The sequence below is a fragment of the Streptomyces sp. KL109B genome (assembly GCF_030766935.1).
Taxonomy (GTDB): domain Bacteria; phylum Actinomycetota; class Actinomycetes; order Streptomycetales; family Streptomycetaceae; genus Streptomyces.
On record NZ_JASERL010000005.1, the window covers coordinates 214,717 to 330,059 of the forward strand.

The following is a 115,343-nucleotide window of genomic DNA, read 5'->3' on the forward strand; positions in this document are numbered from 1 at the left end:
GCCCGGACGCCACGGTGCGCACCGCGTTCACGAGATCGCCGCCCTGGATCTGCTTGAGGACGTAGCCGGAGGCGCCCGCCATGATGGAGTCGAGCAGGGCCTCCTCGTCGTCGAACGAGGTGAGCATCAGACACGCCAACTCCGGTAGTCCGGAGCGTAGTTCGCGGCAGACGCTGACGCCGTCGCCGTCCGGGAGGCGTACGTCGAGCACGGCCACGTCGGGACGCAGGGCGGGGACGCGGGCCAGGGCCTGGGCGACGGTGGCCGCCTCGCCGACGACCGTGATGTCCGCCTGGTCTTCCAACAGGTCGTGCACGCCTCTGCGGACCACTTCGTGGTCGTCGAGGAGGAAGACCCTGACCGGTGTGGTCCTGGTGTGCGGTAAGTCCGGCATTCCGGCTCCTGTTCCTGTTCCTGGGTGACCGTCCGTGCTGTGCGCCTGTGCTGCTTCTACCCTCCGGCGGCGGGCACAGTACATATGCTCGACGCATGTACGCGGCGAGCCAGGGGAGGGCACGCATGGGGCAGGACACCGGTCGGCGGTCGCTGCTCGACGCCGTCCTCGCCATCGGCGGCGATCTCGACCTGGACGTGGTGCTGCGCCGCATCGTGGAGTCGGCGACCCAGGTGGTCGACTGCCGGTACGGGGCGCTCGGGGTGCTCGGCGAGGAAGGCGGCATCGAGCAGTTCATCACCGTGGGCGTGGACGAGGAGGCCATCGCCGCCATCGGGCACTACCCGCGCGGCGAGGGCATCCTCGGGCTGCTGATCCGCGAGCCGCACTCGCTGCGCCTCGCGGTCCTCAGCGAGCACCCCGACTCGGTCGGCTTCCCGCCGGGACACCCGCCGATGACCACGTTCCTGGGCACTCCCGTCCAGGTCAGGGGCCAGATCTTCGGGAATCTGTATCTGACGGAGAAGAGCGGCGGGCGGCCCTTCGACGCCGACGACGAGGCGATCCTGCGGACCTTGGGCGCGGCGGCCGGCGTGGCCATCGACAACGCGCGGCTCTACGACGACGCGCGGCGCCGCGAGCGCTGGCTCGCCGCGAGCAGCGAGCTCACCCGCACGCTGCTCTCGGGCGAGGATCCGGCCGCGGTGCTGCGGTCGTTCACGGCGACGGTGCGGGAGTTGTCGGAGGCGGACCTGGTCACGCTGGCCGTGCCCGTGGGCGGGACCGGCGATCTCGTCGTCGAGGCCGCGCACGGGGTGGACGAGGAGCGGCTGCGGGGCCTGGTGCTGCCCGCGGGGACCAGTCTGGCCGCGAAGGTGTACAGCTCGGGCGAGACGATGGTCAGCGCGGCGCTGAGCGAGGACTCGCGGGCGGCCTGGGCCGATCTGGGCGGGCCGCGCATGGGCTCGGCGTTCCTGCTGCCGCTCGGCGCCCGGGAGCGGGTGCGCGGGGTGCTGCAGATCGCGAACCGGCCCGGCCGTCCGGCCTTCCCCGAGGCCGCCATCGGCATGATCACGGGCTTCGCGGGGCATGCCGCGCTCGCCCTGGAGATCGCTGAACACCGCCGTGAGGCCGAGCGGTTGATGGTCCTCAACGACCGCGACCGGATCGCCCGCGACCTGCACGACCTGGCGATCCAACGCCTCTTCGCCAGCGGCATGAGCCTGCAGTCGGTCGTCAACCGGCTGGACGACCGGCCGGAGGTCGCGCAGCGGGTGCGGCGCGTGGTGGAGGACCTCGACGACACGATCAAGGTGGTGCGTTCCACGATCTACGCGCTGCGGGAGTCGGACCCGTCGGAGGCGACGGGGCTGCGGGCGCGGCTCGTGGCGGAAGTGGGGCGTGCGGCCGAGCCGTTGGGGTTCACGCCCGCGCTGCGGATGAGCGGTTTCCTGGATACGGGGGTGCCCGAGGAGCACGCCCGGCAGTTGCTCGCGGTGCTGCGCGAGGCGCTCTCCAACGTGGCGCGGCACGCGGGCGCGAGCGCGGTCGACATCTCCGCGGACGTCTCGGGCGGCCGGCTCCGGCTCGTCGTGGCGGACAACGGCCGGGGGATGTCTCCGGCGGTCACGCGGCGGAGCGGGCTGGCCAACATGCGCTCCCGCGCGGAGGGGTTGGGTGGGTTCTTCACGCAGGGCGTGGGTGACGGGGGCGGGACGGTGGCGGAGTGGACGGTTCCGGTGGGGTGAAGGTCTTGGCGATCGACGTATGTTCCGGCTGACCCGTGGTCGCGCCGCCGGGGCTCGGACGGTGCGGGGGCTTGCGGAGCCGATGCTTCAACCAGGGCCGTTCGGCCCTAGCGCCGCGCTCGAACAAGGGGCTCAATTACCCGGCGAACCACCTCTCTCGACACAGTACGCACGCCAACGGAAAGCCGACATGGATCTCGACAACGCCCGGCGATCCGGCCCCGGACCTCGGCACAGTGTGGAACTCGACCGAGCGGAGGCGCTGGCCCTGCTCGCCCGCGTCTCCTTCGGCCGTGTCGTGTTCACCCAGCACGCGCTCCCGACGGTCCGGCCGGTCAGCCACGTCCTCGACGGCGAGGACATCGTCTTCCGCACCCATGAGGGTTCTGCCCTCACCTCCCGTACCCGAACCGGCACCGCCCAGGGCGTGGTCGTGGCGTACGAGGCCGATGTCATCGACCCCGACACCCACCTCGGCTGGAGCGTCGTCATCACGGGGTTCGCCCAACTCGTCGACGATCCGGAGGAGTTGACGCACTACCGGGCCCTGCTGCGGCCCTGGGTGAAGCAGGGCCTCGACTACGCCGTACGCATCCGCCCCGACCTGGTCACCGGGATCCGGCTGACCGAGGCCGTCCCGGCCGTCGACGACCGCGCCTCGTGACGACGCCCCTCATTCCTGGCCGCCCTCGAACCAGCCGGCCAGATCGGGGGCCGGCCGGGTCACGGTGACCGGGCGGCCGTCGCAGCGCAGGGACTCCGTGGCCGCGACGCCCGCGGCCACGGCCTCGCGGGCCGCCACCGGGCTGGTGTCGGTGGCGCCGCCCTCGCGCACGAACCGGAGGAACTCGGCGACGAGCAGCGGGTCCGAGCCGCCGTGTCCGCCCTCGCCGGGGGACGGCATGGGGACGACGAGGTCGGCGTCGGCGCGGTAGCCGCTGCGCCGCTTCCAGACGCGGACCTCGGCGGTGTCCCCGTGGTCGCCGAAGTTCTCCAGGCGGCCCTCGGTGCCGATGACGGTGTAGTTGCGCCAGTAGTCGGGCGTGTAGTGGCACTGCTGGTAGCTGGCGTGGATGCCGCCCTGCAGCCGCATCACCATCATCGACAGGTCCTCGACGTCGACGACCGGGTTGAGGCCGGTGAGGGAGAGCGGGGGCCAGTTGTTCTCGGGGTCGTACCAGTCGGGCATGGTGGCTCCGGGCGCCTGTCCGGTGCGGTCGGTGATGTCGCCGTAGACCGTGAGCGCGCCGAGCGCGCTGACCCGCTCCGTGTAGGCGCCGGCCAGCCAGTGGATGACGTCGAGGTCGTGGGCGCCCTTCTGGAGGAGCAGGCCGGTGGTGTTGCGGCGGTCGGCGTGCCAGTCCTTGAAGTAGAAGTCGCCGCCGTGCCCCACGAAGTGGCGGCACCACACGGCCTTGACCTCGCCGATCTCGCCGCGCTCGATGAGTTCGCGCATCACGCGGACGACCGGCATGTGCCGCATGTTGTGCCCGACGTAGAGCCGGGATCCTGAGGTGCGTGCGGCCTGAAGGACGCGGTCGCAGCCCTCCGTGGTGATGGCGAGGGGCTTCTCGACGAAGACGGCGACGCCCGCTTCGAGGAGGTCGACCGCGAGCTCTTCGTGGGTGTGGTCGGGGGTGATGACGAAGACGGCGTCGAGGTCCTCGGCGTCCAGCATCGCCCGGTGGCCGTCGTGGACGCGCACGTCGTCGCCGAACCACTCGCGGGCCCGGCCGAACATGCCGGGCGCGGTGTCGGCGACCGCGACGACGGCGGAGCCCTCGCCGGGGCGGTGGGCCTCGCGGGCGACGGTGGCGCGCAGGCCGAGACCGATGACGCCGAGGCGGAGGTCGCGGGTGGGCGCCACGGGGGTGTGCGGCCCGTCCGTACGGATGTCGGTGGTCATGCGTGGTTCAGCCCTTCATGCCGGAAAAAGCGATGCCCTGGATGAACTGGCGCTGCATCGCGACGAACACCACGATCACCGGGAGTGTGGCGAGCAGGGATCCCGCCATCAGCACCGGGTACTCGGTGAGGTGGGCGCCCTGGAGCGAGGCGAGCCCCGCCGACAGGGGCATCTTCGCCGGATCGGTGTTCACGATCAACGGCCACATCAGGTCGTTCCAGGACCACAGGAACGTGAGGATGCCGAGCGCGAGCAGTCCGGGCTTGGCGAGCGGCAGCGCGATCCGCCAGAACACGGTGAACGGGTTGGCGCCGTCGAGCCGGGCCGCCTCCTCCAACTCCTCGGGGAGCCCCATGAAGAACTGCCGCAGCAGGAACGTGCCGAACGCGGAGAACATGCCGGGCACGACGAGCGCCTGCATGGAGTCGAGCCAGCCGAGGTTCTGCATGATCTGGTACTGCGGCAGCAGGAAGAGCTGGCCCGGCACCATCAGGACGGCGAGGAACCCGAGGAAGATCGCCCCGCGGCCGGGGAAGCGGATGCGGGCGAAGGCGTACGCGGCCATCGAGCAGAGCACGAGCTGCGCCGCGGTCCGCAGCAGCGCCATGACCAGCGTATTCACGAACTGCTGCCCGAACGGGACGCCGTCGAAGACCTTCGCGTAGTTCGAGAAGTCCCAGTGCGCGGGCAGGATCGTCGGCGGCACCCGCACGGACTCGCCGAAGCTCTTGAAGGAGGTCAGCAGCTCCCACAGCAGCGGGAACACGGTGATGGCGGCGCCGAGCACGAGCAGGACGTGGGCGGGCCAGATCCGCCCCTGCCGCATGTCCGTCCTACGTTCCGTCTTACGCATAGTGGACCCACTTCTTCTGCAGCCGGAACTGGACGGCGGTCAGCGCCATGATGAGGACGAACAGCACGCTCACGATCGCCGCGCCGTAGCCGCGCTGGTTGTCGAAGAACGCCTTCTGGAAGAAGAGCATCACCACGGTCTGGCCCTCGCCGTAGGCCGGGTTCTGGAGCGCGTTCTGGGTGTTGGCGCCGAGGATCAGATAGACGAGGTCGAAGACCTGGAGCGACTGGATCACCGAGAGCACGGTGGTGAAGAACAGGGTGGGGCTCAGCAGCGGCAGGGTGACCGAGAAGAACTGCCGTACGCGTCCCGCCCCGTCGAGGGCGGCGGCCTCGTAGTAGTCGCCGGGGATGGACTGGAGTCCGGCGAGCAGCAGGATCATGTTGTATCCGACGGTCATCCACACGCCGACGACGGCGACCGCGAAGCGGATGGTGGTCGGGTCGGACACCCAGTAGGTGCCGTCGATGCCGATCGTGGACAGCGCGTGGTTGAGGATGCCGACGTCGCCGTTGTAGAGCCAGCGCCAGACGACGGCGACCGCGGCGGGCATGGTGACCACCGGCAGGAAGTAGAGCGTGCGGTAGACGCCGGTGCCGCGCAGCCCCTTCAGGTTGAGCAGCACGGCGATCACCATGGAGAGCGGGATGCCGAGGAGGACGAGTCCGGTGTAGACGGCGGTGTTGCCGAGGGACTCCCAGAACTCCGGGTCGCCCACGAGGGTGCGGTAGTTGGACAGGCCGATCCAGGTCGTGCCGCCGAAGGGTCCCCATTCGGTGAGGCTGTAGTACAGCGTCTGCACCACGGGCCACAGGTAGAAGACGGCGAGGCCGAGCCCGGCGGGGGCGATGAGGGCGTAGCCCCACCACTTGTCGCGGTTCCGGAAGCGGCGTTCGCGGCGCCGCAACTCCCGCTGGTCCTGCGGCATTTGGTGGCCGCGCTGGGCGGGGACCGCCGCCTTCGTCGGGGTGTCGGTGACGCTCATCGGACCCTCTCCTGCGCGAGCAGTTGGTTCATGGCGTCGGCCAGCGCGCCGGTGGCGGAGTCGAGACTCTCGGTGCCGCTCCACGCCTTGGCGAGCCACATCTGTTCCTTGTGCTGCCAGGCCGAGCTGTTGGCGGAGCTGGGGTAGAGCACGGCGTGGTCGAGCGCGTCCAGGTGTGCCTTCAGGTTGAAGCGCGGCATGCCGTCGGCCCAGGGCTGGGCGGTGCCGTTGCGGGCGGGGATCGCGGTGCCGTACTTGCCCTGGAGCAGGGACATGCGTTCCGTGCCGAGGAACCGGACGAAGTCGCGGGCGAGTTCGGGGTTCGGGGTGCGGGCGTAGACGACGTTGCCGAGGCCGTGCAGCACGCTGGCGCGGTGCTTGCCGCGGGGGATCGGCGCGACGTCGACCTTGGCCCGCAGTTCGGGGTCCCGGTAGAAGGTCGCGGCGTTGTAGGACGCCTCGTAGGTCATGGCCAGGGTGCCCGACTGGAACATCTGGGTGGGGTCGGTGTCGGTCATCTGCTGGAGCGTGGGAGAGGCGCGGTAGCGGTGGATGAGGTCGATCCACAGCCGCAGCCCCTCGCGGGTCTGCTCGTCGGCGTACCCGGAGCGCCGCTTGTCGTCGGAGATGATCCAGCCGCCGGCCTGCGGGATCGAGTTGTAGTAGTTCTCCTGGTTGCGGGCGGGCGCGCCGACCCCGTAGATGCCGCGCTTGCGGTCCGTGAGCCGCTGGGCGTTGGCGATGAGGTCCTGCCAGGTCCAACTGTCGTCCGGATAGGGGACCTTGGCCCGGTCGAAGAGCTCCTTGTTGTACCAGAGCGCGACGGTGTCGAAGTCCTTGGGGGCGCCGTACTGGGTGCCCTTCCAGCGGTACAGGGACATGAGTTCCGGCGGGTAGTCCTCGGCGCGCAGCACGGCGTCGGCGCCCTCGGTGCCCAGCGGCAGGAGCTGTCCGGCGGCGGCGTACATGCCGAAGTTGGGCCCGTTCATCCAGAACACGTCGGGCGCGGAGCCGCCGGTGCAGGCGGTGCGCAGCTTGGTCCAGTACGTGCCGTTGGGCGTGAGCTGGACGTCGACGGTGACGCCCGGCCTGGCCCGCTCGAAGGCGCGGGCCGCCCGCTGCATGGCGGGCAGTTGGTAGACGTCCCAGACGCCGTACGTGAGATGGCCGCGCCGCGAACCGCCGCCGGCGGCGGCGGTTGACGACGAGGGTCCGCAGCCGGACGCGAGCGGCGCCGCCGCGAGCGTCGTGGCGGCCGCGGCGAGGAGAGAGCGCCTGCGCACAGAGAGCCTTCCTGGTGAAGGAACGACCGGAATGCAAGGACGCTATTTGCTCGAAGTTGATGGGTCAAGGCTTGTTTCGATCACTTTCACGCAAACCTTTGGCTGGTCAGGCGGGCCGAGGTGTCACCCGGCGCGGGCGACGTGCGCCCGGGCGGCCGGTCCGACAGTGCCCGGCAGGGGCCGGGGCCGCGCTCCCCCGGCCCCGGGAGGGTGTCGACATGGCGATCACGGGTGCCGCCCGGCCGCTCGCGGGCCGGATCGTGCAGCGGCTGGTGCACGTCAACATCCTGGACATGGCGACCCGCCTCGCCGCCCAGGCGTTCCTGGCCGCGCTGCCGCTGCTCATCGCCATCGCCTCGTTCTGTCCGCAGGCCGTACGCCGTGAACTAATGCGCTCACTGCGTACGTTGATCGGGACGACCGGGCCCGTGGTGGCGCAGGCCGAGGGGGTGGCAGGGGGCGGCGACACCGCGCAGCACAGCTGGGGCGCGGCCGGTGTGCTGGTCGCGCTCCTTTCGGCCACCGCCTTCACGCGGGCCCTGCAGCGGATGTGCGAGCGGGCCTGGGACCTGCCGCGCTCCGGGGTCCGGCTCGTGGCGTGGCGGTGGGCGGTGTGGCTGCTGGTGTGGGTGGCGATGCTGATCGTGCAGGGCGCGCTGCACCGGTCGTTCGGGGCGGGCGCCTTCCTCGGCTACCCCTTGCAGTTCGTGGCGGCCGCCCTGATGTGGTGGTGGACCCAGCATCTGCTGCTCGCCGGGCGGCTGCCGTGGCTGCCGCTGCTGCCGGGGGCGCTGCTCACGGCGGCGGGGGTGGTCGCGTTCTGCGGGGTGTCGGGCCTGTGGCTGCCGCGTGCGCTGCGGATGAGCGTGGAGCGCTACGGCGCCCTCGGCTCGGTGTTCACGGTGCTGTCCTGGCTGATCCTGTTCTTCACCACGGTGGTGTTCGGGGTGGCCGTCGGCCGCGTCCTCGCACAGGAGGAGTTCCTGCGGCGCCGGCTCGGCACGCCTCCTCCCCCGGCGGGCACCGCCTCACGCTGACTCCACCTTCACCCTGCCGTCGCGCGCGGCGGCGGCGAGCGCCTGGTGGTCGCGCTCGTTCTGGTCGGCGTACGACTCGGCGAAGCGGGCGAGCGCCCGGTCGAAGCGGTCGGAGCGGCCCAGGTAGGCGGCGATGGCGATGCGGTCGCCGGAGCGGGCGTGGGCACGGGCGAGGGTGGCTCCGCAGGCCCGGCCGAACAGGCTCATCACGCCCGGCGTCATCAGATCGGCCTGCGGGATCGCCTTCCAGTCCCGCAACTGCCGTACGTAGAAGTCGCGTTCCTGCCCGTCGAGGCCCGCCACGCGTTCCCAGCCGAGGAAGATGTCACCGGCGGCCTGCATGAGGCGCTGCCCGACGACGACGCGCTCGCCCTGGTTGACGTGGGCGCCGGCGCCCGCGAAGTCCGCGAGCACGGAGGTCTGTGCCTCCTTCGCCTGGAGCAGCAGCGGGTCGTGGTCGTCGCGGCCGAGCAGCAGGATGATCCAGCAGCGGGTGCCGACACTGCCCACCCCGACCACCTTGCGGGCCATGTCGACGACCCGGTACTGGGTGATCAGCGCCTTGCGGTCGGCGGACAGGGTGCGCGCGTAGCGCTCGATCAGGCCGATCAACTGCTCTTCGAGGACCTTGCGTTCGACGCCCGGAAGGAGCGTGTCGAGCGGCATCACGAGGGGCGGGTCGGGCGCGATGCGCAGTTCGCCGTCGACGATGTGGGCGAGCTTCTCCAGGGCCTGGAGGTGGTCGCGGCCCCGGGCCTTGCCGATCGCCCGCGACATGCGGCGCCGGGTACGGGCGTCCAGCTTCGCGGACACGGCCGCGTACAGCTCGTCCGCCTCGATCCGCGAGTACCACACGTCGAGCGTCCGCATCCCGGCGAACTTCCCCATCGACTGCCGGTACGCGGCCGCCGTGGCCCGCACCACGCGCTCCCGCTCGGCGCGGCGGAAGCCGTTGCCGCGGCCCGCGATGACGAGGCTCGCCGCGAGCCGTTTGACGTCCCACTCCCACGGCCCGCGCAGCGTCTCGTCGAAGTCGTTGACGTCGAACATCAGGCGCCGCTCCGGGGAGGCGAGCAGCCGGAAGTTCAACAGGTGTGCGTCGCCGCAGAGTTGGGCCCGCAGGCCGGTGACCGGGGTGTTCGCCAGGTCGCCCGCCATGATGGCGGCGGCGCCCCGGAAGAACCGGAACGGCGACTCCAGCATGCGCCCGTAGCGGATCGGGATCAGCTCCGGCAGCCTGCTCGCCGACTGCTTCTCCAGTACGTCGACGGGGTCGGGGCGGTCGGCGGCCGGGGTGTAGTCGGCGTGCGCGGAGCGCGGCACCCGGGACCGCGCGGACCTGCCCGTGCCCGCCCGCTCGCGCGCGGTGCGGCGTCGGCTCGTCATCTCGGCCATGTCGGCTCCCTTCCGGCTGCCCACACGGTGCGCCCGGCCGGGCCCCGGCACGTCACCCCATCGGTGTGAGCTCGCCTCCCGGGGGTGAGTCCGCGCGGGGTTCCCGGTCGCAGACTGGTCGTCATGGAAGCGACGACGCAGGAGCGGGGGCGGGGCCGGGGGCGGCGGTGGCTGGCGCGCGCCTCGCTGGCCGCCGCGGCGGCGGCCGTGCTGGTGCTGGCCGGGTTCGCGGGGGTGCGGACCTTCGCGCTGCTCGGCGCGGGGATCCTGGGCACCGCGGTGACGGCTGCCGCCGTGTGGTGGGTGCTCAGCAGGCGGGGCACGGTGCGGTACCTGGCGCTGCTCCTCGCGCTCGCCGCGCCGGTCTGGCTGCTGGTCGAGTACGCCCGCGCGCACCTGGTGTGGGTGGTGCTGGTGTCGGGCGGTCTTTGGCTGCTGGCGGCGGGCGCGGGGCGGGCGGCGCTCGGGCCGCGCTCGGCGCCCGCCCCGATGCCGGAGGCGGCGGCGCCCGCGTTCCACAGGGCCGTACTGATCATGAATCCGCGGTCGGGCGGCGGGAAGGTCGAGCGGTTCGGGCTGCGTGCGAGGGCCGAGCAACTGGGCGCGGACGTCGTGCTGTTGGAGGGCCCTGAGTCGGTCGACGTGGCGGCGCTCGCCCGGGAGCGCGCCGCCGCCGGGGCGGACCTGCTCGGCGTGGCGGGCGGCGACGGCACGCAGGCCCTCGTCGCCGACGTCGCCGCCGAGTTCGGGCTGCCGTTCCTGGTGATCCCGGCCGGCACCCGCAACCACTTCGCGCTCGACCTCGGCCTGGACCGCGAGGACCCGTCGAAGGCGCTGGACGCGCTGCGGGACGGCGTCGAGCTCCGCGTCGACCTCGGCAGGGCGGGCGGCCACCCGTTCGTCAACAACGTGTCGTTCGGGGCGTACGCGGCGGTGGTGCAGAGCCCTGCCTACCGCGACGGCAAGACCCGCACCACCCTCGACCTGCTGCCCGACCTGCTGCTCGGGCACAAGGGCGCGGAGCTGACGGCAAGGGTGGGTGAACGCGAAGTGACCGACCCGCAGGCGCTGTTGGTGAGCAACAACCCGTACGGCGCCCACGACATCGCGGGCCTCGGCCGCCGCACCCGGCTCGACGGCGGGATCCTCGGCTGCGTCGGCGTCCGGGTCACGAGCGCGGCGCAGGCGGCGGGGCTGCTGCGCGGCGCCCGGTCCACGGGGCTTACGACGGCGACCGCGACCACGGTCGTCGTGGACGCCGACCAGGAGTCGATCCCCGTCGGCCTCGACGGCGAGGCGCTGCGCATGGACGTACCCGTACGCGTCGAGGTGCGCCCCGGCGCGCTGCGCGTGATCGTGCCGAGGCAGCGCCCGGGAACGTACCGGGAACGCCCGCCGCTCGACTGGCGCGGCGTCACCGACCTGGCCCTTGCCTGGCGGCGGCCCCGGGACGGTAACTAGAGCGGCGCCCCGTACACCTTGTGCGCCTCGCGGTGGCCGTACATGGCGAGGGACCAGATCACCAGGATGTCCAGGGCGATGAGGATGGCCGACCACACCGGCTGGTACGGCGTGAAGAAGAAGTTCTCCAGCGCGCTGGCACCGGCGATGGCCATGACGACGACGCGCGCCCAGGTGCGGCCGCTGAACAGGCTGACCGCCGCGGCGAAGACCACGACCCCGGTGATCATCTGCACCCAGCCGCGGGCGTTGGTGTCGAAGTCGAAGGCGTAGTCGTTCTGCGCTTGGTAGTAGTTGTCGTTGAGGACCGCGGAGAGACCCGCGATCGCGTGGTAGCCGCCGATGATGCCCATCACGAACGCGGCGAAGACGACTCCGCCGACGGCGACCGGACGGACATGGGCCTTCGGTTCCTGCTCGGCCATCTCGAACCCTCCTCCTCTGTGGACCCGGGTGGACCCGGAGCATGCCGCCCCCGCCGCGTGTGGCCGTCACCCGTCCGAGGTGATGCCGTGAGCGGCGCCACCGCCGGGAGAATGGCAGGCGCAGTGGCGGTCGCACAGGAGGTGGCGTCATGGGCGGGTCACACCCGGGTCCCGGGCCCGAGCCGGACGGAACTGCTTCCGGCGGCGACTTCGAGATCCGTGTCCGGGGCAGGATCGGCGATGCCTTCCGGTCGGCGTTCGGCGAGCTGACGGTCGTGCTGCGGCCCGCCGAGACGGTGCTCCTGGGCGCCGGGCTCGACCAGGCGGCCCTGTACGGGATCCTGGACCGCATCCAGGGCCTCGGCCTCGAACTCCTGGAGGTCCGCAGGCTCCCGGCGACCCGCGACGGGAAGGGGTAGGACCGTCCCGAAAAACGACCCGGAAGACCCCTTTTCCCGCGCCCCCGCGAACCGCACCGTAGTGAGGTGATGCCCTCCACATGGGGAGGTGAGGGGCATGCCCACACCGCTGTGCCCACGCACGGCCGAAGCACCGGGGAGCCCGGGGCGGGTCACCGCGCTGCGCCATCGACTGCGCTCGCTCGACCAGGAGAGCGCCGCGGCCGACGCCGCCCTGGCGACCTGCCTGATGTGGCTCGCCGGGATCCTGGTGGAGATCGCGGGGAACGTGTCGGATCCGCGGACCGCGGGCGCGCTCGTGCACCGGGCGTCGGCCGCGCTCGCCGCGGTCCCCGCACCCACGCCCGTACCCGCGTCCGCACCCGTGCCCGTACCGGAGTCGTACGGGGACCGTCGGCTGACCGCCCGCGAACTCGCCGTACTGCACTACCTGTTGCGCGACGACGTCTCGCTGCGGCAGATCGCCGACGACCTCTACGTCTCGTACAACACGGTCAAGAGCCACACCCGCGCCGTGTACCGCAAGCTGGGCGTCGGCTCGCGCGCCGAAGCGCTCGTACGCGCCACGGAGCTGGGGCTCCTCCAGGATCTTCGGCTCACAGGATCCGGAGCGCTCACAGGATCTGGAGCTCGCGGGCGCGGCGGACCGCGGCCGAGCGCCGGGACACGGCCAGCTTGCGGTAGACGCTCTTGAGGTGGGTCTTCACCGTGTTGACCGACAAGTAGAGCTCGTCGGCGATCTCTTCGGTGGTCATCATCTGCGCGAGCCGGTCGAGGACGTCGCGCTCCCGCGCGCTGAGCCGCTCGGTGGGCACGTCCATCGGCGCCGACGGCTCGGGCGGCGGCCCGGCGGTGGCGGCGCGGCGCGCGTGCGCGGGGCCCAACAGCCGGGCGCAGGTGGGCGCCACGATGCGCTGCACCGACTGCGGCAGCCGGGACACCGCCACGGCCTCCGCGACGGCGTCGGGGCCACGGCCGCCGCGCTCCAACGTTCCCGCGACGCGGGCGACCACCCCGCCGATCTCGGCGAGGAATTCGTCCGATCCCTTGCCCAACACGCCCTGGCTGTACGTGAGTTCGTGCCGGGCCCGGACCGGGTCGCCGCGCGCGAGGGCGCCCCAGGCCCGTACGAGGTGCAGGGTCGCGCGCGGCGGCTCGCCCGCGGTCCACGGCGGCATCGGCGGCTGGGTGGCCTGCGCCGTCAGCTCGTCGGCGGCCCGGAAGCGGCCGCGCAGCGCCTCCAGGAGCGCGAGTTCGACGAGGCAGTCGCGGCGCAGCGCGCCGTTGCCCGCGGCGCCGGCCGCCTTGAGCCCGCCCGTGAGGGAGACCTGGGCGGCCTTGAGGCAGCCGGCCCGCAGCTCTCCGGCACCCCGCACGGACAGGATGAGGGCCGTGACCTCGGGGCGTTCGGCGAGCAGGGCGTGCGGCACGCGCGCTCCCGCCGACTCGGCGTCGGCCGCGGCGGCCCTGGCCAGGCGCGGGTCACGGCAGCGCAGCCGGTCCATGCGGATCACGGCGTGGGTGAGGCGGCAGCGCGCGGCCCTGTCCTCCTCCCCCGGCGGCAGTTCGTCGAGGAGCCGCGCGGACCGCTCCAGGTTCCTGGCGCACGCCGGGTCGTCCCCGCGGGTCCTGGCGACGGCCGCCGCGAGCAGCACGGACTCCGGTGCGTCGGCGGCCCGTTCCTCGGCGGGCTGCCGGGCGGCGTCGACCGGGAGGCCGCGCCGCGCGAGGCCGAGGACCTGCCCGACGGCGAGGCGCCGCACGACGAGCCGGGCCGCCGCGTCCCAGTCGTCGGCGGCGAGCAGATGCCGTACGGCGTCGGTGAGCAGCCCGTGTCCGTCGAGCCAGACGGCGGCCCTGCGGTGCAGGGGGGCGACGAGTCCGGGCGTCTCGTGGCGCAGGCAGGTCCGCAGCACGTCGGCGAACATCTGGTGGCAGCGGTACCAGCCCTGCCCCACAGGGCGCAGGAAGGAGTTCTCCCGGACGAGCCCCGCGAACAGGGATCCGTCGGCGTCGCCCGCGAGTTCGGCGGCCAGCTCGGCGTTGACCCGGTCGAGGACGCTCGTCGTCAGGAGCAGTCGGCGCATTCCGGGCGACTGCTGGTCGAGCACCTCCTCGACGAGATAGCTGGAGATCGCCTCGTCGTCGCCCGCGAGCTGGGCGACGAACCGCTCGGGGTCGCCGCACTTCTCCATGGACATCGCGGCGAGCCGCAGGCCGGCCGCCCAGCCGTCCGCGCGCCGCCGCAGCGTGCTCACCGTCTGCCGCGTCACGTCGATGCCGTGCTGCGCGAGCAGGGCCGCGGCCTCCCGGTCGTCGAAGGCGAGGTCGGCGGTGCGTACCTCGGTGACCTCGCTGGTGAGTCGGCCCCGGTACAGGTGCAGCGGCGGGTCGCGGCGGGCGAGCACGACGAGGCGCAGCGCGTCGGGGGCGTGCCGCAGGAGGTGGGTGACGCCGCGGGCGATCGGCGAGTCGAGGGCGGGCTGGAAGTCGTCGAGGACGAGGACCGACGGCTCGCCGTGCGCGTTCAGGCGGGCGGCGAGGGTCGCCACGAGCAGCGGCACGTCCTCGCCCGCCGCGGGTTCCGGCAGGACGACGCCCGCGGCGCCGAGCGCGCCGAAGACCCGCTGCCAGAACACGCCGGGGTGCTCGGCGGGCCCGTCGCAGGCGACCCAGGCGAGCGGCCAGGGCGGGCGCCTGGTGTGCGCCCACTCCAGGGCGAGTGCCGTCTTGCCCGCGCCGACGGGGCCGACCACGACGGTGAGCGGTCCGCGTACGCCGCGGGCGAGTTGGTCGGTGAGGCGGGGGCGCGGCACGATCCAGTCGGGGAGCGCGGGCACGGTGCCGGTGGGCTCCGCGCCGGTCGGCTCCGTGCCGGTCGGCTCCGTGCCGGTCGGGTTCTCGGGCATCGTGCACCTCGCTCTCGCAGTGCCGTGGACCCACCCCCGTACGGCAAGTGTGGTGCGGGGGCGGCACGTCCGGCACATGCCAGGCGCCATCTCACCCGGGTGAAGTTCCGGTGTGGGACGGCGCGTTGGCGGGGCCCGGTGCACGACCGGCGACTCCTTGGCCTACTTGGCCACGAGGGCCGCCACCAGTTCGTCCTCGCGGTCCTTCGTGAGCGAGGTGTGGATCACGGTGGGGTTGAAGGGGCGCAGCGCCTCGCGCACCCGGTCCGGCGTGGTGCGCCGGACGAGCGCGAAGACGGCGGCGCGGCCGGGTTCGAGGGCGCGCGCGGTCTCCTTGACGAAGGCGTCGTTGATGCCGATGTCGGAGAGCTTGCCCGCGACGGCCCCGGTGGCCGCGCCCACGGCGGCGCCGAACACCGGCATCAGGAAGAGCAGCCCGAACAGCGAGCCCCACAGGGCGCCGCCGGCCGCGGCGACTCCGGTGGTGCTGTGCGTCTGGTGGACGTGCATCTTTCCGTCCATGGTGCGCCAGGCCACCACGGCGTCCTCAAGTTCGAGGAGTTCCTGCCGGGACAGCTCGCCGGCCAGGCGCAGCACCGATTCGGCCTTTTCCTTGTCCGAGAATCCGAGTACGACGAGTTCTGCCATCAGGTCCTCCTGGGACGATTTCCGGGGGTGGGCTTGGAAGGGGCGGCAGGGCCGCCCAGGCGCTGGGTCGCCGCGGCGAGTTCGGCGAGCACCGGCCGCAGCGCCTCCTCGGTGAGGAAGCCCTCGGCGACCGGCACCCCGCCGGCGTCCCGCACGGCCCTGCGCAGATACGTCGCCCAGACGTGTTCGAGCAGGATGTACGCCGCCGAGGTGCCCGGGACGAGCGAGTCCGCGGTCTCCCTGATCTCGTTCGTGGTCAGGCCGAACGCATGGCCCTCGGCCAGGCTCGGATACGTCTCCTGGACCGCGCGGAGCCGCTCCCTGGGGATCCCGAGCAGCGCCGCGACGGTCTCGCCCATCCCCTCCTGCTGAAAGTCGAGGGTGAACAGGTCGCCACCGGACTCCTTGCCGACGAAGAGCATGTCGAGCACGCGGATCTGGGCGTTCGCCTCGAGGATCGCGAGTTCCTCGACGATGCGCCCCTCGAATTTGGCGTCGGGCCCGAACTCGATGGTGATCAGCTGCACCGGTCCGATGTCCGCCATGGTGTCTCCCTTCGGCCTTCGACATTCGGCCTCGACGTCCGGCCAGGGGCATCACAGCGGAGCCGCGTGCCGGGGCGCGTCACCCGTCGCAGGTGAGCAACGCGCTCCGGGGCGCGGCGACGCTGGCCGCGGGAGGTGCCGTGCCATGAGCGATGAAGAGGCCACCGGCCCCGACGAGCGGGCGGAACTGGAACGACTGCGCGCCGAGGTCGAGGTGCTGCGCGACCGCGCGGGCACTCAACGGCGGCGCCACGCCCGGACGTTCGCGCTGCGACGCGCGATCGCCGCGCTGCTCGTCGCGCTCGTCGCGGTGCTCGCGGTGACCTCCGTCGTCGGCGTGTGGGGGTCGCGGACCACCCTGAACACGGACCGCTGGATCGCGACGGTGGGCCCGCTGCCCGAGGACCCGAAGGTGAACGCGGCGGTGTCCAAGTACCTCGCGGACGAGATCTTCGACCAACTCGACGTGGAGCGGCGGCTGTCGGAGGCGCTGCCGCCGCGCGCCGCGTTCCTGGCGGGCCCGGTGACCGGGGCCGTGCACGACTTCATGCGCGAGAAGATCTCGGCGCTGATCGCGACGGACCGCTTCCAGGACCTGTGGCGGTCCACGAACCGGTTCGCGCACGAGCGGATGGTCGCGCTCGTGGAGAACCGCAACGACAACGTGAAGGTGAAGGGCGACACGGTCACGCTGAACCTGCTGCCCGTGGTGAACAACCTGCTGAACTCCCTCGAAGGCCAACTCCCCGACATCTTCGGCAAGAAGATCGACCTGCCGGCGCTGTCCTCCGGCGAGCTGCCGCCCGGCCTCCACGACCGGATCGAGAACGCGATCGGCAAGGACCTCCCGGAGGACTTCGCCCAGATCCGCCTCTACAACCGCCACGAACTCGGCCAACTCCAGGACGCCGTCCTGCTGTTCAAGCGCGCCCTGGTGGGCCTGCTGATCGGCGTCCCTGTCCTGCTCGCGCTGTCCCTGTGGGTGTCGCCGAACCGCCGCCGGACCCTCCTCCAGTTCGGTCTGTGGCTGGTGGTGACGGTGACCGTGCTGACCGCCGTACTGCGGGCCGTGCGGGACCAGTTGCTGGGCCAGATGCCGGAAGGGGTCTACCGCGAGGGGCTGCGCTCGGCGCTGTGGACCGTCTTCACGACGCTGCGGGAACGAGGCGACCAGCTCCTGTGGCTCGGCGTCGGCATCGCCGCCCTCTGCTACCTGGTCGGCCCGGGACGGCTCCCGAAGGCGCTGCGCGGCTGGACGGTGCAGGGCGCCCGCGCCACCGGCCACGGAATCGCGAAGGCGGGCCAACAGATCGGCGGGAACCAGCAGTTGCGGCCCTGGATCGCCCGGCACGCGGACGCGCTGCGCGTCGGCGGCGCCGTCCTCGCCGCCCTGGTGTCGATCCTGCTGTCGTCGTGGACCGGGCTGCTCGTCGTCGGCGTGCTGCTGGCCGCGTACGAGATCGCCGTCACGCTCGCGGCCCGCGAGGGGAGCTCACCCCCGGAAGGTGAGGCGCCCCCTCGCCCCCCTGCCGAGACTGGCGCCCCGGGCTGAGCCGCCTATCTCAAGCCCCGCAGGGGGCACCTCCCAGCGTTAGCCGGGGGAGATTGAGGCGCGGGGCCCGGGGGCAGAGCCCCGCGACCGCGACACCGGAGGACCGCGACACAAGGCACGGCGAGGGTACTGGGAGGACACATGAAGTCGCAGCCGCGCATCGGCCCGACCAGCGACGGAGCCGGACGCTCCCGCCTGTGGGGCCCGTACCTGAGCGAGCGGCAGTGGGGGACGGTGCGCGAGGACTACAGCCCCGGCGGCGACGCGTGGTCGTACTTCCCGCACGACCACGCCCGGTCGCGCGCCTACCGATGGGGCGAGGACGGTCTCGGCGGCCTCTGCGACGAGAAGCAGCGGCTGTGCCTGGCGGTCGCCCTGTGGAACGGCCGCGACCCGATCCTCAAGGAGCGCGCCTTCGGCCTGACCAACCAGGAGGGCAACCACGGCGAGGACGTCAAGGAGTACTACTTCTACCTCGACGCCACCCCCAGCCACTCGTACCTGAAGTACCTGTACAAGTACCCGCAGGCCGAGTACCCGTACAACGACCTCGTCGCCGTCAACGGGGCGCGCTCCCGGCAGGAGTTCGAGTACGAGCTGCTCGACACGGGCGTCTTCGCCGAGCACCGGTACTTCGACGTGACGGTGGAGTACGCGAAGGCGGACCACGACGACATCCTGATGCGGATCACCGTCGACAACCGGGGCCCGGACGAGGCGACGCTGCACGTGCTGCCCACGCTGTGGTTCCGCAACACATGGTCGTGGGGCGAGCACGCAGCCGACGCCCCGAGGCCCCGGCTGCGGGCGGCCGAGAGCCCGCGCTCGACCAGCACGATCCGCGCCGACCACCCGGAGCTCGGCAGCTACGACCTGCGCTGCGGCGGCGCCCCCGAGCTGCTGTTCACGGAGAACGAGACCGACAAGGCGCGCCTGTTCGGCACGGCGAGCGACACCCCGTACGTCAAGGACGGCATCGGCCGCCACATCGTCGAGGGCGAGCCGCACACCGTCAACCCGGCGCAGGAGGGCACCAAGGCCGCCGCCCACCACACACTCACCGTGCCCGCCGGCGGGTCCGAGACGTTGCGGCTGCGTCTCGGACCCGCCGGTGCCCAGCTCAATCTGGCGCGCGGTTTCGACACGGTGCTGCGGGACCGGATCGCCGAAGCGGACGCGTTCTACGCCGAGTTGACGCCGAAGGGCGCGAGCGAGGACGAGGCGCGGGTGCTGCGCCAGGCGCTCGCCGGGATGCTGTGGTCCAAGCAGTACTACGCCTTCGACCTGGAGACATGGCTGGCCGAGCACGATCTGACGCCGTGGAGCATGCCGCGCCCCGGCATCCGCAACCGCGAGTGGTTCCACATGGTCAGCGACGACGTCGTGTCGATGCCGGACAAGTGGGAGTACCCGTGGTTCGCGGCCTGGGACCTCGCCTTCCACGCGGTGGCCCTGTCCGTCGTCGACCTCGACTTCGCCAAGCAGCAGCTCGAACTCCTGCTGCGGGACTCGTACTTGCACCCCAACGGGCAGATCCCCGCCTACGAGTGGAGCTTCGGCGATGTGAACCCGCCGGTGCACGCGTGGGCCGCGTACTTCGTCTACACGGTGGAGAAGGAGACGACAGGACACGCGGACCACGCGTTCCTGGAGCGCACCTTCCAGAAGCTGCTCACGAACTTCACGTGGTGGGTCAACCGCAAGGACCCCAGTGGCCGCAATGTGTTTCAGGGCGGCTTCCTCGGCCTCGACAACATCGGCGTCTTCGACCGCAGCGCACCCCTTCCCACCGGCGGTTCTCTGGAGCAGGCGGACGGCACGGCGTGGATGGCGCTGTACTGCCAGTCGATGCTGCAGATCGCCCTCGAACTCGTCGAGCACGACGAGACGTACGACGAGATGGTCCTGAAATTCGTCGAGCACTACCTCTGGATCGCCGCGTCCATGGACCGCGTCGGTGACCTCGGCGACGAACTCTGGGACGAGGAGGACGGCTTCTTCTACGACGTGCTGCGGCTGCCCGACGGCCACGCGGAGCGCCTGAAGGTCCGCTCCATGGTCGGCCTGCTCCCGCTGTGCGCGTCCACCGTCTTCCAGCCGCAGCAGCTGGAGCGGCTCTCCGGCCTCGGCGACCGCCTGCGGCGCTTCGCGGCCCGCCACCCGTCCCTTTCAGTGACGCTGTCGCAGGCGCAGGCCGGACAGGCGGGCGGCCCGCGGCTGTTGTCGGTCGTGGACGAGAAGAAGCTGGTCCGCGTCCTGTCGCGGGTCCTGTCGGAGGACGAGTTCCTCAGCCCGTACGGAATCCGGGCGCTGTCCCGGCACCACGCGGAGCACCCGTACACGTTCTGGGTGCACGGCGACGAGTACAAGGTCGGCTATCTGCCCGCCGAGTCCGACACCGGCATGTTCGGCGGCAACTCCAACTGGCGCGGCCCGGTGTGGCTGCCGATGAACGTCCTCGTCATCCGCTCCCTGCTGCACCTGTACGGCTTCTACGGCGACGAGCTCACCGTCGAGTGCCCGACGGGATCCGGGGTCCGCAAGAACCTCTTCGAGGTCGCGGAGGACATCTCCGCCCGCCTCACCCGGATCTTCCTGCGCGACGCGGACGGCCACCGCCCGGTCTACGGCGGCCAGCCCCTCTTCCGCGACGATCCGCACTGGCGCGACCTCGTCTCGTTCTACGAGTACTTCCACGGCGACAACGGCGCCGGCATCGGCGCCTCGCACCAGACCGGGTGGACGGGCCTGGTCGCCGCCCTCATGAAGATCTTCGGCACCCTCGGCCCCGACGCCTTCCGGCCGCGGGCCGCGAGGAGGTAGCAGCGATGGCCGCACTGCCGGCACAGCCCGTGATCCACGAGGTCAACACCCGGGTCTGGCTGCGGGAGACGGGGCGGCGGCTCGGCCGCGAACTCGGCCTCGCGGACGTACCGAAGGACGTCTGGGACGAGATCACCCCGGACGGGGTCGACGCCGTCTGGCTGATGGGCGTCTGGGAACGCAGCCCGGAAGGCCGCGCCATCGCGCTGCGCAACCCCTCGCTGCGCGCCGCCTTCGAGCGCGCGGTCCCCGGCATCTCCGACGACGACATCGCGGGCTCCCCGTACTGCGTGCGCCGCTACGAGGTGGACGGGGCGCTCGGCGGGGCCATGGGCCTGGTCGCGGCGCGCGCCGAACTCGACCGCCGCGGCGTCGGGCTGCTGCTCGACTATGTGCCGAACCACGTCGCCCCCGACAATCCGTGGGTGGGCGAGCACCCGGAACTCTTCGTCCGCGGCGACTCCGACGACCTGCGCCGCGACCCGGACGGCTTCCTCGACACGGGACGCGCGGTACTGGCCCGGGGCCGCGACCCGTTCTTCCCGCCCTGGCCCGACGTCGTCCAACTCAACGCTTACACACCGGAGTTGCGGCACTCCACCGTGGAGATCCTGGACCACATCGGCCGGTTCTGCGACGGGGTGCGCTGCGACATGGCGATGCTGATGACCAACGACGTCTTCGAACGGACCTGGGGCGAACGGGCCGGAAACCGCCCCGCGGAGGAGTTCTGGACGCAGATCATCACCTCCGTCCGCCACCAGCACCCGGAGATGCTCTTCGCGGCGGAGGCGTACTGGGACCTCGAATGGGCCCTCCAGCAGCAGGGCTTCGACTTCTGCTACGACAAGCGCCTCTACGACCGGATCCTCGACCACGACGCCGCGTCCGTCCGCGCCCACCTGCACGCCGACGAGACCTACCAGCGGCGCCTCGTCCGCTTCCTGGAGAACCACGACGAGCCCCGCGCCGCACACACCATGGACCCGGCCAAGGAACGCGCGGCGGCCACCCTGATCGCCACGCTCCCGGGCGCCACCCTCTGGCACGAGGGCCAGTTCACCGGCCGCCGGGTCCAGCTCCCGGTCTTCCTCGACCGCCGCCCCGACGAGCCCCCGGACGACGACCTGCGCTCCTTCCACGAACGCCTGTTGTCCGGCGTCCACCACAGCGGCATGCGTACGGGTGCCTGGCGCATGGTCGACTGCGTCGGCTGGCCGGACAACGCCTCGGCCGCGTCCCTGATCGCCTCCTGCTGGACGGGCCCCGCCGGCCACTTCGCGACCGTGGTCAACCTCTCCGACCACCCGTCCCAGGGCCGCGTCCACCTCCCCTGGCCGGAACTCGGCCGTGGCCTCTGGCAGTTGACCAGCCTCCTCGGCACGGACCAGTACGAACGCTCCGGCGAGGAAATCCTGGACACCGGCCTGTACGTGGACCTGCCGGCGTGGGGGTCGCATCTGTTGTCGGCGGAGGTGTGACACGGTCCCGGGGCTCTGCCCCGGACCCCGCTCCTCAATCGCCGGAGGGGCTTGATTCGGCCCGCACCCGAAACGCCTCCACCGCACTCTCCACCGTGGGATAGAACGCCCCCGCCCCAAACATCCGCCCCAACCCGTACCGCTCCACCTTCCCCCTCACCGGATCCTTCATCTCGGCGAACACCAGCTCAACACCCCGCCCGCGCAGCGCCTCGTGAAGTTCCTCCAGCACATCCGCCGCCGTCGTGTCGACGTCCGTGATCGGCTCCGCCGCCACCACCACGCACCGCGGCTCGACCGCCTCCCGCACCGCCGCCCGCACCTCGTCCCGGAAGGACTTCGCGTTGGCGAAGAACAGCGGCGCGTCGAAGCGCAGCAGCACGAGGCCCGGCAGGAGCCGCGCGTCGGGATGCGAGCGCACGTCGTGGTAGCCCTCAAGTCCCGGCACCCGCCCCAGCACGGTGCTGTACGGCCACCACGCCCGCCGGAACACATTCAGAATCGAAAGCCCCACCGCGACCGCGATCCCCGGCAGCACCCCGAGCAGCGCGACCCCCAGGAACGCGGCCACGCACAGCCAGAACTCGGCCTTGCGCTGCCGCCACAGCCGCGCCGTACCCGACAGGTCGGCGAGCGACAGCGACGCCGTGATGACGACGGCGGCGAGCGCGGGCTGCGGCAGGTTCCGGAACAGCCCCGGCAGCAGGACGAGCATCAGCAGGATCAGCGCCGCCCCCACGAGCCCCGTCAACTGCGTGCGCGCACCGGCCCGTTCGGCGACGGCCGTCCGCGACCCGCTCGTACTCACGGGGAACCCCTGGAACAGCCCCGCCGCAGCGTTCGCGGCGCCGATGGCGATCATCTCGTCGTTGCCGCGCACCTCCTGGCCGCTTCGGGCGGCGAACGCGGAGGCGTTGGAGATGGTGTCGGCGAGGGACACCAGGGCGATCCCCAACGCGCCGACGAACAGCGGCCCGAGGTCGTCCCACCGCACATCGGGCACGGTGAACGGCGGCAGCCCCTCCGGCAGCCGCCCGACCAGCTTCACCCCGTGCTCCCCGAGATCGAACGCGACCGTCGCGCCGATGGCGAGCACCACCATCACGAGCACGGCCGGCACCTTCGGCAGCAGCCGCTGCAACACGAGGATGAGCGCGATGCAGCCGGCCCCCACCCCGACCGCCGCCGGAACCGCCGCCCCCTCCCCCAACTCCCGTACGACAGCCCGCACTTCCTCCACCAGCCCGTCCGCGTCCACCGAGAACCCGAACAGCTTCGGCAGCTGGCCGACGAGGATGGTCAGGGCGAGGCCGTTCATGTAGCCGATCATCGTCGGCTTGGAGATGAGGTCCGCGATGAAGCCGAGCCGCGCCACCCCCGCCAGGATCGTGATCGCGCCGACCATCAGGGCGAGTACGGACGCGAGGGCGACGGCGCGCCCGCTGTCCCCGCCCGACGCGACCAGCGGCAGCACCGTCGCCGCGATCATCGGCCCGAGCGAGGAGTCCGGCCCGAGCACCAGAATCCTCGAAGGCCCCGCGACGGCGTACGCGAGCAGGCACAGCACCGACGTATAGAGGCCGGTGATCGCGGGCAGCCCCGCCAGCTCCGCGTACGCCATGCCCTGCGGCACCAGCAGCGTGGTCAGGACGACGCCCGCGACGAGGTCCTTGACCAGCCAGGAACGCCGGTAGTCGCGCAGGGTCCGGACACCGGGCGGCACCGGCAGGGAGTTCAGCCGCACCGCCGGCTCACCTCCGCCGGGCGATCAGCTTGCCCAGCTCCCACAGCGCGAGGAGCGCGAGCGCCGGCAGCAGCGCCCAGCCGAACTGGCCGATGCTGAGCGGCACGGTGTCGAGGAGCCGGTTGAAGGCGTCGGTCTGCGTGACGAGCACGGCGAGCACGAACTCGGCGAGCATCGTCCAGTTGAGCTGCTTGCTGTCGAAGGTGTCGACGGTGAGCGCGGTCCCGGTCTGGCTGCGGCACTCGACCGCCGCCACGATCAGGCAGAGCGCGAACGCCGCGAACGCGATGGAGTTGCCGATGCGGACGCTGTCGTAGCGCGCCTCGCCGAGCTTGATGAGGCTCAGCAGCGCCACCGCGACGCCCGCCCCCGCGAGCCCCACCGTGAGCATCAGCGGCGGCGTCATCACCGGTTCGCCGCGCGGCCGCGGCCGCCGCGTCATGAGCCCGGCGCCGACCTTGTCGAAGCCGAGTGAGAAGCCGAAGGCGGCGTTGACGACGAAGTGGATCCACAGCACCTGCGCCGGGTTGAACGGCTCCGCGTCCGCGATGTCGAACAGCGAGGCCCCGAGGAAGGTAAGCACGAACACGACCAGCAGGATCAGCACGAAGCGGATGTACTTGGTGAGGTTGTCGTAGATCTTCCGGCCCTGCTCGACGGCGTGGATGATCGTCGCGAAGTTGTCGTCGGACAGGATCATCCGCCCGGCGTTCTTGGCGACCTCCGTGCCCGATCCCATGGCGACGCCGATGTCGGCGGCCTTGATGGCGGGCGCGTCGTTGACGCCGTCGCCGGTCATGGCGACCACGTCACCGTTCTTCTTCAGCGTCTCGGCGAGCAGCACCTTGTGCTCGGGCGCCACCCGCCCCACGACACCGATCCCGTCGATGCGGGCGAGCCGCTCCTCCTCGGGCAGCGCCGCGAACTCGGCGCCGAGGATCGCCTCGCCGCCGATCCCGATCTGCTCGGCGATCGCCGCTCCGGTGATCACGTCGTCGCCTGTCACCATGCGTACGCGAATGTGGGCGGCCTGCGCTGCGGCCACGGCGTCCTTCGACTCGGGGCGCGGCGGGTCGACCATGCCGACGAGGCTCGTGACCCTCAATTCCCGTACGAGGGAGAGCAGATCGCCGTCCGGGGTGAAGCCCGCGGGGTCCAGGTCGCGCGTCGCCGCGGCCATCACCCGGCGGCCCGCGCGCTCCATCCGCTCGACCTCGGCGTCGGCCCGGCCGCGCAGCTCGGCGTCGAAGGCGATGCCCGCGCCGCCGGAGAGGGCCGTGGTCGTGCGCGCGAGGACGGCGGGCGCCGCGCCCTTGACGAAGCAGCGCACGACGGGCCGACCCTGCCCGTCGTGCGCCGCATGGAAGGTGGCCATGAGTTTGTACGCGGGGTCGAACGGCAGCGTGGCGATCCGGGGCAGCCGCTCCCGGGTCGCGGCGACGTCGAGGCCCGCCTTGTGGCCGAGCACGAGGAGCGCGCCCTCGGTGGGGTCGCCGACCACTTCGCTGTCGACGAGCGAGGCGTCGCTGGCGACGAGGTACGGCAGGATCGCGTCCTCGATGCCGGGCGAGCTGCCCGCGGCGTGGTGGACGCGGCCCTCCAGGGCGTAGCCGGTGCCGGAGACGGTGTACCGGTCGAAGGCGTCGACGACCTCGACGACCGTCATCTGATTCATCGTCAGGGTGCCGGTCTTGTCGGAGTTCACGGCCGAGGTGAAGCCGAGTGTCTCCACGGACGGCAGGTCCTTGACGATGGCGTTGCGCTTGGCGAGGTCGAGCCCGCCGAGGGAGAGGATGGTCTGGGTGACCGTGGGCAGCGCCTCGGGAACGGCGGCGATGGCGAGGGACACCGCGCTGACGAACAGCGCGTCCCAGGGCTCGTCGCGGCCCCGGCCGAGCGCGAACATCACGACCATGGTGAGCGCGGCCGCCCCCACGATCCACAGCGTCAGACGGTTCAACTCCTTGGACAGCGGCGACATTTCGCGCCGCGTCGTCGTCAACATGCCGGAAATCCGGCCGAGTTCGGTGCCCGCTCCGGTCGCGGTGACGATCAGCAGACCGCTGCCGTGCGTCACCGGAGTGGTCATGAACGCCATGTCGCTCTGGTCGGCGGGCCCCAACTCCCCGCCCGGTTCCCGTATCGCGCGGACGTCCTTGGCGACCGGGACGCTCTCGCCGGTGAGCGCCGACTCGTCGATCTGCAGCGCCGTCGCGGCGACGAGACGGCCGTCGGCCGGTACCTCGTCGCCCGCCGCGAGCAGCACGACGTCCCCGACGACCACGTCCTCGGCGGGGATCTCGGCCTCCTTGCCGTCCCGTCGCACCCGCGCGGTCGCCTTCGTCATCGCCTTGAGGGCGTTCATGGCGCTGTCCGCCTTGCCCTCCTGACGCAGGCCGATGACGGCGTTGACGACGGACAGGGCGAGCAGCACCACGGCCGTGCCCCACTCCTGGATGGCGAGCGACACGATCGCGGACGCCACGAGGATGAGCTGCATGTACGAGGTGAACTGGCCGAGGATCCGGCGCAGCACCGGTACAGGGCGCTCCTCTGGCAGCGCGTTGGGACCGTCCTCGGCCCGCCGCCGAGTGGCCCGCGCGGTGTCGAGTCCCGCGGCCGGGTCGACGCCGAGCGCGCGGGCCACCGAGTCCACGGGCTCGGCGTACCAGAGGTGGGCCGGTGGGGCGCCGGGGCCGCCGGTCGCGGCGGCGGTCACCGGGCCCGCCGCCGTCCGGCCGCGTACGGGTCTGCGGCGGCCCCGGCAGGCGCCTCCTCCTCCAACTTCTCCTTCTCCAGCTCCAGTTCGCTCCGGGCCTCGGCCCCGACGACCGGGTAGCGCGGATCGATGTCCATGAGGGTGTGGGCGAGCACGGCCGCCGCACAGATCCGCGCGTACCACTTGTGGTCCGCCGGGACGACGTACCACGGGGCCCAGGACGTGCTCGTCGCGGACAGCATGTCTTCGAACGCCTCCTGGTAGTCGTCCCACCGGGCGCGCTCGCGCGCGTCCGCCGCCGAGAACTTCCAGTTCCGCTCCGGTACGTCGATGCGCTTGAGGAAGCGGACGCGCTGCTCCTCCTTGGACAGGTTCAGGAACAGCTTCACGACCCGGAACCCGTTGTCCGTCAGATACCGCTCCCACTCGTTGATCTCGCGGTAGCGGCGCCGCCACAGCGGCTTCCCGCTCCGCGCCCGCCCGGGAATCCGCTGGCGGGCGAGGAGTTCGGGGTGCACCCGCACCACGAGCACCTCTTCGTAGTGGGAGCGGTTGAAGATGCCGATCTCGCCGCGGCGGGGCAGCGCGCACGTGTAGCGCCACAGATAGTCGTGGCTCAGCTCGTCGTGCGAGGGCACCTTGAAGCCGGCCACGCGCACGCCCTGCGGGTTCACGCCGCTCATGACGTGCCGGATCATGCCGTCCTTGCCGCCGGCGTCGAGGGCCTGGAGGCACAGCAGCACTCCGTGGGTGCCCTCGGCGGCCAGCCTGCGCTGGTGGTCGGCGAGCAGGGCGACGCCCTCGCGCAGCAGCTCCTGGCCCTGCCGCTTGTTCTTCAGCCCCGACTTGCGTGCGGGGTCGAAGTCCTTGGACAGGTGCACCTTCGTGCCGGGCTCCACCCGCAGGGGGGCGATGAAATCGGCGATCCACTTCTGCCGCGCCCGTCCGTCCTTCATGAGGCCCCCGGTCAGTACACGGTCGGTCAGTACACGGCCGATCAGTACACGGTGTCGCGCTTCACGACGCACAGGCCCCAGATCACCAGCGCGTCGATCGCGATCAGGGTCAGGGACCAGAACGGGTAGTACGGGATGGACAGGAAGTTGCCGATCATGATGAGCGCGGCGAGGACCACGCCGAGGATCCTGGCCCACTTCACCGCGACGAAGAGGCCGAAGCTGACGACGACGGCGACCGCGCCGAGGATCAGGTGGATCCAGCCCCAGGCCGTGAGGTCGAACTCGAAGGTGTAGTCACGGGTGTTGAGGAACACCTTGTCCTCCAGAACCGCCATCAGGCCGCGGCAGAAGTCCATGGTGCCCGCGATGAAGAGCATCACCGCCGCGAAGATCGTCAGCCCGCCGGCGGCCGCTTCTTTCGCGCTGCCCATGCCGTGCCGCGAAGTGGTCGAGGTGGCCATCACAGGACCCCCAAGCTAGAGAAAGGCCAGAGCAGGGTGCCCAAGCGGCACCGCTGTGGGGCCGAGTGTTGTTCCCGGGCCCGCGAGGGGCGTCACCCTCCGGGGGTGACGCCCGCACTCGGCCACACCCGGAGGCTGACGGGGGTCGGGGCGGTCGGCGGAAGCGAGGCGATGAGCGTGGCAAGCACCCCACAGGCGCCCGGCACCGAGAGCCGCGCCCGGCGGCGCCGCATCCTCGCGCCGCTCGCCCTCGCCCAGTTCATCTGCAGCTTCGCCGGCTCGAACATGAACGTGATGATCCAGGACATCAGCGAGGACCTGGACACCACTGTGCAGGGCGTACAGACGGCCATCACGGTGTTCCTGCTGGTGATGGCGGCGCTGATGATCCCCGGCGGCATCCTCGCCGACCGCTACGGCCGCAAGCGCTGCCTCGGCCTCGGGCTCGCGATCTACGGCGTGGGGGCGCTGCTCAGCGCGGCGGCCCCCGGCCTCGGTGTCCTCATCCTCGGCAACTCGATCCTGGAGGGCATCGGCACCGCCCTGCTCATCCCCCCGGTCTACATCCTCACCACCCTCCTGTTCACCGAAGTGACCAGCAGGGCAAGGGCGTTCGGTGCGATCATGGCGATGGGCGGCATCGGCGCCGCGACCGGGCCCCTCCTGGGCGGGCTGATCACGTCGGCGATCAGCTGGCGCGCGGCGTTCGTCTTCCAGGCGGCGGTGATCGCCGTCATCATCGTGCTGGGCCGCCGGCTCCACGATCCGCTGCCCGCCGACCCGGACCTCGACTTCGACACGGTGGGCGCGATCCTGTCGGCGACCGGACTCGTCCTCGTGGTCCTCGGCATCCTCGCGGCGGACGACAACGCCTGGCTCATGGGCGCGCTCCTCCTGATCGGCGCGCTGGTCCTCCTGGCGTTCTTCCGCTGGGTACGCAGGCGGGAGCGCACCGGCGCCCAACCCCTCCTCCCCACCGGCCTGTTCCGCGACCGCACCTCGAACCTCGGCCTGATCACGCAGCACACCCAGTGGCTGATCCTCATGGGGGTGTCGTTCGTCGTCGCCACGTACCTCCAGGTCGTACGCGGCTACGACGCCATCGGCACCGGCGTCATCTTCACCGCGTCGACCGTGGGCCTGCTCATCAGCTCGCTGGCCGCGGAACGGTTCGCGAGGCGCCGCGAGCAACGCACCCTCGTCATGGCGGGCTTCGCCGTCACCGTGTGCGGGATCGGCCTCCTCCTGGCCATGGCGCACGGCTCCCCGAAGGCGTGGACGTCCACGCCCGGGCTGCTCCTCATCGGCCTGGGCCTCGGCGTGATGCTGACACCGTCCGTGAACGTCGTGCAGTCCAGCTTCCCCGAAGACCTCCAGGGCGAGATCTCCGGCCTCTCCCGCAGCGTCTCCAACCTCGGCTCCTCGGTGGGCACGGCGCTCGCGGGCACGATCCTCGTGGCGGACCCGGCCGTCGGCCCGTACGCGGTGGCGCTGGTGGTCCTCGCCGCCATCGGCCTCGGCGGCCTCGGCGCGGCGGCGCTGCTGCCGCACACACCACCGGCCCCGGATCACTCGTAGCCGCGGTCGTACGTCACCGTGGTCCGCACCACCAGGTCCTGCACCGCCGCGCGCCGCCTGCTGAACGGTATCCACAGCAGCCCCAACGGAAAGCTCACGGACAACGCCGCCCGCGCGAGCGCCCGTACGATCCTCAGCCGCCGCCCCACCCGATCCGTCACGCACACCCCCATCAACCGGCCGCCCGGCGTGGCCCCCATCGCCACCCACGACCCCCCGAGATAACACACGGCCAACCCCCAACCCACCGGCCCGGACACCCAGTTGGGCACATCCGGCAACCGGAACGGCGGCCCGACCACCATGAACCGCGCACACGCGGCCCCCACCTCGACGACGAGCCCGACGACGGCCAGCACGAGCGCGTCGACGAGAGCGGCGACACCACGCGAAACAATCCCGGCAGCGCGCCCCGCACTCACGGCGAACGCTCGTCGAGGGGCTCATCGAGGAGCTCACCGGGAGGCCCGACACGCCGCAACAACCGGTCGGCGAACCGGTTGACCCCCCGGTCCCCCCGCTGCCCCAGCACCCGCACCGCATCCACCACCTCCACGGTGAGCCCTCCCCCGGTGTCCCGCACGATCCGCCCAAGATCAATCTCCCGCAACACCCCACGGGTGAGCCCCACAAGATCGAACCGGGCAAGGATGGCGTCGACGTCAATCCGGGCGGCGATGCGGTCGACGTCTATGCGGTCGGCGACCCGGTCGACGTCGACGCGCTCGGCAACCCGATCCACATCGACGCGATCAGCCACACGGTCGACGTCCACGCGGTCGGCGACGCGGTCCACATCGACGCGGCTGGCCACACGGTCGACGTCCACGCGATCGGCGACGCGGTCCACATCGACCCGGTCGGCAACCCGGTCCACATCGACGCGGTTGGCCACGCGGTCGACGTCTACGCGGTCGGCAACCCGATCGACATCAACCCGATCGGCAACCCGGTCCACATCCACTCGCGCCGCAACCCGGTCCACATCCACCCGGTCCGCGACACGATCCACGTCCACCCGATCGGCGACCCGGTCCACGTTCACCCGATCCGCCACCCGGTTCACATCCACCCGATCCGCCACCCGCTCGACATCGACCCGGTCGGCGATCCGGTTCACGTCGACGCGCGCGACCACCTCGTCCAGGTCCACGCAGTCGAGCACCACACCGACCGACCGGCGAATCACCAGTCGTGGCACCGCCCCCAGCGCACCGAACACACCCCGCGCCACCCGGCCGACGACCGCCACGGCGCCCTCCGCGTCCACCTCACCCATTCCGTTCACCCATTCCGCGACCGAAGCAGCGCGCTGCGCGCCCGGCATCCTCCGCGGCGGGTGAGTGCCGCGGCCGTCAGCCGGCGGCGGGCGGGAGTTCGGGGGCGCCGCGCCGCTCCCCGACGAACCCGAAGGCCAACCCCCGCCGCGCCGCGAGGAGTCGGGCGAGCCGCAGCACGCTGAGCCCGCTGGACCCGAGGTCCCGCACCTCCCGTACATCGACCAGCACCCCCTCCCCACCCGGCCGGATCGCCCCGTGCAGCACCCGTCCGATCCACGCCTCGGCGCCCGGTTCGATGGCGCCACGTACCTCGATCACCAAAATCCCCGCGGCACACCGCACCACCACGGGCGCGGGCTTCGTCCGCCGACCGATCCACATCATGGACAAGTCCCCCCGAACGCACCGGACATGGGAGGACAGCATCGAGAGAGCTCGATTCCCCGGCATCGCTCCGCAGGGGTGAACACCGCCGCGAGACCGTCGACAACCGGCCACGTACGCAGTGTTGATCATCGCCGGGGAGGTTCTTAGTGTCGTCCCCGGCACGGCCCTCCAGCACGGCCCTGACGAAGGTGGAGCACCGCATGACTCACGTAGATCAGGATCAGATACGGCACGGCGGCCCGAGCCGCCGTCACGTCATCGGCGGCGCGGCCGCGCTCACGGCGGTGGCCGCGACAACGTTGCCGACCGCCCCGGCCCACGCCGCCGCCCCCTCCGACCTCACCCGCTGGAAGAGACAAGCCGCACGGGTGACCATCACCCGCGACGACTGGGGCATCCCGCACGTGGTCGGCAGGACGGACGCCGACGCGGTGTTCGGGATGATGTACGCGCAGGCCGAGGACGACTTCAACCGCATCGAGCGCAACTACCTGGTGAGCCTCGGCCGACTCGCCGAGTCCGAGGGCGAGTCCGCGCTCTGGCAGGACCTCCGCCAGCGCCTCTTCATCGACCCCGAGGCACTCAAGAAGCAGTACGCGACGCAGTGCCCGCCCTGGCTCCGCGCCCTGATGCGCGCGTGGGCCGACGGCCTGAACTACTACTTGGCGACCCACCCCGACGTACACCCCCGCGTCCTCACCCACTTCGAACCGTGGATGCCACTGAGCTTCTCCGAGGGCAGCATCGGAGGTGACATCGAATCGGTGGCACTGAGCCAACTGGAAGCGTTCTACGCCGACCGCGAGCTGCCCCTGACCGAGGACGAACGCGGCCTGAGGTTCCGCGAGCCCTCCGGCTCCAACGGCATGTCACTCGCCCCGAGCCACACCCGCGACGGCCACGCCCTCCTCCTCATCAACCCGCACACCAGCTTCTTCTTCCGCTCGGAACAACATGTGACGAGCGAGGAGGGCCTCGATGTCTACGGCGCCGCGACCTGGGGCCAGTTCTTCATCTACCAGGGCTTCAACGAGGACACCGGCTGGATGCACACCTCCTCCGGCGTCGACAACATCGACGAGTTCGCGGAGACCGTCGACCGCGCGCAGGACGGCACGTACACCTACCGCTACGGCGACGAACAGCGTCCACTGACGACCCACCAAGTCACCCTCGCCTGCCGCACGGACGACGGCCACCTCCAGCGGCACACCTTCACGACGTACGCGAGCCACCACGGCCCGATCGTCCGCGAGGCGGACGGCAAGTGGATCGCGTGCGCCCTGATGAACAAGCCGGTGGAAGCCCTCAAGCAGAGCTATCTGCGCACGACGACCCATGACTACGGCGAGTACATGAAGGTCGCGGAGCTGAAGGCCAACAGCTCCAACAACACCCTCTTCGCGGACTCGAAGGGCGAAATCGCCTTCCTGATGCCGCAGTTCATGCCGGTCCGCGACGACCGCTTCGACTACATGAAGCCGGTGGACGGCAGCGACCCGGCCACCGACTGGCAGGGCCTGCACACCCTGGACAGCATGCCGCGGGCGGTGAACCCGAAGAGCGGCTGGGCCTACAACAGCAACAACTGGCCCTGGACGGCGGCCGGTACGGACAGCCCGCACGCCTCGGACTACCCCCGCTACTTCGACAAGGCGGGCGAGAACCCGCGCGGCCCGCACGCCATCCGCGTCCTCACCTCCAGCGACAGCTTCACCCCTCAGTCCCTCATCGCCGGCGCCTTCGACCCCTACCTCACCGCCTTCGCCCGCCTCCTGCCAGGACTGGTGAAGGCCTGGGACCAACTCCCCTCCGGCGACGCCCAGAAGAAGAAACTCGCCGACCCGACCGACCTCCTGCGCACCTGGAACCACCAGTGGTCCAGCCGCTCCACGGCCACCTCCCTCGCGGTGTTCTGGGGCGAGGCCCTGTGGGCCCTGGTGTCGAAGGCGGCGGCGGACGCGGGCCTCACGGTCTGGGACTACATGGCCGACCACGCCACCGACACCCAGCGCCTCACCGCCCTCGAATCGGCGGTCGACCGCCTGACGAAGGACTTCGGCGACTGGCGGGTCCCCTGGTCCGAGATCAACCGCTACCAGCGCAACGACGGCGCCATCACCCAGACCTTCGACGACGCCTTGCCCAGCTACCCCGTCCCCTTCACCTCCGCCCAATGGGGCTCCCTCGCCTCCTTCGGCGCGAAGCGCTACCCGGGCACGAAGCGCTACTACGGCACCAGCGGCAACAGCTTCGTCGCCGTCGTCGAATTCGGCCCGAAGCTGCGGGCCTGGGCGGTGACGGCGGGCGGCGCCAGCGGCCACCCCACCTCCCCGCACTTCGGCGACCAGGTCAAGCGGTACGCGAGCGGGGACCTTCGACCCGTTTACTTCTACCCGTCGGACCTGGCGGGGCACGTGGAACGGAGGTACCGGCCGGGCGAGTAGCACGGCTCCGGCGGCGAGCGGCGGCGAGCGTGCCCGCGCCCCTGTGAACAGGACGTTTACCGGGCCGCGGGTATCGTCGACCGGGTCGGCTTCCGTTGGCGTACTGCCCAGTCGTGTGCTGCCCTGGCATCTGAAGCGTGCTCATGGGCGGAGGCAGTGAACGGCCGCGGGACCTGCCATGAATGCCTTGGCGCATGGGCACCGACACCGTGCCGACACGGGGACCGCCCCGTTCCGACGCCGAAGCAGAGGAAGCCATGCCACAGCCTCACGTACCCGCCTTCTTCGTAGCCGGCGACTCCGTCGCCCAGCAGCGACCGGCGGAGAACGAGACGCTCTCCGGCTGGCCGCAGCACCTTCCCTCGTTCTGCACGCGGCGCCTGGACGTCTTCAACTTCGCGCACGACGCCCGCAACGCGGGGAACTTCCTCCGCGACAAGGCGATACACGTGCTGAACCTGATACGCCCCGGCGATCTCTTCCTGGTGGCGTTCGGATCGACCGACCAGCATGTGAGCCGCGGGGACCTGTACACCTCGCCCGAGGACTACCAGGACTTCCTGAGACGGTACGTCTCGCTCGCCCGGGAGCGGGGAGCGGTGCCGGTGATCGTGACACCGGTCTGCCAGGCCGAGTTCGCCGCGGACGGGTCCGTCGCCGACACCTCCGACGGCTATCCGCTGTACGCGCGGGCCGTCGCGGAGCAGACCGGCGCCCCGTTGCTCGACCTCCACCGGATCACCGAGTCCCTGTGGCGACGCCTCGGGCCCGAAGCCACCCGTGCGTACTTCCGCTGGTACGACGCCGGGGAGAGCGAAGAGACGCCGCGCGGACGCGTCGACACCACGAACCTGAACCGGGAGGGCGCCCGCCGGATCGCCTGGCTGCTCGCCCAGGAGACCGCCCGCCTGGGCCTCGTACCGGAAGCCGCCCTGAGCGATCCGCCCGAGCCCCTCGACCTCGGCGAGCGCCCGCGGCCCGCGGAGCCTGCGCCGGACGCGCCGCTCCCCGACGAGGCCGCCTCGAACGGGATCGCTTCCAGGAGCGTCAGGAACGGCTCCTTCATCACCGCCGACGCCAATTTCGCGGGCACGGCCGCCCGTGGCATCACCCGCGTCGTCTTCGTCGAGGACGCGGCCGTGATCGGGAGCACCGGCGTCGGACCGGGTGGCCACTGGATGTGGCGGCGGCCGGTGCACTGGGCGGGCGGACAGCACCGGATCGGCCTGTACGGCCTCACGGAGGCGGAGCCGACCGGCCGCACCGCGCTCTCCTTCACCGTCGTCGACGAGGTGGCGGCGCCCCGGGTCACCGCGCCCCGCCCCGGCCGCCTCACCGGACCGCTGCCCCTCCTGCGCGGCACCGCGACCGGGGCGCGCAAGGTGGTGGTTCTGGTGAACGGCCGATGGATCGGGGAAGCGCCCGTCCTGGCCGACGGAGCCTGGCAGTTCCAGCACCCCGACCCGTGGCCCCCGGGCGAGCACACGCTGACGTTCCTGGCGCTCTTCAACGAGGTGCGCTCCCCCGCCACGACCCACCGCCTGCACGTGGCGGAGCTCGACGCGCTCGACAGCCCGCTCGGCCCACGGCCGCCATCCCTCGCCGACGCCCGCTGACCCGACCGCATCCGGCCCCGCGCCGCCCGACTCGTACGGATGGCAGTCACCATGCCCCACCCTCCCGCCGAAGCCGGCACCACCGGTCGCGCCACCCCCAAGGTGTCCGTCATCGTGGCCGTCTACAACGCGATGCCGTATCTCACCGAGTGCCTCGACTCGCTCGTCCGGCAGAGCATCGGCCTCGACAACATCGAGGTCATCACCATCGACGACGTCTCCACCGACGAGAGCCGCGAGACCCTCGACGCCTACGCCGCCCGCCACCCGCAGATCCGCGTCGTGCACCGGAAGAAGAACTCGGGCGGGCCGAGCGAACCCCGCAATCAGGGCCTCGACCTGGCCAGGGGCGAGTTCGTGTACATCGTCGACGCCGACGACTACCTCGGGGACGAGGCGCTGGAGCGCATGGTCACCATGGCCGAGGCGCAGGGCAGTGACATCGTGCTCGGCAAGATGGTGGGCACCGGGGGCCGGGTCATGTCCGTCAAGGCGTTCCGGCACGCACCCGTCGCGCCCCTGTTCACGTCCGAGGTGTACCGCTCGCTGAGCCCGATGAAGCTGTACCGGCGCAAGATGCTCGAGGACCGGGGGATCCGCTTCGCGACCGACCTGTGGCTCGGCGAGGACCAGGTCTTCGTGACCGAGGCGTATCTGGCGGCCGACGTGATCTCGGTGGTGGGCGACTACACCTGCTACTACGTCGTGCGGCGCACCGTGGGCACGAGCCTGACCCAGCGCAGCAAGACGGCCCACGAGCGGGTGGCGCACATCCAGCGGGTGATGGGCCTGGTCGACGACCGGGTGACGGACCCGGTGGGGCGGCGCACGCTGCTCGGGCGGCACTTCCGGGCGGTGCTCCACAAGACGCTGGTGCCCGTCATCGGGTCGTACCGCTTCAACGCCAAGGTCGGCCACAAGCGGTTCACCGACGACTTCGTGGCCGACACGATCCGCTACTCGCTGGAGCTCTTCGACCGGCACTGGGACGACGGCTTCCTCCAGGCGATCCCCCCGTACGACCGGCTGCTGGTGCACTGTCTGCGCAACGACAAGCTCGACGAGCTGATCTACCTCGCCTGGGCGCACCCCCACCGGGACGACGCGGAGCTGTTCGTCGAGGACGGCCACGCCTACCGTCTTTGGCCGTTCTTCCGCTTCCACCGGTCCGCCGAGGAGCGGATCCCGGACGAGCTGTACGACGTCACCGGCACGCTGCCGGCTCGGGCCCACGCCTCCCGGCTCGACTACACCCCGGAGAACGGGACACTGCGCGTACGTGTCCACGGCTCCATCGGGCCCCTGGAGTGCGGGGACACCTCGGCGGAGCTGCTTCTGAGGCGGCGCGCCGACGGAGTCACCCAACGGATTCCCGCGCACGGCTCCGGCGAGGACGGCTGGGCCGCCGAGTTCACCCTCGCCGAGGTCACGGCGGAAGGCGGTCAACTCCCGGACGGCATCTGGGACTTCTGGGTGGGCGTCACCAGCCGGGGTGTCACGCGGGAGGCGCGGCTCACGACGGCGGGCGCGCTCGCGCCGGAGGCGAACGAGCACCACCTCGACCCGCCCAGCGGCCGCTATGTGCGCGTGTACGGGACGAAGGGCGGCTACGCGGCGCTCGACGTCGGCGGCGAGACCGTTCCGGTCACCGCGACGCTCGTCGGACAGCGTTGGCAGAACGACGAGCTGCTGTACGAGGTCGACGTGGCGTCGGAGGCCGTGCCGCTCGCCGACGTTCGCCTTTCCGGACTGCTCAAGGGGCGCGTCACGGAGGACGACCCGGAGTTCCCGGCGTCCGTAGCGGCCGACGACAGCGGGCACGCGCGCTTCACCGCCGTACTGGAACCCGCACGGCACTCCGCGGACGGGGCCGGGTTCCCCGCCGATGTGTGGGAGGTGCATGTCCGGGTCGCCGCCGACGGCCTGGCCGAACGGCCGGTGCGGCTGCGCACCGCCGAGGCTCCCGGAGACGGCCCCCGGGTCGGGCGCACGCTCCTCGTGCCCACGTCCTCCGGTACGGCCATGGGTGTCACGCCCTATCTGACGCGGGGCGGCGCCGTGGCGCTCGACTCCGCGGGCCGGTACTTCCCGCCGTCGGCCGGTCTCCGGATCACCGGCGTGTCCCTGTCGCCGGACGGAGCGACGCTCGACGTCGTCGGCCAGGTGGGCGTCCTCGACCGGCCGGAGGGCCGTCTCCAGCTGCGGGTCTCGGCCGACGAACAGGCCGAGGACGCCGCGCTCCCGCTCCCCTTCCCCGCCGCCCCCGAGGACCCGGTCCTCGAAAGCACGGCCACGTGGCCGGAGTTCAGCGCGCACGTGAGCGCCGCGGATCTCGGCCTGGACGCGCTCCCCGCCCACGCGACGCTCCGGCTCGAACTCGCGCTGCCGGAGGAGACCGTCGCCTCGGCGGCCCACAAATGGAGCCCGTCGTAACGCGGGCTTCGACCGGACCGGCGTTCGAGAGTCTCCTACGGAATTCGGGAGTGGGCCCACGTGGAAACCGTCATCGGTGCCGACGCGCGAGAGCGTTGGAGTTCCGCACCTGCCGTCTACATCCTCGGCGACTCCGTGGCCAAGCTCGTCGCTCCCAAGCGCCGCGACCGCGCCGGCTGGGGCGAGGAGTTGGAGCGGCTGTTCACGGACGAGGTGCGGGTCTACAACTTCAGCAGGAAGGACTGGTCGGTCCTTCGCGCGGCCGAGATCTTCCTGCCTTCCGTCCTGAACACCCTGCGCCGCGGCGACATCGTCCTCATCGCGTACGGCCATGTCGACCAGCAGCTGCACCGCCACGACCGGTACGTCGCCCCGGCGGACTTCCGCTACGTCCTGGGCAGGATGGCGGAGCGGGTGCGGGAGCGCGGCGGGGTTCCGGTGTTCGTCACGCAGGCCGCCCGTTCCGGTTTCTACGAGGACGGCACCGTCATCGACGCCACCGGCGGGTACGCCGAGTTGGTGCGCAAGGCCGCCGCCGCGCACGAGGTGCCCGTGCTGGACCTCCATGAGCTCACGGCACGCCTCTTCCGTTCGATCGGCCCCCACGAGACCCGCCTCTACTTCAACTGGTTCGGCGCCGGTGAGCTGCCGGAACTGCCGGAGGGCCAGATCGACACCAGTAACTTCAACCGGGCCGGCTGCGCCCGCGTCGCCGCGCTGATCGCCGAGGAACTGAGGTCCCAGGGGCTCGTCGAGGCCCGCTGGTTCCAGTCCCCCGCCCCCGTGCCGCCCCCGCTCCCCGGCCGCGCCGAGTGGGACACCGCGAGGATCGAGGCCGAGCTGGCCCGGCGTGCCGGGGTCCCCGAGCTCCCGGTCGAGGTGACCTTCCAGGACCCCGCCCCGGGCACCGTCGTGCTGCCGCGCCGCCGCTTCCGCGGCACCGCGGGCAAGGGGGTGCGGCACCTCGTCTTCTTCATGGACGGCCGCCCGGTGGGCGAGACGACGGTCGGGCCGAAGGGCACCTGGCTGTGGCGCCTTGCCTACTACTGGCCCGAAGGCCGGCACACGCTCACCGCGATCGGCCTGACCGACAAGGCGGCCACGATCCCGGTCGAACTGCCGCTGCGGGTGATCGCCACCCTGGAGGCCCCGACCGTGACACATCCGCTGCGCGGCCGGTTCGTGTCGGGCGGCAGACCGGTCCTCGCGGGAGTGGCGAGAAACGCCCCGATGGTCGTCGTCCTCCACCAGGGCCGCCGGATCGGGGAGGCCAAGGTCGACGACAGCGGCCGCTGGTCGTTCACCCCGCCCGACCCCTGGCCCGCCGGTCAGCACACGGTCCGGGTCGTGGCGTGTCACGGCATGGTCGTCTCGCCGCCCGCGGACTGGCGGGTCGAGGTCATGGAAACCGTCGCCCCGCCCCCGGAACTGCCGGGCGCGGACACGCTCCCGACCGCGTTCCGGGAGTGGTGGCCCGTGGTCCGGAGCGAACCGTAGAGCGGCACTCGGCAGGACCTGGAGCCGCATTCGGAAGACCTGAAGGGAGGAAGCCCACCATGCGCACCGAGACCGGGCCCGGCGGTCCACGCCCGGCGGATGTCAGCGTCCTGCTGCCCGTCCGCGACGGCATGCCCGAGCTCGGCAGGTGTCTGAAGTCGCTGGGCCGGCAGACGCTGCCGCCCGAGCGCATGGAGGTGATCGTCGTCGACGACGCGTCGACGGACGGCAGCGCCGAGGAGGCGGACTCCTTCGCGGCCGGTGCGGGCCCCGCCGTCTCGGTCGTCCGCCGCGAGGCACCCGCCGCGGCCCCCGGTGTCGTACGCAACCAGGCACTCGCACGGGCCACCGGACGGTACGTGCTGTTCGTCGACCCGGCCGACCACCTCGGCGACGAGGCCCTTGAACGCATGCTCGCGACGGCCGAGCGCGATGGCGCCGACGTCGTCGTCGGCAAGGTCGCGGGCGGCGGCCTGCGCGGTTTCGAGAAGCAGGCGTTCAAGGCGAAGCCGGGCGAGGAAGGGGCGCGGGCGCAGGCCCTGCGCCACCTCGGCGTGATGAAACTGTTCCGGCGCGAGCCGCTGTCCCGGCACCGGATCCGTTTCGACGCCGCCCTGCACAGCGGCGAGGACGTCGTCTTCGTGGCCGAGGCGGTGGCCGCCGCGGCCCGGGTGTCCTTCGTGTCGGACTACGTCTGCTACCGCCTCGGGCAGGCGCACGCCCCGGAGGACGGCGTGGTGCCGCGGGCACGCGACTGCGCCGAGCGGTCCCTGCCGTTCTTCCGGGCCGCCGCCGAGGCCACCCGGCGGTCCCGGGCCACGGTCGAGGCCGAGCGGATGCTGTCCGTGCTGATCGGGCACCACATCGACGAGATGCTCTCGATCCTCGACTCCGACGCTTCGTACTGCGAGCGGCAGTGCGCGGTCCTGGAGCTGCAGCGGATGCGCCAGACGTACTGGAGCAACGGCATCGGCAGACGGGTGGGCCTGTATCCGGCGCTGTGTTCGTTCGCCGCGGACCGCGGGCTCTTCGACGAGGTGTCCTATCTGGCGGTCAACCGCCGCTTCTCGCACCGCGCGCGGACCGTCGTGGAGGGCAACCGCGTCTACCGCGCCTTCCCGTTCTTCCGCGCCCACCGCGGCCCCGGCAACCCCCTGCCCGACCACGTCTTCGACGCCACCGACCGGCTCCGGGCGAGGGCCGAACTTCTCCAGGCGGACCAGTCGGGACCGGGCCGGGTGGAGCTCGCCGGGTTCGGCTACGTCGGCTCCCTCGACAGCTCCAAATGCACGGTCACCCTGCACCTGCGCCGACGCGGCGGAGAGGGGTCCCTGGTGCTCCCGGTCGACGCCTGGCCGACCCCGTTCCTGACGCGCGAGCGCGGCGACGGTGTGCACGACTACGACGAGGCCGGCTGGCGCACCGCGCTGGACTTCGAGCGGGTCGACTGGTCGCGGAAGCGGCCGGGGCCGTGGGACTTCTGGGTCATCGTCGCCTCCGGCGGGATGGCCAAGGAGGCCCGTCTGAAGGCTCCGGCGCGCGTCGGGAAGGCCCTGGACGAGGGCCTGTTCACGGGCAACGACGCGACGCGGGTGCGGGTGTACCGGACGCCCGGCGGCTATCTGGCCTGCGAGCTCACGGCGGGCCCCGGCGCGGGTGGGGCGCGATGACACTTTCCGACACCCGGTCCACGCAGGACCCTTCCCTCGACCCGGCCGACGGGGAGCAGGCGACGTCGCCGTCCCCGGGGCGCCGCCTGCTGAACGCCGCGCGCGTGTCCGCCCGGTGGGTCGCGGGCAACGCCCTGCTCCTGGTGCTGCTCGGGTCCTACGTCGCGATGGCGTACGGCGTGGCCACGCTCTCGCACTGGTTCTTCGCCGTCGGCATCCTCGTCAGCTACGGCGTCGATCTCGCCTTGCCGTACGTGAAGTCCAACGCGCTGTCGCTGCTGCGCAAGAACCGCTTCGGCCTGACGATGCGTTTCCTGATCCGTCAGCTGTTGCTGATCGGCTTCTTCGGCGAGTTCCCGGGCTTTCCTCGGCATGCCACCGCGTTACTGGCCTGCGGTTTCATCTATCTCTTCGTGTTCCTGGTGCTGTACGGGCTGCCTTTGGAGACCGCGAAGCGAAAACACCGGGCGATTCCGGTGACGGTGCGGACCCTGGACCTCGGCGAGGCCATTCCGCCGCCGCTGCCCCGCAACCTCGTCTATCGCAGCTACGTCCGCAAGATCCTCTATCTCGACGTCCTGATCTCGGCCGGCGCGACGGCGTCGATCGTCAGCGACGAGGTCGCCTGGCTGTATCTGGGCGTCGGGGCGCTGATCTTCGTGTCGATCGTCGCGATGTCCGTCATGCTGCCGCAGGCGATACGGGCGCACCGGGTGCCGGAGCGCGAGGACTCGCTCGCCGCGGTCAACCGGGCGCTCGGCTATGCCAGGCCCGAGGTGGTCGTGTACTTCAGTTTCGCCTCGGCCTCCAGCGATTTCATGTACCAGGTGAACATGTGGCTGCCGGTTCTGAAGAGCACCGGCAGAAGCTGTCTCGTCGTTCTGCGCGAACGCCGTTCCATGGAACTCCTCGCCCCCACCGACATTCCGGCCCTCTGCGTTCCGAAGGCCGACGACCTGGGCGAGATCCACCTCCCGTACGCTCGCGTCGTGCTCTATCCCGGAAACGCCGGAAAGAACGTGCACATGCTGGGCCGCGCGGAAATGAAGCACGTCTTCGTCGGGCACGGCGACAGCGACAAGCTCGCCTCCAGCAACCGGGTCAGCAAGACGTACGACGAGATCTGGGTGGCCGGCATGGCGGGCCGGGAGCGCTACCGCAGGCTGCGCGGATCGATCCCCGACGAGGCCATCGTGGAGGTCGGCCTGCCGCAGCTCGACGAGGTCGAACCGGCCGCCCCGGAGGCCAGGCAGCACCCGGCCGTGCTGTACGCGCCGACGTGGGAGGGCTGGACGCGGGAGGGCGACTACAGCTCGGTGCCGGAGCTCGGCGTGCGCATCGTCACCGAACTGCTGCGGCTCAATCCGGAGGGCCGCATCGTCTACCGCCCGCACCCGATGCTCGGCTACCGCTCCGAGGAGGCGGCGGAGGAGCACCGGAAGATCCTGGAAATCCTGGAGGAGGACAACAAGCGGCGGCTCGCCGAGGACCCGGGTCTCGTGGCGGACCCGACCGTGCTCAAGGAGATGGCCGCGCTGGAGGAACGTATGGCCCAACTCCAGGACCGCAGCCGCGACTCCCCCGCGTACCACCTGACCGAACAGGAACGGGTGGTGCGCCATGAATTCGCCATCGCCCGCTGGTACGAGCTGTTCCCGATGGTCAACAGTCCGCGTCTGCACTTCCACAGCACGGGCCGGCTGCCGGGTCTTTTCGCCGTGTTCAATTCGGTGGACGGAATGATCAGCGATATTTCGAGTGTGGTGTCGGACTTCCTGGCCAGTGGAAAGCCGTACGCCCTCTCCAATCCCCGCGACCTTTCCGTGGCCGAGCTGACGGAACAGGTTTCCGTGGCGGGCGCCGCGTATCTCGTGCCCGTGGGGGACGACTTGGCGGTGGGCGATTTCCTGGAGTCCGTACGGGCCGCGGGGGACGACCGGCTCGCGGAGCGGCGCCGGGTGCTGCGGACGTTCGTCCTGGGCGGGCCCGAGGCGCAGAAGCGCTTCAGTTACGCGGTGGACGACCTGTACGACCGGGGCATCCGGACATTTCCGGCCGGCGAGGTCCCGGTGCCGACGGTGGCCACGCCCTTCAACCAGGAGGACACCGAGCCGGAGGAGATTCCGCCGGAAGTCCAGGAAGAGCCGCAGTTCGACCTGCAGGAAGGGGAGCACGGAAATGGTTGACATCAGCGTCATCGTTCCCGTGTACAACGCGGAAACGACGATCGAGCGGTGCGTCACCTCCGTGGTGCGGCAGAGCATCGGCGCGGACCGGATCGAACTCCTCGTCGTCGACGACGGCTCCATCGACGCGACCCCCGCGGAGCTCAACCGGCTCGCCGCCCTGCACCCCATGATCACCGTGCTCACCATCGACCACCGGGGAAAGCCGGCCGCCGCCCGGAACACCGGAATCGAGCACGCCCGCGGGCGCTACCTCTACTTCCTCGACGCCGACGACTGGCTCGGCGAAGAGGCGCTGGAACGCATGCTCACCCTCGCCGAACGCGGCGGCGCGGACATCGTCCTCGGCAAGATCGTCGGCGTCGGCGGGCGCCGCCCGGCCACGTCCATGTTCCGCGAGACCGTGACGCTCGGGAACATCTTCGACACCCACGCCTACCGGAACCAGGTCGTCTTCAAGCTCTTCCGGCGCGCACTCATCGACCGCCTCGACCTGCGCTTCGACGAGGAGGCCGGTTACGGCGAGGACATCATCTTCGTGTCGACCGCCTATCTGGCCGCCCCGGAGTCCATCGCCATCGTGGCGGACCACGACTGCTACTACTGGACCCGCGCCCAGGGCGACCAGCAGGAGCTGTCCCGTACGTACGAGGCGCCTCAGCGGGTCACCAACATCGTCGAGCCCGTCCGCCGGATCCAGGAGTCCGGCCTGGCCCAGGCGCAGCGGGACGTCCTGGTGTCACGGCACATCAAGGACGTGGTCGGCTTTCTGCGCCGCTGGGTGGGGGTGCAGGGGGTGCCGGCCGCCGAGTCGGCGTTCGACCGGATCGCCACGGCCCTCTCCCCCGTCCTCACCGACGCGGCGCTGCTGGAGTGCGATCCGTTCGAGCGGCTGTCGGCCGTGCTCCTCACGAAGCGGCGCAGGGATCTCCTCGCCGAGCTGTACACCACGGAGCTGGTCTCCGAGCGCCCGACGCAGGCGAAGTTCTCCTCGGCGGGACGCTTCTACGCCGACCTGCCGTATCTGCGCGACCCCGATGCCGAGGTCCCCGACCTGGTCTACGACGTCACGGACTCGCTCGACGCGCACGCCGCGCTTGAGTCCGCGTTCCGCGACGAGGAGGACTTCGCGCTCACCGGCCGCGCGGAGGTGCCGGGGCTGCCGATCCGGGACGTGGAGTTCCATCTGTCGCTGACGCGGCGGGGCGGCGCCGACGACGAGGTCGAGCTGCCCGTCACCACCCTCTCGTACGCCGGTTTCGACGCGCTGACCTGGCGTGCCCGCATCCCCCTGACCACCTGCGTAGAGGGTTCGATCCTGCCGCCCGGGGTCTGGGACGCGGCCCTCGTGGGCCGGATCGGGGAGGCCACCGTCAGGCCCCGGCTGCACGGCGGCGACCTCGGCAGCCACCGGGTGCCCACGCCCCAGTACGCCGAGCCGCTGCCCGGCTACGGCATGTACGAGGCGGAGCTGTACTCGACCGCGCGCGGCCACTACGCCGCCATCGGCGTCGCCGGCCGCCACCGGACCCCGGCCAGGGCCTATCTGGCGGGGGTGACCTGGGAGGACGGTTCCGCGCGGTTCGTCGGGGGCGCCTGGAGCGGCCGGGACAGCACGATGCCGCTGGCGGCGACCCTGGTGCTGTCGCAGCGCGGTACGCGCAGCGAGATCGAGCTTCCGACCACCCTCGCGCCCTTCCCGACGCTCCTCGATCCGCCCGCCGCCCGCGCCCCGCAGAGCCTGGACGGAGGGGCTGACGCGCCCGCCCCCGAGACCCTCTGGGCGCCTCCCGTACCCGACTGGGCCATCGGCTTCACGGCGTCCCTCACCTCCGAGCTGCGCGAGGGCCTCGACGGCACCTGGGACGTCTACCTGAGACTGCGGCGCGGCCGGGGCCTGCGCGACATCCGCGTCGCGGCTCCGACCTACGCGACCTCCACCGACCTGGAGCCCTTGACCCGCAAGGCGAAGGCCCTGCACTGCAGCCCGTACATCACGGACAAGCGCAATGTGAGCCTCCGCCTGTGAACCGGCTCAGAGGTGTGAGATCGAGCTAATTGTCCCGTTTGACGGGTTGGTTACGGTTGATGCAGCCTGACTACATTCGACGATCAAGTCTGGGGAACGACGTGAATCAGCCTCACGAAAGCGACCAGCAAACCGACCGCACCGTCGCCGTCGTGCTCGCTGGAGGCACCGGCACCCGCGTCGGGCTCGCCGTTCCGAAGCAGCTCGTGAAGATCGCGGGCAAGACGATCATCGAGCACACCCTCGACGTCTTCGAGCGCGCCCCGGACGTCGACGAGATCATCGTCCTGATGGTGAGCGACTTCGTGCCCCAGCTGCAGAAGATCGTGGACGCCGCCGGATACGAGAAGGTGACCCGCGTGATACCGGGCGGCACCTCGCGCAACGAGACCACCCGCCGCGCCCTCGGCGCCCTCGGCGCCAAGGCGGGCACCCGCCCCGAGCACAACCCCAAGGTCCTCTTCCACGACTCGGTGCGCCCGCTCCTCTCCCAGCGGATCGTCGCCGACTGCGTCTCCGCCCTCGACCGCTACGACGCCGTGGACGTCGCCATCCCCTCCGCGGACACCATCGCGCACGTCCGCACGCACGGCATCGAGGGCGAGTTCATCACCTCGATCCCCGACCGCTCCCGGCTCCGCCGCGGCCAGACCCCCCAGGGCTTCCGCCTCGCGACGCTCTGGCAGGCCTACGAGAAGGCCTCCGGCGACCCGAACTTCGAGGGCACCGACGACTGCTCCATCGTGCTGCGCTACCTCCCCGACGTACCGGTGCACATCGTGCGCGGCGAGGAGCACAACATGAAGATCACCCACCCCGTGGACGTCTTCCTCACCGACAAGCTCTTCCAGCTCGCCTCCAGCGTCGCCCCCGAGTCCCACGAGGAGGAGGAGTACCGCAAGCGCCTCGACGGCCGCACCGTGGTGATCTTCGGCGCGAGCTACGGCATCGGCGCCGACATCGCCGACATCGCCCGCAGCCACGGCGCCAGCGTCTTCGCCAACAGCCGCTCCGGCACCGGGACTTACGTCGAACAGCCCGAGCACATCGAGCGCGCGCTCGCGGAGGCGTACGAGAAGACGGGCCGCGTCGACTACGTGGTCAACACCGCGGGCGTCCTGCGCATCGGCAAGCTCGCCGAGAGCAGCACGGAGACCATCGAGGAGGCCACGGCGGTCAACTATCTGGCCCCCGTCCACATGGCCCGCTACGCCTACCGCTACCTCGCGGAGACCAAGGGCCAGCTCCTCCTCTACACCTCCAGCAGCTACACCCGCGGCCGCGGCTCCTACAGCCTCTACTCCTCCGCGAAGGCCGCCACCGTCAACCTCACCCAGGCCCTCGCCGACGAGTGGGCCACCGACGGCATCCGCGTCAACTGCATCAACCCGGAGCGCACCGCGACCCCGATGCGCACCAACGCCTTCGGCGACGAACCGTCCTCGTCCCTCCTCACCTCCGAGGCGGTCGCCCAGGCCTCGATCGACGTCCTGGTGTCACCCCTGACGGGCCATGTCATCGACATCCGCCGCCAGGACCCGACCCAGAAGACGGTGGGCCACGACTTTTACGCGGCCCTGGTCGCCGACCTTGAGGAATAGCCGAAATCTTTTTGCAAATGAGCCCATATAGGTAAAACCCTCCTAATTGGGCGTTGTGGTACCAAATTTCCCCATCCTCGCGAGCGACCCTTTCCCACGGACACATCCGTCTCGGGAGAAAGGGCGCCGATGGACCGCAACAGACGACCGGCCTGGGGGGTGCGACTGCGGCGGCTGACCACCGCGCTGGCGGTAACCCTCAGCACGGCGATGGGAACGGCCGTCGCGCTCCCTGCCATGGCTCAGGCACCGTCGCAGCAGACGACGAAGCCGGAGCAGCACACGCGGGCGGCGGCCGCCGCCACACCGGGGGTCCCCGAGGACCCGACCGTCGTGTACGCCGAGGACTTCGAGAACGATCCGCAGCCGGATCCGGTCAAGCTGACCAGTTACACCGGTGACGCGGCCGCGCACATGATGACGTACACGGCGGACGACGCCTGGCTCAACGACTGCAACGGCTGGATCCTCAACAAGGCGGACTCGGAGAACTTCGCCGACGGCATCTCGGAGTGCGCCGGCTCGACCACCAACTGGAACAACCTGCGCAACATCACCGACGCCATCGGGATGTACAACGGCGCGGGCAGCCCGCCCGACAACCACGCGGTCGCGGCGTACACCTCGGCCGACCCGGGCGCCGACAAGGTGGAGTTCGAGACCAATCGACAGGTCGCGCTGAGGTCTCAGAACCGCTTCCTCACCGCCTCCGTGACCTCGGGCGCGTCCGCCTGTGAGAAGTCGGGGCCGGAGCTGAACTTCGTCCTGTTCGAAGGGGCCACCGAGTACCCGATCTCCGACAAGTCGATCAACCCGTGCACCGACCCCAAGGCGACGACGTACGACACGAACACCACCGGGTTCTCCAAGCCCATCAACGTCGTGAACAACCGGGCCGACGACCCGCTGCTCTTCAGCGGCAGCAGCCTGGGCATCCGCATGACGAATGCGAACGGGGGCTACAGCGGCAACGACGCGGCCTTCGACGACATCCGGGTCGAGGACGTCACGCCGCACGTGGAGAAGTCGTTCAGCCCGGACGCCGTCGCCGTCGGCGGTACGTCGACCCTGACGTTCACCGTCACCAACAGGTCCGACCTCATGAAGAAGGAAGGCTGGTCGTTCACCGACGACCTGCCCTCGGGACTGACGGTCGCGGACAACCCCAACACCAAGACCACCTGCACCAACGGCAAGGTCGACACGAGAGCGGGCAGCGGCGCCGTGGACCTGGGCGGTGACCTCGACGAGGGGCAGACGTCCTGCACGCTCAGCGTGGACGTCACCTCCGACCAGGCAGGATCGTACGAGAACTGCGCCGAGAGCAACATCAACCAGGCGCGCGGCGTCATCGGCATCGACCCGCAGGGCTGCGCCTCCGTCACCTTCGACGAGCCCAGCTACTCCCTCTCCAAGACCTCGAACCCGCCCGCCGGCACCACCCTCACGCAGGGCGACACGGTCGAGTACTCGGTGAAGGTGAAGAACACCGGCAAGGTGCCGGTCGACGCCACCGCCAACGACGATCTGAGCGACGTCCTGGACGACGCGAAGTACAACAAGGACGCGAAGGCCAGTACCGGTGATGTGTCGTTCGACGATCCGAACCTCAAGTGGTCCGGAACCCTCGATCCCGGCGAGACGGCGACCATCACCTATTCGGTCACCGTCGAGGCCTCGGACGGCAGCAACGCGCACCTCGGCAACTCCGTCACCGGCAACAAGTACTCGAACTGCGAGACCGGCTCGGAGGACGGCTGCAACCAGCAGCACGACATCAAGGACCTGCACATCACCAAGTCCGCCGACACCGCCACCGCCAAGCCGGGCGACAGGGTCACGTACACGGTGAAGGTCACCAACAACAGCGCGGCGAACGTGAGTGGCGCCGACATCAGCGACGACCTGAGCGGGGTGCTCGACGACGCCACGTACAACGGCGACGCCTCCACCTCCGCGGGCTCGGTGTCGTACGAAGAGCCGAACCTGACCTGGTCGGGCGACATCCCGGCCGGGCAGACGGTGACGATCACGTACTCCACCACGGTCAACAGCCCGGACGAGGGCGACCACCAGCTGGCCAACACGGTCACGGGGCCCGGCGACTCCAACTGCGCGAAGGGGTCGGGCGATTCGGACTGCGAGACCCTCGTGCCGGTGGCCGAGCTGAAGCTCAAGAAGACCACCGACGCGGAGAAGGTCAAGCCGGGTGACAAGGTGACGTACACGGTCACCGCCGAGAACGTCGGCAAGGGCGACTACAACGGCGCCACCTTCATCGACGACCTCTCGGACGTCCTCGACGACGCCACCTACAACGGTGACGCCACCGCGACCGGCGGCGACGTCTCCTACGACGCTCCGAAGCTGACCTGGTCCGGCGACGTGCCCGCGGGCTCCAGCGCCTCGCTGACGTACTCCGTGACCGCCAAGGACCCGATCGCGGGCAACGGCACCCTCGCCAACGCGGTGGTCGGGCCCGACGGTTCGAACTGCGCGGCGGGCTCGGGCGACCCGGACTGCGGCACGAGCGCCGAGATCGTCCCCGACGGCTCCGGCTCCCTCCCGGACACCGGGCCCTCGACCGGCACGCTGATCGCGGCGCTCGCGTCCGTGTTCCTGCTGGGCGCCGGTGTACTGCTGACGACGGCGGTGCGCCGCTCGCGGAAGTGATCCCCGACCGGGACCGAGACCGGGACTGACACGTCGTACGACGTCGGTGGGGCCGCCCTCTGAGAGGAGGGTGGCCCCACTGGTGTGTGCGGAGCCCTTAGGGCGTGACCGAGTAGCTCAGGTCCGTCGCGCCGAGCGAGGCGGGGGCCAGGCGCAGCCATGTCGTGCCGCGTTCGCCCGGGTCGTCGTACAGGTAGCGGACGAAGCGCTCGTCCCACCGGGACTCGTCGGGGCCCAGGTAGCGCGCGAGCTTGCGACGTCCTCGCGGCACGTCGAACGGCACGAGTTCGGCGCGGCCCCGCGCGATCACCTGGCGTACGCGGCCGGTGCGGACGTCGCACTCGTCCACCACGAGGGCGACGCGCGGGTCCTCCCGCACCCGGTGGAACAGCCGTGTCCACGGTCCGGTCAAGGTCCAGAAGGCGCCCTCCTCCCAGAGGAACCAGACAGGGCGCACCGTCGGCCCGCTCGTCGCGATGCGCGCGGTCAACGGCTGTCGCAGGAACACGTCCACGTCGAAGTCAGGGGCTGCCACGCGGGCAATCCTGCGCCGCGGCAAGTGAATTGACCACCGTCTTTGGACCTACGACCTTCGGGCCTACGGCGGTCTTTGAGCCTACGGCGACCTTTGGGCCTACGTCCGGTCAGCCGGCGTGCTCGTCCAGCATCTCCCGCACCAGCTCCGCGGCCCTGACCGCACCGCCCTCCGCCCGGAACCGCCGCCCCATCTCCTCGGCGGCCTTGGCCATCCCCCGGTCGCCAAGGACTCGTTCGACGGCCGCCCGCAGATCGGCGGGAGGTACGGGGCGGTGGGTCAGGTGCTGGCGGAGCACGAGCGCGGCGCCGCGCTCCGCGATCGCGCGGCCGATCAGCAGTTGCTCCACCTGCTGGGGCACGACCACCAGCGGCACCCCGCGGCCGATGCCCTCCAGCGCGCTGTTCATGCCGCCGTGGGTGACGAACACCGACGCCTGCCGCAGGACGGCGAGTTGCGGGACGGAGCGGCGGGCGAGGGTGTTGGGCGGGACGGTTCCCAGGTCGGCCGGGTCGACGCCGTGGCCGGTGGCGAGGAGCACGCGGACCGGGAGGTCGCCGAGGGCGGCGCCGCAGTCGCGGAAGAAGGCGGCGCCGCCGTCGTGCAGCGTGCCGAGCGAGACGAGGACGACCGGGTCGCCGCCGGAGAGGTGGGCGGCGAGTTCCGGGTCGAGGGGGGTGGGGCCGGCGTCGGTGTCCGGGGTCGTGGTGGTCGGGCCGGTGAAGCGGCAGGTGGCGTCGAGGCGCGGGTCGGGCGCCTGGAGTTCCTCCGGGATCGGGAACAGGGTGAGGTCGCCGCGCAGGGGCAGCATCGGCGTGTCCGGGACGGCTCCCGCGCCGAACTCCTTGACGAGCGCCCGCCGAGCCCGCAGCGCGTCGGGCATGTCGCGCAGGGTGGGGCCGACGACGGCCAGGTTCTCCCGCACGGTGAGCGCCTTCACGGCTCCGGTCCCGACGAGGAAGGTCGTCATGAAGGAGATCGTCGGCAGGTTCACCGCGGTCGCGGCGAGCCGGCCCCAGAGCGCGTTCGAGTCGTGCATCAGCGCCGCGGGGCCGAGCGCGCGTGCCTGCTCGACGACGAACGGGACCAACGCCGAACACGCCCGCAACACCTTCGCCACCACCCCCACGCTGCTCCCGGCCCGGGTGGCCGCCGCGATGTCACGGGCCGTCAGCACCCCCTCGGGATACGGCACGAACCGTGCGCCGGTGTCCCGGACACGGTCCGCGAACTCGGCGTCACAGAGGTAGACGACGTCGACACCGGAACGTACGAGCTCGGTGACGACGGGGAGAGTCGGGTTCACGTGCCCCGCGGCGGGCATGCCCGCGATCAGCAGAGTGGTGGTGGTCATGGGGCCGACCCTAGGGCCCTGAGGCCGGGGCGGACTTTCCACCCGGCATCGCGCAAGCGCGTCAACGCCTCGCGGGTTCGCGGGTCCGGGGCCGGGTGCGTTCGTGTGCGTGTGCCTCGCGGCCGGTGGTGGGTGTGACGAGGACGGTCAGGCAGGCGCCCACCAGCGCGATGCCGAACCAGCCGACGGCCGGGAGCCGTTCGCCGACGACCAGCACCGCCAGCACGGCCGCGACGGCGGGCTCCAGGAGCGACAAGGTGGTCGCCGTGCTGGCGGGGACGTGCGCGAGCCCCCAGCCGAACAGCAGGTACCCGGCGAACATCGGCACGACCGCCATGTACGCGCCGACGCCGGCGTTGGACCAGGAGTCGAGGAGCGGCGCGCCGGTCGCCAGCAGGACGGGCACGAGCAGCAGCCCGCCGATCCCGAAGATCGACCCCATCGCCGCGCGCGAGGCGATCCCACGGCCGATCAGCCGGTGGGCCGCCCACGCGTACACCGCGTACGTCACGGCGGCCACCAGGCCGAGCAGCACGCCCAGCACCGTGGCGGCCGTCGAGCCCGCCCCCGCCGCGTCGTCGTGCGCCCGCGCCGCCTCCGCCAGGCACAACAGCACCGTGCCGAGCAGCCCGATGGCCGCTCCGAACATCCAGCGCCGGGCGAGCCGCCTACGGTCCACGACGCGCTCGATCAGGGCCGAGGCCAGCGGCGCCGTACCGATCGACACCACCGTTCCCACGGCCACTCCGGCCAGCCGCATCGAGCTGTAGAACGCCAACGGGTACACGGCCACCGCCACCGCGCCGAGCAGTACCGTCCCCGCGCGGGCACGCAGTTCGCGGGCCTGCCCGGCGATCCGGGGCGCGGCCACCAGCGCTTGCAGCAGCCCGCCGAGCCCCATCGCGGCGGCGCCGATCGCGAGCGGTCCCACGTCCGGCGCGAACGTCGCCACCGTCCCCGTCGTCCCCCACAGCACCGAAGCCGCGAGCACGCACAGCGCCCCGACCCCCGCCGAACCGGCAGGCCGCTTCGCAGCCGTCACAGCGTCTCCAGCAGGTCCGTCGCGAGCACGCGGGCCTGCCGGACACGGGCGCTGCCGCCTTCCAGACCGGCGCGCACCATCGCGCCCTCCAGGAGGAACGCCAGGTGCTCCGCCGTCGCGCGCGCCCGTTCGGAACGCTCGGGACGTTCGGGATGCTCGGAACGCTCGGGACGTTCGGGATGCTCGGAACGCTCGGGACGTTCGGGATGTTCGGAACGCTCGGGATGTTCGCGCAGCAGTTCCGCCACGTGCCCGGCGAGCAGGGCTTCGACGTCCTCCTTGTAGCGGCGCACCAGCGCCCGCCCCTCGTCCTCGACGGGCAGCTCGGCGGCGACGTTCAGCAGTCCGCAGCCACGAAAGCCGCGCTCGTACTCGAACTCCGCGTGGTCTACGTACGCGTCGAAGACCGCGAGCACGCGGCCGCGCGCGTCCCGCGCCCGCTCCAGCCTGGCGCGGTACAGCCCCAGCCATTCCTCGTGCCGCGCCTCCAGGTAGGCGCGCACGAGCTCGGACTTGGAGGCGAAGTTGTTGTAGAGGCTCTTCTTCGCGACGCCCGCCTGGTCGGTGATCGTGTCGATCCCGGTCGCGGAGACCCCATCGGCGTAGAAGCGGCGCGCGGCGGCCCCCAACAGCCGGTCCCTGGCGGGCCGCCGCCGTCGCGCGGACCCGCCCGCCTCCTCGGCGGCTTCGCTCATGACGCACTCCGTACACGGAAAGTAGGTAGACAGGGCTAACTACTTTAACAGGGCTCGTGTCGCACCGAGCGAGGCCGGACGAAGCCGATCGGCCCCGGCGGGAACAGTCGGTCCGGTCCGCGCGGTTGCACCACCCGAGGGACCGGCGCCCGCCGCGCACTCCGTAACTTTCCGGATCTTTTCCGCAGGAGCACACACATGACTGAACGACCCCTGACGCTCATGGCCGTCCACGCCCACCCCGACGACGAGGCCACCAGCACGGGAGGTGTCCTCGCGCGGTACGCGGCGGAGGGCGTCCGCACGGTGCTCGTGACGTGTACCGACGGCGGTTGCGGTGACGGGCCCGGGGGCGTCAAGCCGGGAGAGCCCGGGCACGATCCGGCCGCCGTCGCCAAGATGCGCCGCGCGGAGCTCGAGGCGAGCTGCGAGGTGCTCAAGATCAGCGACCTGGAGACGCTCGACTACGCCGACTCCGGAATGATGGGCTGGCCGAGCAACGACGCCCCCGATTCCTTCTGGCAGACCCCCGTCGCGGAAGGCGCCGCGCGCCTCGCCGACCTCATGCGCCACTACCGTCCCGACGTGGTCGTCACCTACGACGAGAACGGCTTCTACGGCCACCCCGACCACATCCAGGCCCACCGCATCACGATGGCGGCCGTCGAGCTGACCGACCTCACGCCGAAGGTGTACTGGACGACGATGCCGCGCTCAGGGATGCAGCGGTTCGGCGAGATCATGCGCGAATTCCACCCGGACATGCCCGAGCCGGACCCGGCCGAGACCGCCGCGCTTGCCGAGATCGGCCTCCCCGACGACGAGATCACCACGTGGGTGGACACCACCCCGTTCAGCGACCAGAAGTTCGACTCCCTTGCCGCGCACGCCAGTCAGGGCGAGAACATCTTCTTCCTGAAGATGGGCAAGGAGCGGTTCGGCGAGTTCATGGGCATGGAGACCTTCGTACGCGTCCGGGACACCACCGGCGCCCCGACCCCCGAGCAGGACCTCTTCGCCGGGCTGCGCTGAACCTCGGGAAGTTTCGGGCACGGCCGAACAGTCCTGACAGCGCGGCGCGGCGTGCCCAAGGCTGGTTCCCCCCACGAACGGGAGGAACGGAAATGATCAGGAAAGTGCTCGCGGTCGCCGCTGCCGGCCTGCTGACCTTCGGTGTGGCCTCGACCGCCGAGGCCGGCGGCGGCACCGGCCCGGCGGAGCCCGGGGCCCGGTCCAAGGCGGACTGCCCCCGCGGCTACGTCTGCGTCTGGAACAACACGTCGTTCTCCGGCAAGCCCAAGTGGAAGTCGAAGGGCAACCTCTACGACCTGAAGTCCTCGAAGGGGGTCTCGATCTTCAACAACGGATGGGCGTCCCCCGGCGCCGACCACATCCGCTTCAAGTACACGTGGCCGCACGGCTCGTACGGAGTCGGCTGCCTCCACTACCCGCCGGACGGCGACACCACGACCCAGATCGGCGAGAAGGGCACGCTGAACTACGCCAAGTGGGGCGGGGAATGCTGACCTGACGGACGGCCGAGCGGACGGGCGGACGGGCGGCGTCGGACCCGTCAGGTCTTGCGTACGACGGTGGTGTCGGCGCCGAGGGGGGCACCGTCCGCGCCGGCTGGGGTGAACTCCGGTACGGGGACACCGTGTTGGTCCACGAGTGTGGAGTGGCTCTCGCCGGGAGCGAAAGCGCGGTGCGCCGCGCGAGGAGCCCGCGGGCGGTCAGCTTGCGGAGCCGGTCGGTGAGGATGTTGCGGGCCACGCCCGTACGCCGCTGGAACTCGGTGAACGACCGCGCCCCGTCCATCACGTCGCGGACGACGAGCAGGCTCCAACGGTCCCCGCGTACTGGACGTCCGGCGGCGGTTGCTGCTCGCGACGGTGTGCGGGGTCGCGGTGGCCGGGCTCTTCGCGGTCGTGGTGCAGACGACAGTGGCCTACGCCGCGTCGGTCTCGCCCCCGGCCGAACGCGGCCGGAACATCGGCGTCGTGACCTCGGGCGTCGTCGTCGGCATCCTGGGCGCACGCGCCCTCACCGGCGCGCTCACCGACGTATGGGGATGGCGGAGCGTCTACGCGGTGCTCGCCGCGCTGGCCCTCGGCCTCGCGGCCCTCGGCGGGCTGTTCGGCCTCGTCGGGCTCGCCGGGGCGCTCGGCGCGGTCCGCGCAGGACGCTGGGCCGATGCCGGAGGGGCGGCACGGGTCACCGGCGGCTGCCCGGGCGGAGCCCGGTACTCGTGGGGCCGCGCGTGCTGTAATTCCGGGCATGAAGGCGCTGCTTGTGCTGGTTGTTCTTGTCGTTGTCTGTGGTGTGCCGACGGTCGGCGTGTGGCTGCTGGGGCGGCGCGCGAGGGTTCCCGCGTGGATGGTGGCGGTGTTTCTGCTGGCCGGGTGGGTCACGGTGGTCGTCGGCGGGGGCCTCGCGCTTCGGGCGCAGCCGGGTCTGTTTCCGGAGGCCTCGCCGTGTCACGGCGTGGGCGCGCCGGTCTCGCGGTACTTCCCGCCCGATTCGTTCTGCCGGCACGACGACGGGGAATTGCGCTCGGTCAACGGTCCGGCCGCCAAGTTCGTCTTCTGGACCGCCACCGGTACCGTCCTCGCGGTACCGGTGGCTGCCTTCATGCGGCGGCGTGTCCCACCCGCGCCGGGGCCGGACTCGCTCATGGGGGCGAGTCGAGCGGACCGGCGCGGGTGACGGCGAGCGCGGTCAGTCAGTGATGTCGATGTGGCCGTTGCGCCCGTTCGGCGACTCGGCGCCGGCCGACTCGGCGGGCTTCGGTGCGGGGACCGTGGTCCTGCCGACGCCGGTGACGTTCTTCAGGAGTTCCGCGAGGTCGACGCCGGTCGTGGAGTTGAGGAGTTCCACGCCCTGGGCGACGTTGTCGGCGACCGTACGGGAGAGTTGGCTCGCGCCGTCCGTGGAGATCACCGTCATCTTGTCGACGGCGCCCAGCGGTTCGGACGCCTTAGCGACGACCTGCGGCAGCACCTCGGTGAGCATCTGCAGCACGGCCGCGTCGCCGTACCGCGCGAACGCGTCGGCCTTCTGCCGCATGGCCTCGGCCTCGGCGGCGCCCTTCGCCCCGATCGCCGCCGCCTCGGACTCGCCCTCCAGGCGTACGGCGTCCGCGAGCGCGGCGCGCTGCGCCTTCTCGCCCTCACCGGTCAGCCGGGCCCGCTCCGCGTCCGCCTCGGCCTGCTTGACGAGGCCGATCCGGCGGGCCTCGGCCTCCTGCTCCGCCTGGTAGCGGGCGGCGTCGGCGGGCTTACGGACCTTGGTGTCCAACTCCCGGTCGGTCAGGGCGGCCTGACGCTGCGCCACCTTCTCCTGCTCGGTCAGCACTTCCTGCTGCCGGGCCGCGTCGGCGAGCGGGCCCGCCGCGTTCGCCTGCGCGGTGGCCTGGTCGGTCTCCGCCTTGATCTCGGCCTGGCGCAGGTACAGGGTCCGCTGCGCGACCGCGATCTCCTCCTCGGCCTTCAGGCGTGCCTGTTCGGCGGCGCGGCGCGCGACGGCCTCCGCGATGTCGGCCTCCTGCTTGGCGCGGGCGGCCTCGGGGCGGCCCAGGTCCTCCAAGTAGGAGCCCTCGGTGGTGATGTCCTGGATCTGGAAGGCGTCCAGGACGAGGCCCTGCCCGGACAGCGACGCCTCCGCCTCCTCGGCGACCTGCCCGGCGAACGCCGCCCGGTCCCGGATGACGTCCTCCACCGACATCCGCCCGACGATCGAGCGCAGCGCGCCGGACAGCACTTCCTGCGTGAAGCCGACGATGCCGTCCTGCTGCATCAGGAACCGCTGGGCGGCGGCGCGGATCGAGTCCTCGGTGCCGCCGACCTTGACGATGGCGACACCTTCGAGGTTCGCCTTCACGCCGCGCAGGGTGACCGCGCCGCGGACGGCGACCGGGATGTGCCGCGAGGACAGTTCGAGGGTGAACTTCTGCTGTACGAAGGGGATGACGAAGACGCCGCCGCCGACCACGACCTTCTGGCCGCTGTTGTCGGTGCTGACACGTCCGGTCTCGGGGTCGGTGGACTTCTTTCCGCGCCGCCCGGTGACGATGAACGCCTCACTGGGGCCCGCGACCTTGTAGCGGGTGATGACGACGAGCGCCAGCAGGACCAGGAGTACGACGACTCCGGCCACGGCGATGGCGACAGGGCTCATGATGGCTTCCCCCTCTGATGCCTCTGATGGTTCGTACGGAACGGTGACCGGCGGTCGGCGGTCGGCGGTCAGCGGTGTCGGCGGGCGCCCGGCGGCAGGCGGCGCGCGGCGGTGTCAGCGGTCGACCGCGCGGACCTCGACCGCCGTCGGCGACAGGATCTCCGCCACCCACACCTCGGTGCCGCGCGCGACGGCGACCCGGCTCTTGGCCGCGAACTTCGCGGGCTGGCCCGCGAGTCGCAACAGCACCTCGCCGTACCCCTCGCCCGGAATGGCCGTGACGACGGTGCCCGCGCTGCCGACGAGGTCGTCGCCCCGTGGTGTCACCGCGGTCTGGTCCCGCATCAGCGCGCGCGTCAACTTCCACGTCAGCCAGCCGGCGCCGCCCCCCGCGACGGCACCGACGGCTGTGGCGGGGCCGGCACCGAGGTCGGTGGTGCCGAGCACGATCGCGCCGCCGAATCCGAGCATGGACACGAATCCCGCGATCACGGGCAGCGACAGCAGCCCGTCGAACAGTCCGCCCAACGCCCCGGCCCCGTCGAAGAGGCCTTCCAGGACCCCGTCGAGGACCAGGGACAGGACGAGCAGCACGATTCCCGCGATGCCGAGACCGAGAAAGAACGTCATGCCACCCTCCCCTGTTCCGCGTGCTTGGTGAAGACCCTTCCACACCGGACCGCCCGAAGTGACTGCCGGGTTCCGGCAATCTTTACGCGTTTTTGATGCCTGCCGTACCCCGGCCGTACGCGCCCCTGACGCATCCGTTAGAAAGGCGACAGGAACACGGCACGGCAATGGGGGTGGGCATGGCGTCACGACAGGACGTCCCCGAGGAGTACCTGGACGGGTACATACAGACCGTGGCGGACGCCGCCGCCACCGGACGCCGCCTGGGCCGCGACGAACTCGACGCCCGCCGCGCGCTCGGCGAACGCGCCGCCGAGGCCGGGCTGAGCCTGCGCGCCCTGGTCGCCGCCCACCTCGCGCAGACCCGCACCGACCGGATCGGCGCCCGGGTCACGGTCGACGCGGTGCTCACCGCCACCGAGCAGGCCGTCGACGCGTTCGCCGAAGGCTACGAGCGCGCACAGCGCCAGACGATGCGTCAGGAGGAGGCGGCCCGCCGCGAGTTCATCGACGACCTGCTCTACGGCCGCAGCGACATGGGTGAACTCGCCGAGCGCGCCGAGCGGTTCGGCCTGCGCCTCGCCTCCGAGCACGCGGTCGCGGTGGCCCGCGGCGTGAGCGCGTACGACGAGGGGGACGCCGTCTCCCGCGAGGTCGAGCGCGCCGTGATCGGCCGCTTCGGCAACCGGAACATCCTGGTGACCACCAAGGACCGCCGCCTGGTGTGCATCGCCCCCGGCGACCAGGACGAGGTCCTCGCCTACTTCGCCAAGCAGGCCTACGCCGCCACCGACGGCGGCCAAGTGGCCATCGGCCGCGCTCAGTCGGGCCCCGGCGGCGTCGTCCAGTCGTACGAAGAGGCCAGGGGCGCCCTCGACCTGGCGGCCCGCCTCGAACTCGACGCCCCGGTACTGCGCGCCGCCGACCTCCTCGTCTACCCGGTCCTCACCCGCGACCGGCAGGCCATGACGGACCTGGTGCACCACACCCTCGGCCCGCTGCGAAGGGCGCGCGGCGGCGCCCAGCCGCTCATCGCGACCCTCACCGCCTACTTCGACTCCGGCTGCGTGTCCGCCGAAGCGGCCCGCCGGCTGTCCTTGAGCCCGCGCGCCTTCACGTACCGCCTCGCCCGCATCCACCAACTCACCGGCGTCGACCCCGTCGACCCGGCCGACCGCTACACCCTGCAGACGGCCGTGATCGGCGCCAGGCTGCTCGACTGGCCGGCTGTCGGTTCCTGACGCCCGGATGATGCGTGGCCCGAGGTCACTTCGAGCGAGTGAAGCGGGTGTTCAGGCCGCAGGGCATGTCGGGGTCGTCGGTCGCGCAGAGCGACTTGCCGTTGTCGACGACCGTCAGGTCCATCCAGCAGGTCGTATCGGAAGGAGAGCTGAAGCTGAGGCCGATCTTCGACCCGGACTTGGTCTTCTCCGACGAGGCGCTGTAGGTGTTTCCGCCTTCGTGGGCGAAGAACGCCCAGTCTCCGCTGCCCCGGCCGCCCGGGCACCCGGTGTCCGCGAGGCCGCCGACGGTCAAGCGGGTGGAGGTGAAGGTGTGATCGGCGGCGAGGGAGACCGTCGCTCCCGACTCCGCCCGCCAGTTCCCGACGGCCCGGTCCACAGGGATCGTCGCCGGTTCTCCCTGCATGTCGCAGGACGTCCCGGCCAACGCGGCGAGGAAGGCAGCGGCCGTCCAGCGAAGCGCGCGAGGGGACGAGGTGTGGAACACGGATGCATCCTATGCGGCGTCAAATGGCCCCGTGGGCCCCGATCGCGTGGTGGTTCCCCGTGGTGCCGCCCCGGCTGCCGCGGCCCACGGACAGGGTTCCGGTGCCGAACTGGGGCGCGGGGAATCCGGACGCGCTGTCCGACTCCTGGTCGAACTCGCCGACGAACAGGTGGAGTTCGCCGTAGCGGGTCTCCGACTTCGTCGCGTCGGCGGGGTCCCGCCACTCCCAGGACTCCTGGGCGTCGAAGACACCGGTCACCTGCACCCAGGTGTCCGTCTCCGCGATGTCACCGCCCGGGACCTCGGCGCTCTGCGTCACCTTGCCGTCGGCGCCGACGGCGGTGCGGGTGAACTTCCACTGGTAGACGCCGTCGGCGGGTTTCACGGCCCACAGCGCCCACGAGGACTCGCCGGGGCTCGCCTGCTGCCCCGCGACCATGGCACGGTAACCCACCGGTTTGGCGGCGAGTTCGGCCACGTCGAGCCGCACGCGGCCGGAGACGGTGAACGAGCCGCTCTCGTCGACGACCGGTCCCCCGGTGGCGGCGTAGCCGGCGGAGCCGTCCGCCACGGCGGCCCGGGCCGGGCCGGCCGGTGCCGCGAGCGTCGCCACAACGGGGCGTGGGGTGAGGATGGTTGATACGACGGCCGCACCATGGACGACCATCAGGAGGACGAACGTGACCGAGACCAGCGACACGAGCGAGACCACCCGGTCCACCGCCGGCGAAACGCGAGAGGCGCCGCCGAGCCCGCTACGGCGGCTGATGCGGTACATCCCGCTGATCGCCCCCGTCCTGCTGTGGGCCGTGCCGTGCTGGGTTCTGCTGTACGCGGGGCAGGGCTGGCCGCTGCCCGTCACGCTGACCGGCACCGCGCTGTCCGTCCTCGGGCTGGTCTGCATGCCGGTCGCGATGATGCGTGGGCACGGTCGGCGTCAGCAGGACGGGGCGGCGATCGTCGGTGACACGCTGCTGGGCGGCAGTTGGGTGCTGTTCACGTGGTCCGTGCTGCTCGGTGTGGTGCTGCGGGCCGCCCTGGCCGTGGCCGGAGTGGGTGACGGGCAGGAGCGGGCGCGGATCGTGACGTGGGCGGTCCTCGGGGTGGCCGCCGCGCTGCTCGGCTGGGGGTACGTCGAGGCGCGGCGGGTGCCGCGGGTGCGGCGGCTCGATGTTCAACTCCCGCGTCTGGGCGCCGGGTTGGACGGGACGCGGGTCGTCCTGATCACCGATACGCACTACGGTCCGCTCGACCGGGCCCGCTGGTCGGCGAAGCTCTGCGAGAAGGTGAACACCCTGGAGGCCGATCTGGTCTGCCACACCGGTGACATCGCGGACGGCACGGCCGAACGCCGTCGCGCGCAGGCCACCCCGCTCGGCACCGTGCAAGCGACCCGGGCGCGGGTCTACGTCACCGGCAACCACGAGTACTACAGCGAGGCCCAGGGGTGGGTCGACCTGATGGACGAGCTGGGCTGGGAGCCGCTGCGCAACCGGCATCTGCTGCTCGAACGCGGCGGTGACACCCTCGTGGTCGCGGGCGTCGACGACGTCACCGCGGAGTCCTCCGGGCTCGTGGGCCACCGCGCCCACCTCGACGGGGCCCTCGACGGCGCCGATCCCGAACTCCCCGTACTCCTCCTCGCCCATCAGCCCAAGTTCGTCGACCGCGCGGCGGCCCACGGCGTCGACCTCCAGCTCTCGGGGCACACCCACGGGGGCCAGATCTGGCCATTCCACCACCTGGTCCGCCTCGACCAGCCGGCCCTCGCGGGGCTCACCCGGCACGGCGCCCGCACCCTCCTCTACACGAGCCGCGGCGCCGGTTTCTGGGGCCCGCCCTTCCGTGTTTTCGCGCCCAGCGAGATCACCCTCCTCGTACTCCGCTCCCCGCAAACGGCGCCGGTCCCGTCGTAGTACCGAGGGTTACGGGGGTCAAATCCCGGAAGAACGAAGGAAAAGAAGGAGTCAAGGGTGCGGCCGCGAGCCATTCCGCGGCACGAAATGATCATGCGAGGGGTTAGCCTTGATGTTGGTTGTCCGGGGCAACCAATGTTCCCGGGGCGAATGCCACTTGTGCCGGGCACGGCGCCCCGCGCCGCTGCCCCCGGACGGCCTCCCCCACAGTCAACACAGCACGACCACCGGCGCGTACGCGTCACGACGACGAGCGGGCCGGTGCCGCCAGGAGGACCACCCATGCCTGCCGAGGCATCCGCAGCCACCCCCACCCCCACTCCCGCGATATCCACGCCGGAGCCCTTCCGTACCTTCGTCGAGGACAACCTCGACGCCCTCGCGGCCCACCCGGACCGCGAGCTCCTCGTACACGAGGACCAGCGCCTGACGGCCGGTCAATTCCGGTCCCTTGTGCACCGCATGGCCCACGCGCTCACCGCGCTCGGCGTCATGCGCGGCACGACCGTGACCCTGCTCAGCGGCAATCTGCCCGAGACCATCGCGGCCCGGTACGCCGCCAACCTCGTGGGCTGCCGGGTCAACCACCTCTACAACAAGCTGTCGGCCGATGTGCAGGCGGCGATCGTCGAGGACGTCGAGACCCGGGTGCTGATCGTCGACCCGCGCTACGCCGACCGCGCCGCGGAGCTCGTCGACAGCGCGCCCGTGCCGCACGTCCTCGTCCTCGGCGAGGCCAAGCGCGAGCTCGGGCAGGACCTGCTGGCGCTCGCCGCCGAGCAGAGCGACGAGCCGTTCGCCTCGCGCGCACAGCCCGACGACATCTGCACCATCCGGCACACCGGCGGCACGACGGGCCACCCCAAGGGCATCGTCACCACCTTCGAGCAGGTCAACCGGATGCGCCGCATGGTCACTCAAGTGCGCCCGGCGGAGGGCGAGTTGCCCCGGCAGCTCGCGTGCACCACGCTCGCGCACGCCGCGGGCATGCTGGCGGACGTCGTCATCCAGACCGGCGGCTGTGTCGTGCTGCTCGACGACTTCGACGCGGGCGAGGTGCTCGCCACCATCGAGCGCGAGCGCATCACGCACCTGTTCCTGCTGCCGCCGCTGGTCTACCAGCTCCTCGACCACCCGGACTCCGAGCGCCGCGACCTGAGCAGCCTGCGCGGGCTGACGTACGGCGGCTGCCAGGCGTCGCCCGCGCGGATCGCGGACGCCGTACGCCGCTTCGGCCCCGTCCTCGTGCAGTTCTACGGCCAGAACGAGGCCGGCGGCATCAGCGTGCTCACCGCCGACGACCACACCTCGGACCGGCCCGAGCGGCTGCGCTCCGCGGGCAAGGTGCTGCCGGGTGTGGAGATCGCCATCCGCGACACCGACGGCAAGGACCTGCCGCTCGGCGAACTGGGCGAGATCTGCGTCCGGTCCGAGGGCACGATGGCGGGCTACTGGAAGCAGCCGGAGCTGACCGCCGAGGTGCTTCGGGACGGCTGGCTGCACACCGGTGACATCGGCTTCCTCGACGAGGAGAACTACATCACCGTCGTCGACCGGCTCAAGGACATGATCGTGGTCGTTGGCGGCCACGTGTACACCACCGAGCTGGAGGACCTCCTCAACTCGCACCCGAAGGTGCTGCAGAGCGCGGTCTTCGGGGTCAGGGACGCCGACCGCATGGAGCAGGTGCACGCCGCGGTCGTGCCCGCGCCCGGCGTCACGGTGGAGCCGGAGGAACTGCGGGCCGCGGTGCGCGCCCAGCGCGGCGCGATGTACGAACCGGCCCACATCACCTTCGTCGACGCGCTGCCCCTGACGGACGCGGGCAAGCCGGACAAGAAGCTGCTGCGGCAGCGCGCGGAGGAGCAGGCCTAGGACCCTCCCCCCGGCTACTCCTCGGTCGTCCCATGGTCGGGCTCGGGGGCGCGCCGTCCGGACCGCCACAGCACCTCGGCCGTCCGGGCGGCGAACGCCAGGGCCGCCGCGACCCCCGCCGCGGTGACGAATCCGCTCTTCGCCGCGCCGGACACCAGGCCGTACAGCACCGGCAGTACGAAGAGGAGGAACGCGGCGGCGGCGTACAGCGTCGCGGAGAACAGCGCGTAGCCGATCTCGACGGTCATCGCGTCCCGCTCGGCCTGGGTCCGACGTGCCCGAGTGCCACGTGTGGGTGTGGTGGTCATCGCGTTCGCTCCCGCCCGGTGCCTGTCCCACCCATCATATTGCGCCGTACGTGGAGTGCCCGGCGTTAAGGTTCGCCCTATGAACAGGCAGGCCCCGACGCTGGAGGACGTCGCGCGGGAGGCGGGGGTCTCCCGCGCCACCGTGTCGCGGGTCGTGAACGGCGTACGCAATGTCGACCCGAGCATTCAGGACCTCGTCCGCAGCGCGATCGAACGGACCGGTTACACGCCGAACCGCGCGGCGCGGACGCTGGTCACCCGGCGTACCGGGACGGTGGCGCTCATCGTCTCCGGCGCGGGCGACGCCTTCGTCGGCCGCGTCTTCGCCGACCCGTTCTTCGGCCGTGTCGTCAATGGCGCCATGGGGTACCTGCGGGCCCGCGCGATGCAACCGGTGCTGCTGTTCGCGGAGTCGGAGCCGGCCAGGAAGCAAGTGGTCGACTACGTACGGCAGGGCAGCGCGGACGGTGCGCTCGTGGTGTCCGTGCGGCCCGACGACCCGCTGCCGGAGCTGCTGCTCGCGGCCCACGTCCCCACGGTGCTGTTCGCGCGTCCCGCCCGGAAGGTTCCGGTCAGTTGCGTCGACCTGGACCACGCGGCGGGCGGCCGGCTCGCCGGGGAGCACCTGCTTGCCCGGGGCTGCCGCCGGATCGCCGCGATCAGCGCCCCGTTGGAGCTGCGGGCCGGTCGGGAGCGCCTCGCCGGGTTCCGCGACGCGCTGACACGCGCCGGACACGACACACCTCCCGTCGCCGAGGGTGTCTTCACGCTGGACAGCGGGGCCACGGCCATGACCACGCTGCTGCGCGAACACCCCGACGTGGACGGCGTGTTCGCGGCCAACGACCTGATGGCCCAGGGCGCCTGCCAGGTTCTGCGCGAACATGGCAGGCGCATCCCGCACGACGTCGCCGTCGTCGGGTTCGACGACTCCAGCATCGCGGTGACGTGCCGGCCGCCGCTGACCACCGTGCGCCAGCCGGTGGAGGACATGGCGGCGGCCATGGCGCGGCTGCTGGGCGAGCAGGTCCAGGGCGCCCGCACCGCCGAACCGCACGTCCTCCTCTTCGAACCGGAGCTGGTCGTACGCGACTCCGCCTGATCCTGCGCGGACGTCAGGCCCGGGACTCCCGGTGGGCGCGGATGATGTCCGCGTACCGCCGCCCGCTGCTCTTCAGGGTGCGGGTCTGGGTCGCGTAGTCGACGTGGACGAGGCCGAAGCGCTTGTCGTAGCCGTACGCCCACTCGAAGTTGTCGAGGAGGGACCAGGCGTAGTACCCGGCGAGCGGCGCGCCCTTGCGGATGGCGCGGGCGCAGGCGCTCACGTGCTCCTCCAAGTAGCGGGCCCGGTCGGGGTCGTGGACGGCGCCGTCGGGTGTGACGGTGTCGGGGAACGCGGAGCCGTTCTCGGTGACGTACAGCTCGCGCGCCCCGTAGTCGTCGGTCAGGCGCAGCAGCAGCGCTTCCAGGCCCCCGGCGTCGATCTGCCAGTCCATGCCGGTGCGCGGCACGTCGGGCAGCCGGACCTCGCGGGCGTACGGGACGGGGCCCCGGGGGTCGTCGGTGACGGTCGCGGGGAAGTAGTAGTTGAGGCCGTGCCAGTCGAGGGGCGCCGCGATCGTCTCCAAGTCGCCTGGGCGCTCCGGGAGTTCGACGCCGTACAGCTCGCGCATGTCGGCGGGGAAGCCGCGGCCGTAGACGGGGTCGAGCCACCAGCGGTTGGTGTGTCCGTCCATGCGGGTGGCCGCCGCGATGTCCTCGGGGCGGGTCGAGGCGGCCTCGATGGTGGAGTGGTTGGTGACGAGGCCGACCTGGGCGCCGGGGACCGCGGCGCGGACGGCGTGGGTGGTGAGGCCGTGGGCGAGCAGCAGGTGGTACGAGGCGCGCACGGCGGCGGTGAGGTCGGTGAGGCCGGGGGCCATGCGGCCTTCGAGGTGGCCGATCCAGCCGGAGCAGAGCGGTTCGTTGAGGGTGGCCCACCGGGTGACGCGGTCGCCGAGGCGGGCGGCGACCACGGAGGCGTAGTCGGCGAGGTGTTCGGCGGTGTCGCGGACGGTCCAGCCGCCGCGGTCCTGGAGGGCCTGCGGGAGGTCCCAGTGGTAGAGGGTGATGTTGGGGGTGATGCCGACGTCGAGGAGGGCGTCGACGAGGCGGTCGTAGAAGTCGAGGCCCGCCGCGTTGACCGGGCCGTCTCCCCCGGGCAGCACGCGGGGCCAGGCGACGGACATGCGGTAGGCGTCGGTGCCGAGCCGCTTCATCCAGCCGATGTCCTCGGGCCACCGGTGGTAGTGGTCGCAGGCCACGTCTCCGTGGTCGCCGCCGTCGACCTTGCCGGGGGTGTGGGAGAAGGTGTCCCAGATCGAGGGTGCGCGGCCGTCCTCGGTGGCGGCGCCCTCGATCTGGTAGGCGGAGGTGGCCGTGCCCCAGGTGAAGCCGGCGGGGAAGGCGGCGAGGTCAAGCGATTCGTACACGGAGGGCCTTTCTGGAGTACGTGAGGGGGAACAGGTGGTGGCTCGCGGCTACTTGACCGCGCCCGCCGTGAGCCCGGCGACGAGGTAGCGCTGAAGCAGCAGGAAGCCGGCGACGACGGGCAGGCTGACGATGAGTGAGGCCGCCATGATCTGGTTCCAGTACACGTCGTTCTGGGTGGAGTAGCCCTGGAGTCCGACGGCGAGGGTGCGGGTGGTGTCGTTGGTCATGACGGAGGCGAAGAGGACCTCGCCCCACGCGGTCATGAACGCGTAGACGGCGACGGCGACGATGCCGGGGATCGCGGCGGGCACGATGACCCTGAACAGGGCGCCGAGCGGCCCGCAGCCGTCCACCTTGGCCGCCTCGTCGAGGTCCCTCGGCACCGAGTCGAAGTACCCGATCAGCATCCAGATGGAGAAGGGCAGCGAGAACGTGAGGTAGGTGAGGATCAGGCCGCCCCGGGAGCCGAACAGCGCGATGCCGGTGGCGTTGCCGATGTTGACGTAGATGAGGAACAGCGGCAGCAGGAAGAGGATGCCGGGGAACATCTGGGTCGACAGGACCGTCACCGTGAAGACGCGCTTGCCGCGGAACGAGTAGCGGCTGACCGCGTACGCCGCGAACACGGCGACCGTGACCGAGCAGACGGTCGCCGCCCCCGCCACGATCAGTGAGTTCATGAAGTAGTCGGCCAGCGGCACCGTCTTCCAGATGTCGAAGTAGGGGCGGATGGTGAGGCCCGACGGCAGCCACTCGAACTTCCCCGACACGTCCTCCAGCGGCTTCAGCGAGCTGGACACCATCACGTACACGGGCAGCAGCACGAAGGCGGCGAGGAGCGTCAGGAAGATGCGGCGACTCCAGAGGAAGGACCGGGGCGCCGCCATCGGGGAGCGCGGCTGCCGGAGCGTAGTGGCCGTGGGGCTAGACATCGGTGGCCTTCCTTCCTCGGGAGGTGAACCAGAGGTAGCCGCCCGTCACCACGAGCAGGAACAGGAGCAGCAGCACCGACATCGCGGAGCCCGTCCCGAAGTTCCAGGTCTGGAACGAGGATTGGTAGATGTGGATCGAGATGAGGTCCGCGGCTTCCGGCGCCGCCTTGCCGAACAGCACGAAGGGCGTGTTGAAGTCGTTGAAGGTCCACAGGAACAGGACGAGGACGAGGACCTGGTTGACGGGGCGCAGCGCTGGCAGGGTGATGCGGCGGATCTGCTGCCACATGCCCGCGCCGTCGAGGGCCGCGGCCTCGTAGACGTCCCTCGGGATGTTCTGGAGCCCGGCCATGATGATGAGGAAGGCGAACGGCCAGCCCTTCCACACCGATACGACGAGCAGGGCGACGAAGCTGTTGTCGCCGATCAGCCAGAAAGGGGCGCTGTCGGTGAGCCCGAGCTGGTCGTGCAGCACGTGGTTCACCAGGCCGTTGTCCCGCTGGAACATGAACGCCCAGGTGATGACGGCGGCGTAGACGGGCAGCGCGTACGGCACCAGGAAGAGCGTGCGCAGGATGCCGCGGCCGCGGAAGGTCTCCTGCATGAAGATCGCGGCGGCCGCTCCGAGCAGCCAGCACAGTCCGACGGACAGGACGGTGAACAGGCAGGTGGTGAGGAAGGAGCCGAGCAGCGCCTTGCCGACGGGTGCGTCGAAGTCGACGGACAGGGAGTAGTTGTCGAGTCCTGCCCAGGGCGCGGTGCCCCAGTCGCGGATGAAGAACTGGGTCAGCTCCTTGAAGCTGACGACGATGCCGATGACCATCGGCACCAGGTGGACCAGGAGTTCGAGGAGCAGTGCGGGGAGCAGCAGCAGGTACGGCAGTCCGATGCGGCGCAGCCGCCCGGGGCGGCGCCTGCGCGGCGCCGCCCCGGGGGTCTTCTGGTGCGCCGTCCGCTCGCCTGCGCTGAGGGGGGCGGTGGTGGTCATGGAGGTGTCCGCGCTCACTTCTTCGTCATCTGCTGCTGGGCCTTGGTGAGCTTGGCCCGCACGGACGCGGTGGTCACCGCGCGGCCCGCGGCGGCGTCGGCGAAGAGTTCCTTGACGGCGGTGCCGACGACGGTCTCGAACTGCGACTCCTCGGCGACCTGCGGCAGCGCGGTGGCGCTGGTGGCGAGGGTCTCCTTGAGCGCGGCGACCGCCGGGGCGTTGAAGGCGGGGTCCTGCTGGGCGGCCTTGACCGGCGGGATGGAGCCGTAGGCCTTGTTCAAGGTGACCTGTTCGGCGTCGCTGGTCATGAACTTCACGAACTTCTTGGCGCCGTCGAGGTTCTGGGTGTTCTTGAAGACGGCCATGTTGATGCCGGCGACCATCGAGTTGGTGGCCTTGCCCTGGCCGGGCTTTCCGGACTGTACGGGGGCGGGGGCGACGCCCCACTCGTCGTCCTTCATGCCCTGCGTCTTGAAGGTGGCGGAGGCGGTCTGCCACAGCACCATCGCCGTCTTGTCCTTGGCGAAGTCGCTCAGGGACTGGTTCTGCGCGTACTCGGCGTTGCCCGGCGCGACGACCTTGTCCTTGGCCATCAGGTCGACGTACTGCTTCACTCCGGCGACGGCGCCGTCGGAGGTGAAGTCGGCCTTGCCGTCCGGGGTGAAGAAGTCGGCGCCGTGCTGCTTGGCGAGGACGAAGACCTGGTGGATGTTGTTCGACAGGTTGGAGCCTTCGGCGCCGAGGCCCCACTTGCCGTTCTTGGAGAGCTTCTTGCCGGTCTCGGCGAGCTCCGCCCAGGTCGTCGGCGGCTTGTCGATGCCGGCCTCGGCGAACATCTTCTTGTTGTAGTAGAGCGCGTAGGCCATGGAGTACAGCGGTACGGCGGCCGGGTCCTTGCCCTGGACGCCGGTGGAGCCGAGCGCGGACTCCAGGAAGCGGTCCTTGCCGCCGATCGCCTCGAAGTTCTTGGCGTCCCAGGGCAGCAGGGCGCCGCTGGTCTGGAGCGAGGCGCTCCAGGTGTTGCCGATGTTGAGGACGTCGGGGCCCTGCCCCGACGTGGTGGCGGTGAGGATGCGGTTGAGGAGGTCCGCCCAGGGCACGACCTCCAGCTTCACCTTGATGCCGGTCCGCTTCTCGAACTTGTCGAGTTCGGGCCGCAGCACCTTCTTGTCCACCTCCAGGCTCGCCCCCTGGTTGGAGGCCCAGTAAGTGAGCGTCTTCGGCTGCGAGTTGCCGCCCTCCGAGCCGGAGGTACCGCCGCCGCAGGCCGCCGCGGACAGGACGAGCGAGAGGGTGACGGCGCCGACGGCCGCGGCTCTGATGCTTCGCATGACTTCAGAAACCTTCCGGGAAGTCTTAATTTAGAGCGTGAGTTAAACCTCAAGCGAAGGTCGCGTCAAGGCCTTCGACCCATGTAGGTTGCGAGCAGGACTTCGGGACGAGGGGACAAAGTGACAGTGCGCAACGGCCGTACAGTGCGTGACCTGCGACGCGAGAACCGCACCGCGGTATTGCAACGGTTGTATTTCGACGGCCCGCTCAGCCGCTTCTCTCTCGGGCCCGCCACCGGCCTGAGTTCGGGCTCGGTGAGCAACGTGGTCTCCGAACTCGTCGACGAGGGCCTGGTGGAGGAGGCCGGCAGCGTCGACTCGGCGGGCGGCCGGCCCCGCACACTGCTGCGCATCAGCGCGCGCAGCGGCTATCTGATCGGCGTCGACATCGGCGAGACGCGGGTCCGGGTCGAGCTCTTCGACCTGGCCCTCACCGAGCTGGCCAGGGTCGAGAAGCCGCTGAAGACCGACGGCCCGAACCGCCTGGACCGCTACGACGTCGGCACCGTCGTGACACATCTGAGCGAGGGCATCTCCGAGGTCCTCCACGAGGCGGGCATCGCGGCCGAGCGGCTGCTCGGCGTCGGGGTCGGGGTGCCCGGCATCGTCGCGAGGACCCCGGAGGACGGCGCCGTCGTGCACGGCCAGACGATCGGCTGGGACGCCGTCCCGCTCGAACGGCTGCTGCGCGAGGCCCAGTTGCTGCCCGACACGGTGCCGTACTACATCGACAACGGCGCCAGGACGCTCGGTCAGGCGGAGATGTGGTTCGGCGCCGGGCGCGGCGCGCAGAGCGCGGCGGTGGTGCTCTTCGGCTCCGGCGTCGGCGCGTGTGTCGTCAGCGACGACATGGGGCCCGGCCGGGCCGTGGAGTGGGGGCATCTGACGGTGCGGGTGCGCGGGCGCAGGTGCCGCTGCGGCGCCCGGGGGTGCCTGGAGGCGTACGCGGGTGCGGAGGCGCTGCTCCAGCGCTGGGCGGAGGCGGGCGGCCGGCCGCCCGAGGGCGCGGACGAGGAGACGGCGCTGACCGCGATGCTCGCGGCCGCGTACCCGGGGCCGGACGCGGCGGGCGCCGCCCCGGAACCCGACGCGACCGCCGTGGCCGTCCTTGAAGAGACCGCCGAGTACCTCGGCGCGGGCTTCGCCGACCTGATCAACCTCTTCCAGCCCGAACGCATCCTGGTCGGCGGCTGGGCCGGACTCCAGCTCGGCCGCCGCTTCCTGGACGCGGTGAAGGACCACGCCACGTCGTACGCCCTGACCTATCCGGCCGCCCGCGTCCGCATCGACCTCGGCACCCTGGGCCCCGACGCCGTCACCGTGGGCGCCGCGATCCTGCCGCTCGCGGGCTTCTTCGCGCGCGGCGGCCGGCCGGAGGAGACCGAACCGGAGGAGCCGGCCCCGGCGTGGCGGACGGCGCTGCGGAAGCGGACGGTGCAGTGAGCGGCGGCCGTCGTAGGGGTGAGCGGCAGCTGTCGGGGAGGGGCGGGCGATGAGGGGGCGCCGCCCGGGCATCGGCCGGAGGCACGGCGCCCCGACCGCCGCCACCCTTTCCACGGCTCACCGCCACCCCTCTCACCGCCACCCCTCTCACCCCCTCACCGGTCGTCGACCGTCACACTTCCCTCCCACCGCGTGTCCCCCGCCGACCTGCCCACCATCAGCCGGTACGTTCCCGGCTCCGTGACCCAGCCGGAGTCCTCGGCGGACCAGTGCCGCAGCGCACGCGGGCCCACCGTCACCTCGGCACGCGCCGTGCGGCCCGGTTCCGCGCGCACCGCCGCGTACCCGGCGAACCAGCGCACCGGGCGCTCCACCGCCGAATCGGCCCTGGCGAGGTAGACCTGTACGACCTCGCGTCCGGCGCGGCTGCCGGTGTTGCGCACCATCACGCGGACGGTCAACGGCTCGCCCGCCGCGAGGTGTTCAGGGGCCTCCACGGACACGTACTCCCAGGTCGTGTAGCCGAGTCCGTGGCCGAACCAGTAGGCGGGTTCGCGGCCCGCCCGCAGCCAGGCCCGGTGGCCGATGTGCAGGCCCTCGGCGTAGTCGAGCCGGCCGTCGGTCGGCCGGGTGCGGGTGACGGGCGCGTCCGCCAGGGCGGCGGCCCATGTGGTGGGGAGCCGGCCGCCGGGTTCGGCGAGGCCGAACAGGACGTCGGCGAGGCCCGCGCCTGCCTCCTGCCCCGGGAACCAGGTCAGCAGCACGGCGCCCGCGTCGTGGCGCCAGGGCAGCTCGACCGGTCCGCCGCTGTTGACGACCACGACCGTACGTGGATTCGCGGCGGCCACCGCGCGGACCAGCTCGTCCTGGTGCCCGCCGAGGGAGAGACCGGCGCGGTCGTGGCCTTCGGTCTCGCTGTGCTCGGTGGTGCCTACGACGACGATCGCGGCGTCGGCGTCCCGTGCCGCTCGCACCGCGTCCGCCACGGCGGTCGCCGGGTCGGGTTCCGGCGGCGCCGCGACGACGACGGTGGCGCGGCCGCGGCCGGGCACCAGTTCCCGTCGGGCCACCACGCGCACGGGGTGCCCCGCGGCCAGTGTCGTACGCGCCGTGTGCACGGGCGGGGTGACGTGGACGACGGCCGGGTCGTCGGTGACACCGGGGAACTCGCCGTCCAGCAGGGTGTGTTCGTCGACGGTGAGTGTCATGCGGCCGAAGCCGCCGACGCCGAACGTCCACTCCCCCGACCGCTGCGGATGCAGCACCGCGTCGATCTCCACCGTGTGCGCGCCGGGTGGCAGATCGGGCTCCAACTGCCGCCCCGACAGCCGGTGTTGGGAGTACAGCTCGCGGCCCGCCGCGTCCAGCACCCGCAGCAGCACGCCGGGTGCGCCCGATGCCGGGTCGACGCACCGGTCGGTGTCGAGCGGTGCCGGCGGCGCCCCGGACGACGGGCCCGGCTCGTGCACCACGCGGGCCCGCCCCCGCAGCCGGGCCCGGATGCCGGCCAGCGGCGTGACCACGTCGGAGCAGAACACGCCCGCGCTGCCGCCGCCCTGGACGCGCGGGACCGCGGCGTGCGCGCCGACGACCGCGACGGTGGAGAGCCCGCCGGGGTCGAGCGGCAGCACGCCGCGGTTGCTCAGCAGCACCGAACCGGCGCTGGCGGCGCGGCGCAACAGCGCCCGGGTGTCGCGGGAACGGGACGCCGCGACCCGCGCCCTACGCGGGCGACGCGGCCCGAGCGCGCCCACCCGAACGGCCAGCCGGAGCAGCCGCCGCACCTTGTCGTCGACCGCCTCCTCGGCGACGAGCCCGTCCTTCACCGCGCGGACCAGCGCCGCGCCCCACGGGCTTTCGGGGCCCGGCATCGCCAGGTCGAGGGCGGCGCGGCCGGTCTCCTCCGTGGTGCGTACGGCCGCCCAGTCGGAGACGGCGACCCCGTCGAAGCCCCACTCCCCCTTGAGGGGTTCCGCGAGGAGCGGGCTGGCGGTCATGGTGGCGCCGCCGACGGCGTTGTAGCCGGCCATGACGAGCCACACCCCGGCCTCGACGGCCGCCTCGAAGGGCGCCAAGTACACCTCGCGCAGCGCGCGTTCGGACATCCGGACGTCGACGGTCAGCCGGTCGGTCTCGGAGTCGTTGGCCACGTAGTGCTTGGCGGTGGCCGCCACTCCGAGCGCCTGGACGCCCCGGACGAGGGCGGCTCCGGTGCGGCCGGTCAGTTCCGGGTCCTCGGAGAAGCACTCGAAATGGCGTCCCGCCAGCGGGCTGCGGTGCAGATTGAGGGTGGGGGCGAGCACCACGTCGACGCCCTTGCGGGCGGCCTCGGTGGCGAGCAGGCCCCCGAGCCGCTCCACCAGTTCCTCGTCCCACATCGCGCCGAGCGCGGAGGCGGAGGGCAGCAGGACCGAGGTGCGCCGCTCGTCCCACGACTCGCCGCGCACCCCGGCAGGACCGTCCGATGTGACCATCTCCCGAAGGCCGATCGCGGGCTCACCCGCGGTGCGCCAGGTCGTCACGCCCGTGAGCAGGCGCACCTTCTGAGGGAGGCTCAGCTTTCCGATCAGCCGATCGAGTGTCAGGTCGTCCATGTCACGGCAACCGGTAGTCCGCGTCCAGGACCGCGCCGCGCTCCGGGTGGTACAGGTCGTAGCCGCGCGCGTCGCACTGGAAGCCGCCCACGATGCAGCCGTCGACAAGCGCCTTGAGCGTCCGCTCCTCCCACGCGTTGAAGAAGTCGTAGTGGAAGGAGTAGCCGCGCCCGCTCGCCAGCCGGACGTCGCTCATGTCCCCGTTGACCGGGAAGGCCATCTTGAACTCGATCATCGGCAGGGCGACCGGGTGGGACGTCGGACACATGTTGTCGTTGGTCCCGGGTTTCACGACCGGGTACGCCATGTGGCTCCGGTGGTCGGGGGTGTCGAGGTACTTGCCGTCCCAGCAACTCGGCGCCTGGAAGCGGATGTTGAGCTGGACGTCGGGCCGGCTCGGGCAGCTCGCGGGGAAGTCGACGTTGAAGAAGCTGTCACCGCACTCCCAGCCCTCGACGAACCCCTTGTGGGCGCGGAACTCCTGGGCGCTCTGCATGGGGTCGCCGACGACGTACCGCAGCCCCTTGGGGAACGGCCGCACGCTCGTGTAGTCGGTGACACCGGACTTGTAGTAGATGACCTGCGGGCCGACCGGCAGGATCTTCTTGTCGCCCTTGTACAGGGACGGCATCCAGTACGCGGAGGCGTCGGCCGGTGCCTTGCAGGTGGTGGCACCGCCGTAGAGGCTCGCCGTCGTGCTGCTCGCGTTCGTCGACTTGTTGCCCATGAAGGTGTGGTCGTGGGACTTTCCGGGCTGTCCCGGGTAGACGATCGGGTCGTCCGGCGCGGTGTGCGTGGCGTCGCAGTTGGCCTGGAACTCCTTGTGGTAGCGGGGCGGCGGGGTGGCCGTGGACGGGGTCACGCCGGTGACCTGGGGGACGGCCGGGATGTACCCGTCGCCGTCGGGGTCGTCGCCGGACGCCTGGGTCGACACGGCCATGGTGTGTCCGGTGTGCGCGGTGGCCCGGACGTTCTCGGGACCGGCCGCCGTGGCGATGGAGCCGATGCCGAGCACGCTGGCGACGAGGGCGCTGCCGAGCAGCAGCGCGGGGAGCTTCGAACGCGGTCTCATGGGGCCTCCTGCCCTCTGAGGTACCTGGTGTGATGGGGTACGAAGGGCGCCCGGCGGGCGCCCTTCGTCATCGGCGGAGTGTCAGCTGTAGATGCCGAACTCGTGCAGCGAGTAGCCCCAACTGGTGCCACGCGCCGTCAGGTTGAGCCGTACGTAGCGCGCGGTCGTCGCGGCGTCGATGGTGTCGATGTCGCCGTTTCCGTCGGTCGTGGTGTGCACGGTGCGCCAGTTGCTGCCGTCGTCCGAGACCTGCACCTCGTACGACTTGGCGTAGGCGGGATCCCAGACGAGTTGCAGCTTGCGGATGGCGGTGGCGGCGCCCAGGTCGACCTTGATCCACTGGGGGTCGCTCCAGTCGCTGGCCCAGCGGGTGTCGGCCTTGCCGTCCGTCGCCTTGGTGGGCTCGCACGGACAGTCGCCGTACGAGGGCTGGAAGGAGGAGGCGGTGGTGGGCTTGTTCAGGGCCACGTTCGTGCCGCTGACCGGCGGGGCGACGACCTTGACGGACTTCGTCTCGATGCCTGCGTTGCCGTGGCCGTCCTCGGCCTGGATGTACACCTTCCACACACCGAGCTTCTCGGGGGCGGTCACCGCGAAGGTGCCATTCCCTGTGGCCCGCCACTTGGCCTCGACGAGCCGCTTGTCACCGCTCGCGTAGTTGCCGCTGAGGAACACCTTGTACGTGACCGGGTCGCCGTCGGGGTCGCGGGTGTCGGCGTGGACGGTGAACTCCTCCCCCGCCGGGGCCGAAGTGGCGTGGTCGACACCCATGTTGGAGAGGACGGGCGGCGTGTTGTCACCACTGGTGGATCCGCTGTACGCCTTCTTCACGGCGTAGTAGGACAGCCGCTTCAGCCCGTCCGGCAGGAGGTTGAACCAGACCCCGCCGAAGTCGTGCTCGGTGCCGTAGTGGAAGAGGGTGGCTCCGAGGGCGACGCCCCGGTGTCCGGTGACACACCCCCACGCCTTGGTGTAGCCCTCGGCCTTCTGCACATCGGTCGGCTCGTCGGGCACACCATTGGCGTCGTCGGGCACCTCCCACTCACCTGCGGGCCCTGTCTCGGTGATGATGTACGGCTTGGTGTAGCCGCCCTCCTCCCAGTCCTTCTGGACGCCGCAGATGTCTCCGTAGGAGTTCATCGAGTACAGGTCGAGGTCGGGCGCGTTGCGCTTGTAGTAGGGCCAGGCTCCGGTCCAGGCGTCGGTGGAGGTGACGGGATGGTTCGGGTCGAGGCTGTGGATCTTCTTGGCGACGTCGTTGACGAAGGTGGTGTACGCGTTGCGCTGTGCCTCCAACTCGCTTCCGCTGTAACAGTTCTGGAGCCCCAGCACCGACTCGTTGCCGACGTTCCACATGAGGGTCGCCGGGTGACTCTTGTACGCCTCCACCCACTTGGCGAACTCGGTGAGCATGTTGTTCTTGTACGTGGTGTCGGTGACGTAGTTGACACACCCGCCGGAGCCGGGGCCGCCGCCGGGCTGCAGCCAGAAGCCGTTGACGACGCGGAGGCCGTTCGCCGCGGCGCTGTCGAGGAGCGGCTTGGTGCCGGCGTCGGTGCCCCAGGTGCGGATCGTGTTGACGCCCATGGACTTGACGTCGGGCAGGTACTTGGGCGCGTCCGCGATGGCGGGGCCCCAGGTCAGGCCCTTGACGGTGTACGGCTGGCCGCCGACGGTGAGTTGCCAGTTCCCTTGGGAGCCGGTCACCTTGACCGCCCCGGAGTCGGTCGGTGTGCCGTCCTTGGTCCCGTACACCTGGAACTCCCACAGGGAGTACCCGTAGCCGCCGGACCGCTCGGTGCCCAGCATGCGCACGTACCGTCCCGATCCGGAGACGGCGAGCTCGTCGGTGCCGCCGTCACCGCCGGTCACGGTCTTCAGGGTGCGCCAGTCCGTGCCGTTGTCGGACGCCTGGATCTGGTAGCTCTTCCCGTACGCGCCCTCCCAGCTCAGCACGACACGGCTGAGGTCGGAGCGCTGCCCCAGGTCGACCTGGAACCACTGCGGGTCGCTCCACTTGCTGGCCCAGCGGGTGCCGCTCAGGTCGCCGTCGACGGCCTTCGAGGGCGCGAAGCCGTCGCCTTCCTGGGACGAGGCGGTGGCCGGCTTGCCCTGGGAGAGCAGGGTCTCGGCGGCGTGCGCGGGCTGGGCGGCGGCGAGCGCGAGCGACGAGGCCACCAGTGCGCCGACCGCGAGCAGGGGGACGGCGCGGCGTTCGGCCGGTCTTCGGTACGAGGACGTACGCGAGGGGGTTGAGAACACTTCCGCTCCCTAGGGGTAGGAGACGACGGTGGACGGCACGGTCGAGGTACCGGAGGGCACCGTGGAGTCGCCGGTGTCGTTGATGACGTGGTTGTAGTGACCGTTGCCGCCGAGGGAGACCACGAGGAGGCTGTGGAACTTCACACCGGCCTTGACGGGTGACTTGAAGCCGTGGTCCTGGCGGATGCCCGGGTCGACGTTGTAGTTGCAGTAACTCCCAAGTCCCCACGCCTCGTGGGTGTTCACCGAGTCGTCGACGCGGTAGGCCGCGTACCCCTTGGTGTCACCGTTCTGGATGGCGGCCTGGTTCGGGGCGTCGTACGCCTTCTCGTTCTGGTAGAAGATCGTCCGGCCGCGTTCGCCGTACCACTCGACGTCGTACTTGTTGAAGTGCTCGACGAACAGGCCGGTGGCCAGGACGTCGTCGCCGTTGACGCGGACGCCGTAGTCGGCCCGGTTGGTCTCCCAGCCGACGCCCTGACCGTGGTCGGCGCGCCACACCCAGGTGTGGTCGATGATGGTGTCGTCGCTGTTGACGACCATGCTGGTGGTGGCCTTGCCCGCGCCCGCGCCGCCGATGCGGACGTACACGTCCTGGACGGTGGTGGGGTTGGCGGCGTGGTCGGCGGACGCGCCCTGCGGGCCGATCTCCAGCAGCGTCGGCGAGTTGACAGGACCGGCGTCGACGAGGAAGCCGGCGAGCCGCACACCGTCGACGTCGGCGACCTTCATGGCGGTCACACCGTTGTCCGGGACGATGGTGGCGAGGCCGAGGCCCAGCACGATGGTGTTCGCCCGCTTGATGTCGATGGTCCGGTCGACGTGGTACACGCCGGGGGTGAAGAGCAGGTTCAGGCCCTGGTCGAGGGCGGCGTTGATGGTGGCGGCGGTGGCGCCGGGCTTCACCACGTAGAACTTGCTCAGCGGGATCGACTCGCCCTGCGGGGTGCCGTCGGCCCAGGTGGTGCCGCGCGCGTTGGTGCGCTTGGCGGGCGCGAAGACCTTGTACTCGTTGCCGTCGAGGTACAGGAACGGCTTCTCGCGGGAGATGGGTGTGGTGTCGAGCGTGGTGTAGCGAGGCTCCGGGAAGCCGGTGGCGGGAGCGCCCGAGACACCTGAGAAGACCTGGTTCCAGACGCTGTTGGACCAGCCGCCGATGGAGCTGTCCCTCGTGTACCACTGCTGCTGCGAGTAGTTGCCGACCTGGCCGTCGATCTTGCTGTCGGCGATATAGCCGCCACTGGCCCAACCGTAGCCGTTCGGCGCCAGGTTGAGCCCGCCCTTCACGTGCATCCGGCGGAAGGACGCCGCCTGTGACACCGCCCACCGGTCGGTGCCGTTGACCGGCTTCACGGCGAGGTTCTCGGCGCTGCGCCAGAAGTTCTGCGTGGCGTTGCCGTTGAACCAGCCCGCGTCGACGGTGACATCACCGTTGATCGTGGTGTCATCGGGGCGCAGCCCGAGCCCGGCGATCTGGGTGTAGAAGCCGATCTGGGCGTTGAGGTTGTCGTACGTGCCCGGCTTGAAGAGGAAGGCGTGCCGCCCGGAGCCGAACTGGGCCGACTCCTGCTCCTTGAACACCTGGTCCAGCTTGGCCTGGATGCCGGGCGTCGAGGGGTCGAAGACATGCACGTTCGGCCCGAGGTCGCCGCCGCCCTCAATCGGCCCAGTGGTGTCACCGGCCGTGCCGTACACCTTGAACTCCCAGAGGGAATAGCCGTATTGGGTGGCGCGGGCGGTGCCGTACATGCGCACGTAGCGGGCGGTACCGGAGACGTCCACGGTCTCCGTGCCGCCGGCGCCGGTGGTGGTCGAGTACGCCGTCGCCCAGTCCGAGCCGTTCTGTGACGTCTCGATCCGGTACGACTTCGCGTAGGCGGCCTCCCAGCGCAGTTCGACGCGGGAGAGGGTGGCGGAGGCGCCGAGGTCGACGCGGAGCCACTGCGGGTCGGAGGCGGCGCTCGACCAGCGGGTGCCGATGTCGCCGTCGACGGCCGCGCTCGCCGGGGTGCCGTAGTGCTCCTGGCTTGAGGCGGTCACCGGCTTGCCCTGCGAGAGCAGCGCGGGCGCGGCCTGGGCCTGCGTGGCGGGCAGGGCGGCGAGCAGCGCGGCGGCGAGGGCGCCGACCACGACGCCGACGAGACCGCGTCGGCGGGGACTGCGCGGAGCCGGTCCACGTGCGGCGGGTCCACGGCGAGCGGGTCTGAGTGCGGCGGGTCTGGGTGCGGCGGGTCTGGGTGGGGCGGTGCTACGGATGCCAACTCTGGGCATGGGGAGGCTCCTTGACGCGGAACGGACGGGTTGGGAGAGCGCTCTCCGGCACCTTGCCCGTCACGCCGGTCCCGGTCAAGGTTCCGCGCACGGCTTTTCTTTTGACTTGCATTAAGTGGGAGACGTTCGGGGCGGGCCCTTGCCGGTCAGCGGTGGTCGGCCGCGTCCCCGTCCGGCACGAGCCGCATCCAGGGGTACACGTACTCCGCGTCCGTACGGCCCTCTGGGAGGGCGGGCGCGAGGGCGCGCAGGACGCGGGCGGCGGACCCCGGGCCGTAGTCCTCCAGGCGCTCGGTCGCCTGCAGGAGGACGCGCCCCGCAGCGAGTTCCGTGACGGCGCGAAAGGCGCCGGAGGCGCGCAACTGGTCGGCGCCGCCTACCTGTTGGGCGACATCCGGGGAGCAGACCGTCGTCCAGGAGTAGCCGCGCAGCAGACGTCCGCTGTCCGGGACCGTGTCCTCGGGCCAGCGGTGCAGGACCCGTTCGAGAGCGGTGCCGTACTCCAGGTCGGCGTCGTCGGTGAGGTGGGCGTACGCGGCGTCGAGCCGGTCCGCCCAGGTGGCGAGCGCGTCCAGCCAGCGCCGTTGGGTGTCGTTGGCGTCCGGTTGACGCAGGAGGGACTCCGGGGCCGTGGCCAGGCACCGCAGCCACCCCCCGCTCTCCCCCGCTTCGCCGCCGCCCGCGAGCCAGACGTACTCGACGGTCAACGCGTGCTCCTCGTCCACGGGCAGGCCGCGCGGGTCGAGCGGGTGCAGGAGGAGGGACACGCGTACGGGCGGCGCCTTGTCGGTGGCGTCGAGGGAGGCGAGGAGGGTGCGCCAGCGGCGCGGCGAGAAGCGGGACTGCCGCGGCGGGGTCCGTGCCGAGCGCTGTACGAGCAGCTGGGCACAGACCCCGTTCGCGGGGCCCCAGGCGGCGCGGGGGTTGTTCTCGTCGGGCCCTGGTGCCGGCGGGTCGGTGGCGAGTGCCGGGCCGAGGCCGGGGAAGAGCGCGTCCCTGGCCTCCGTGAGCCAGCCGACGGCGGCCCGCGCCGGAGCGTCCGCCGAGGCCGCCGGGCAGTCGATCTCCACCGTCAACTCACGTGCTGCCGCCACCGGTTCACCGTACCTTCCGCTTCGCTTGTCCGGCGTCAGCCCGCCGCCAGCAGGCCGCCGCCCAGGATGCCGCCGAGGATCGCGCCGCCGACGCCCGCCGTCAGCGCGCCGACGACGACCACCGCCGCCACGGCCCCGACCCCGATGGCCACATCACCCCAGTCGACGGCCGGCGGGTTCGGCGCCGGTTCCGGCGTGCGGGGCTGCGGTTTCGGCTTCTCCTCGTCCTCCGGCTTCTGCAGCGAGCGCGGCAGCTTCGGCGGGGACGGCGGCCGGTCACCGGGCCGCCTCGGCTTCTTCTTCACATAGACGATGGCGCCGTCCATGTTGAAGTCCGGGGAGTACACCCAGTGGTTGTCCTTGTCGCCCGCGCGGGTCGTGTACTTCACCATGCGGACCCGGGACATGGGCTCCCCGGGCGCGGCGGACTCCTTGAACTCCCGCTCGTACGCCTTGATGTAGTGCTTGACCTGGTCCTTGGCGAGCTTCGTCGCCGCGGCCACGCCGTTCTTTCCGGACTTCACTTCCCAGATGAAGGCCCGTTTGTCGGTGTGCTGGTAGAGGATGTCGACCTCGCCGTACTTTCCGGTGTCGTTCTTGGACGCGCCCGGTATCCGGAACTCCTTGCCGCCCGGGACGGGGTGCAGCCGCTTGCTCACGCCGGGCCCGTACCGCTTGCGCAGTTGCGTCGCGAGCTGCTTGCGGGCCACGTCGCGCGCCAGGTTGTGCAGGGTCGTGCGGTCGTGGCCGCCGCCACCTGCCTGGGTGACCGCCGCGGCGACGGTCGTGCGGGCCTGCGCGCGGGTGGCTCCGGCCGACAGGCGCGGGGCGGCCGAGCCGACCTGAGCGGCGGCGGAGGGCGCGACGAGCAGGCCGAGCGGGTCGGTGGCGTTCAGCGGGTCGTTGGCGGCGTACGTGTACGGGTGGTCGGCGTTGTCCGGGCCGACGTCCTGGACCGTGATCGGGTCGCGGGTGCCGAAGCGGCCGAGCCGGGTGTCGTACCAGCGGGCGCGGAGGTAGAGCTCGTCGCCCGAGGTCAGCTCGGAGCGGTAGCCGAAGCGCGGGAGGCGCGGGGAGGGGAGGTGGCGGCGGTGCGGGTCGTGGTGGTGGTCGTGCCCGTGGTGGTCACCCTCGTCGTGCCCGTGGAGGCCGCCCTCGTCGTGCCCGTGCCCGTGCCCGTGGTCTTGCCCGTGGTCGCCGTCGTGGTCCCAGCGGGGGCGGCCGAACGCGTCGTACTCCTCGGCGCGCACCCACGGTTCCGTCTCCCGTGTCCGCTCCGCGGATCCGTACGCGTCGTGCGTGAACGTGGCCGATCCGCCGCCCCAGTTGGCGAAGGTCCGCCCGTACCCGTACGTGAAGTCCGCGTTGTAGCGGCTCGGGTGGCCGCGCTCGGTGTCGGCGAGTGCGGGGTCGGCGCGCTGGGTGAGGATCTGCGGGATGCGGTCCCAGCTCCAGCGGTAGCGCACGGACGCCGTGCGCACCGTCTCGTGGCGCTCGTCCACATTGGCGAGGACGAGGGAGGTCAGCAGCCCGTCGCCGTCGTACGTCGCCTCCGTGCGCTCGGCCGGGTGCGTGCCGCTCCGCTCGACGCGCACCGGCCGCCCGAAGCCGTCGTACGCCACCGTCCTGCGCTCGTCCCCGGTCCGCTCCTCGGTCAGCCGGCCCGCGCCGTCGTACGTGTAGTGGGTGCGCTGCCCGTGGGACTCGGAGCGGACGAGTTGGTCGGCGTCGTCGTAGCGGTAGTGGGTGGTGTGCTCGCCGTGCGTGCGCAGCACGCGGTTGCCGACCGCGTCGTAGCGGAGGCTCTGCCGCTCGTGGGCGACCTCGTGCCAGAACCCGCCCTCCTCGCGCGGCAGATGGGCCCAGTCGTCGCGCGAACCCGGGTGCCCGTGACCGTGTCCGTGTCCCTGTCCGTGCCCGTGTTCCTGGTGGCCGTGGGGTGCCCACGGCCAGCCCCGCTGTTCCCAGTGCCGCACTCCGGTCAGCTGTCCGAGCCGGTCGTAGCGGTACGCCTGGTAGCGGCCGCCGCTGCCGTCGTCGCGCTGCGCGAGGATCTTGCCGTCCGGGTCGTGCGTGAACGTGGTGCGCCGTATGGGCCGCCCGTCCCGCACCGTCTCGAAGCGGGCGAGCAGGTCCTGGTCGTAGCCGTAGCGCCGGGCGTGCCGCCCCGGCAGCTGTTCGGTCAACAGCCGCCCGTCCGGGTCGAGTCCGTACGAGGCGTGCCCGGCGCGCTCGTCCTCCAGGCCGACGAGCCCGCCGTTGAGGTTGTAGCGGTAGCGCACGTCCTGGCCGTCCGGGTAGGTCAGGCGGGTGCGGCGGCCGGTGCGGTCGTGGGAGGCGCCGAACACCGCGCCGTCGGGACCGGTGACGCGGACGACGCGGCCCGCCTTGTCGCGGTCGTAGCGCGTCGTGCCGGTGCCGTCCGTCATGCTCGTGCAGCGGCCGGCCTTGTCGTAGGTGTACGTCACCTTGGTGCCGTCGTCGGCCCTGCGCTCGGTGCAGTTGTTCTCGGCGTCGTAGCGGAAGTGCTGCACGCCGCCGTCCGCGTCGGTGATCCGTGTGACGTTGCCTGCCTTGTCGTACGCGCGGTGCGTCTCACGGCCGAGCGGGTCCGTCTCCGTCAGCAGGCGTCCCGCCTTGTCGTAGGCGTAGCGCGTGGTGTTCCCGTTGGCGTCGGTGGCCGAGACGAGGCGGCCCGCCCGGTCGTAGCCGTACTGGCTCTCGTTGCCCTCGCCGTTGACGACGGAGGTGAGGTTGCCGTTCTTGTCGTAGCGGTAGCGGGTGGTGATGCCGCTGGGGCTGGTGTCGGAGAGGCGCTGGCCGCGCGCGTCGAAGGTGCGCCGGGTGACCCAGCCGCGCGGGTCGATGACGGCGAGTTCGTTGCCCGCCTTGTCGTACTGCACGCGGGTCAGCAGTCCGGCCGGGGTCGTCACGGATATGCGGCGGCCCTGGGCGTCGTACGCGTACCGCGTGATCCCGCCCTCGGGGTCGACGACTTCGTGTATCTGGCCGCGCCGGTCGCGGCGCAGCCGCATCCGGTTGCCGTCGCCGTCGCTCGCGGACTCCAGGTGTCCCGCGCGGCTCCACTCGTTCCTGGTGCGCGCGCCGGTGGGGTCGGTGACGGTGACCGGCATCCCGGCCTTGTCGTAGGAGATCCGCCACTCGCCGCCCTCGGGGCCCTTGAGGCGGGTGAGGCGTCCGGAGTCGTCGTAGACGTGCCGGGTGCGGCCGCCGGTCGCGCCGGTGACGGTGGTGGGCAGGCCGCGCGCGTCGTACTCGGCCCGCACCGTGCCCAACGGGCCCTTCTCCTCGGCGAGTCGGCCCTCGTTGTCGTAGCCGTACTCGGTGCTGCCGCCCTCGGGGTCGGTCTCCTTGGTGAGGCGGCCGAGCGCGTCGTACGTGTAGTGGGTCTCGCCGCCCTCGGGGTCGGTGACCCGGGTGAGGTTGCCGTCCGGGTCGTAGTCGAAGGACGTGGTGTGGCCCATCGGGTCGGTCGTCGAGGTGACGTTCCCTGCGCCGTCGTACGCGTGGGTGGTGCTGCCGCCCGTCTCGTCGACCGATTCGAGGAGCCGGCCCGCGGCCGAGTAGCGGTAGGCGGTGCGCCCGTCGACGGGGTCGGTGTGTTCGGTGACGCGCCCCATCGGGTCGTACGCCCAGCGGGACGCGGCGCCGTCGGGCGCGGTCAGCTCGACGGGGTTGCCTGCCGGGTCGTGGTCGAGGCGGCTGACGCGCTCGCCCGGGTCGGTGACTTCGGCGAGGTTGCCGTGCGCGTCGTAGGCGTACCGGGTGGTGAGGCCGTCGGGGTCGGTCTCCGCGGTGACGAGGCCGTCCTCGACGGTCCGTCGGGTGCGGGCGCCGCCGGGCTCGGTGACGGTGTCGGCGATGCGGCTGTCGCCGCTGTAGGTGTAGCGCGTCTCCTCGCCGCCCGGGTCGGTCTCGGAGACGGTGCGGTCCTGCGCGTCGTAGCCGAAGCGCGTGCGGAACCCGGCGAAGTCACTGGTCAGGAGGTTGTCCCGGGCGTCCCATGCCTGGGTGAGCGGGCTGCCGCCCGGGGTGGTGGCGCGGACGAGCCGGCCGCGCTCGTCGTAGCCGAACGTGGCGGTGCCGCCGTCCTCGTCGGTGCTGGACAGGAGTCGGCCGTCGGCGCCCGCGCGGAAGACGGCGCGGGTGCCGCCGGGGCGCGCGGTCACGGTGGTCGTGCCGGGCGGGTCGTCGTACGTGAACTCGGCGGCGGCCCCGGACGGCAGCGTCTGCCGTGCCACCCGGCCGGACTCGTCGTACGCGTTCGTGACGCGCGTCCCGTCGTCCGCGTCCACGATCTTCGTCAGGCGGCCGTCCGCCGTGCTCTCGAACCGGGCCGACGTGCCGTCCGGGGCGGTGACGGAGGTGAGGACGCCGCCGTCGGCGTGCGCGTACGAGACCCGGCGGCCGTCGTCGGACGAGACGGCGGCGAGCCTGCCCTCCGCGTCGTACGAGAGGTTCAGGGTCCGCCCGAGCGAGTGCGTGACGCTGAGCAGCCGGTCGTCGTCGCCGCCGTAGGTGAGGGTCACCCGGCGGCTGTCCAGGGCGAGTTCGGTGAGCCGGCCGCCGGGCGCGAAGCGCATCCGGAGCCCGGAGTTGTAGCGCAGCGTGCGGCTTCCGTCGTCCCCGGACTCGGTCAGGTCGGCGGGGAGGTCCTGGGGCCGTACGAACCGGCCCTCCTCGTCGCGCGTGAAGACGAGCACGCGCCCGTCCGTGTCGTGCAGGGCGACCGCTCCGCCGGGCCGTTCGGACAGCCGCGCGTCGAAGGAGGAGGTCCAGCCCCGGCCGATCGCCGTCGGTGAATCGTCCTCCACCGCACGGGAGTTGTAGGTGCGTCGCCAGTCGAGCAGGCCGAGCAGCGGCTCGGGAAACGGCAGATCCGTGTCCTCGCGCGTGTAGTTGCCGATCGCGGTACTGACGCCGGATCCGGCGAAGCCGTAGTTGGGGTGCCGCCCCAACAACTCCGCGGTCGGGCGGGTCACTTCGTGCGAGTTCGGTGTCCCGTCGGACCCGCCTAAGCCGTCCGGCTCATCGGTCCCATCCGTACGTGGCATCTCGTACACCTCCTGGTGAACGATTCGCGCAGGAGCGTCCCCCCTGCACTCCGAACTCCCTCCCTATCACAGCTTCTTGACGACTCATCAGTGATGCGGCCCGCCCCGCGTGTCGCGCTATCCCTTGACCGCTCCGGCCGCGAGCCCGGAGGAGAGCCGGTGCTGGACGGCGACGAAGAAGATGAGGACCGGCACCGTGACCAGCGTCGAACTGGCCATGACCGGGCCCCAACTGGTCGTATTCTCGCCGAAGAACTGGAAGATGCCGACGGCGGCGGTGTACTTGTCGCTGCTCTTCATGAAGGTGTACGCGAAGACGAACTCGTTCCACGCGGTGATGAACGCGAAGATCGAGGTGGCGACGAGCCCGGGAGCCACCAGCGGAAGCAGCACGGAGCGGAACATCCGCCACCAGGAGCAGCCGTCGATGTACGCCGCCTCCTCGATGTCCTTCGGCACGGTCTGCACGAAGCCGCGCAGCGTCCAGATGGCGAAGGGCAGGGAGAGCGCGGTGTAGACGATGGTCAGGCCCAGCAGGCTGTTGAGCATGTCGTAGTCGCGCATCTGGATGAACAGCGGGATGACGAGCGCTTCGAGCGGCACCATCTGCACGATCAGGACCATGACCAGCACGGACGTGCGGAACTTGAACTTGAAGCGGGCGACCGCGACCGCCGCGAACAGCGCGAGGGCCGCCGAGACCACGACCGTGCCGAGGCCGACGATCGCCGAATTCAGCAAGTACGTACCGAAGTTGCCGCGCTGGAAGACCAGGGTGAAGTGGTCGAAGGTGATGCCGCTGGGGAGCAGCTTCGCGCCGCGGCTGAGGGCGCTCGGGTCCAGGGCCGTGGACACCATCCAGTAGACCGGGAACAGGGCGAAGATCAGCAGCGCGGCGACGGCCACCGGCAGACCGATCTTGGAGCCGAGGGAGGACCGCGTGGTGGCGGGCATGTCGGTGGTGGTCACAGGTCCTCCTCGCCCTGCTTGAACAGGGTGCGGATGTAGATGACGGTGATGGCGAGAAGGAGAAGGGTGAGCAGGACCGCCGCGGCGGCGCCCGTTCCGTAGTCTTCCTTGGCGAAGGCTTCGAGGTACGAGTAGACGCCGAGGTTCTCGACCTGCTCGTTCTGGCCCTGTCCTCCGGGCATCAGGAAGATCTGCGTGAAGACCTTGAAGTCCCAGATGGTCGACAGGATCGTCACCACGACGAACACCGGCTTGATGGCGGGCACGGTGACCTTCCAGAACCGCTGCCAGGCGCCCGCGCCGTCCAGCATGGCGGCCTCGTACAGCTCCTTGGGGATGGTCAGCAGTCCGGCGAAGACGGTGATCGCGACGAACGGGAAGCCGTGGTGGACGACGTTGAGGGTCCCGATCGCGTAGAAGGAGAGCCGGTCGGTGAACCAGTTGCTGGAGTCGGAGCCGCCCACCAGGGAGCTGAACAGGCCGTCGCCCGGCTGGAACAGCCAGATCCACACGTAGGTTCCGGTCACCGCGGGCATCGCCCAGGCCGCCATGATCGCGGTGGAGCAGATGGTCCGCCAGACCGGGCCGAGCCGGTTGAGAAGCAGGGCGATGGCGGTGCCGAGCGCCACCGTCAGGCCGACGCAGGCGACCGCGAAGAACACGGTGTTCGGCAGCACCGTCTTCCAGAGCAGATCGCCGCTGAGCAGATCGACGTAGTGGTCGAACCCGGTGAAGGTGGCGACGCCGCCGCCGAACTGCACCTCGTAGTCCTGCAGCGAGAGGATCCCGACCTGGATCATCGGCCAGAGCAGCAGTCCTGCGAGGACGACGAGGGAGGGGGCGAGCAGCAGCCAGGGCCGGGTCAGGGCGGTCAGGCGCTTACGCCTCAGGAGGCGTTCGGACTCGGGTGAGGGCACGGGCGGCCGACCGCCCGTGTGCTCCGGGGCCTCCACGGCCTTGGTGGCGAGCGTGCGATTCATGGAGCTCACAATGTTCGGAAGTACGGGGAAGCTTGGGCGGCTTGGCGCGGCGCGGCGCGGCGTGGCGCGGCGTGGCGCGGCGTGGCGCGGCGTGGGAGTGACTCGCCGTACGACCGTGGGGTCACTCGCCACGACCGCCGGAGTCACTCGCCGTACGAAGGTGACGGCCACGCGCCGGGCGACGGTGACGGCCACTCGCCATGCGACGGTGGCCGCCATTCGCCGTGCGCGACGATGAGTGCCACGCGCCATGCGGCGGTGGCCGCCGCTCACCATGCGACGGTGGCGTCACTCGCTCTTCGCGAAGATGGCGTCCATTTCCTTGGCCGCCTTGTCGGCCGCCTGCTGCGGCGTGGACTTGCCGGAGAGGATCGACTGGACCATCTTCGGCACCACCTGCGTGGCCTGGATCTCGGTGTACGACTTGGCCTTGGGGACGCTCGCGCCGGCGTCCTTGAACTGCGTGACGAACGGCTTGACCAGCGGGTCGTCCCCGTCGGGCATGTTGTCGAGGTCGGTGTTGGTGGGCGGCAGGTAACTGGACTGCTCGGCCCACTTCTTGGCGAACTTGCCGGTGGTGAGGAGCTTGATGAACTCCCACGACAGCGCCTGCTTGTCCGTCTTGAACGCCGAGAGGTAGGAGCCGCCGAGGAACGACGGGGACATGCCGCTCTTCTGGCCGGGGATCGGGACGGCGCCGAGCTTGCCCTTGAGGTCGGGGTTGGCGGCCATGAAGGCCTTCGGCGTCCAGTTGCCCGAGAGGGACATGGCGACCTCGCCCTTGTTCCAGGCGTCGCCGACCTCCTTCTCGGTCCAGGTGTTGACCTTGGCCGGGGAGAGCTTGTCCTTGCGGGCGAGGTCCGTGTAGTACGTGATGCCCTCGACGGCCTTCTTCGAGTTGATGGCCGACTTCCACTTGCCGCCCTTCTGCACGGCGAGCTGGCCGCCCGCGCCCCAGATGAAGGGCGCGGCGAACATCTCCGCGCCGCCGGCGACGGGGAAGGCGAGCATCTTCGGCTCGTCCTTCTTCAGCTTCAGGGCGGCCGAGCGCAGCTCCTGCCAGTTCGTCGGGGGCTTGAGGCCGTGCTTCTCGAAGATGTCCTTGCGGTAGAGGACCGAGCGCACTCCCGCGTACCAGGGCATGCCGTACTGCTTGCCGTTCAGGGTTCCGGCGTCCTTGAGGGAGGAGACGAGGTCGTTGGTCAGGCCTGCCTTCTCGACCTCCTTGGAGACGTCGACGAGCGCCCCCTTGTCGGCGAAGCCGGGAACCCAGGTCGTACCGACCTCCGCGACGTCGGGCACCTGGTCGGCGCCGCCCTCGATGGCGGTGGTGAACTTCCGCTGGGCGCTGGCCCACTGCTGGTACTCGACCTTCACCTTGGCGCCGGTCTTCTTCTCGAAGGCGGCGGAGGCCTCCTTGAAGAAGGGCTTCGCGTCCGGGTTGGTCCCCTCCATGACCCAGACGGTGAGCGTCTTGCCCTTGCCGTCGGTCCCGTCCTCCGCGTTGCTGCCACCCCCTCCACACGCGGTGGTGGCCAACCCGAGTGCCAGGACGGTGCTGGTGGCTGCGATGACGCGTCGGTTCATGGGTGGTGGCTCCTCTTACAGCAGTACAGCAGGGAAGTGATGTTGCCCGTGGGCACGGAGATTCTCATCACGTTCTCACCAGGAGGTCTAGACCCCTCTTGAAGTGGCGACTGAACCGTGATGCGCGTTGCAAACCGTGCAGTCCGTGGCAGTCCGCGCGGCCGGAGCGGACGGCTCCGGCCGGCGGTCGATGAACCTCGAAGGCGCGCCGGCCGGGTCAGCGGTCGATCTTCACCTCGGCGCCGGTGCGCGCCGACTCGTAGACCGCGGTGAGCATGCGTGCCATCTCAAGGCCCTGTTCCGCGGTGGCGTCGGCGGGGATCTCGTCCCGGCAGATCCGCAGGAAGTGGTCGATCTGGTTCGCGAAGCCGACCTTGAAGTCGAAGCCGAGCGAATCGATCTGCGGCCGCACCTGCAGGAGGGTGTCGTGCCGCTCGGTGAACATCAGCAGCTCGGGCTCGATCTCCGCGCCGCCCTTGTCACCGTGGATGCGCACACTGATCTCGTTGCGCGCGTGCAGCGAGTACGAGGTCTCCACATCGAGCACCTGCCCGTCCTCGAAGCGGATCTGCGCGGTGACGTAGTCCTCCACGGTGTTGGCGCGGGCCGCCGACGCGGCCCGGTACCGGGTGAGGTTCTGTATGTTGTCCCGCGCGCCGAGCGGCGCGAACGTCGCGCCGGATACGGAGACCGCCTTCGGCCGGCCCATCAAGTACCAGCACAGGTCGATGATGTGGACGCCCAGGTCGATCAGCGGGCCGCCGCCCGAGAGCTCGGCGTCGCCGAACCATCCACCCGGGTTCCCGGCGGCGCGCAGGAGCGTGGCGCGTGCGGCGTAGATGTCACCGAACTCGCCCGCGTCCAGGAATCTCTTCGTCACCAGCGCGTTCGGCGCGAACCGTCGTACGTATCCGATCTGCAGCGCACGCCCGGTCTCCTCGACGGCCCGCACCAGCGTCTCGGCCTCGGCGACGGTGACCGTCATCGGCTTCTCGACGAGTACGTTCTTCCCGGCGCGCAGTGCCGCTTCGGCGATCGGGGCGTGCAGCGTGTTCGGCACGCAGACGCTGACGGCGTCGATGTCCGGGTCGGAGAGGATCTCGTCCACGTTCGCCGTGGCGCGCGGCACGGCGAACTGTTCGGCGCGGGCCTTCGCACGTTCCACGTCGATGTCGCAGACGGCGACCAGTTCGGCCCGGTCGTTGCGCTGGTAGGCGCTCAAGTGCTCGGTGGCGATGGCCCCGAGGCCGATCACCGCGATCCGCGTCGTCATGTCAGTCCACGTCATGTCAGGCCACGTCATGTCAGGCCACGCCTTCCGCCAGTCGAAGAATGTTCGCGATTGATCGCTCGATGGCGGGAAGCGGCTCTTCCATGCCCTCGAACTCCAGGCTCACCGGCACGTCGGGCTTGGTCGCGACCAGCGCCAGCAGGCCGGGCAGGTCGACGTCGCCGTGGCCCGCGACCGTGCCCAGCAGGTGGTCACCGGCGAGCGTCTTCAGCCAGCCGTCCCCAGCGGAGCGGCGAATGTGGAAGTCCTTCACGCCGATCGACGCCGACACGTCGATCAGATCGGCGGCGGTCTTGCCCGGCACCTCGCCGACACACAGGCCGTTGCCGAGGTCGAGCGTGACGCGGAAGTTCGGGCGGTCCACCTCGTGCACGAGCCGGGCGAGCCGCTCGCCGCCGTTCATGAAGAAGCCGTGGTTCTCGATGGTCGACACCATGCCGAGTTCCGCGGCGTGGTCCGCGACCGCGCGGCACCCCTCGACGACCTTCGCGAAAGTCGACTCGAACTCCCCCGGGTCCGCCTCCCGCCACGCCCACGGCGCGACGTCGTGCCGGAAGATCCGGGCGCCGAAGCGGTGCGCGACGTCCAACTGCCGCCGAAGCCGGTCCACCTCCTCGCCGTCCCCCGCCCGCAGATCGCCACTGACCAGGTAATTCACGATCGGTACGCCGACGCTCTCGGCGTGCTTCGCCGTGTCACGCACCACCTGTTCGTTCTCCAGGTAGTACGCGCCGTCCGGCGCGGCGATCTCGATGTGCCCGGCCCGCGAGGCCGCGACCCAGTCCAGGACACCGATCAGGTCCATCTCGCCGCTGCTCATGAGCCGGCGGAAGCAGTACGAACTGACCCCGAGCTTCACTTGGCAATCCCCTCCACGTCATGAGTGATGTCGTCAGTAATGTCGTGCGTGATGTCGTGCGTGATGTCGTGCGTAATGCGGGCCCACGGGCTGGGACAGCCGTGAACTCCGTAGATATCTGAACCGCATTGGTCGAACGCGTTGCCGGCCGCGCCGAGCACCACCGCCTCGCGCCCCAGCACGGACGCGACGAACGCCGGACGCTCGTCGAAGACCAACTCCCTCTGGACCGCGGCTTCGAGCGGCCGCAGCAGCGCTCCTGTGTCCTTCGCCGCACCGCCACGCACGACCACGACCTCGGGGTCGACCACCAGCAACACGGTCGCGATCCGCGCGGCGATCTGCGCGCAGAAGTCCTCGATCTCCGCCTGCGCTTCGGCGTCGCCCGCGGCGGCCGCGCTCAGCACCTGCGCGCTCGTCGGGCGCGACGACCAGACCAACTGCCCGCGCCGCGCGTTCCGCGTCCAGCGCATGCCGCGCTGCGCGCCGAGTTCACCCGCGAGGCGATGACTGCCCTGCCGGATCGACCCGTCCAGAACGATCGACACGGACAGTCGACGGCCGATCTGCAGATAGACCACATCGGAGTACCCGCGCCCCGCGCCCTCGCGCTGCTCCGCGAGTCCGGCCAGCCTGATGTCGTTGTCCACGACCACGGGCTTGCCGAGATCCTTCGTCAGCAACTCCGCGACCGGCAGGCCGACCAGGTCCGGAATCGCGAGGCTGGCCCGCAACCGCCCGTCCGTCTCGACGACCCCGGGCAGTGCGAGACCGACCGCGCGCAGCCGCCCGAGGTCGAGCTCGCCGGCCGCGGCGGCGTCGAGCGCACGCGGGATCAACGCGAGGTCGGCCTGCCCGCGCGGCTCCACTTCGGCGTAGCCCGCCCGGCGCCCGGACAGGTCACAGATGATCGCGCGCGCCCCTCGGGGCCCCAGGTCCACACCGGCCACAAGACCGACCTCCCGCGCGAACCGAAAGGCCCGCGCGGGCCGCCCGGGACCGGCCGTCGCCGGGTCGATGACCTCGACAAGGCCGACCCCGACGAGGTCGTCGAGCACGGCACGCACCGTCGGCCGCGACAGCTCGGTGGCCTCACTGATCACGCCGATCGTGCGCGCCTCGTCGACGTCCGCCAGGAAGCGCAGACACGCGACCTGATTGACCGAGCGCTCCGCCTGAGCGGCCCCCCGTGCAGTGTCCATGGACCCCAACCTCGTATGGAAACCGGCTTTAATAAATACGGTATCGGAATCGCTGGAGGGGAGACAAGACTTGACATCAGGGGGTCGCGGCGCCGCTGCCCGCTACAGCACGAGAGCGAGGTAGCCCAGCAGGTACGCGCCCGCGAAGATGCCGGGGACCCACCGCTCGACATGGTTGAGCGGCAGGTACACCCGCCAGTCGGTGCCCTGGCGGAGCGCCTGCCACTCGGCCTTCCAGAAGGCGCCGGCCGGCAGCCGCTCCTCAAGGGCGCCGATCACCGCGAACTTCCCCTGGTTGAGCTGCCGGTAGGAGCGGACGGTGAACCACCAGGCGGCGCACAGCGTGATGAGCACGATCAGTCCCGCCGACAGCACCCACGCGCTGCGCGGCGCGCTCTGCGGGCCCTTGGTGAGCCAGGCGGAGAGGAACGCGGCCAGGCCGCTGTGCAGGGTGAGGAAGAAGGTGTTGGCCTGGTTCCTTCTGGCGCTGACCCGGTCGGCCATTTCGACGCACAGCTTGTACTGCTCGAATATCGCGCTCTGGTAGGCGCCCCGCGTGTCGTTCGCGTACGCGTCGGGCCCCACGTCGGGGTTCCACAGGGTCTCGCCGATGTCGCCCACGCCGCCCTCGCACCCCCAGTCGCAGCCGTTCGTGCCAGGGTAGGCGTGTTCCGCGGTTTCGTCGGGGGCCTTTTCATCGGAAGCTTTGCCATCGGACCTGTCTCAGGTGCCGCGTTCCGCGCCGGGCGGCCATACGACGTCGACCGGGACGCCCGCCGCTCGGGCCGCGAGAACGGCGTCGGCGGTGCCACCGCCCTTGCCGGTGGGAGGCGCGCCGTTCCAGACGGCGACGAGCCGGTCGGCGCGCTCCAACAGGGCCGCGTTCGCGGCCTCGTAGGCCTGGCGGTCGGCCGTCTCGTAGGGGAGAACGACGACGTCGTCGGCGGCCTCGACGAGCCGGTCGAAGGCGGGCGCGTGGGCAGGACCGACGACGTGCCGGCGGTAGTCGCGGGAGGGCAGGACGACGGTCAGCCGGCCGCCGGCGGCGAGGACGGCTTCCGCGAACACGGTGTCGGCGCCCGCGGCGAGGCAGGAGACGCCGGCCAACGGACCGTCCTGGGCGCAGCGTTCGAGCAGGGTGTCCAGAGCGGCGCGGACCAACTGGACGGTGTCCTCGGTGAGATCCATGTGCCCGGTCACCACGATGGTGGTCACGGTTTCGCTCTCCCCTGCCGTGCCGTCGGCCCGACCCGCTGCCGGACTCCGACTGCCGTACCGGCAGCTGACGGGGGATCATAACGCGTACGTCACGCACCGGTTCGGTCTCCGCGCACCGGACGGGGGACGCGCCACGGACGGACGCTCAGCGGTCCAGCACCTCATGGCCGCCCCGCGCGGCCCGCGCACCCCGGATTGCCCACACCGTGACCACCGCGTACAGCAGGGCGATCGCGAGCGGGAACACCCAGTCCTTTCCCAGGACATCGAAGAACTCGTCGTGGACGCCGACGACCGGCCCCGTGAACGAGGTGGCCGCCACGAACGGCAGCCCGACGCCCACCGCCCGCACCCGGGCGGGCACGGCGCCGACCAAGGCGTCCACCAGGGCCGGTGCGCAGCCGACGACCAGGAGCGCGTCGGCCCAGTGGAGAGACGTGGCGAGCGCGCCGGGGCCGTTGCTCGCGGCAGCCTCGGCCGCACGGACGAGCGTGAGTCCGGCGCAGCAGGCCACGAGCAGCGTGCCGCGCGGCAGCCGGTCCGCCAGCAGACCGAACAGCGGGAGGGTCAGCAGGAGCAGTCCGTAGAGCGCGAAGGTCTGGTTCGTCGAGAGATCGAGGACGCCGGAGGGGATGTCGGCGGGGGCGCTCCCCATGGCGTAGAGACCGAACTCCAGCGCCAGACCGGCCAGTAGGACGGCCGCCGTGGCCCCACGGTGGCGCCGCAGCGCCTCGAACAGTCCTCGTTCGGGCGCCGCGAACTGCCGTGGCCCACGCGGCTCGGTCAGTCCGCGGCGCAGCCACAGCGCTACGGCGGTGAGCGCGACGACGACCGACAGCACCACCCCACGCCCGGCGCCTTCGTAGAGGTCGGTGGAGGCCCCCTCCAGAACCGCGTGGATCAGATACACGCCGAGGAGGTAACAGCCGAGGAGCGTGGCACGGCGGCCGGGCCTTGCCGACTCGGCGAGCAGGACGGCGCCGAGGGCGAAGTCCCCGCCGTACGCCAGCGTGAAGCACGAGAACGCGATCAGTACGCCGGCCATCGCCACCGCCGAACCCGGGTCCGGGTCGGGCGCGAGTGCCAACGGCGCCAGCCCCATGACCGACGCGGTCAGCAGCGCCGCCGGCCGTCGCCCCCAGCGGTCGGCAACGGCACCGACCAGCAGTGCGCCTACGGGATCGAGGACGAACCACGGCCCCGCCAGCAGTCCGGCCCCCGCTCCGTCCGAGCCCAGTTGGGAGGACCAGCCGGTGAACGCCCCGTACGCGAGTCCGTGGACGCAGATGCCCGTGAGCATCGCGGTCAGCGCCCGGTACCGCTTTCTCCGTGTGATGGCGGTGGCGGGCGGCGGGCGCAGGCCCAGTCGTCCGAGGGCCCGCTGGAACAGCGTCCACAGTTGGAGCCGTACGTCCTCGTTGAGGCGGCCCCTGATCCGGGTGCGGGTGACCGCCAGGTCCACGGGCAGCAGCGTCGGCCGCCAGTCGTCGTCGAAGACGATGAGTCCCTTGAGCGGGTAGCCGCCGATCCAGCGCCGGGGACGGGCGGGTTCGGGCAGGTCGGGAAGGTGACGTCCGGCGGGCAGCAGCCGGTCGGCGACGGTGCGGAACACCGCGTACTCGGCCGGATCCGAGTAGACCAGCACCACCAGCCGGGCGGGGGCGCAGCGCCGCACCGCCTGCCCGAACTCCCAGAGCGTGCCGCGGGCGGGACCGGTTCCGAGGACGACGAGCCCGGCGCGCTCCATGAGGGCAAGGACGGTCGGCTCCCAGTTGTCCCAGGGCAGATAGACGCGGGCGGCGCCGGGCGGCGGCAGTTCGTCCTCGGGGTGGCCGACCGCGATGAGCCGGCCCGCCGGCGCGAGCGTGCCGGAGAGCATCTCCTCGACGGTGAGCGTGGACCCGGTGGTGTTGACGTAGTGCGGCCGGGAGTCGAGCCCGACGGGCTGATCGGCGATCACACCGTCCTTGTCGAACGGACGCAGATAGAGGGCGTACGGCCGACTCAGGCAGTCGGCCAGGGAGGACGGCAGGACGACGCGGTGGCGGCGGCCGTGCCGCAGCAGCCGTGGCGCCAGGACCTGCGCGATCCGCGCGCCGATGACCCAGGCGGCGCACTGTCCGAGCTCACCCCAGCCGAACTCGTCCAGGAACTGGACCCCGACCACCAGCCCGGCCAGCTCCCACAGCGCCTTCAGATACCCGGCCACGGCGGCAAGGTTGAGAAGCACGCCCCCGACCCGGCAGAGCTGCCCGAACCACGGGTTCGGCCGCCGCCGCGGCCGCCCGAACTCGGGTGGCACACCGGCCGCGACCCCCAGCTCCGGCACCTCGGGCACGGCAGTCGGCGCGACCGCGTCCTGCGCCGTCCCACCGATCCGTAGAACGAGCACCAGATCGACCCGCCGAAGCCCCAACTGACACAGCACAGCCACCACGAGGGCACACACGGCGACGAGCGGCGCACGGTCGAAGCCACTCATGTCACGCAGCGCGAGCTTCTCGGAAACCTCACGACGCACCTCGTCGTGGACGAGCGGCGCCGCGACGACGCTCAGCAGCCCCTCCCCCACGCACAACACCCACGCCAACGCCCTGAACAGCGCGAGAACCGTCCCCACCGCACCCCACCCGGCCGTGCCCCACGCGCCCCGGCGCCCCTCACGCCGAGCACCGCGCAACAGAGGACCACGGCCCCTCAGGTGCAGCATGCTTCCGGTCACGCCCCGGCACCCTCCCCTTCACCGAACAATGGGCATCCCGTTCCATACCCGGTACGGGGCGGCCCAACTCGACGATGTGTCAGGCCCCTTGCCGGGGCAGTGGAGACGATCTAGCGTTGCGTGCCGCACGCATGACAACGATGTCCAAGAGTGGTGGCACGGCGGGAGTGGCAGTGCATTCAACGCGATACGTACCGACCCGGAGCGGTCCCGGGAGCCGGCGTCCCAGGAACCGGCGTCCCAGGAACCGGTGGAGTAACCGGTGGAGGAACCGGCTCGGGGTGGCCGCGCTCTGTATCGCCCTCACCGCCGCGGGCTCCGCCGGCACCGCCGCAGCGCACGCGACGGACGCGGGGCACGCGGCACACGCGGCACACGCTGCGCACGCGGCGGCAGACGCGGTGCCAAGTCCGGGAGCCGATCTGACGCGCCTGGTCAACCCGTTCATCGGGACCGAGAACGAGGGGCTGACCTTCCCCGCCGCGGGCGCCCCGTTCGGCCTGGTGCAGCAGAGCCCGTTGATGAGGACGGCCGATGGCACGGGGTGCGAGAAGGAGTCCTCCGACACGGTCGTCGGGTTCAGCCAGACGACGATCAACGGGTGCCGGTTCAACTATCTGCCGATGATGCCCACGACCGGCGCGGTGAGCACGACCGACCCGGCCGAGTACGCCTCGAAGTTCAGTCACGCCAACGAGACGACGGGGCCCGACCACTACCGGACGAAGCTCGACAAGTACGGCGTGACCGCCGACTTGACGGCGACCGCGCGGACCGGGTGGCAGAAGTACACGTTCCCGCGCACGAGTCGGGCGAACGTGATGTTCAACTCCGGTGCGGGCGTGTCCCGTTCGGAGATCCACGTCGTCGGCGACCGGACGATCGAGGGGTGGGTCGAGGACTCCAAGAAGACCTACTTCGTCGCGCGGCTCAGCCGCCCGTTCACCTCGTACGGCACGTGGAAGGGCGACGAGCGGAGCCCGGAGTCACGTGACTCGGCGGCCAAGGGGTCCAACGGCGCCTGGGTGTCGTTCGACACGAGGAAGAACGACGCTCCCGTGGTCGCGAAGGTGGGGCTCTCCTTCACCGGTGCCGCCGGCGCCCGCAAGAACCTCGCGGCGGAGTCGGGGAGGTTCGGATTCGACTTCGACGCCGTGCACAAGGCGTTGAACACCAAGTGGAACACCATGCTGCGCAAGGCCGCCATCGGAGGCGGTTCGCACGACCAACAGGTCGCGTACTACACGGCGTTGTACCACTCGCTGCTGGACCCGAACCTGATCGGCGACGTCGACGGCCGCTACGTCGGGGCCGACAAGAGGATCCACACCGCCAGGGACTACACCCCTTACAGCAACCTCTCGCTGTGGGACACCTACCGGACGCAGAACAAGCTGCTCGAGATGCTCGTCCCCAAGGTGGCGCGCGACATCGACAAGTCGATCCTCGCGATCGCGCGGGAGGGCGGCGCGCTGCCGCGCTGGTACCTGGAGGACCAGGAGGGCAACATCATGACCGGTGACCCGGTCACGCCGTTCCTGGTCGAGGGCTGGTCGAAGGGGCTGCTCAAGGGGGCGGACGCCCAGGAGGCGTACACGTACCTGCGGGAGAACGCGACCAAGGTGCCGCCCGCCGACGTCCGCGAGAACGGGCGCGCCGGGGCCGCTTACTACGCGGAGCGCGGCTACGTCCCGTACGGCCTCAACGTCAAGTCCAGCGCCGACTGCGACGGCGGAACGCGCGGCAACTGCTGCCCGACCAAGTCGAACGACAACGACTGCTATTACGGCACCTCGGCCACGCTGGAGTACGCGGCGGCCGACGCGTCGCTTGCGCTGATGGCGAAGGGGCTGGGCCACGAGGGCGACGCCAAGATGTTCGCCGAGCGCGGTCAGGCGTACAAGAACGTCTTCGACAAGCAGACCCGCCAGTTCCGGCCGCGCACCGCGGCCGACGGCACCTGGCTGACGCCGTACGACCCGGTCACGAGCGACCACGCCTTCCACGAGCAGAACGCGAGTCAATACCAGTGGTCGGTGCCCCAGGACCCGGCCGGCCTCATCGCCATGCTGGGCGGCAGCGACGCAGCGAACAGCCGGCTGAACGACTTCTTCGCCTACGACAAGCTCCTCGCCGACCCGGAGGGGACCGCTCGCACGGCCTGGGTCAGCGAGCCGTACGACTACTACGGCTCCACGAAGTACAACCCGAACAACGAGCCCAACATGATCGCGCCGTACCTCTACGCGTGGACCGGGCAGCCCGGCCGCACCGCGACCGTGGTCAAGGCGCAGGAGACGCTGTTCACGAACAGCCCCGGCGGCATCCCCGGCAACGACGACATGGGCGAGATGTCCTCGTGGTACGTGATGTCGTCGCTGGGGCTCTGTCCCACGACCAGTGGCGGGAACTTCGACGTCATCACCACTCCGCAGTTCCCGAACGCCCGCGTGCGGATCGGTGATTACGGGACGGCGCAGGGCGGAACCCTGACGATCTCCGCGCCGGGTAGCAGCATGGCCAACCGCTACATCGCGTCCGCGAAGGTCAACGGCAGGGCCTGGGACAAGGCCTGGGTGGAGCAGGCCGACATCGCCCACGGCGGGCACATCGACTACGACCTGAGCACCGAGCCCACCTCCTGGGCCACGGCCGCCAAGAGCGCCCCGCCGTCGATCAACACGACGTCGAACCCGCAGCACCGGCTCAGCGCCGACGTCGGTCCCGACCAGGTCGTCATGGACCTCACGGCGGATCGCGCCTCGCACCAGCGGGTCGACCTCACCCTGCTGGCCACGGCTCCCCGCACCGCGCGGGTCGCCGTGTCCGCGCACGCGCCGAAGGGGTGGTCGGTGACCCCGGCCCGCGCGACATCGACGGCCGCGTCGAACGGCCTCCCCACCCAGCTGAACAACCGCCTGCGCCTCACGGCACCGGCCGGAACCGAGCCGGGCACCTACAAGGTGTCGGTCACCGCCGAACTCCCGGGAGCCGCCCCGGTCGACAAGGACGTCACTGTGGAGGTCCCGCAAGGCGGAGCACGCTGCGCGGTCCGCACGGACGCCTCGTGCGCCATCGACCTCACCTCCGCCTACAACAACGACGGCGTCGCGACGCTCGCCGCGCCCGGCCAGGGAGACTTCGACGGCAGGGGCACGAGCTTCGCCGCCGACCAACTCCCCGCCCCGGGACCGGTTTCCTTCGACGGCGTGACCTACCAGGCACCCCCGACCTCCGGCACCGCCAAGAACTTCGTCAAGTCGACCGGACAGGCCGTCGCCCTCCCATCCGGCGACTACCACCGCGCCCTCCACATCGTGGGCGCGTCCGACAACGGCAGTACGGGCGCCGCATCGGCCACCGCCGTCGTCACCTACACGGACGGCAGCACCGCGACGGTCCCGCTCCAACTCACCGGCTGGGAGAACAAGTCCCCGGACTTCGACAACGACACCGCGGCCACGACGGCGTACCAACTCAAGCCCGGCACAGGGAAGACCGACACCAAGGCATCCCTCTACGAAACGACCGTCCCCCTCACCCCCGGCAAACACCCCCGCTCCCTCACCCTCGCACCACCGTCCGTACCGGCATGGGTCGCACCCGGATCCGGCGGCCTCGACTGGCAGTACGACAGTGACCTGGAGATCTACGCGATGACGCTGACGCACTGATCGTCGTGGCGGTCGCGCCCTCCCTTGTCACGCGGGAGGGCGCGACGGCGTCACGCGCGGGGGCGGGCGCAGGACCAACAGGACCGGCAAAAATCGGCGGGGCGCGAGTGGATTCACGCGTTCGCCGCCGGACGGTCCGTGTCACGCGGCGCCCTCCCCGGCAGCGGACGCGGCCGCACGGCCTGTTTCATCACGATGGTCGAGTTGAGGCCGCGCACCCCCGGCAGGTGGATGAGTACGGACTCGTAGAGCCGCTGGTACGAGGGCAGGTCGGCGCTGACGACGCGGATCAGGTAGTCCGGCTCGCCGAACAGGCGTTGCGCCTCGATGACTTCGGGGATCCCGGCGAGCGCCGCGTCGAACTCCGTCACCACGTCGGGCCGGCTCAGCGTGGCGAAGAGCAGCACTTCGAAGCCGTACCCCATGGCCGCGGCGTCGACGACGGCTCGGTAGCCGTGGATGATCCCGGCCGCCTCCAGATCGCGGACACGTCGCTGGCAGCGCGAGACGCTCAAACGCACCTTGTCGGCCAGTTCGGTGAGGGTGATCCGCCCCTCGACCTGCAGCGCGGCAACAATTTTGCGATCCATGGAGTCCATGAGCAAATTTCTAGCTCATAGAACCTCCACGTGGGCAAAGTTCACGAACATCTTGTCCCGTGTCGTGGCTAGCATCCAGCCATGGCAACCGAGACCAGCACCGGATCGATATTCGACGCCGTCGTGGACCGCACGAAGTCCAACTCCATGAAGTGGGCCTACGCCCATCAACTGCTCGCGCCCGACGAGGCCGCGGCCGACCCGCTGCCGATGTGGGTCGCCGACACCGACTTCAAGGCCCCGCAGGCCGTGCTCGACGCGCTGCACGAGGCCGTCGACCACGGTGTCTTCGGGTACCCGGGAGGTGCGACCGCCGGCTACCTCGACGCCGTGACCGGGTGGCAGGCCAAGCGGTTCGGCTGGGAGGTGCCCCACGAGTGGGTGCTCCAGACCGCCGGCATCATCACCACCCTCAAGACGGCGGTGCAGGCGTTCTCCGCGCCCGGCGACTCGATCCTGATCCAGCCGCCGGTCTACGCCCACTTCCACGACGACGTCCGCCTCAACGGCCGCCACCTCGCGTACGCCCCGCTGGAACGCACCGACGACGGCTACCGCTTCAACGCCCGTACCTTCGAGGCCGCCATCCGGCCCGACACCAAACTCTTCATCCTCAGCCACCCGCACAACCCGACGGGGAACGTCTGGACCGAGGACGAGCTGCGCACGATGGGCGAGATCTGCGCCCGGCACGGTGTGCTCGTCGTCTCCGACGAGATCCACCAGGACCTCGTCATCAACCCGGACCGCAAGCACATCCCGTTCGCCTCCCTGGGACCGGAGTTCGCCCGGAACAGCATCACGTGTACCGCCCCCAGCAAGACCTTCAACCTCCCAGGACTGCAGAGCGCCAACGCCTTCGTCCCGGACCCTCGACTGCGCGGTGAACTGGCCAGGCAGTACGAGCGCAATGTGTTCCCGCTGGTCAACGTGCTCGGCATGGTCGCCGCCGAGGCCGCCTACGCGCACGGCGAGCCGTGGCTGGAGGACATGCTCGGCTACCTGCGGGGGAACCACGAGCACTTCTCGCGGGAGGTCAACGGCGCCACCTCGAAGGTGCGGGTGCTTCCGGCCGACTCCCTCTACCTGGCGTGGATGGACTGCCGGGAGCTCGGCATGGACGCCGAGGCGCTGGACAAGTTCATGCTCACCAAGGCGCGGCTGTGGCTCGACAAGGGACAGAAGTTCGGGACCGAGGGGCACGGCTACATGCGCGTAAACCTGGGGTGCCCCCGCTCGACCGTCGACGAAGCCATCGGCCGCCTGCTCACCGCGGTGGAGGGCCCGTGAACACCGGTGCGCACCTCAGGGCAGTTGCCCCCGCGTGACGGCGAACCGGTCGCCACGGCCTCGACCGGATCCAACAGCTGCTGAAAACAACGGTGTTCGTCGCCGGCGTCCCCGGGTTCGCCGAGCAGCACCTGGTCGCCAATGGCGCCTCCGACCTGTTCGCCACCGCACTGGGTGAGGCGGGCCGGCATGCCCGCTCCGCCGTCGGTGTCGCCGGGCTGCCCATGGGGGCCCCGGTCGAGGTCGAAGCGGTCTTCGCCACCGCCTGAGACCGCAAGAACCCGCACGGCCCCTTCGTCTGAGCACCACCCTCTTCGCCCAGGGAGCAGTGACATGACCACAAGCGCCGCGAAGGACTTCGACACGTTCGAAAAGGAAGACCTGAAACGGGATCTCAAGAGCCGGCACATCCAGATGATCGCGATCGGCGGCGCCATCGGGACCGGCCTGTTCTACGGCTCGGGGTCGGCCGTCGCCACCGCGGGCCCCGCCATCGTCGTCACGTACGCCGTCGCGTCCCTGGCCATCTACTTCATCATGCGGGCCCTCGGCGAGATGTCGGTCGAGGAACCGGTGTCCGGCGCCTACATCTCCTACGCCAACCGCTACATCCACCGCTTCGCGGGCTTCCTCAACGGCTGGAACGCGTTCATCTTCCTCCTGGCCACCACCGCCGCCGAGTTGAACGCGCTCGGGCACTACATACAGTTCTGGTTTCCCGCCGTTCCCATCTGGGTGACCGCGGCGGTGGCGGTCACCGTGATGTTCGTCGTCAACGTCGTCGGGGTGAAGTTCTACGGTGAGGCGGAGTTCTGGTTCGCCATCGTCAAGGTCGCCGCGATCGTCGCCCTGATTCTCTTCGGGGCCGCCCTCATCTTCTTCGGCGTCGGAAACGACGGCGTCGCGATCGGCCTCGGCCACCTCCACGACCACGGCGGCTTCCTCCCCGAGGGAGTCGGCGGCGCGTTCCTCGCCCTCGCCATGGTCGCCTTCTCCTTCGGTGGCGTGGAGAACCTCGGCATAGCGGCCGGCGAGACCAAGGACGTCGCCACGACGATGCCGAAGGCCGTCAACGCCACCTTCTGGCGCCTCATGATCTTCTACGTGGGTGCCATCGCGGTCCTCGTCACCGTGTTCCCGTGGACCGCGCTGAATGGCACCGGCAGCCCGTTCGTCACCGTGTTCGCGAAGATCGGCGTACCAGCCGCGGCCACCATCATGAACGTGGTCGTCATCACCGCGGTGCTCTCGGCGGTCAACTCGACCGTCTTCACCAACAGCCGGACCTTCTACAACCTGTCGTTGCAGGGCAACGCGCCGAGGTTCCTCGGCACCGTGAACGACAGGAACGTCCCGTCCCGGGCGGTCGTGGCGGTCTTCGTGACGATGGCCGCGGGTGTGCTGCTCAACCTCCTGATGCCCGGTCAGGTCTTCACGGTCTTCTCGTCCGTCACCGTCTTCGCCCTGCTGTGCGCCTGGGCTTCCATCGTCGTCAGCCACCTCAGGTTCCGGCGGTCCAGGATCCGCGACGGCCGCGCGGACCGGCTCCGCTACAAGATGCCGCTCCACCCTTACAGCAACTACCTCGCCCTGCTGTTCATCGCCGCCGTGCTGGCCTGCATCGCCATCCTCCCGGACACACGTGTCTCGCTGGCCGTCTCCGGCGCCTGGGTCCTGGTGGTGTACGCGGCGTACACCTTCTACACCAGGAACACGAAGCGACGCCCAGCCGAGCAACTCGCCGACGGCCGCTAGCCATACATATTCGCTATACCAGGATTCAGCACGATCCCCTACCGGACCCCACGAGCGGTATCTAACTTGTCCGCATGGTCACGGCGTAAGGCCGCAACCCCGACCACATCCCTTCACTCATTGATCGAGCGAGGTATAACCATGGCGTATCTTCAGATCACTCTCCGGATCGAGCCCGGCAACCGCGCCGCCGCGGCGGGTGTGTACGAGAAGTACAAGCAGACGTTCCTCGACACCGTCCCCGGCGCCACGAGCAAGGAACTGCTCGTGCGCGACGAGGACGTCCAGGTCCTCCACGGATTCGCGACCGTCGCCGACGCGCAGGCCTATCTCGGCAGCGCCCTGTTCACCGACGACGTGGTCACCGCGCTGTCCCCGCTGCTTCAGGCGGACCCCGAGGTGCGTGTCTACGACGCCGCCTGACCGTTTCATCAAGGAGTGCGACATGAGTGACCCGCGCGTCACCCCCTGGCAGGACGGCGTCCAGCCCGCCCCGCCCGCCGAGCTGCTGACGGAGATGCGGGGCCGCCGTCCGAACGGTGAGCTGATCGGCATCGACCGCATGCTGCTGCGCAGCTTCCCCCTCGCCAAGGGGTGGAACGAACTGCTGGGCCGGGTCCGGGCCGACTTCGACCTGGATCTGGAGCACCGCGAGCTGATCATGCTCCGGGTCGCGGTGCTCAACGGCGCCGAGTTCGAGTGGGGCGTGCACTACCCGGCGTACCTCGACGCGGGCGGCACCGAGGAGAAGGCCGTCGCCCTGAAGGACGCGGACACGGTGGCCGGGCTCTTCGACGAGGAGGAGCGCACGCTGCTCGCCCTCACCGATCAGTCCACCCGGCAGGTGGAGGTCGACGCCGAGGTCATCGAGAAGCTGAAGAAGCTGTTCGGTGAGGCGCGCACCGTGGAGGCGGTCGCCACGGTCGCGGCGTACAACATGGTGTCCCGGTTCCTGGTGGCGCTGGCCGTGTGAGACACCAGTCCCGGTCGTCAGGTGACACCACGATCACCTGACGGCCGGCCCGACCGGCTGCAGCCCCGCAGCCCTGCAGCCCTGCAGCCCTTTCAGTCGGACACCTGCGGCTCCGGCACACGTCGCCGGTCCCTGACGATCGACCGGCTCATGGCCGTGACCCCGACCACTGGCCCCACGGCGAGCACCAGCAGCGCGATCCGCCACGACGTGTGCGCCACCAGAACCGGTACGCCCCACAGCGTGAGCGCGGTGGTCAGATAGCCGAGCGCCAGCTGCAGCGACAGGGCCCCGCCCACGTAGTCGGGGTCCGCCCGCTCGGTGACCAGGGCCGAGAACTGCGCGGAGTCCGCCACCACCCAGAAGCCCCAGAACGCGCACACCGCGATGATCACGCCCGACGGCAGTACGTCGAGACCGAGCGCGAGCAGCAGCGCCGCGCCTCCGGAACACAGCAGGCAGACGCGCGCGGCCCACGCGCGCCCCCGACGGTCACTGAGCACGCCGCCGACCAGGCAGCCCACCGCCCCAACTCCGATGCACACGAAGGCGATCGCCGACGCCAGCACGTCGCTGCGGGCGGCGTCCGCGACCACGGGGACGCTCGCCAGCAGCGACGCGACCGTGCCCCACATCGCGTACAGCTCCCACATGTGTCCCACGTAACCGAGGTCGGCCAGCACGACATCGCGGTTGCGCAGCGACCGCAGGGCGCCCCCGATGGTGACCGGGCGGCGCGGGAACGGGTACGGGCCTGGTGAGCGCAGGGCGAGCGCCAGTACGCCGCCGAGCGCGCCCATCAGGGACGTCGCCGCGATGACGAGGTGCCAGTCCACGCCTCCGGCGGCGTTGACGGCGTGCGGCAGCGCCGAGCCGACCGTGAGCGCGCCGATCATGACGCCCAGTGCCTTCCCGCGCCCCGCGCGGAACCACGTCGCGGTCTCCTTCAGCGCCGGCGGATAGACCGCCGCGAGGAAGAATCCGGTGGCGAACCGCAGCACGACCGCGGGCCCGAGGCCGTCGGCCAGGAGCACGCACAGGTTGGCGGCCGCCGCGCCGAGCGCGCCGCCGCACATCAACACCCGGTTCGTCACCCTGTCGGCCAGGCCCGACATCGCCGAGAGCACCGCGCCCACGACGAAGCCGAGTTGCACCGCGACGGTCAGCAACGCCCCGGAGCCGGGGCCGAGTTGCCACTCCTGCTTCAGCTGGGGCAGGACGAACGACGCCGAGAACCACACGCTCATCGACAGCAGCGTGCTCGCCGCGATGACGGCCAACGCGAACCCCGGCGTCGTACGGGACATTCCTCCGCCGCCGCGCTCGGAACGACTCACACCTTCACCTGTTCCCTTCGAGAGCCCTGTCGGACGCTTCCACCCCGGGTGTTACGCCTTGACGCGTCCCGGCCGCAAGCGATCTGTCCGATGCCTTGAACATCAGCAGCAGCAGCGCCGCACCACTCATACAGCCACCGATGAGGGCCAGGACGCCCGCGTTCCCGTAAGCCTCGCTCAGGAATCCGAGCACGGTGTTGGAGGCGAAAGTGGACGCGCTGGAACTGGAGTTGATGATGGCGAGGCCGACGGCGGCCTGGACGCCGGTCAGGTAGATCGAGGGGAGCGTCCAGAAGATGCCGAGGAACGAGGGATACGAGCTGCCGTAGACGATGATTCCGGCGATCCGCACGGCGGTGCTGTCGCCCACGGAGGCGATGACGATTCCGGAGACGGCCAGGCCGATGGGGAGAAGCGCGTGGTACTTGCGCTCACCCGCGTTGTCGGAGTGACGGCTCAGGATCAGCATGACGCCGATGGAGAGCAGGGGCGGAACCATGAGGATGGTGCCCACCGTCGCGTTGCTGAAGGCGTCGGACATCCCTTTCACCACGGTCGGGGCCCAATAGGCCATTCCCTGGGTGCCCGCCTGGAACAGCAGGTAGATCCCGGCCAGGTGCCAGACGCGCAGGCTGCGGAACGCCTGCTTCACGCCGTTGTTCTCCGGCTTGTTGACCTCGCGCTCGGCGGCGAGTTCCGCCGTGAGCCAGTCCTTCTCCGGCCGCGAAAGCCACGTGGCGTGCCGCGGCTGGTTCGTCAGGTAGAAGTAGGCCACGATGCCGAGGACAAGGGCGGGCACACCCTCCAGCATGAACACCCAGCGCCAGCCGGAGTGGCCGAGCCAGGACACATGGTCCATGACCCAGGTGGAGATCGGCCCGGCGGACGCGGTGCCCAGTTGGCTGCCCACGAAGAACAGCGTGACCGCTTTGGCCCGGTACTTCGAGGGCACCCACTGGGACAGGTAGAAGATGATGCCGGGGAAGAAGCCGGCCTCCATCACGCCCAGCAGAAAGCGCAGGACGTAGATCTGCCAGTACGCGGTGACGAAGAAGGTGGCGACGGTGACGGCGCCCCACGTCACCATGATCCGCGAGATCACCTTGTTGGCGCCGAACTTCTCCAGCAGGACGTTGCTGGGGACCTCGAAGAAGAAGTAGCCGACGAAGAAGGCGGCGGCCAGCGAGCCGTAGGCCGCGGCGGAGATGGACAGTTCCTCGCGCATGTCCAGGGCGACGTAGCCGAGGTTCACCCGGTCCAGGATGTTGACGAAGTAGAGGGCCATCAGGAACGGGACGATGCGCCGCAGCACCTTCGTCATCGCTGTGCGCTGGAGTTCCATACAACTCTCCTTTGAGTCGGGAACGGGTGACCGGTCACTTGGACGAGGGGCGCGCGTACCTCTCACGTCGCTCGGACACCGTCTCGACGTAGGCGTTCTCCAGGGCGTACGCGGAGAGTTCATTGCCGAGGCCGGGCAGGTCGGGCACCTCGATGTATCCGTCGACGGGCTGGTGGTCGTGGACGCAGAGGTCCTTGTTCCAGGCCATGCGGTTGAAGACGTGGTGCTCGTGGATGACGAAGTTCGGCAGCACCGCCTCCATGTGCAGGGCGGCGGCGGTCGACAGCGGTGTGCCGCACACGTGCGCCTGCATGCCGATGTCGTACGTGGCCGCCATGTCGCAGATCTTCTTGGCCTCGGTCAGGCCGCCGCAGGTGCCGAGGTCGGGCTGGATGACACCGAGGGTGCCCGCCTCCAGGTAGGGGGCGAAGTCCCACCTGCCGTAGATGCGTTCGCCGCTGGCGAGGGGGATGTCGAGGGCGTCCGCGACCTTCTGGTGCAGCTTGGGGTGGGGCGTGGTCGGCTCCTCGTAGTAGAAGATGCCGTACTGCTCAGCGCGCTTTCCTATCTGTATCGCGGAGGCGGCGTCGGTGAGGGAGTGCGCCTCGATGATGATGTCTCCCGAGCCCACGGCCTCGCGGGTGGCGGCGATCCGCTCCTCGACGAGGTCGAGCGTGGCCGAGGGCAGCAGCCGTGTGGCCTGCTCCGGCACGAAGCGGTTCCCGTCGCCGTCGAAGGTCAAGTAGTCGATCTTCACGGCGTCGTAGCCCTCGGCGAGCGCCTTCTCGCACGCCTCGGTGTAGTCACGTGGGGTGAGGGAGCGGCCGACCTCGTCGCCCCAGCCGTACTGGAGCTGACTGGCGTAGCTGCGCAGCCGCTCGCGCCGCTTGCCGCCCAGGAGTTGGTGGACCGGGACGTCGAAGAACTTGCCCTTGATGTCCCACAGCGCCATGTCGATGGCGCTGATCGCCGCGAAGGCGACGAGGCCACCGTTCTGCGCCCACATCGTCTCCTTGTAGAGCTTGTCCCAGACCACCTCGTTCGCCAACGGGTCCATGCCGACGGCCAGTCCGGCGAAGTCCTTGACCATGCCGAACGCGCCGGACGAGCCGATGGCGTAGGCCATGGCCGCCTCTCCGTAGCCGTAGATGCCGGCGTCGGTGTTGACCCGGCAGACGACGGGGCTCCACAGCGGTCCGCCCGTCCGCACCTTCAGCGACATGACATCAATGCTTGTGATCTTCACGAGGGGACCCTTCGCTCGGGGATGTGTGTGATCCGACGACCGAGCACGCTAGGGAAACTTCCACCGAGTGACATCCAACCGCTCTAGGATCCTTCTATGCGGGAAACGGCTTCCCACTCCGTGGGAAAACTCCAGTCGGTCCAGAACGCCCTGCGCATCGTGCGGCTGCTGCAGCACCAACCGAGCCTTACTGCCGCGGCAGTTGGGGAAGAGCTGGGTCTGGGCACGTCGACGGTGTACCGGCTCCTGGCCACACTCGAGGCCGAGGGCTTCGTCCAACGGGACCGCGTGCAGCGCAAGTACCGGGCGGGGCGCACGCTCATCGCCATCGGGATCGCGGCGGTCGGTGATCTGGACGTGCGCCGCAAGGCCCGCGCGTACCTGGACGGGCTCGCCGCCACCACCGGCGAGACGACCCACCTGTTCATCCTGGAAGGACCCAACGCGCGGATCATCGACAGCGCGGAGGGGTCCAGCGCCGTACGCGTGGCCGCGGACACCGGGCTGCTGGTGGCCACCCATGCCAGCGCCGGCGGCAAGGCGCTCCTCGCCGCGCTGTCCAACAGCGATCTCCACGACCTGTTCCCCCGCGGCCTCCCCCATGTGACGGCGGCGACGCTCACCACCTGGGAGGCGCTGGAAGCCGAGATCGATGTGATCCGCAAACGCGGATACGCGGTCAATCACGGCGAGTTCAACGAGGCCGTCGCGGGAGTGGCGGTGCCCGTCGTCGACCGGGCCAGGCGCCTGGTCGCCGCGCTCGCGCTGGCCATGCCGGTCGAGAGGTACTCCGACGAGCGGGCCCACGAGCTCGCCGAGGAGCTGCGCAAGCAGGCCCGGCTGCTCGCCGACACGTTGATCTGAGCGCCCGGCCCGGTTCCCCGAGTCATCACGCATCCCTCATCACGCATCCCTCATCGCTCATCGCTCATCGCTCAGTACGCAGTCGTACGGGTGCGGCCGCGGGCGAGGAAGAAGCTGAAGACGACGACGGGCAGCACGAGGATCCCCGCGAACGCGTTGAGGCCGCCGAACCCGGTGCTGCCCATGAGCGGCCCGGACAGGCAGGCGCCCACCGCGGCGACGACGTTCATCGCCGTGTCGGCGATGCCCTGCACCCCCGGCCGCAGCGCCGCGGGCGTCGCGTCACTGAGCATCGCGGAGCCCGCCACCAGGCTGAACGACCAGCCGAGGCCGAGCAGGAAAAGACCCGCCATCACCATGGCGGTCGAGCCGCGGCTGAAGCCCGACAGCAGCGCGGAGGCCACGAAGACCGCCTGCCCGGCGAGGGTGACCGACAGGTGGCCGAACCGGTCGGCGAGCCACCCGACGACGGGCGAGAACGCGTACATCCCCAACAGGTGGCCGCTGATGGTGATTCCGACGACCGTGAGCGTCGCTCCGTGCCCCGCCATGCTGACCGGCGTCATCGTCATCACCGCCACCATCACAGTGTTGGCGACGACGATCGCGAGGAGGGCGAAGGCCGCACGTGGTGTGCGGCGCAGGTGGGCGCGGACCAGGCGCAGTGTGCCGACGATCGATTCCGACGCGGCCGGTGCCCCTGTTCCGGTCGCCGACTTCTCCGTCTCTGACTCGGTCCGCTGCCGGGAGAGCAGCAGCGGGTCCGGGCGCAGCCAACCCCACAGCAGTACCGAGGCCACCGTCATGCATCCGGCCGACAGGAGGAACGCCCCGGTCAGCGGGGGCAGTTGGAGGGCCGTGGCGACTGCGGCGCCGGGGTCGGCGAGGTTCGGTCCGATCACCGAACCGATCGTCGTCGACCACACCACGACGGACAGCGCCCGCGCCCTGCGGTGGGGCGGGGCCAGGTCGGCGGCGGCGTACCGGCTCTGCTGGTTCGTCGCACTGCCGATCCCGAACAGCAGCATCCCGAAGGCGAGCAGGGGTATGGACCCGAGCACCGCGGCGCCGACCAGGATGAAGCCGCCGATCGCCGCGGCGAGCCATCCCGCGCTCAACGCGGCGCGGCGGCCCCGGCGTTGGGCGAGGAAGGCGAGCGGTACGCCGACCACGGCGGCGCCCGCGGTGATGGCCGTGCGGGCGAGTCCGGCGTAGGTCTCGCTCTGTGCCACGTCCTCGGCCAGCAGCGAGCCGAGCGAGGAGGCCACCCCGACCCCCACGCCGCCGACGATCTGCGCGGCCGACAGCAGCCGGACCGTCCGCTTCTGGACGGCGACCACGTGCGCTTCGGCCTCCCAGGGCGCGGCCTGCGACGCTGCGGCGTCCGAGGCTGCGGGGTCCGAGGCTGCGGCGTCCGGGGCTTCTTCGGCACCTGTCGCTTCCTTCTGCTGCGGGACGGACATGCGTCAGCAACTCCTCTGCCAATGCGGGTGGTTGACGTACGATCCGGCTGGCGCGGCCGATGCGCGGCGGGCCGGCGCGGGAGATCGTCACGGTAGGTGTGTCACGCGCCCACGCAGTAGACGACCAGGTTGAATGGCCGTATAGCCGTCGCCTATGGCCACATCACCGATCGGCCTCTACCGGCGCCTCAACGGCAAGATCTACGGTCGTGCCGTCCACGAACCGCACGCGTTGGGAGAGCACCTGGTGTCCGACTACCCCTACGACCTCGGCGAGCACGGCTACCCGGTGACCACCCGGTCCACGGAGGCGCAACTCTGGTTCGACCGGGGCCTGTTGTGGGCGTACAGCTTCAACCACGACGAGGCCGTCGGCTGCTTCGAGGTGGCTGCCGAGCACGACCCGGAGTGCGCGATGGCCCACTGGGGCATGGCCTATGCGGCGGGCCCCAACTACAACAAGCCCTGGCGGCTGTTCGACGACCGGGACCGGGCGGCCACCCTCAAGTACGCGCGCGAGGCCCTGGAGCGGGCTCAGTCGCTCGCCGCGAACGCCACCCCGGTGGAGCGGGCGCTCATCGAAGCACTCGCCCACCGCTTCCCCGGCCCCGCGGACGGCGAGGACATCCCCGAACCCACCCTCCTCGACCGCGCCTACGCCGACGCCCTGCGCACCGCCCACCAGGAACACCCAGACGACCTGGACCTGACGGCGCTGTTCAGCGAGGCGCTGCTGTGTGTGAGCCCGCGCGCTCTGTGGTGCGACAGCGGAGAGCCGTCGGGCGAGCACGTCGTCGAGGCCCGCGAGGTACTGGAAGGTGTGCTGGCCCACCCCGAGGCCCGGCGGCATCCCGCGCTGAACCACATGTACATCCACCTGATGGACATGTCTCCGTGGCCCGAACTCGCCCTGCCGGCCGCCGACGCGCTGCGGAACGCGGTCCCGGACGGCTCACACATGGCGCACATGTCCACGCACATCGACGCGGCCTGCGGCGACTACCGCAACACCATCGCCTCCAACCGGCACGCGGCCACCGTCGACGACACGTACTTCGCGCGCGAACGGCCCGTCGGCCGGTACTTCTCCTACCGCGCGCACAACATCCGCTTCCTGGCCTACGGCGCGATGATGGCGGGACGGTCCCGGGACGCCCTGTGGGCGGCCCACCGGCTCAACGAGATCGTCACACCCGAGATCCTCGAGGTGACCAGCCCGCCGATGGCCGACCTGGCGGAGAGCTACCGCACCACGCTCCCCCACGTACTCATCCGCTTCGGCCGCTGGGAGGAGATCCTGGATCTCGAACTCCCCGAGGACCAGGAGCTGTTCGCGAGCACCACCGCGATGACCCACTACTCGCGGGCCATCGCCCTGTCCGCGCTCGGCCGGATCACCGAGGCGGAGGCCGCCAGGGACGCCTTCGAGGCGGCGCGGGCGGCCGTCCCCGAGACCCGGTTCAGCTCCCTGCCCGCGAAGGAGGTCGAGGTCCTCGAAGTCGCCACGGCGATGCTGGAAGGTGAACTCCAGTACCGCAAGGGCGACTTCGACACCGCCTTCGCCGCACTGCGCCGCGCGATCGAGGTCGAGGACTCCCTCCCGTACACCGACCCGCCGGCCTGGCTGCTGCCCGCCCGACACCCCTACGGCGCGCTCCTCCTGGAGCAGGGACACGTCGAGGAGGCCGCCGCGGCGTACCGGGCCGACCTGCGCATGGACCAGAGCCTCACCCGCTGGCGGGCCCACCCGGGCAACGTATGGGCGCTGCACGGTTATCACGAGTGCCTCACCCAGCTCGGGCGGCACGACGAGGCGCGGCAGCTCGCCGTACAGCGCGACATCGCGGTGGGCGCGGCCGACATCGAGATCGGCGCCTCCTGCTTCTGCCGGCTCAGCGCGTTCGACGAGGAAGCGCCCAGCTGCTGCGGCGGCACGACGGCCGCCGGATAGCGGATGGTCGGGGCCTGTCTAGCGGGACGCCGCCAGGCTGTCGGCGAGGCGGAGGAGGTCCGCGGCCAGCGGCGAGTCCGCGTTCCACACCGCTTCGAAGGAGATCTCCACCTCGCGGCCCTCGTCGAGCAGCGGCCGGTGCGGGACGTCGGGCGAGGACAGTTTGGAGCGCGGGAACAGCGCCGAGCCCAGGCCCAGTTTCGTCCACTCCTCAAGGACCTGGTAACTGGCGGCCTCGCCCGGATACGCCCGCAGGGGCATTTCGTGTGCCTGGAACAGCTGGGTGGTGAAGGTGGTCAAGCCGCAGGCGTCGGGGACGAGGATGAACTGTTCCTTGCCGGCCTCCGCGAACTCAATGGGCCCGCTGCCGCCGCCTTCTTCCAGGTCGGGGGTGACGACGACGATCCGCTCCACGTCGACGACCCGGTGCTCGAAGCGGGGCATCGCGGCGACGGCCGGGATCAGGATGAGGTCGAGTCGGCCGGCCGCCAGGTCCTCGCGCAGGTCTTGCATATTGGCCTCGCGGAGTACGAGGTCGCGGGGCTGCGGCAGCTCGCGGACCATGCTGAAGACCCGGCCGACCAGGGACTGGCTGACCAGCGGCGAGAGGCCCAGACGGATCTTCTGTTCGCCGGGCTCGGTCAGCCGCCTCGCCTCGGCCGCGACGGCGTCGAGCGCGGACACGGCGCGCTCGATCAGCGGCAGGATGCGGGACCCGAACGCGGTCGGGGTCACACCGCGCGGCGACCGGTCGAAGAGCCTCTCGCCGAGGCGCTCCTCCAGCTTGGCGATCCCGTTGGACAGCGCGGGCTGCGTGACACCGTACGCACGCGCCGCCGCGCTGAACGACTTCGTCTCGGCGACCGCCTGCGCGTACCGCAAGCCTTCGGTGTTCAGCCGGTCGGTCATAGCCACCGTTTATCCCCTCATTCACTGTGCCGCCCTACCGGGTACAGGCACGTCACACCTACGGTGAGCCTGTTCCAACATAACCAGATGCTATACACATGAGGCCATACTCAGAGGGAGAGGCACGATGGCGGACACCGCCGTGACCATGGCCGTGACCGAGCCCCGGGGGCCACTGCACGCCCTCCGTGGAACGGTGACACCTCCGCTGCCCGGACAGGTACGTGTCTCGGTCGTGGCGAGCGGGGTGTGCGGCGCCGACCTCGGCACCGCGGCCGCCACCGGCAAGGACACCGTCTTCCCTGTCACCCCGGGCCACGAGGTCGCGGGGGTCGTCGCCGAAGCGGGCGCGGGTGTCGCGGGCTTCTCGGCAGGCGACCGGGTCGCCGTCGGCTGGTTCGGCGGCAGCTGCGGACACTGCGCCGCCTGCCGCACCGGCGACGTCGTGCACTGCCCGGAGCGGCGGACCCCCGGCCTGTCGTATCCGGGCGGCTGGGCGCAGAGCATCACGGTGCCCGCGGACGCCCTCGCCCGGATCCCGGACGGCCTGGACTTCTTCGAAGCGGCTCCCTTCGGCTGCGCCGGCGTGACCACGTTCAACGCCGTACGGAAGGCGGGCACGCGCGCGGGTGGCCGCGTCGCGGTCTTCGGCATCGGCGGCCTCGGCCACCTGGCCGTCCAGTTCGCCGCCGCGCTCGGCTTCGAGACCGTGGCGATCGCACGGGGCGGCGAGCGAGAGGACGCCGCCCGCTCCCTGGGCGCACACCACTACATCGACAGCGCCACGCAGTCGCCCGGCGCGGCCCTCAAATCCTTGGGCGGCGCCGACCACATCCTCTTCACCGCCTCCGGCACCGGCCCGGCGGACGAGCTGATCGACGGCCTGACCACGCACGGGCGGCTCACACTCATCGGCGTCGACGGGGGCTCCGTGACCGTGCCTGCGGCCCGCCTCGTCAAGGACGGCATCACGCTCACCGGCCATCTGACCGGTGGCCCCTCGGACATCGAGGAGGCGATGGCGTTCGCCCTCACCACCGGCGTACGTCCCGTGGTCGAGCGCATGCCGCTCGACCACGCGAACGACGCCGTCCAGCGCCTACGCTCCGGCAACGCGCCGTTCCGCATCGCCTTGGACACCACCGAATCCAACTGAGCTACGTCCGGGCACAGTTGAACCATACGTCCGGGCACAGTTGAACCAACAGCGCCGCCAGGCCCAGAAGGGAACCATCTTGCTCCAGCCCACCGAGCACGACGTGGTGGTGATAGGCGCCGGCGTCTCCGGCCTTGTCGCGGCCACGGCCCTGCACGAAGCGGGCCTCGGCGTCGTCTGCCTGGAGGCCCGCGACCGCGTCGGCGGCCGGCTCCTTTCGGTGCCTTCGGCTGCCGACCCGTCCCGCGCGCTGGACCTGGGCGCGAGCTGGTTCTGGGACGGCGAGGAACGGGTGCGGACGCTCGCGCGGCAGGGCGAAGTGGCTCTCATCGACCAACACCTGGCCGGTGACACCATGCTCCAGGAGACCAGCGGGGTACGCCGGCTGCCCGGCAATCTGCTCGACGTCCCCTCGTACCGCTTCGTCCCGGGCGCGCAGCAGCTCGCCGACTCCCTTGCCGCCCAGCTGCCCGCCGGGACGATCCGACTCGGCACCCCGGCCACGGCCATCACGACCGCCGCGACCACCGCCCTCCTTGTGCACACCCTGACCACCACTCTGCGGGCACGACACGTCGTCCTGGCGGTCCCCCCGGCCCTCGCCACGGAGCGCATCGACCTCGGCGGCGCGCTCGACGACGACCTGGAGCGCCTGGCCCGGGCCACCCCGGTATGGATGGGGACAACAGCGAAGGTCGTCGCCGAGTACGCCGGCCCGTTCTGGCGCGAAGCCGGGCTGGCCGGTGCCGCGTTCAGCCGGACGGGCCCGCTGCGCGAAGTGCACGATGTCTCCGGCCCCGACGCCCACCCTGCGGTCCTGTTCGGCTTCGCCCACGGCCGCACAGCCACCCTTCACGGCTTCGAGGAGGCGGTCACCGCCCAACTGGCGCAGCTCTTCGGCCCTGCGGCGGCCCACCCGCGAGCGCTGCACGTACGCAACTGGAGTGCCGAGCATTGGACGGCCCCGTCGACCGTGCACCACCTCACCGACCGCTCCCTCTTCGGGCACTCCGTCTACC

Annotated in this window: 88 protein-coding genes and 2 pseudogenes (2 of these 90 only partly in view); 38 read left to right on the top strand and 52 right to left on the bottom strand. The window is 71.0% G+C overall.

Annotated elements, in window-relative coordinates; genetic code table 11:
• Nucleotides 1–394: the 5' portion of a response regulator transcription factor gene (locus tag RBJ65_RS19080; RefSeq protein ID WP_306317393.1), read on the bottom strand. It extends 293 nt beyond the left edge of the window; the window shows 394 of its 687 coding nt (coding positions 1–394); its start codon is at nucleotides 392–394; the stop codon falls past the left edge of the window.
• Nucleotides 395–519: 125 nt separating this feature from the next.
• Here RBJ65_RS19080 and RBJ65_RS19085 point away from each other — a divergent pair, with 125 nt between their 5' ends.
• Both RBJ65_RS19085 and RBJ65_RS19090 read left to right on the top strand, forming a co-directional pair.
• Entirely contained in the window at nucleotides 520–2,142 is a 1,623-nt protein-coding gene (locus RBJ65_RS19085) for a GAF domain-containing protein (RefSeq protein ID WP_306317394.1), read from the top strand.
• Between the two features lie 190 nt (nucleotides 2,143–2,332).
• Entirely contained in the window at nucleotides 2,333–2,806 is a 474-nt protein-coding gene (locus RBJ65_RS19090) for a pyridoxamine 5'-phosphate oxidase family protein (protein WP_306317395.1), read from the top strand.
• Nucleotides 2,807–2,815: 9 nt separating this feature from the next.
• Here RBJ65_RS19090 and RBJ65_RS19095 read toward each other — a convergent pair whose 3' ends face one another.
• From RBJ65_RS19095 to RBJ65_RS19110, 4 genes are read right to left on the bottom strand one after another with little or no spacing between them, the layout of a single operon-like run.
• The gene (locus RBJ65_RS19095) at nucleotides 2,816–4,048 is read right to left on the bottom strand and encodes a Gfo/Idh/MocA family protein (protein WP_306317396.1); all 1,233 of its coding nucleotides are present in this window, start codon (nucleotides 4,046–4,048) and stop codon (nucleotides 2,816–2,818) included.
• Between the two features lie 7 nt (nucleotides 4,049–4,055).
• Entirely contained in the window at nucleotides 4,056–4,901 is an 846-nt protein-coding gene (locus tag RBJ65_RS19100; RefSeq protein WP_306317397.1) for a carbohydrate ABC transporter permease, read from the bottom strand.
• Nucleotides 4,894–5,886, bottom strand: coding sequence for a carbohydrate ABC transporter permease (locus RBJ65_RS19105; protein WP_306317398.1), 993 nt, complete (start codon nucleotides 5,884–5,886; stop codon nucleotides 4,894–4,896). The genes RBJ65_RS19100 and RBJ65_RS19105 overlap by 8 nt, the downstream gene beginning before the upstream one ends.
• Nucleotides 5,883–7,169: a sugar ABC transporter substrate-binding protein gene (locus RBJ65_RS19110; protein ID WP_306317399.1), complete on the bottom strand. Its 1,287-nt coding sequence runs from the start codon at nucleotides 7,167–7,169 to the stop codon at nucleotides 5,883–5,885. Before RBJ65_RS19110 ends, RBJ65_RS19105 begins: the two co-directional genes overlap by 4 nt.
• 218 nt (nucleotides 7,170–7,387) lie before the next feature.
• Here RBJ65_RS19110 and RBJ65_RS19115 point away from each other — a divergent pair, with 218 nt between their 5' ends.
• Entirely contained in the window at nucleotides 7,388–8,206 is an 819-nt protein-coding gene (locus RBJ65_RS19115) for a YhjD/YihY/BrkB family envelope integrity protein (RefSeq protein WP_306317400.1), read from the top strand.
• On the opposite strand, the gene RBJ65_RS19120 is transcribed toward RBJ65_RS19115, so the two are convergent.
• On the bottom strand, nucleotides 8,198–9,601 hold the full coding sequence (locus RBJ65_RS19120; protein WP_306317401.1) for a DUF2252 domain-containing protein: 1,404 nt from the start codon (nucleotides 9,599–9,601) through the stop codon (nucleotides 8,198–8,200). The two genes, RBJ65_RS19115 and RBJ65_RS19120, sit on opposite strands and share 9 nt — an antisense overlap.
• Before the next feature lie 123 nt (nucleotides 9,602–9,724).
• Here RBJ65_RS19120 and RBJ65_RS19125 point away from each other — a divergent pair, with 123 nt between their 5' ends.
• Nucleotides 9,725–11,062 carry a diacylglycerol kinase family protein gene (locus RBJ65_RS19125; protein ID WP_306317402.1) on the top strand — a complete coding sequence of 446 codons (1,338 nt, stop codon included), beginning with the start codon at nucleotides 9,725–9,727 and terminating at the stop codon, nucleotides 11,060–11,062.
• On the opposite strand, the gene RBJ65_RS19130 is transcribed toward RBJ65_RS19125, so the two are convergent.
• Complete coding sequence (locus RBJ65_RS19130; protein WP_306317403.1) at nucleotides 11,059–11,487, bottom strand: hypothetical protein; 429 nt, start codon at nucleotides 11,485–11,487, stop codon at nucleotides 11,059–11,061. The two genes, RBJ65_RS19125 and RBJ65_RS19130, sit on opposite strands and share 4 nt — an antisense overlap.
• Before the next feature lie 149 nt (nucleotides 11,488–11,636).
• Between RBJ65_RS19130 and RBJ65_RS19135 the strand changes: the two genes are divergently transcribed.
• Nucleotides 11,637–11,906: a hypothetical protein gene (locus RBJ65_RS19135; protein ID WP_306317404.1), complete on the top strand. Its 270-nt coding sequence runs from the start codon at nucleotides 11,637–11,639 to the stop codon at nucleotides 11,904–11,906.
• A gap of 97 nt (nucleotides 11,907–12,003) precedes the next feature.
• Entirely contained in the window at nucleotides 12,004–12,600 is a 597-nt protein-coding gene (locus RBJ65_RS19140; RefSeq protein WP_306317405.1) for a LuxR C-terminal-related transcriptional regulator, read from the top strand.
• On the opposite strand, the gene RBJ65_RS19145 is transcribed toward RBJ65_RS19140, so the two are convergent.
• The 3 genes from RBJ65_RS19145 to RBJ65_RS19155 form a co-directional block, all read right to left on the bottom strand.
• Nucleotides 12,521–14,815 (bottom strand): LuxR C-terminal-related transcriptional regulator, encoded by a 2,295-nt coding sequence (locus RBJ65_RS19145; protein WP_306317406.1) that lies wholly within the window; start codon nucleotides 14,813–14,815, stop codon nucleotides 12,521–12,523. The two genes, RBJ65_RS19140 and RBJ65_RS19145, sit on opposite strands and share 80 nt — an antisense overlap.
• Nucleotides 14,816–14,977: 162 nt before the next feature.
• Nucleotides 14,978–15,463 carry a DUF1269 domain-containing protein gene (locus tag RBJ65_RS19150; RefSeq protein ID WP_306317407.1) on the bottom strand — a complete coding sequence of 162 codons (486 nt, stop codon included), beginning with the start codon at nucleotides 15,461–15,463 and terminating at the stop codon, nucleotides 14,978–14,980.
• Nucleotides 15,463–16,008, bottom strand: a complete 546-nt coding sequence (locus RBJ65_RS19155) for a DUF1269 domain-containing protein (protein ID WP_306317408.1) — start codon at nucleotides 16,006–16,008, stop codon at nucleotides 15,463–15,465. The genes RBJ65_RS19150 and RBJ65_RS19155 overlap by 1 nt, the downstream gene beginning before the upstream one ends.
• 145 nt (nucleotides 16,009–16,153) lie before the next feature.
• Here RBJ65_RS19155 and RBJ65_RS19160 point away from each other — a divergent pair, with 145 nt between their 5' ends.
• From RBJ65_RS19160 to RBJ65_RS19170, 3 genes are all read left to right on the top strand, one after another.
• The gene (locus tag RBJ65_RS19160; protein WP_306317409.1) at nucleotides 16,154–17,560 is read left to right on the top strand and encodes a hypothetical protein; all 1,407 of its coding nucleotides are present in this window, start codon (nucleotides 16,154–16,156) and stop codon (nucleotides 17,558–17,560) included.
• A 141-nt stretch (nucleotides 17,561–17,701) separates the two neighbouring features.
• Nucleotides 17,702–20,383, top strand: coding sequence for a glucosidase (locus RBJ65_RS19165; RefSeq protein ID WP_306317410.1), 2,682 nt, complete (start codon nucleotides 17,702–17,704; stop codon nucleotides 20,381–20,383).
• 5 nt (nucleotides 20,384–20,388) lie between these two features.
• Nucleotides 20,389–21,864 carry an alpha-amylase family glycosyl hydrolase gene (locus RBJ65_RS19170; protein ID WP_306317411.1) on the top strand — a complete coding sequence of 492 codons (1,476 nt, stop codon included), beginning with the start codon at nucleotides 20,389–20,391 and terminating at the stop codon, nucleotides 21,862–21,864.
• 34 nt (nucleotides 21,865–21,898) lie between these two features.
• On the opposite strand, the gene RBJ65_RS19175 is transcribed toward RBJ65_RS19170, so the two are convergent.
• From RBJ65_RS19175 to RBJ65_RS19190, 4 genes are read right to left on the bottom strand one after another with little or no spacing between them, the layout of a single operon-like run.
• Nucleotides 21,899–23,608 (bottom strand): SulP family inorganic anion transporter, encoded by a 1,710-nt coding sequence (locus RBJ65_RS19175; protein ID WP_306317412.1) that lies wholly within the window; start codon nucleotides 23,606–23,608, stop codon nucleotides 21,899–21,901.
• A gap of 7 nt (nucleotides 23,609–23,615) precedes the next feature.
• Nucleotides 23,616–26,327 (bottom strand): HAD-IC family P-type ATPase, encoded by a 2,712-nt coding sequence (locus tag RBJ65_RS19180; protein ID WP_306317413.1) that lies wholly within the window; start codon nucleotides 26,325–26,327, stop codon nucleotides 23,616–23,618.
• Entirely contained in the window at nucleotides 26,324–27,283 is a 960-nt protein-coding gene (locus tag RBJ65_RS19185; protein WP_306317414.1) for a polyphosphate kinase 2 family protein, read from the bottom strand. The genes RBJ65_RS19180 and RBJ65_RS19185 overlap by 4 nt, the downstream gene beginning before the upstream one ends.
• 41 nt (nucleotides 27,284–27,324) lie before the next feature.
• Nucleotides 27,325–27,747 carry a hypothetical protein gene (locus tag RBJ65_RS19190; protein ID WP_306317415.1) on the bottom strand — a complete coding sequence of 141 codons (423 nt, stop codon included), beginning with the start codon at nucleotides 27,745–27,747 and terminating at the stop codon, nucleotides 27,325–27,327.
• Between the two features lie 171 nt (nucleotides 27,748–27,918).
• On the opposite strand from RBJ65_RS19190, the gene RBJ65_RS19195 reads away from it, so the two are divergent.
• A complete protein-coding gene (locus RBJ65_RS19195) occupies nucleotides 27,919–29,325 on the top strand; it encodes an MFS transporter (protein WP_372341204.1) in 1,407 nt (468 codons plus the stop codon).
• Here the strand turns inward: RBJ65_RS19195 and RBJ65_RS19200 are convergent.
• The 3 genes from RBJ65_RS19200 to RBJ65_RS19210 form a co-directional block, all read right to left on the bottom strand.
• Entirely contained in the window at nucleotides 29,316–29,747 is a 432-nt protein-coding gene (locus RBJ65_RS19200) for an RDD family protein (RefSeq protein WP_306317417.1), read from the bottom strand. The genes RBJ65_RS19195 and RBJ65_RS19200 overlap by 10 nt on opposite strands.
• Nucleotides 29,744–30,604, bottom strand: a complete 861-nt coding sequence (locus RBJ65_RS19205; protein ID WP_306317418.1) for a hypothetical protein — start codon at nucleotides 30,602–30,604, stop codon at nucleotides 29,744–29,746. The genes RBJ65_RS19200 and RBJ65_RS19205 overlap by 4 nt, the downstream gene beginning before the upstream one ends.
• Before the next feature lie 76 nt (nucleotides 30,605–30,680).
• Nucleotides 30,681–30,989, bottom strand: coding sequence for a hypothetical protein (locus RBJ65_RS19210; RefSeq protein WP_306317419.1), 309 nt, complete (start codon nucleotides 30,987–30,989; stop codon nucleotides 30,681–30,683).
• A gap of 203 nt (nucleotides 30,990–31,192) precedes the next feature.
• On the opposite strand from RBJ65_RS19210, the gene RBJ65_RS19215 reads away from it, so the two are divergent.
• The 9 genes from RBJ65_RS19215 (at nucleotide 31,193) to RBJ65_RS19255 (ending at nucleotide 49,144) form a co-directional block, all read left to right on the top strand.
• Nucleotides 31,193–33,439 (top strand): penicillin acylase family protein, encoded by a 2,247-nt coding sequence (locus tag RBJ65_RS19215; protein WP_306317420.1) that lies wholly within the window; start codon nucleotides 31,193–31,195, stop codon nucleotides 33,437–33,439.
• Between the two features lie 257 nt (nucleotides 33,440–33,696).
• On the top strand, nucleotides 33,697–35,055 hold the full coding sequence (locus tag RBJ65_RS19220) for a GDSL-type esterase/lipase family protein (protein WP_306317421.1): 1,359 nt from the start codon (nucleotides 33,697–33,699) through the stop codon (nucleotides 35,053–35,055).
• Between the two features lie 51 nt (nucleotides 35,056–35,106).
• A complete protein-coding gene (locus RBJ65_RS19225) occupies nucleotides 35,107–37,488 on the top strand; it encodes a glycosyltransferase family 2 protein (RefSeq protein ID WP_306317422.1) in 2,382 nt (793 codons plus the stop codon).
• A gap of 60 nt (nucleotides 37,489–37,548) precedes the next feature.
• Nucleotides 37,549–38,985, top strand: coding sequence for a GDSL-type esterase/lipase family protein (locus RBJ65_RS19230; RefSeq protein ID WP_306317423.1), 1,437 nt, complete (start codon nucleotides 37,549–37,551; stop codon nucleotides 38,983–38,985).
• A gap of 59 nt (nucleotides 38,986–39,044) precedes the next feature.
• On the top strand, nucleotides 39,045–40,655 hold the full coding sequence (locus RBJ65_RS19235; protein WP_306317424.1) for a glycosyltransferase family 2 protein: 1,611 nt from the start codon (nucleotides 39,045–39,047) through the stop codon (nucleotides 40,653–40,655).
• Nucleotides 40,652–42,841 (top strand): hypothetical protein, encoded by a 2,190-nt coding sequence (locus RBJ65_RS19240; RefSeq protein WP_306317425.1) that lies wholly within the window; start codon nucleotides 40,652–40,654, stop codon nucleotides 42,839–42,841. The genes RBJ65_RS19235 and RBJ65_RS19240 overlap by 4 nt, the downstream gene beginning before the upstream one ends.
• Nucleotides 42,834–44,870 (top strand): glycosyltransferase family 2 protein, encoded by a 2,037-nt coding sequence (locus RBJ65_RS19245; protein WP_306317426.1) that lies wholly within the window; start codon nucleotides 42,834–42,836, stop codon nucleotides 44,868–44,870. The genes RBJ65_RS19240 and RBJ65_RS19245 overlap by 8 nt, the downstream gene beginning before the upstream one ends.
• 101 nt (nucleotides 44,871–44,971) lie before the next feature.
• Nucleotides 44,972–46,471 (top strand): bifunctional cytidylyltransferase/SDR family oxidoreductase, encoded by a 1,500-nt coding sequence (locus RBJ65_RS19250; protein ID WP_306317427.1) that lies wholly within the window; start codon nucleotides 44,972–44,974, stop codon nucleotides 46,469–46,471.
• 237 nt (nucleotides 46,472–46,708) lie between these two features.
• A complete protein-coding gene (locus RBJ65_RS19255; protein ID WP_306317428.1) occupies nucleotides 46,709–49,144 on the top strand; it encodes a hypothetical protein in 2,436 nt (811 codons plus the stop codon).
• A 97-nt stretch (nucleotides 49,145–49,241) separates the two neighbouring features.
• On the opposite strand, the gene RBJ65_RS19260 is transcribed toward RBJ65_RS19255, so the two are convergent.
• The 4 genes from RBJ65_RS19260 to RBJ65_RS19275 form a co-directional block, all read right to left on the bottom strand.
• Nucleotides 49,242–49,679 (bottom strand): pyridoxamine 5'-phosphate oxidase family protein, encoded by a 438-nt coding sequence (locus tag RBJ65_RS19260; protein WP_306317429.1) that lies wholly within the window; start codon nucleotides 49,677–49,679, stop codon nucleotides 49,242–49,244.
• Between the two features lie 109 nt (nucleotides 49,680–49,788).
• The gene (locus RBJ65_RS19265; RefSeq protein ID WP_306317430.1) at nucleotides 49,789–51,033 is read right to left on the bottom strand and encodes a macrolide family glycosyltransferase; all 1,245 of its coding nucleotides are present in this window, start codon (nucleotides 51,031–51,033) and stop codon (nucleotides 49,789–49,791) included.
• A gap of 61 nt (nucleotides 51,034–51,094) precedes the next feature.
• A complete protein-coding gene (locus RBJ65_RS19270) occupies nucleotides 51,095–52,024 on the bottom strand; it encodes a DMT family transporter (protein WP_372341209.1) in 930 nt (309 codons plus the stop codon).
• Nucleotides 52,025–52,071: 47 nt separating this feature from the next.
• On the bottom strand, nucleotides 52,072–52,770 hold the full coding sequence (locus tag RBJ65_RS19275; RefSeq protein WP_306317432.1) for a TetR/AcrR family transcriptional regulator: 699 nt from the start codon (nucleotides 52,768–52,770) through the stop codon (nucleotides 52,072–52,074).
• A 198-nt stretch (nucleotides 52,771–52,968) separates the two neighbouring features.
• Between RBJ65_RS19275 and RBJ65_RS19280 the strand changes: the two genes are divergently transcribed.
• Both RBJ65_RS19280 and RBJ65_RS19285 read left to right on the top strand, forming a co-directional pair.
• A complete protein-coding gene (locus RBJ65_RS19280; protein WP_306317433.1) occupies nucleotides 52,969–53,802 on the top strand; it encodes a PIG-L family deacetylase in 834 nt (277 codons plus the stop codon).
• 92 nt (nucleotides 53,803–53,894) lie between these two features.
• Complete coding sequence (locus RBJ65_RS19285; protein ID WP_306317434.1) at nucleotides 53,895–54,296, top strand: peptidase inhibitor family I36 protein; 402 nt, start codon at nucleotides 53,895–53,897, stop codon at nucleotides 54,294–54,296.
• A 47-nt stretch (nucleotides 54,297–54,343) separates the two neighbouring features.
• Here RBJ65_RS19285 and RBJ65_RS19290 read toward each other — a convergent pair.
• A pseudogene (locus RBJ65_RS19290) lies at nucleotides 54,344–54,714 on the bottom strand (winged helix-turn-helix transcriptional regulator).
• Here RBJ65_RS19290 and RBJ65_RS19295 point away from each other — a divergent pair.
• Nucleotides 54,669–55,110 (top strand): annotated as a pseudogene (locus tag RBJ65_RS19295) (MFS transporter); the annotation flags it as partial. The pseudogenes RBJ65_RS19290 and RBJ65_RS19295 sit on opposite strands and share 46 nt — an antisense overlap.
• Nucleotides 55,108–55,476: a hypothetical protein gene (locus RBJ65_RS19300; RefSeq protein ID WP_372341210.1), complete on the top strand. Its 369-nt coding sequence runs from the start codon at nucleotides 55,108–55,110 to the stop codon at nucleotides 55,474–55,476. The pseudogene RBJ65_RS19295 and the gene RBJ65_RS19300, both read left to right, overlap by 3 nt.
• A 12-nt stretch (nucleotides 55,477–55,488) precedes the next feature.
• On the opposite strand, the gene RBJ65_RS19305 is transcribed toward RBJ65_RS19300, so the two are convergent.
• Both RBJ65_RS19305 and RBJ65_RS19310 read right to left on the bottom strand, forming a co-directional pair.
• Complete coding sequence (locus tag RBJ65_RS19305; protein ID WP_306317436.1) at nucleotides 55,489–56,946, bottom strand: flotillin family protein; 1,458 nt, start codon at nucleotides 56,944–56,946, stop codon at nucleotides 55,489–55,491.
• A 114-nt stretch (nucleotides 56,947–57,060) separates the two neighbouring features.
• A complete protein-coding gene (locus RBJ65_RS19310; RefSeq protein ID WP_306317437.1) occupies nucleotides 57,061–57,576 on the bottom strand; it encodes a hypothetical protein in 516 nt (171 codons plus the stop codon).
• Between the two features lie 179 nt (nucleotides 57,577–57,755).
• On the opposite strand from RBJ65_RS19310, the gene RBJ65_RS19315 reads away from it, so the two are divergent.
• Nucleotides 57,756–58,817, top strand: coding sequence for a CdaR family transcriptional regulator (locus RBJ65_RS19315; RefSeq protein WP_306317438.1), 1,062 nt, complete (start codon nucleotides 57,756–57,758; stop codon nucleotides 58,815–58,817).
• A 25-nt stretch (nucleotides 58,818–58,842) separates the two neighbouring features.
• Here the strand turns inward: RBJ65_RS19315 and RBJ65_RS19320 are convergent, their stop codons facing one another.
• Both RBJ65_RS19320 and RBJ65_RS19325 read right to left on the bottom strand, forming a co-directional pair.
• On the bottom strand, nucleotides 58,843–59,304 hold the full coding sequence (locus RBJ65_RS19320) for a hypothetical protein (protein WP_306317439.1): 462 nt from the start codon (nucleotides 59,302–59,304) through the stop codon (nucleotides 58,843–58,845).
• A gap of 19 nt (nucleotides 59,305–59,323) precedes the next feature.
• Complete coding sequence (locus RBJ65_RS19325; protein WP_306317440.1) at nucleotides 59,324–60,004, bottom strand: hypothetical protein; 681 nt, start codon at nucleotides 60,002–60,004, stop codon at nucleotides 59,324–59,326.
• On the opposite strand from RBJ65_RS19325, the gene RBJ65_RS19330 reads away from it, so the two are divergent.
• Nucleotides 59,985–61,220, top strand: coding sequence for a metallophosphoesterase (locus RBJ65_RS19330; RefSeq protein ID WP_306317441.1), 1,236 nt, complete (start codon nucleotides 59,985–59,987; stop codon nucleotides 61,218–61,220). The two genes, RBJ65_RS19325 and RBJ65_RS19330, sit on opposite strands and share 20 nt — an antisense overlap.
• Nucleotides 61,221–61,502: 282 nt before the next feature.
• Nucleotides 61,503–63,095, top strand: coding sequence for an AMP-binding protein (locus RBJ65_RS19335; RefSeq protein ID WP_306317442.1), 1,593 nt, complete (start codon nucleotides 61,503–61,505; stop codon nucleotides 63,093–63,095).
• A 14-nt stretch (nucleotides 63,096–63,109) separates the two neighbouring features.
• Here RBJ65_RS19335 and RBJ65_RS19340 read toward each other — a convergent pair whose 3' ends face one another.
• A complete protein-coding gene (locus RBJ65_RS19340; protein ID WP_306317443.1) occupies nucleotides 63,110–63,403 on the bottom strand; it encodes a DUF6332 family protein in 294 nt (97 codons plus the stop codon).
• Between the two features lie 79 nt (nucleotides 63,404–63,482).
• Here RBJ65_RS19340 and RBJ65_RS19345 point away from each other — a divergent pair, with 79 nt between their 5' ends.
• On the top strand, nucleotides 63,483–64,505 hold the full coding sequence (locus RBJ65_RS19345) for a LacI family DNA-binding transcriptional regulator (RefSeq protein ID WP_306317444.1): 1,023 nt from the start codon (nucleotides 63,483–63,485) through the stop codon (nucleotides 64,503–64,505).
• Between the two features lie 13 nt (nucleotides 64,506–64,518).
• Here RBJ65_RS19345 and RBJ65_RS19350 read toward each other — a convergent pair whose 3' ends face one another.
• The 4 genes from RBJ65_RS19350 to RBJ65_RS19365 are packed head-to-tail and all read right to left on the bottom strand — an operon-like array spanning nucleotide 64,519 to nucleotide 69,126.
• Entirely contained in the window at nucleotides 64,519–65,874 is a 1,356-nt protein-coding gene (locus RBJ65_RS19350; RefSeq protein WP_306317445.1) for a GH1 family beta-glucosidase, read from the bottom strand.
• A 48-nt stretch (nucleotides 65,875–65,922) separates the two neighbouring features.
• Nucleotides 65,923–66,762: a carbohydrate ABC transporter permease gene (locus RBJ65_RS19355; protein WP_306317631.1), complete on the bottom strand. Its 840-nt coding sequence runs from the start codon at nucleotides 66,760–66,762 to the stop codon at nucleotides 65,923–65,925.
• Between the two features lie 37 nt (nucleotides 66,763–66,799).
• Complete coding sequence (locus RBJ65_RS19360) at nucleotides 66,800–67,795, bottom strand: carbohydrate ABC transporter permease (protein WP_306317446.1); 996 nt, start codon at nucleotides 67,793–67,795, stop codon at nucleotides 66,800–66,802.
• Nucleotides 67,796–67,809: 14 nt separating this feature from the next.
• A complete protein-coding gene (locus tag RBJ65_RS19365; RefSeq protein ID WP_306317447.1) occupies nucleotides 67,810–69,126 on the bottom strand; it encodes a sugar ABC transporter substrate-binding protein in 1,317 nt (438 codons plus the stop codon).
• Nucleotides 69,127–69,246: 120 nt separating this feature from the next.
• Between RBJ65_RS19365 and RBJ65_RS19370 the strand changes: the two genes are divergently transcribed.
• Nucleotides 69,247–70,569, top strand: coding sequence for an ROK family protein (locus tag RBJ65_RS19370; protein ID WP_306317448.1), 1,323 nt, complete (start codon nucleotides 69,247–69,249; stop codon nucleotides 70,567–70,569).
• Between the two features lie 155 nt (nucleotides 70,570–70,724).
• On the opposite strand, the gene RBJ65_RS19375 is transcribed toward RBJ65_RS19370, so the two are convergent.
• The 15 genes from RBJ65_RS19375 to RBJ65_RS19445 form a co-directional block, all read right to left on the bottom strand.
• Nucleotides 70,725–73,163 carry a glycoside hydrolase family 3 protein gene (locus tag RBJ65_RS19375; RefSeq protein ID WP_306317449.1) on the bottom strand — a complete coding sequence of 813 codons (2,439 nt, stop codon included), beginning with the start codon at nucleotides 73,161–73,163 and terminating at the stop codon, nucleotides 70,725–70,727.
• Nucleotide 73,164: 1 nt separating this feature from the next.
• Nucleotides 73,165–74,235 carry a DUF1996 domain-containing protein gene (locus RBJ65_RS19380; RefSeq protein ID WP_306317450.1) on the bottom strand — a complete coding sequence of 357 codons (1,071 nt, stop codon included), beginning with the start codon at nucleotides 74,233–74,235 and terminating at the stop codon, nucleotides 73,165–73,167.
• An 81-nt stretch (nucleotides 74,236–74,316) separates the two neighbouring features.
• Entirely contained in the window at nucleotides 74,317–76,497 is a 2,181-nt protein-coding gene (locus RBJ65_RS19385) for a discoidin domain-containing protein (RefSeq protein ID WP_306317451.1), read from the bottom strand.
• A 9-nt stretch (nucleotides 76,498–76,506) separates the two neighbouring features.
• Nucleotides 76,507–78,768, bottom strand: coding sequence for a discoidin domain-containing protein (locus RBJ65_RS19390; protein ID WP_306317452.1), 2,262 nt, complete (start codon nucleotides 78,766–78,768; stop codon nucleotides 76,507–76,509).
• A gap of 146 nt (nucleotides 78,769–78,914) precedes the next feature.
• Nucleotides 78,915–79,862, bottom strand: a complete 948-nt coding sequence (locus RBJ65_RS19395) for a hypothetical protein (protein ID WP_306317453.1) — start codon at nucleotides 79,860–79,862, stop codon at nucleotides 78,915–78,917.
• 35 nt (nucleotides 79,863–79,897) lie between these two features.
• Nucleotides 79,898–84,865, bottom strand: coding sequence for a DUF6531 domain-containing protein (locus RBJ65_RS19400; protein WP_306317454.1), 4,968 nt, complete (start codon nucleotides 84,863–84,865; stop codon nucleotides 79,898–79,900).
• A 189-nt stretch (nucleotides 84,866–85,054) separates the two neighbouring features.
• Nucleotides 85,055–85,891, bottom strand: a complete 837-nt coding sequence (locus RBJ65_RS19405) for a carbohydrate ABC transporter permease (protein ID WP_306317632.1) — start codon at nucleotides 85,889–85,891, stop codon at nucleotides 85,055–85,057.
• Nucleotides 85,892–85,902: 11 nt separating this feature from the next.
• Nucleotides 85,903–86,886, bottom strand: a complete 984-nt coding sequence (locus RBJ65_RS19410) for a carbohydrate ABC transporter permease (RefSeq protein ID WP_306317455.1) — start codon at nucleotides 86,884–86,886, stop codon at nucleotides 85,903–85,905.
• A gap of 288 nt (nucleotides 86,887–87,174) precedes the next feature.
• The gene (locus tag RBJ65_RS19415) at nucleotides 87,175–88,473 is read right to left on the bottom strand and encodes a sugar ABC transporter substrate-binding protein (protein WP_306317456.1); all 1,299 of its coding nucleotides are present in this window, start codon (nucleotides 88,471–88,473) and stop codon (nucleotides 87,175–87,177) included.
• Between the two features lie 217 nt (nucleotides 88,474–88,690).
• A complete protein-coding gene (locus RBJ65_RS19420) occupies nucleotides 88,691–89,761 on the bottom strand; it encodes a Gfo/Idh/MocA family protein (protein WP_306317457.1) in 1,071 nt (356 codons plus the stop codon).
• A gap of 16 nt (nucleotides 89,762–89,777) precedes the next feature.
• Nucleotides 89,778–90,623 carry a sugar phosphate isomerase/epimerase gene (locus RBJ65_RS19425; RefSeq protein WP_306317458.1) on the bottom strand — a complete coding sequence of 282 codons (846 nt, stop codon included), beginning with the start codon at nucleotides 90,621–90,623 and terminating at the stop codon, nucleotides 89,778–89,780.
• Entirely contained in the window at nucleotides 90,620–91,825 is a 1,206-nt protein-coding gene (locus tag RBJ65_RS19430; RefSeq protein WP_306317459.1) for an ROK family transcriptional regulator, read from the bottom strand. Before RBJ65_RS19430 ends, RBJ65_RS19425 begins: the two co-directional genes overlap by 4 nt.
• 102 nt (nucleotides 91,826–91,927) lie before the next feature.
• Nucleotides 91,928–92,446: a hypothetical protein gene (locus RBJ65_RS19435; protein WP_306317460.1), complete on the bottom strand. Its 519-nt coding sequence runs from the start codon at nucleotides 92,444–92,446 to the stop codon at nucleotides 91,928–91,930.
• A 102-nt stretch (nucleotides 92,447–92,548) separates the two neighbouring features.
• Complete coding sequence (locus RBJ65_RS19440; RefSeq protein WP_306317461.1) at nucleotides 92,549–93,040, bottom strand: hypothetical protein; 492 nt, start codon at nucleotides 93,038–93,040, stop codon at nucleotides 92,549–92,551.
• Nucleotides 93,041–93,188: 148 nt separating this feature from the next.
• A complete protein-coding gene (locus RBJ65_RS19445; RefSeq protein ID WP_306317462.1) occupies nucleotides 93,189–95,663 on the bottom strand; it encodes an MFS transporter in 2,475 nt (824 codons plus the stop codon).
• A gap of 383 nt (nucleotides 95,664–96,046) precedes the next feature.
• On the opposite strand from RBJ65_RS19445, the gene RBJ65_RS19450 reads away from it, so the two are divergent.
• The gene (locus tag RBJ65_RS19450) at nucleotides 96,047–99,439 is read left to right on the top strand and encodes a GH92 family glycosyl hydrolase (protein ID WP_306317463.1); all 3,393 of its coding nucleotides are present in this window, start codon (nucleotides 96,047–96,049) and stop codon (nucleotides 99,437–99,439) included.
• 113 nt (nucleotides 99,440–99,552) lie between these two features.
• Here RBJ65_RS19450 and RBJ65_RS19455 read toward each other — a convergent pair whose 3' ends face one another.
• Nucleotides 99,553–100,038, bottom strand: a complete 486-nt coding sequence (locus tag RBJ65_RS19455) for an Lrp/AsnC family transcriptional regulator (RefSeq protein ID WP_306317464.1) — start codon at nucleotides 100,036–100,038, stop codon at nucleotides 99,553–99,555.
• Between the two features lie 81 nt (nucleotides 100,039–100,119).
• On the opposite strand from RBJ65_RS19455, the gene RBJ65_RS19460 reads away from it, so the two are divergent.
• The 5 genes from RBJ65_RS19460 to RBJ65_RS19480 all read left to right on the top strand — a co-directional run bounded on the left by RBJ65_RS19460 (nucleotide 100,120) and on the right by RBJ65_RS19480 (nucleotide 104,056).
• Nucleotides 100,120–101,328 carry a MalY/PatB family protein gene (locus RBJ65_RS19460; RefSeq protein WP_306317465.1) on the top strand — a complete coding sequence of 403 codons (1,209 nt, stop codon included), beginning with the start codon at nucleotides 100,120–100,122 and terminating at the stop codon, nucleotides 101,326–101,328.
• 80 nt (nucleotides 101,329–101,408) lie between these two features.
• Nucleotides 101,409–101,597: a RidA family protein gene (locus tag RBJ65_RS19465; RefSeq protein ID WP_306317633.1), complete on the top strand. Its 189-nt coding sequence runs from the start codon at nucleotides 101,409–101,411 to the stop codon at nucleotides 101,595–101,597.
• 64 nt (nucleotides 101,598–101,661) lie between these two features.
• Entirely contained in the window at nucleotides 101,662–103,083 is a 1,422-nt protein-coding gene (locus RBJ65_RS19470) for an amino acid permease (protein ID WP_306317466.1), read from the top strand.
• Between the two features lie 141 nt (nucleotides 103,084–103,224).
• A complete protein-coding gene (locus RBJ65_RS19475) occupies nucleotides 103,225–103,506 on the top strand; it encodes a hypothetical protein (protein ID WP_306317467.1) in 282 nt (93 codons plus the stop codon).
• Nucleotides 103,507–103,528: 22 nt separating this feature from the next.
• Complete coding sequence (locus RBJ65_RS19480; RefSeq protein WP_306317468.1) at nucleotides 103,529–104,056, top strand: carboxymuconolactone decarboxylase family protein; 528 nt, start codon at nucleotides 103,529–103,531, stop codon at nucleotides 104,054–104,056.
• Nucleotides 104,057–104,148: 92 nt separating this feature from the next.
• Here RBJ65_RS19480 and RBJ65_RS19485 read toward each other — a convergent pair whose 3' ends face one another.
• Genes RBJ65_RS19485 through RBJ65_RS19495 form a run of 3 tightly spaced genes read right to left on the bottom strand, consistent with a single transcriptional unit; the run spans nucleotide 104,149 to nucleotide 107,981 of the window.
• Nucleotides 104,149–105,393: an MFS transporter gene (locus RBJ65_RS19485; protein WP_306317469.1), complete on the bottom strand. Its 1,245-nt coding sequence runs from the start codon at nucleotides 105,391–105,393 to the stop codon at nucleotides 104,149–104,151.
• Nucleotides 105,394–105,397: 4 nt separating this feature from the next.
• Nucleotides 105,398–106,735 carry an MFS transporter gene (locus RBJ65_RS19490; RefSeq protein WP_306317470.1) on the bottom strand — a complete coding sequence of 446 codons (1,338 nt, stop codon included), beginning with the start codon at nucleotides 106,733–106,735 and terminating at the stop codon, nucleotides 105,398–105,400.
• Between the two features lie 34 nt (nucleotides 106,736–106,769).
• On the bottom strand, nucleotides 106,770–107,981 hold the full coding sequence (locus RBJ65_RS19495; RefSeq protein WP_306317471.1) for a mandelate racemase/muconate lactonizing enzyme family protein: 1,212 nt from the start codon (nucleotides 107,979–107,981) through the stop codon (nucleotides 106,770–106,772).
• 96 nt (nucleotides 107,982–108,077) lie between these two features.
• On the opposite strand from RBJ65_RS19495, the gene RBJ65_RS19500 reads away from it, so the two are divergent.
• Nucleotides 108,078–108,845 carry an IclR family transcriptional regulator gene (locus RBJ65_RS19500; RefSeq protein WP_306317472.1) on the top strand — a complete coding sequence of 256 codons (768 nt, stop codon included), beginning with the start codon at nucleotides 108,078–108,080 and terminating at the stop codon, nucleotides 108,843–108,845.
• Nucleotides 108,846–108,916: 71 nt separating this feature from the next.
• Here RBJ65_RS19500 and RBJ65_RS19505 read toward each other — a convergent pair whose 3' ends face one another.
• Nucleotides 108,917–110,308 (bottom strand): MFS transporter, encoded by a 1,392-nt coding sequence (locus RBJ65_RS19505; RefSeq protein WP_306317473.1) that lies wholly within the window; start codon nucleotides 110,306–110,308, stop codon nucleotides 108,917–108,919.
• A 154-nt stretch (nucleotides 110,309–110,462) separates the two neighbouring features.
• Here RBJ65_RS19505 and RBJ65_RS19510 point away from each other — a divergent pair, with 154 nt between their 5' ends.
• A complete protein-coding gene (locus RBJ65_RS19510; protein ID WP_306317475.1) occupies nucleotides 110,463–112,259 on the top strand; it encodes a hypothetical protein in 1,797 nt (598 codons plus the stop codon).
• An 18-nt stretch (nucleotides 112,260–112,277) separates the two neighbouring features.
• Here RBJ65_RS19510 and RBJ65_RS19515 read toward each other — a convergent pair whose 3' ends face one another.
• Nucleotides 112,278–113,168 carry a LysR family transcriptional regulator gene (locus tag RBJ65_RS19515; RefSeq protein WP_306317634.1) on the bottom strand — a complete coding sequence of 297 codons (891 nt, stop codon included), beginning with the start codon at nucleotides 113,166–113,168 and terminating at the stop codon, nucleotides 112,278–112,280.
• Between the two features lie 127 nt (nucleotides 113,169–113,295).
• Here RBJ65_RS19515 and RBJ65_RS19520 point away from each other — a divergent pair, with 127 nt between their 5' ends.
• Nucleotides 113,296–114,324, top strand: coding sequence for an alcohol dehydrogenase catalytic domain-containing protein (locus RBJ65_RS19520; RefSeq protein ID WP_306317476.1), 1,029 nt, complete (start codon nucleotides 113,296–113,298; stop codon nucleotides 114,322–114,324).
• A gap of 79 nt (nucleotides 114,325–114,403) precedes the next feature.
• Nucleotides 114,404–115,343, top strand: the 5' portion of a protein-coding gene (locus tag RBJ65_RS19525) for an FAD-dependent oxidoreductase (RefSeq protein WP_306317477.1). Its footprint extends 152 nt past the window's final position; the window shows 940 of its 1,092 coding nt (coding positions 1–940); it begins with the start codon at nucleotides 114,404–114,406; the stop codon falls past the right edge of the window.

Bases quoted from the DNA above. Each gene is read 5' to 3' on its own strand.
- RBJ65_RS19085 (WP_306317394.1), top strand. From the start codon at position 520: ATGGGGCAGGACACCGGTCGGCGGTCGCTGCTCGACGCCGTCCTCGCC.
- RBJ65_RS19090 (WP_306317395.1), top strand. From the start codon at position 2,333: ATGGATCTCGACAACGCCCGGCGATCCGGCCCCGGACCTCGGCACAGT.
- RBJ65_RS19095 (WP_306317396.1), bottom strand. From the start codon at position 4,048: ATGACCACCGACATCCGTACGGACGGGCCGCACACCCCCGTGGCGCCC.
- RBJ65_RS19100 (WP_306317397.1), bottom strand. From the start codon at position 4,901: ATGCGTAAGACGGAACGTAGGACGGACATGCGGCAGGGGCGGATCTGG.
- RBJ65_RS19105 (WP_306317398.1), bottom strand. From the start codon at position 5,886: ATGAGCGTCACCGACACCCCGACGAAGGCGGCGGTCCCCGCCCAGCGC.
- RBJ65_RS19115 (WP_306317400.1), top strand. From the start codon at position 7,388: ATGGCGATCACGGGTGCCGCCCGGCCGCTCGCGGGCCGGATCGTGCAG.
- RBJ65_RS19120 (WP_306317401.1), bottom strand. From the start codon at position 9,601: ATGGCCGAGATGACGAGCCGACGCCGCACCGCGCGCGAGCGGGCGGGC.
- RBJ65_RS19125 (WP_306317402.1), top strand. From the start codon at position 9,725: ATGGAAGCGACGACGCAGGAGCGGGGGCGGGGCCGGGGGCGGCGGTGG.
- RBJ65_RS19130 (WP_306317403.1), bottom strand. From the start codon at position 11,487: ATGGCCGAGCAGGAACCGAAGGCCCATGTCCGTCCGGTCGCCGTCGGC.
- RBJ65_RS19135 (WP_306317404.1), top strand. From the start codon at position 11,637: ATGGGCGGGTCACACCCGGGTCCCGGGCCCGAGCCGGACGGAACTGCT.
- RBJ65_RS19140 (WP_306317405.1), top strand. From the start codon at position 12,004: ATGCCCACACCGCTGTGCCCACGCACGGCCGAAGCACCGGGGAGCCCG.
- RBJ65_RS19145 (WP_306317406.1), bottom strand. From the start codon at position 14,815: ATGCCCGAGAACCCGACCGGCACGGAGCCGACCGGCACGGAGCCGACC.
- RBJ65_RS19150 (WP_306317407.1), bottom strand. From the start codon at position 15,463: ATGGCAGAACTCGTCGTACTCGGATTCTCGGACAAGGAAAAGGCCGAA.
- RBJ65_RS19155 (WP_306317408.1), bottom strand. From the start codon at position 16,008: ATGGCGGACATCGGACCGGTGCAGCTGATCACCATCGAGTTCGGGCCC.
- RBJ65_RS19160 (WP_306317409.1), top strand. From the start codon at position 16,154: ATGAGCGATGAAGAGGCCACCGGCCCCGACGAGCGGGCGGAACTGGAA.
- RBJ65_RS19165 (WP_306317410.1), top strand. From the start codon at position 17,702: ATGAAGTCGCAGCCGCGCATCGGCCCGACCAGCGACGGAGCCGGACGC.
- RBJ65_RS19170 (WP_306317411.1), top strand. From the start codon at position 20,389: ATGGCCGCACTGCCGGCACAGCCCGTGATCCACGAGGTCAACACCCGG.
- RBJ65_RS19185 (WP_306317414.1), bottom strand. From the start codon at position 27,283: ATGAAGGACGGACGGGCGCGGCAGAAGTGGATCGCCGATTTCATCGCC.
- RBJ65_RS19190 (WP_306317415.1), bottom strand. From the start codon at position 27,747: ATGGCCACCTCGACCACTTCGCGGCACGGCATGGGCAGCGCGAAAGAA.
- RBJ65_RS19195 (WP_372341204.1), top strand. From the start codon at position 27,919: ATGAGCGTGGCAAGCACCCCACAGGCGCCCGGCACCGAGAGCCGCGCC.
- RBJ65_RS19205 (WP_306317418.1), bottom strand. From the start codon at position 30,604: ATGGGTGAGGTGGACGCGGAGGGCGCCGTGGCGGTCGTCGGCCGGGTG.
- RBJ65_RS19210 (WP_306317419.1), bottom strand. From the start codon at position 30,989: ATGATGTGGATCGGTCGGCGGACGAAGCCCGCGCCCGTGGTGGTGCGG.
- RBJ65_RS19215 (WP_306317420.1), top strand. From the start codon at position 31,193: ATGACTCACGTAGATCAGGATCAGATACGGCACGGCGGCCCGAGCCGC.
- RBJ65_RS19220 (WP_306317421.1), top strand. From the start codon at position 33,697: ATGCCACAGCCTCACGTACCCGCCTTCTTCGTAGCCGGCGACTCCGTC.
- RBJ65_RS19225 (WP_306317422.1), top strand. From the start codon at position 35,107: ATGCCCCACCCTCCCGCCGAAGCCGGCACCACCGGTCGCGCCACCCCC.
- RBJ65_RS19235 (WP_306317424.1), top strand. From the start codon at position 39,045: ATGCGCACCGAGACCGGGCCCGGCGGTCCACGCCCGGCGGATGTCAGC.
- RBJ65_RS19240 (WP_306317425.1), top strand. From the start codon at position 40,652: ATGACACTTTCCGACACCCGGTCCACGCAGGACCCTTCCCTCGACCCG.
- RBJ65_RS19245 (WP_306317426.1), top strand. From the start codon at position 42,834: ATGGTTGACATCAGCGTCATCGTTCCCGTGTACAACGCGGAAACGACG.
- RBJ65_RS19255 (WP_306317428.1), top strand. From the start codon at position 46,709: ATGGCTCAGGCACCGTCGCAGCAGACGACGAAGCCGGAGCAGCACACG.
- RBJ65_RS19265 (WP_306317430.1), bottom strand. From the start codon at position 51,033: ATGACCACCACCACTCTGCTGATCGCGGGCATGCCCGCCGCGGGGCAC.
- RBJ65_RS19275 (WP_306317432.1), bottom strand. From the start codon at position 52,770: ATGAGCGAAGCCGCCGAGGAGGCGGGCGGGTCCGCGCGACGGCGGCGG.
- RBJ65_RS19280 (WP_306317433.1), top strand. From the start codon at position 52,969: ATGACTGAACGACCCCTGACGCTCATGGCCGTCCACGCCCACCCCGAC.
- RBJ65_RS19285 (WP_306317434.1), top strand. From the start codon at position 53,895: ATGATCAGGAAAGTGCTCGCGGTCGCCGCTGCCGGCCTGCTGACCTTC.
- RBJ65_RS19305 (WP_306317436.1), bottom strand. From the start codon at position 56,946: ATGAGCCCTGTCGCCATCGCCGTGGCCGGAGTCGTCGTACTCCTGGTC.
- RBJ65_RS19310 (WP_306317437.1), bottom strand. From the start codon at position 57,576: ATGACGTTCTTTCTCGGTCTCGGCATCGCGGGAATCGTGCTGCTCGTC.
- RBJ65_RS19315 (WP_306317438.1), top strand. From the start codon at position 57,756: ATGGCGTCACGACAGGACGTCCCCGAGGAGTACCTGGACGGGTACATA.
- RBJ65_RS19335 (WP_306317442.1), top strand. From the start codon at position 61,503: ATGCCTGCCGAGGCATCCGCAGCCACCCCCACCCCCACTCCCGCGATA.
- RBJ65_RS19340 (WP_306317443.1), bottom strand. From the start codon at position 63,403: ATGACCACCACACCCACACGTGGCACTCGGGCACGTCGGACCCAGGCC.
- RBJ65_RS19345 (WP_306317444.1), top strand. From the start codon at position 63,483: ATGAACAGGCAGGCCCCGACGCTGGAGGACGTCGCGCGGGAGGCGGGG.
- RBJ65_RS19355 (WP_306317631.1), bottom strand. From the start codon at position 66,762: ATGGCGGCGCCCCGGTCCTTCCTCTGGAGTCGCCGCATCTTCCTGACG.
- RBJ65_RS19360 (WP_306317446.1), bottom strand. From the start codon at position 67,795: ATGACCACCACCGCCCCCCTCAGCGCAGGCGAGCGGACGGCGCACCAG.
- RBJ65_RS19365 (WP_306317447.1), bottom strand. From the start codon at position 69,126: ATGCGAAGCATCAGAGCCGCGGCCGTCGGCGCCGTCACCCTCTCGCTC.
- RBJ65_RS19375 (WP_306317449.1), bottom strand. From the start codon at position 73,163: ATGGACGACCTGACACTCGATCGGCTGATCGGAAAGCTGAGCCTCCCT.
- RBJ65_RS19380 (WP_306317450.1), bottom strand. From the start codon at position 74,235: ATGAGACCGCGTTCGAAGCTCCCCGCGCTGCTGCTCGGCAGCGCCCTC.
- RBJ65_RS19390 (WP_306317452.1), bottom strand. From the start codon at position 78,768: ATGCCCAGAGTTGGCATCCGTAGCACCGCCCCACCCAGACCCGCCGCA.
- RBJ65_RS19405 (WP_306317632.1), bottom strand. From the start codon at position 85,891: ATGCCCGCCACCACGCGGTCCTCCCTCGGCTCCAAGATCGGTCTGCCG.
- RBJ65_RS19410 (WP_306317455.1), bottom strand. From the start codon at position 86,886: ATGAATCGCACGCTCGCCACCAAGGCCGTGGAGGCCCCGGAGCACACG.
- RBJ65_RS19415 (WP_306317456.1), bottom strand. From the start codon at position 88,473: ATGAACCGACGCGTCATCGCAGCCACCAGCACCGTCCTGGCACTCGGG.
- RBJ65_RS19420 (WP_306317457.1), bottom strand. From the start codon at position 89,761: ATGACGTGGACTGACATGACGACGCGGATCGCGGTGATCGGCCTCGGG.
- RBJ65_RS19430 (WP_306317459.1), bottom strand. From the start codon at position 91,825: ATGGACACTGCACGGGGGGCCGCTCAGGCGGAGCGCTCGGTCAATCAG.
- RBJ65_RS19455 (WP_306317464.1), bottom strand. From the start codon at position 100,038: ATGGACTCCATGGATCGCAAAATTGTTGCCGCGCTGCAGGTCGAGGGG.
- RBJ65_RS19460 (WP_306317465.1), top strand. From the start codon at position 100,120: ATGGCAACCGAGACCAGCACCGGATCGATATTCGACGCCGTCGTGGAC.
- RBJ65_RS19470 (WP_306317466.1), top strand. From the start codon at position 101,662: ATGACCACAAGCGCCGCGAAGGACTTCGACACGTTCGAAAAGGAAGAC.
- RBJ65_RS19475 (WP_306317467.1), top strand. From the start codon at position 103,225: ATGGCGTATCTTCAGATCACTCTCCGGATCGAGCCCGGCAACCGCGCC.
- RBJ65_RS19480 (WP_306317468.1), top strand. From the start codon at position 103,529: ATGAGTGACCCGCGCGTCACCCCCTGGCAGGACGGCGTCCAGCCCGCC.
- RBJ65_RS19490 (WP_306317470.1), bottom strand. From the start codon at position 106,735: ATGGAACTCCAGCGCACAGCGATGACGAAGGTGCTGCGGCGCATCGTC.
- RBJ65_RS19500 (WP_306317472.1), top strand. From the start codon at position 108,078: ATGCGGGAAACGGCTTCCCACTCCGTGGGAAAACTCCAGTCGGTCCAG.
- RBJ65_RS19505 (WP_306317473.1), bottom strand. From the start codon at position 110,308: ATGTCCGTCCCGCAGCAGAAGGAAGCGACAGGTGCCGAAGAAGCCCCG.
- RBJ65_RS19510 (WP_306317475.1), top strand. From the start codon at position 110,463: ATGGCCACATCACCGATCGGCCTCTACCGGCGCCTCAACGGCAAGATC.
- RBJ65_RS19515 (WP_306317634.1), bottom strand. From the start codon at position 113,168: ATGACCGACCGGCTGAACACCGAAGGCTTGCGGTACGCGCAGGCGGTC.
- RBJ65_RS19520 (WP_306317476.1), top strand. From the start codon at position 113,296: ATGGCGGACACCGCCGTGACCATGGCCGTGACCGAGCCCCGGGGGCCA.